This is a genomic window from Pseudomonas congelans (genome assembly GCF_900103225.1).
Taxonomy (GTDB): domain Bacteria; phylum Pseudomonadota; class Gammaproteobacteria; order Pseudomonadales; family Pseudomonadaceae; genus Aquipseudomonas; species Aquipseudomonas congelans.
In genome coordinates, this window is sequence record NZ_FNJH01000001.1 from 141,178 (window position 1) to 256,520 (window position 115,343).

The 115,343-nt window shown below is 60.8% G+C and carries 80 protein-coding genes, 2 tRNA genes and 2 pseudogenes (1 of these 84 running past the window's edge); 55 read left to right on the top strand and 29 right to left on the bottom strand.

Going from position 1 to position 115,343, the window contains the following annotated elements:
- Positions 1 to 150 precede the first annotated feature (150 nt).
- Genes BLR20_RS00650 through BLR20_RS00685 form a run of 8 tightly spaced genes read right to left on the bottom strand, consistent with a single transcriptional unit; the run spans position 151 to position 6,342 of the window.
- Positions 151 to 1,068 (bottom strand): metal ABC transporter solute-binding protein, Zn/Mn family, encoded by a 918-nt coding sequence (locus tag BLR20_RS00650; protein WP_054992414.1) that lies wholly within the window; start codon positions 1,066 to 1,068, stop codon positions 151 to 153.
- Positions 1,069 to 1,968 (bottom strand): metal ABC transporter permease, encoded by a 900-nt coding sequence (locus BLR20_RS00655; RefSeq protein WP_003406943.1) that lies wholly within the window; start codon positions 1,966 to 1,968, stop codon positions 1,069 to 1,071.
- Positions 1,968 to 2,732, bottom strand: a complete 765-nt coding sequence (locus BLR20_RS00660) for a metal ABC transporter ATP-binding protein (protein ID WP_032611472.1) — start codon at positions 2,730 to 2,732, stop codon at positions 1,968 to 1,970. The genes BLR20_RS00655 and BLR20_RS00660 overlap by 1 nt, the downstream gene beginning before the upstream one ends.
- On the bottom strand, positions 2,729 to 3,661 hold the full coding sequence (locus BLR20_RS00665) for a metal ABC transporter substrate-binding protein (RefSeq protein ID WP_010431551.1): 933 nt from the start codon (positions 3,659 to 3,661) through the stop codon (positions 2,729 to 2,731). Before BLR20_RS00665 ends, BLR20_RS00660 begins: the two co-directional genes overlap by 4 nt.
- Positions 3,662 to 3,696: 35 nt before the next feature.
- Positions 3,697 to 4,263: a DUF6162 family protein gene (locus BLR20_RS00670; protein WP_054992415.1), complete on the bottom strand. Its 567-nt coding sequence runs from the start codon at positions 4,261 to 4,263 to the stop codon at positions 3,697 to 3,699.
- On the bottom strand, positions 4,260 to 4,592 hold the full coding sequence (locus tag BLR20_RS00675) for a hypothetical protein (RefSeq protein ID WP_010431544.1): 333 nt from the start codon (positions 4,590 to 4,592) through the stop codon (positions 4,260 to 4,262). The genes BLR20_RS00670 and BLR20_RS00675 overlap by 4 nt, the downstream gene beginning before the upstream one ends.
- Positions 4,589 to 5,131, bottom strand: a complete 543-nt coding sequence (locus BLR20_RS00680; RefSeq protein WP_054992416.1) for a hypothetical protein — start codon at positions 5,129 to 5,131, stop codon at positions 4,589 to 4,591. Before BLR20_RS00680 ends, BLR20_RS00675 begins: the two co-directional genes overlap by 4 nt.
- On the bottom strand, positions 5,128 to 6,342 hold the full coding sequence (locus BLR20_RS00685) for a PepSY-associated TM helix domain-containing protein (RefSeq protein ID WP_054992417.1): 1,215 nt from the start codon (positions 6,340 to 6,342) through the stop codon (positions 5,128 to 5,130). Before BLR20_RS00685 ends, BLR20_RS00680 begins: the two co-directional genes overlap by 4 nt.
- Before the next feature lie 296 nt (positions 6,343 to 6,638).
- Here BLR20_RS00685 and BLR20_RS00690 point away from each other — a divergent pair, with 296 nt between their 5' ends.
- The 6 genes and pseudogenes from BLR20_RS00690 (at position 6,639) to BLR20_RS00710 (ending at position 31,293) form a co-directional block, all read left to right on the top strand.
- The gene (locus BLR20_RS00690; RefSeq protein ID WP_054992418.1) at positions 6,639 to 7,616 is read left to right on the top strand and encodes a TauD/TfdA family dioxygenase; all 978 of its coding nucleotides are present in this window, start codon (positions 6,639 to 6,641) and stop codon (positions 7,614 to 7,616) included.
- A 565-nt stretch (positions 7,617 to 8,181) separates the two neighbouring features.
- Positions 8,182 to 11,592 carry a non-ribosomal peptide synthetase gene (locus BLR20_RS00700; protein ID WP_054992419.1) on the top strand — a complete coding sequence of 1,137 codons (3,411 nt, stop codon included), beginning with the start codon at positions 8,182 to 8,184 and terminating at the stop codon, positions 11,590 to 11,592.
- Positions 11,589 to 14,699, top strand: a pseudogene (locus BLR20_RS28590) (condensation domain-containing protein); the annotation flags it as partial. The gene BLR20_RS00700 and the pseudogene BLR20_RS28590, both read left to right, overlap by 4 nt.
- A 24-nt stretch (positions 14,700 to 14,723) precedes the next feature.
- A pseudogene (locus BLR20_RS28595) lies at positions 14,724 to 14,936 on the top strand (phosphopantetheine-binding protein); the annotation flags it as partial.
- Between the two features lie 48 nt (positions 14,937 to 14,984).
- The gene (locus tag BLR20_RS00705) at positions 14,985 to 22,667 is read left to right on the top strand and encodes an amino acid adenylation domain-containing protein (RefSeq protein ID WP_477749716.1); all 7,683 of its coding nucleotides are present in this window, start codon (positions 14,985 to 14,987) and stop codon (positions 22,665 to 22,667) included.
- A 1-nt stretch (position 22,668) separates the two neighbouring features.
- Positions 22,669 to 31,293, top strand: a complete 8,625-nt coding sequence (locus tag BLR20_RS00710; RefSeq protein ID WP_054993216.1) for an amino acid adenylation domain-containing protein — start codon at positions 22,669 to 22,671, stop codon at positions 31,291 to 31,293.
- 287 nt (positions 31,294 to 31,580) lie between these two features.
- Here BLR20_RS00710 and BLR20_RS00715 read toward each other — a convergent pair whose 3' ends face one another.
- The 6 genes from BLR20_RS00715 to pvdM all read right to left on the bottom strand — a co-directional run bounded on the left by BLR20_RS00715 (position 31,581) and on the right by pvdM (position 42,178).
- A complete protein-coding gene (locus BLR20_RS00715; protein ID WP_054993217.1) occupies positions 31,581 to 33,992 on the bottom strand; it encodes a TonB-dependent siderophore receptor in 2,412 nt (803 codons plus the stop codon).
- 328 nt (positions 33,993 to 34,320) lie between these two features.
- Positions 34,321 to 36,552 carry a TonB-dependent siderophore receptor gene (locus tag BLR20_RS00720; protein ID WP_054993218.1) on the bottom strand — a complete coding sequence of 744 codons (2,232 nt, stop codon included), beginning with the start codon at positions 36,550 to 36,552 and terminating at the stop codon, positions 34,321 to 34,323.
- A 306-nt stretch (positions 36,553 to 36,858) separates the two neighbouring features.
- Positions 36,859 to 38,535, bottom strand: a complete 1,677-nt coding sequence (locus tag BLR20_RS00730) for a cyclic peptide export ABC transporter (RefSeq protein WP_054993219.1) — start codon at positions 38,533 to 38,535, stop codon at positions 36,859 to 36,861.
- A 68-nt stretch (positions 38,536 to 38,603) separates the two neighbouring features.
- Positions 38,604 to 39,464, bottom strand: a complete 861-nt coding sequence (gene pvdO, locus BLR20_RS00735; protein WP_054993220.1) for a dihydropyoverdine dehydrogenase — start codon at positions 39,462 to 39,464, stop codon at positions 38,604 to 38,606.
- Between the two features lie 47 nt (positions 39,465 to 39,511).
- Positions 39,512 to 40,792 (bottom strand): pyoverdine-tailoring periplasmic protein PvdN, encoded by a 1,281-nt coding sequence (gene pvdN, locus BLR20_RS00740; RefSeq protein WP_054993221.1) that lies wholly within the window; start codon positions 40,790 to 40,792, stop codon positions 39,512 to 39,514.
- Positions 40,793 to 40,834: 42 nt separating this feature from the next.
- Positions 40,835 to 42,178 carry a pyoverdine-tailoring dipeptidase-like protein PvdM gene (pvdM, locus tag BLR20_RS00745; protein ID WP_054993222.1) on the bottom strand — a complete coding sequence of 448 codons (1,344 nt, stop codon included), beginning with the start codon at positions 42,176 to 42,178 and terminating at the stop codon, positions 40,835 to 40,837.
- A 182-nt stretch (positions 42,179 to 42,360) separates the two neighbouring features.
- On the opposite strand from pvdM, the gene pvdP reads away from it, so the two are divergent.
- On the top strand, positions 42,361 to 43,995 hold the full coding sequence (gene pvdP / locus BLR20_RS00750; RefSeq protein ID WP_054993223.1) for a pyoverdine maturation tyrosinase PvdP: 1,635 nt from the start codon (positions 42,361 to 42,363) through the stop codon (positions 43,993 to 43,995).
- Between the two features lie 578 nt (positions 43,996 to 44,573).
- Here pvdP and BLR20_RS00755 read toward each other — a convergent pair.
- From BLR20_RS00755 to BLR20_RS00765, 3 genes are read right to left on the bottom strand one after another with little or no spacing between them, the layout of a single operon-like run.
- Complete coding sequence (locus BLR20_RS00755) at positions 44,574 to 45,962, bottom strand: efflux transporter outer membrane subunit (protein ID WP_054993225.1); 1,389 nt, start codon at positions 45,960 to 45,962, stop codon at positions 44,574 to 44,576.
- A gap of 7 nt (positions 45,963 to 45,969) precedes the next feature.
- Positions 45,970 to 47,943, bottom strand: coding sequence for a MacB family efflux pump subunit (locus BLR20_RS00760; protein ID WP_054993226.1), 1,974 nt, complete (start codon positions 47,941 to 47,943; stop codon positions 45,970 to 45,972).
- Complete coding sequence (locus BLR20_RS00765; protein WP_010437063.1) at positions 47,944 to 49,116, bottom strand: efflux RND transporter periplasmic adaptor subunit; 1,173 nt, start codon at positions 49,114 to 49,116, stop codon at positions 47,944 to 47,946. It lies immediately after the preceding gene.
- A 192-nt stretch (positions 49,117 to 49,308) separates the two neighbouring features.
- On the opposite strand from BLR20_RS00765, the gene pvdQ reads away from it, so the two are divergent.
- On the top strand, positions 49,309 to 51,642 hold the full coding sequence (pvdQ, locus tag BLR20_RS00770) for a bifunctional acylase PvdQ (protein ID WP_074594274.1): 2,334 nt from the start codon (positions 49,309 to 49,311) through the stop codon (positions 51,640 to 51,642).
- Positions 51,643 to 51,694: 52 nt separating this feature from the next.
- Here pvdQ and BLR20_RS00775 read toward each other — a convergent pair whose 3' ends face one another.
- On the bottom strand, positions 51,695 to 52,000 hold the full coding sequence (locus tag BLR20_RS00775) for a hypothetical protein (protein ID WP_032613543.1): 306 nt from the start codon (positions 51,998 to 52,000) through the stop codon (positions 51,695 to 51,697).
- A 223-nt stretch (positions 52,001 to 52,223) separates the two neighbouring features.
- Positions 52,224 to 53,420 (bottom strand): amino acid aminotransferase, encoded by a 1,197-nt coding sequence (locus BLR20_RS00780; protein ID WP_003316505.1) that lies wholly within the window; start codon positions 53,418 to 53,420, stop codon positions 52,224 to 52,226.
- Between the two features lie 399 nt (positions 53,421 to 53,819).
- Here BLR20_RS00780 and uvrB point away from each other — a divergent pair, with 399 nt between their 5' ends.
- The 7 genes from uvrB (at position 53,820) to BLR20_RS00830 (ending at position 61,157) form a co-directional block, all read left to right on the top strand.
- The gene (gene uvrB / locus BLR20_RS00785) at positions 53,820 to 55,835 is read left to right on the top strand and encodes an excinuclease ABC subunit UvrB (protein WP_054993228.1); all 2,016 of its coding nucleotides are present in this window, start codon (positions 53,820 to 53,822) and stop codon (positions 55,833 to 55,835) included.
- A gap of 952 nt (positions 55,836 to 56,787) precedes the next feature.
- The gene (gene gltX, locus BLR20_RS00805; RefSeq protein ID WP_032613541.1) at positions 56,788 to 58,269 is read left to right on the top strand and encodes a glutamate--tRNA ligase; all 1,482 of its coding nucleotides are present in this window, start codon (positions 56,788 to 56,790) and stop codon (positions 58,267 to 58,269) included.
- A 148-nt stretch (positions 58,270 to 58,417) separates the two neighbouring features.
- Positions 58,418 to 58,493: transfer RNA gene (locus tag BLR20_RS00810), tRNA-Ala, on the top strand.
- A gap of 46 nt (positions 58,494 to 58,539) precedes the next feature.
- Positions 58,540 to 58,615 (top strand) — tRNA-Glu (locus tag BLR20_RS00815).
- Between the two features lie 525 nt (positions 58,616 to 59,140).
- The gene (locus BLR20_RS00820; protein WP_054993972.1) at positions 59,141 to 59,602 is read left to right on the top strand and encodes an acyl-CoA thioesterase; all 462 of its coding nucleotides are present in this window, start codon (positions 59,141 to 59,143) and stop codon (positions 59,600 to 59,602) included.
- Between the two features lie 29 nt (positions 59,603 to 59,631).
- Positions 59,632 to 60,612 (top strand): tRNA dihydrouridine synthase, encoded by a 981-nt coding sequence (locus tag BLR20_RS00825; protein WP_010435118.1) that lies wholly within the window; start codon positions 59,632 to 59,634, stop codon positions 60,610 to 60,612.
- Between the two features lie 101 nt (positions 60,613 to 60,713).
- Positions 60,714 to 61,157 carry an Hsp20 family protein gene (locus BLR20_RS00830; RefSeq protein ID WP_005893722.1) on the top strand — a complete coding sequence of 148 codons (444 nt, stop codon included), beginning with the start codon at positions 60,714 to 60,716 and terminating at the stop codon, positions 61,155 to 61,157.
- Positions 61,158 to 61,223: 66 nt separating this feature from the next.
- Here the strand turns inward: BLR20_RS00830 and BLR20_RS00835 are convergent, their stop codons facing one another.
- Entirely contained in the window at positions 61,224 to 63,416 is a 2,193-nt protein-coding gene (locus BLR20_RS00835; protein ID WP_054993971.1) for a putative bifunctional diguanylate cyclase/phosphodiesterase, read from the bottom strand.
- A 66-nt stretch (positions 63,417 to 63,482) separates the two neighbouring features.
- Entirely contained in the window at positions 63,483 to 64,355 is an 873-nt protein-coding gene (locus BLR20_RS00840; RefSeq protein ID WP_054993970.1) for a LysR family transcriptional regulator, read from the bottom strand.
- 145 nt (positions 64,356 to 64,500) lie between these two features.
- On the opposite strand from BLR20_RS00840, the gene leuC reads away from it, so the two are divergent.
- From leuC to BLR20_RS00885, 9 genes are all read left to right on the top strand, one after another.
- Entirely contained in the window at positions 64,501 to 65,925 is a 1,425-nt protein-coding gene (gene leuC / locus BLR20_RS00845) for a 3-isopropylmalate dehydratase large subunit (RefSeq protein WP_010435128.1), read from the top strand.
- Positions 65,926 to 65,935: 10 nt separating this feature from the next.
- Complete coding sequence (gene leuD / locus BLR20_RS00850) at positions 65,936 to 66,577, top strand: 3-isopropylmalate dehydratase small subunit (RefSeq protein WP_054993969.1); 642 nt, start codon at positions 65,936 to 65,938, stop codon at positions 66,575 to 66,577.
- A gap of 147 nt (positions 66,578 to 66,724) precedes the next feature.
- Positions 66,725 to 67,807, top strand: a complete 1,083-nt coding sequence (gene leuB, locus BLR20_RS00855; RefSeq protein ID WP_010435132.1) for a 3-isopropylmalate dehydrogenase — start codon at positions 66,725 to 66,727, stop codon at positions 67,805 to 67,807.
- A 70-nt stretch (positions 67,808 to 67,877) separates the two neighbouring features.
- A complete protein-coding gene (gene asd, locus BLR20_RS00860; protein WP_054993968.1) occupies positions 67,878 to 68,990 on the top strand; it encodes an aspartate-semialdehyde dehydrogenase in 1,113 nt (370 codons plus the stop codon).
- A 180-nt stretch (positions 68,991 to 69,170) separates the two neighbouring features.
- Entirely contained in the window at positions 69,171 to 70,175 is a 1,005-nt protein-coding gene (locus BLR20_RS00865; protein WP_054993967.1) for a 2-dehydro-3-deoxygalactonokinase, read from the top strand.
- A 1-nt stretch (position 70,176) separates the two neighbouring features.
- Positions 70,177 to 70,812 (top strand): 2-dehydro-3-deoxy-6-phosphogalactonate aldolase, encoded by a 636-nt coding sequence (locus BLR20_RS00870; protein ID WP_010435138.1) that lies wholly within the window; start codon positions 70,177 to 70,179, stop codon positions 70,810 to 70,812.
- 69 nt (positions 70,813 to 70,881) lie between these two features.
- Positions 70,882 to 72,030: a galactonate dehydratase gene (gene dgoD, locus BLR20_RS00875; RefSeq protein WP_003394509.1), complete on the top strand. Its 1,149-nt coding sequence runs from the start codon at positions 70,882 to 70,884 to the stop codon at positions 72,028 to 72,030.
- 326 nt (positions 72,031 to 72,356) lie between these two features.
- A complete protein-coding gene (locus BLR20_RS00880; protein WP_054993966.1) occupies positions 72,357 to 73,667 on the top strand; it encodes an MFS transporter in 1,311 nt (436 codons plus the stop codon).
- Positions 73,668 to 73,746: 79 nt separating this feature from the next.
- Positions 73,747 to 74,556: an IclR family transcriptional regulator gene (locus BLR20_RS00885; RefSeq protein WP_032613528.1), complete on the top strand. Its 810-nt coding sequence runs from the start codon at positions 73,747 to 73,749 to the stop codon at positions 74,554 to 74,556.
- Between the two features lie 11 nt (positions 74,557 to 74,567).
- Here the strand turns inward: BLR20_RS00885 and BLR20_RS00890 are convergent, their stop codons facing one another.
- Positions 74,568 to 75,620: an NAD(P)-dependent alcohol dehydrogenase gene (locus BLR20_RS00890; protein WP_010432991.1), complete on the bottom strand. Its 1,053-nt coding sequence runs from the start codon at positions 75,618 to 75,620 to the stop codon at positions 74,568 to 74,570.
- A 179-nt stretch (positions 75,621 to 75,799) separates the two neighbouring features.
- Between BLR20_RS00890 and BLR20_RS00895 the strand changes: the two genes are divergently transcribed.
- Positions 75,800 to 76,705 (top strand): AraC family transcriptional regulator, encoded by a 906-nt coding sequence (locus BLR20_RS00895; protein ID WP_054993965.1) that lies wholly within the window; start codon positions 75,800 to 75,802, stop codon positions 76,703 to 76,705.
- A gap of 50 nt (positions 76,706 to 76,755) precedes the next feature.
- Here BLR20_RS00895 and BLR20_RS00900 read toward each other — a convergent pair whose 3' ends face one another.
- Positions 76,756 to 78,411: an electron transfer flavoprotein-ubiquinone oxidoreductase gene (locus BLR20_RS00900; RefSeq protein ID WP_054993964.1), complete on the bottom strand. Its 1,656-nt coding sequence runs from the start codon at positions 78,409 to 78,411 to the stop codon at positions 76,756 to 76,758.
- A 519-nt stretch (positions 78,412 to 78,930) separates the two neighbouring features.
- Here BLR20_RS00900 and BLR20_RS00905 point away from each other — a divergent pair.
- The 9 genes from BLR20_RS00905 (at position 78,931) to BLR20_RS00945 (ending at position 86,163) form a co-directional block, all read left to right on the top strand.
- Positions 78,931 to 79,680, top strand: a complete 750-nt coding sequence (locus BLR20_RS00905) for an electron transfer flavoprotein subunit beta/FixA family protein (protein WP_003394537.1) — start codon at positions 78,931 to 78,933, stop codon at positions 79,678 to 79,680.
- Entirely contained in the window at positions 79,681 to 80,610 is a 930-nt protein-coding gene (locus BLR20_RS00910; protein ID WP_003366683.1) for an electron transfer flavoprotein subunit alpha/FixB family protein, read from the top strand.
- A 116-nt stretch (positions 80,611 to 80,726) separates the two neighbouring features.
- On the top strand, positions 80,727 to 81,554 hold the full coding sequence (locus tag BLR20_RS00915) for a substrate-binding periplasmic protein (RefSeq protein WP_054993963.1): 828 nt from the start codon (positions 80,727 to 80,729) through the stop codon (positions 81,552 to 81,554).
- A 10-nt stretch (positions 81,555 to 81,564) separates the two neighbouring features.
- A complete protein-coding gene (locus BLR20_RS00920) occupies positions 81,565 to 81,918 on the top strand; it encodes a DUF4398 domain-containing protein (protein WP_010432967.1) in 354 nt (117 codons plus the stop codon).
- The gene (locus tag BLR20_RS00925; protein WP_010432964.1) at positions 81,915 to 82,730 is read left to right on the top strand and encodes an OmpA family protein; all 816 of its coding nucleotides are present in this window, start codon (positions 81,915 to 81,917) and stop codon (positions 82,728 to 82,730) included. The genes BLR20_RS00920 and BLR20_RS00925 overlap by 4 nt, the downstream gene beginning before the upstream one ends.
- A gap of 217 nt (positions 82,731 to 82,947) precedes the next feature.
- Positions 82,948 to 84,387, top strand: a complete 1,440-nt coding sequence (locus tag BLR20_RS00930; protein ID WP_010432961.1) for an aminotransferase-like domain-containing protein — start codon at positions 82,948 to 82,950, stop codon at positions 84,385 to 84,387.
- A 114-nt stretch (positions 84,388 to 84,501) separates the two neighbouring features.
- Positions 84,502 to 85,143, top strand: coding sequence for a translation initiation factor 2 (locus tag BLR20_RS00935; protein ID WP_074594281.1), 642 nt, complete (start codon positions 84,502 to 84,504; stop codon positions 85,141 to 85,143).
- Between the two features lie 94 nt (positions 85,144 to 85,237).
- On the top strand, positions 85,238 to 85,495 hold the full coding sequence (locus BLR20_RS00940) for a YkgJ family cysteine cluster protein (protein WP_054993961.1): 258 nt from the start codon (positions 85,238 to 85,240) through the stop codon (positions 85,493 to 85,495).
- A 56-nt stretch (positions 85,496 to 85,551) separates the two neighbouring features.
- Entirely contained in the window at positions 85,552 to 86,163 is a 612-nt protein-coding gene (locus BLR20_RS00945; protein WP_054993960.1) for an START domain-containing protein, read from the top strand.
- Between the two features lie 64 nt (positions 86,164 to 86,227).
- Here the strand turns inward: BLR20_RS00945 and gltA are convergent, their stop codons facing one another.
- Positions 86,228 to 87,517, bottom strand: a complete 1,290-nt coding sequence (gene gltA, locus BLR20_RS00950; protein ID WP_054993959.1) for a citrate synthase — start codon at positions 87,515 to 87,517, stop codon at positions 86,228 to 86,230.
- 361 nt (positions 87,518 to 87,878) lie between these two features.
- Here gltA and sdhC point away from each other — a divergent pair, with 361 nt between their 5' ends.
- The 9 genes from sdhC (at position 87,879) to sucD (ending at position 99,341) form a co-directional block, all read left to right on the top strand.
- The gene (sdhC, locus tag BLR20_RS00955; protein WP_003423585.1) at positions 87,879 to 88,253 is read left to right on the top strand and encodes a succinate dehydrogenase, cytochrome b556 subunit; all 375 of its coding nucleotides are present in this window, start codon (positions 87,879 to 87,881) and stop codon (positions 88,251 to 88,253) included.
- Positions 88,247 to 88,615: a succinate dehydrogenase, hydrophobic membrane anchor protein gene (sdhD, locus tag BLR20_RS00960; RefSeq protein WP_003316551.1), complete on the top strand. Its 369-nt coding sequence runs from the start codon at positions 88,247 to 88,249 to the stop codon at positions 88,613 to 88,615. Before sdhC ends, sdhD begins: the two co-directional genes overlap by 7 nt.
- 3 nt (positions 88,616 to 88,618) lie before the next feature.
- Positions 88,619 to 90,391 carry a succinate dehydrogenase flavoprotein subunit gene (sdhA, locus tag BLR20_RS00965; protein ID WP_003419913.1) on the top strand — a complete coding sequence of 591 codons (1,773 nt, stop codon included), beginning with the start codon at positions 88,619 to 88,621 and terminating at the stop codon, positions 90,389 to 90,391.
- Between the two features lie 12 nt (positions 90,392 to 90,403).
- Positions 90,404 to 91,108, top strand: coding sequence for a succinate dehydrogenase iron-sulfur subunit (locus BLR20_RS00970; protein ID WP_003343563.1), 705 nt, complete (start codon positions 90,404 to 90,406; stop codon positions 91,106 to 91,108).
- A 259-nt stretch (positions 91,109 to 91,367) separates the two neighbouring features.
- Positions 91,368 to 94,199, top strand: a complete 2,832-nt coding sequence (locus BLR20_RS00975) for a 2-oxoglutarate dehydrogenase E1 component (protein WP_003366703.1) — start codon at positions 91,368 to 91,370, stop codon at positions 94,197 to 94,199.
- 41 nt (positions 94,200 to 94,240) lie between these two features.
- Positions 94,241 to 95,476 (top strand): 2-oxoglutarate dehydrogenase complex dihydrolipoyllysine-residue succinyltransferase, encoded by a 1,236-nt coding sequence (gene odhB / locus BLR20_RS00980; protein WP_054993958.1) that lies wholly within the window; start codon positions 94,241 to 94,243, stop codon positions 95,474 to 95,476.
- Positions 95,477 to 95,648: 172 nt separating this feature from the next.
- Positions 95,649 to 97,085: a dihydrolipoyl dehydrogenase gene (gene lpdA / locus BLR20_RS00985; RefSeq protein ID WP_003394569.1), complete on the top strand. Its 1,437-nt coding sequence runs from the start codon at positions 95,649 to 95,651 to the stop codon at positions 97,083 to 97,085.
- A gap of 208 nt (positions 97,086 to 97,293) precedes the next feature.
- Entirely contained in the window at positions 97,294 to 98,460 is a 1,167-nt protein-coding gene (gene sucC, locus BLR20_RS00990; protein ID WP_002552981.1) for an ADP-forming succinate--CoA ligase subunit beta, read from the top strand.
- Positions 98,460 to 99,341, top strand: coding sequence for a succinate--CoA ligase subunit alpha (gene sucD / locus BLR20_RS00995; protein ID WP_010432935.1), 882 nt, complete (start codon positions 98,460 to 98,462; stop codon positions 99,339 to 99,341). The genes sucC and sucD overlap by 1 nt, the downstream gene beginning before the upstream one ends.
- A 99-nt stretch (positions 99,342 to 99,440) precedes the next feature.
- On the opposite strand, the gene BLR20_RS01000 is transcribed toward sucD, so the two are convergent.
- Positions 99,441 to 100,016, bottom strand: a complete 576-nt coding sequence (locus BLR20_RS01000) for a GNAT family N-acetyltransferase (protein WP_032613526.1) — start codon at positions 100,014 to 100,016, stop codon at positions 99,441 to 99,443.
- Positions 100,017 to 100,317: 301 nt separating this feature from the next.
- Here BLR20_RS01000 and brnQ point away from each other — a divergent pair, with 301 nt between their 5' ends.
- On the top strand, positions 100,318 to 101,631 hold the full coding sequence (gene brnQ, locus BLR20_RS01005) for a branched-chain amino acid transport system II carrier protein (RefSeq protein WP_032613524.1): 1,314 nt from the start codon (positions 100,318 to 100,320) through the stop codon (positions 101,629 to 101,631).
- A gap of 93 nt (positions 101,632 to 101,724) precedes the next feature.
- Here the strand turns inward: brnQ and BLR20_RS01010 are convergent, their stop codons facing one another.
- On the bottom strand, positions 101,725 to 101,985 hold the full coding sequence (locus BLR20_RS01010; protein ID WP_002552985.1) for a lipoprotein: 261 nt from the start codon (positions 101,983 to 101,985) through the stop codon (positions 101,725 to 101,727).
- 313 nt (positions 101,986 to 102,298) lie between these two features.
- Between BLR20_RS01010 and htpG the strand changes: the two genes are divergently transcribed.
- Positions 102,299 to 104,206, top strand: a complete 1,908-nt coding sequence (gene htpG, locus BLR20_RS01015) for a molecular chaperone HtpG (protein ID WP_010432925.1) — start codon at positions 102,299 to 102,301, stop codon at positions 104,204 to 104,206.
- Between the two features lie 90 nt (positions 104,207 to 104,296).
- Positions 104,297 to 105,025, top strand: coding sequence for a dienelactone hydrolase family protein (locus tag BLR20_RS01020; protein ID WP_054993957.1), 729 nt, complete (start codon positions 104,297 to 104,299; stop codon positions 105,023 to 105,025).
- A gap of 252 nt (positions 105,026 to 105,277) precedes the next feature.
- Here BLR20_RS01020 and fabB read toward each other — a convergent pair whose 3' ends face one another.
- The 3 genes from fabB to BLR20_RS01035 form a co-directional block, all read right to left on the bottom strand.
- Entirely contained in the window at positions 105,278 to 106,501 is a 1,224-nt protein-coding gene (gene fabB, locus BLR20_RS01025; RefSeq protein ID WP_010432918.1) for a beta-ketoacyl-ACP synthase I, read from the bottom strand.
- 10 nt (positions 106,502 to 106,511) lie between these two features.
- Positions 106,512 to 107,027 (bottom strand): 3-hydroxyacyl-[acyl-carrier-protein] dehydratase FabA, encoded by a 516-nt coding sequence (gene fabA / locus BLR20_RS01030; protein WP_003316569.1) that lies wholly within the window; start codon positions 107,025 to 107,027, stop codon positions 106,512 to 106,514.
- A gap of 221 nt (positions 107,028 to 107,248) precedes the next feature.
- Positions 107,249 to 109,186, bottom strand: a complete 1,938-nt coding sequence (locus BLR20_RS01035; RefSeq protein ID WP_054993956.1) for an ATP-binding protein — start codon at positions 109,184 to 109,186, stop codon at positions 107,249 to 107,251.
- Positions 109,187 to 109,472: 286 nt separating this feature from the next.
- On the opposite strand from BLR20_RS01035, the gene BLR20_RS01040 reads away from it, so the two are divergent.
- The 9 genes from BLR20_RS01040 to BLR20_RS01080 all read left to right on the top strand — a co-directional run.
- The gene (locus BLR20_RS01040; protein ID WP_054993955.1) at positions 109,473 to 110,498 is read left to right on the top strand and encodes an NAD(P)H-dependent glycerol-3-phosphate dehydrogenase; all 1,026 of its coding nucleotides are present in this window, start codon (positions 109,473 to 109,475) and stop codon (positions 110,496 to 110,498) included.
- 24 nt (positions 110,499 to 110,522) lie between these two features.
- Positions 110,523 to 110,867 (top strand): DUF4389 domain-containing protein, encoded by a 345-nt coding sequence (locus tag BLR20_RS01045; RefSeq protein WP_054993954.1) that lies wholly within the window; start codon positions 110,523 to 110,525, stop codon positions 110,865 to 110,867.
- On the top strand, positions 110,864 to 111,319 hold the full coding sequence (gene sixA, locus BLR20_RS01050) for a phosphohistidine phosphatase SixA (RefSeq protein ID WP_032614482.1): 456 nt from the start codon (positions 110,864 to 110,866) through the stop codon (positions 111,317 to 111,319). Before BLR20_RS01045 ends, sixA begins: the two co-directional genes overlap by 4 nt.
- A 62-nt stretch (positions 111,320 to 111,381) precedes the next feature.
- On the top strand, positions 111,382 to 111,825 hold the full coding sequence (locus tag BLR20_RS01055; RefSeq protein WP_054993953.1) for a hotdog fold thioesterase: 444 nt from the start codon (positions 111,382 to 111,384) through the stop codon (positions 111,823 to 111,825).
- Positions 111,826 to 111,941: 116 nt separating this feature from the next.
- Positions 111,942 to 112,424 (top strand): hypothetical protein, encoded by a 483-nt coding sequence (locus tag BLR20_RS01060; protein WP_054993952.1) that lies wholly within the window; start codon positions 111,942 to 111,944, stop codon positions 112,422 to 112,424.
- A gap of 136 nt (positions 112,425 to 112,560) precedes the next feature.
- Positions 112,561 to 113,370 carry an alpha/beta fold hydrolase gene (locus BLR20_RS01065; protein WP_054993951.1) on the top strand — a complete coding sequence of 270 codons (810 nt, stop codon included), beginning with the start codon at positions 112,561 to 112,563 and terminating at the stop codon, positions 113,368 to 113,370.
- Positions 113,367 to 114,221, top strand: coding sequence for an alpha/beta fold hydrolase (locus tag BLR20_RS01070; RefSeq protein WP_054993950.1), 855 nt, complete (start codon positions 113,367 to 113,369; stop codon positions 114,219 to 114,221). The genes BLR20_RS01065 and BLR20_RS01070 overlap by 4 nt, the downstream gene beginning before the upstream one ends.
- 139 nt (positions 114,222 to 114,360) lie before the next feature.
- The gene (locus BLR20_RS01075) at positions 114,361 to 115,179 is read left to right on the top strand and encodes a DUF4892 domain-containing protein (RefSeq protein ID WP_054993949.1); all 819 of its coding nucleotides are present in this window, start codon (positions 114,361 to 114,363) and stop codon (positions 115,177 to 115,179) included.
- 69 nt (positions 115,180 to 115,248) lie between these two features.
- Positions 115,249 to 115,343, top strand: partial view of an AI-2E family transporter gene (locus BLR20_RS01080; protein WP_003406124.1) — the 5' portion only. 952 nt of this gene lie beyond the right edge of the window; only the first 95 of its 1,047 coding nucleotides appear in the window; the start codon lies at positions 115,249 to 115,251; its stop codon lies beyond the right edge, outside the window.

Consider the following 115,343-nt stretch of genomic DNA (forward strand, 5'->3'; position numbering starts at 1 on the left):
CGTGCTGAGGCTCTGCGTCGGTCTGGCTAGCTGATTAAGCTATCGTGCGACGCTCTGCGTCGTCACGCCGTTTCGGGCGCTCCGCGTCCTCTTGACGACGCAGGGCGTCGTGAACTGCATTCCCACGCTGGAGCGTAGGGAACGATAATTTCACTCCTTGCCAGCCAGCACCCCAACGATCCCCTGAATATCCCCCTGCAACTCCGCCAGCGGGTCAGCGCCATCAATCCCCAATACCAGCAGCTTGCTGCCAGCAGCCTCGATGGCTGCCTTGACCGGCGCGGGCGGCTGACGATGATCGAGCACCAAGGCCGCGTCGTTATCCTTCAGGGTCGCGCTCAGTTTGCTCAAGGCTTCTGGCGTCCATTGCTCGTCCGTCAGCGCCTGAGTGTCGATCAGTTCCAGATTCAGCCCACTGATCAAATAGCCAAAGCGATCCGACAAACTCACCACACTCAAATTATCGGCACTGGCCAGCGCGGCCTCGCTGCTGGCGCTGAGCTTGAGCAACTGTTGCTTGAACGCCGCCAGGTTGGCCTCGATTTTCGGTTTGGCGGCCGGTGCCAGGCGCACCAGATCCGCTGCCAGCACATCCGCCATACGGCCCATGTTATTGCCCGCCAGCCAGGGCTGACTGTTCAATCCGTCAGTGCCCTGACCCGGCTGTACGGCGATGCCCGGCAAGCTGCCGTCCACCGGACGCGCTGCATCGATCTCGACGATACGAATATTGCTGCGCCGCGCATTGGGGTAGAGCGGGTCATCGGCCCAGATCGAACGCAAGCCGATCACTGCGTCGGCGTTGTTTGCCAGTCCGCGCAAGGCATCGGCTCCACGCCCGGTGAAATACGCCGTCTGCCGCGAGCCCGGCAGGTTGGCCGCGGCAGCGCGTTCCAGCACCACACCGCTGTCCTTGAGCAGTATCTCGCCAAGCCCGTAGGTGATCGGCAGGCTGGCCAGTACCCGCACCGGTTGCGGGCTGTCGGCTTTGCGGTCGGCCGCCTGCAGGCTGTTGCTGAACAGGCCGGTCATGACCAGCGCCAGGGTCAAGGTACGTAACGTAGGCATTTATCCAATATTCCCTTTCAGGCTCGGCAGCGTGCCGCGAGCGATGGCGGCCAGGGCGAAAGCGATGCCCGCCACCAGAATGATTGCCGCGCCGGATGGCACCGGCAGGTCGAAGACGATGGGCAGCAGGATGCCGCACAGGGTGCTGATCGTGGCGATGGCCACCGAGATCCAGAAGAAGCCTTTCAGCGACTGACTCAATAACCTCGCTGCCGCCGCCGGAATCACCAGCAGCGCACCGACCAGAATCGCGCCGATGACTTTCACCGCAGCGACGGTAATCAACGTCACCAGAATCACGAACAGGTAATCCAGCGTCTTCACCGCCACGCCGCGCACCGCGGCCAGTTGCGGATTGAAGCTGGCCAGCATGATGCGGTTGTACAGCGGCAGGCTCAGGCCCATGACCAGCGAGCCGACGATCAGCAGCACCAGCAGGTCGTTACCGTTGACGGTCAGCACCGAGCCGAACAGCACGTTCTCCAGAATGTGCACGTTGATCTTGCCGGCCAGCACCAGCAGCAGGCTCGCGCCCAGTGCCAGGGATACCGACAGGAACACGCCGATCAGCGTGTCCGGTGCCAGCCCGGTGCGGTTGCGCAGGTAATTGAGGACGATGCCGAACAGCAGGCAATAGCCGAACAGGGCGCCATAGGGGCCGGTGTAGGGTTCGCCGAGCAGAATGCCGATCGCCACCCCGGTCAGTGCCGCATGACCCACGGCTTCGGAAAAAAACGCGAAGCGCTTGACCACCACCAGCGTTCCCAGACCGCCCAGCACCGGGCCGATCAACAGCCCGGCGAGCAGGGCGTTGACCACGAAACCGTAGGCCAGCGCCTCGGGCAGATAACCGGATGAGGCGAGGCCCTGAATGAAAAGTCGAAAGGTTTCGTAATCCATCACGCAATCCTCCCGGCGCTGCTATCCAGGGTGCGCGGGTGCGCAGAAAACAGGGTCAGCAGCCGTTCCGGGGTCAGCGCGGTGGCGGCCGGTTCGTCGAACAGGATGCGTCGGTTGAGCCCCGTAACCTGATCGGCCAGACGCCTGACGGCATCCAGGTCATGCTCGATCCACAGGACCGTGACTCCGCTTCGGCGCCAGTCGCTCAACAACCGCTCAAACACCTGAATACCGGCCTCATCCAGCGCCGACATCGGCTCATCCAGCACCAGCAATTGCGGCGCAGGAATCAGCCCCTGCGCCAGCAGCACGCGCTGCCGTTCGCCACCGGAAAGCGCGCCCATGCGCCGTTTGCGCTTGTCCTGCATGCCGACCCGTTCCAGCGCCTCGCCAATCGCCGCCGCGTAGTGCTTCGACACACCCAGAAACGCCGGGCGTCGCTGACACATGGCCGCCATGAAATCGTCGACGGTCATCGGCAGGCCACGGTCGAACTCCAGCGCCTGCGGCACATAGCCGATCAGTCCTGGAGCGGCAGGCCACAGCAGGCTCAATTGGCCTTGATGCGGTGTCTGTCCGAGCAGGGTCTTGATCAGCGAGCTTTTGCCACCGCCGTTCGGTCCGACCAGCGCGTGCACGCTGCCGGCGCGTACATTGAAATGAACCTGATCGAGAATCGTGGTGCGCCCCAGGGTCAGGCTGACCTGGTTGAATTCGATGCCCGGCCCCTGGCTGACGATGTCGAGGTGTTGTGCCGCCGTCATGCGCCCGACTCCTGAATGGCCCGTACCACCGTGTCCAGGTTGCCGGCCATTTCCTTTTCGTATTTGTCGGCGGTGTACTCGCCATAGGAAATGTGCGACAGCGGGTACAGCTTGACCCCGGATTCGCGCTGGATGGTGTCGACGTAGGTGGACGGGAAATCCATCTCTGAGAAGATCACCTTCACGTCCAGTTCGCGCAGTTGATCGATGGTTTTTTTCAACTGGCTCGGGCTGGGCTCGATGCCATGCGCCGGTTCAACCACGGCGGTGACTTCCAGGCCGAATTCGCGCAGCAGGTAGTCGTAGGCGGCATGCACCGTGGCTACACGCAGGTCAGCGTTGGGCGCCTTGGTCAGTTTGGCGAGCGCGTCGGCGCGCATCTGGCGCAGGCGCTTGCCGTAGGCGCGAGCGTTGGCGGTGTAGGTTTTGGCATTGTCCGGGTCCAGCTTGCCCAGCTCGCGGGCAATGTTGTTGACCTGAGCGATGGACGCACTGATCGACAGGAAGGTGTGCGGGTTGACCACTTTGCCGGCGCCTCGCGCCGCCACCCCGGTGGCCGCCAGCAACGGCACATCGGCATTGGCCTCGATGGTCTTGATGTTCGGCGTTTCACTGGCGGCGATCATGCGGTCGGCAAAGTCGTCGTGACCGACACCGTTGAGCACGATCACGTCCAGCGAACCGATGCGCTTGATATCCTCGGCGCGCGGCTCGTAGGCATGCGGGTTGAAGCCTGCCGGGATCAGCGGCACGACGTCGGCCTTGTCGCCGACAATATTGCTCACGTAGCTGTAGTACGGGTGCAGGGTAATACCGATGCGCAGGCGTTTGGCCGGTTCGGCGGCGAAGCTGGACGGCGCCAGCAGGGCGACAAATAGACCCGTCAGCAGGACGCGCAGCAAGGGACGGCGTTTGAATGAAATAGGCATGGGCAAGCGGTCTTCCTTCAAAGGAATGCGGAGTTTCAGTGCGGGTGCTGGCGGGTCACGCCAGCATCGAATTGCGCGACGACCTGTTTCCAGCCTGAATCGATCAAGGCCTGGTCACTGAGGTCGCTGACCGCCGCCAGCGAGGCGTTGCGGTTGATCCAGATGTCCGGCTGCTCGCCGGAATCGACACGCATGAGAAACGAACCGGCCACGCTCGGCGTCCGGCTCAGTCCCAGGTAGGACTGCTCGATCATCTGCCAGGCATGGTCGCCACGGCTCACCGAACTGGCATCCCTGGCGAACGGCGCAAAGCCTTCATCGCCCAGTTGCTCCGGGGTGATTGGCGTCTGTTGCTCGCTGGCCAGCAGGCGGATTTCGTCGAGGGTCACGCGCAGGTCGGCGTAAATGCCTTGTTCCGCAGCGCTCAGGTCGCGTCGTGCGTCCAGTTGATGGCTGGCGACGCTGTGCGTTTCCTGAGTATCACGGTGCAGGCTGATCACCCCGGCAGCGCTGCCGAGGATCAGCAGGCACAGCAACAGGACGTACAGGGTTTCATGCCCGGCGCCTGCCGGACGGACGATGTGTCGGGTCGGTGCGCTCATGGGGCCTGGATATCCGCCTGATCAATTTCCACCACGTGACCGGGACCTGCGTCGAACAGCACGTAGAACTCGGAAGCGGGGCGTTTGAAGGTCACGGTCGAGTCTTCGCCGAGCTTGCCGGGCACCAGGATGGTTTCGTCGTAGCCGATCACGTCCAGGGTTACACCCGGCGCACCACTGCCGTCGGAAAAACCGCCGGTGCAGCGGATCTGTTCGTTATCGATCTGTTTGCATTCGCACATCGGGTTGTGCGCCAGGGCGTTGCCGCTCAGGCCGAGCAGGCACAGGGCACTGGCCGTCAGCCAGCGCAGGGAAGGGCGGGCACTCATGGTTGGGCTCCTTGTTTTTGCAGCCACGCCACGGTGGTGGGCGAAGCCTGTTGCAGAGGGATGGAAGTCTGATGCACGGCGCCGTCCCAGCCTTCCATGGTGATCCACAGCTCGGCGTCGGGATCGGTGTTTTGCGCAATCTGCATGAAGGCGCTCATGCGGTAGCCGCCACCGAAGAAAATCACCCCGGCGGTGCGCAGGCTGCGTGGTTTGCCTATGCGCAGGTAAGTGGCCTTGACCCGGTCGATGCAGGCGTTGCACAGCGCTGCGTTGAAACTTTTCATGTAGCCCGATGGACCGGAAAGGCGCGGCGCTTCATTGCGGTCTTCTGCCAGGCGCAGGCTCCACGGGCCGACCTGAATCTCGCCCACCTCGCGCTGGCCAAGGCCCTGATCGCCGCGATCCAGCGAGACGTCGGAGAAGTACTTGGGCATGAAACCCAACGGGATCAGCACCAGCAGCACGTTGATATGGAAGCGCCATTTGTGCCAGACGCGGCTGAGCGACGAAACAGGTGGTGCGACAGCGACCTTGCTCACAGGCTGTTCTCCGGGGTGCGGGCCGTCAGCGGCGAGGTGTTTATCTCCGGGGTGTATGCGGCAGGCTTGGCTCTGGCTTCACGCTTGAGTGCATTGATCGTTGCTATCGCAGTGCGCTTGCTCCAGATCAACAGACCGCTGAGCACCATCATGCTCAGCAGCAGGCCGAAGAACGCCCAGATCAGCTTGATCCAGATGCCGCCGAAATCGCCGGTGTGCAGCGGGCGCATGGACTCGGTGACGAACTCCAGCTTGTTGCGGTCCGACAACAGGTGCGAAGCGGCTATTTCACCGCTGTACGGGTTGATTTCGGCGGTCTGGAACATCAACGGATACCAGCTGCGCCCACCCACCTGCATGTTGCTGTAGGCATTGAACGGCGGAGTGATGAAGCTGGCCTCAAGACCCGGAATCCGTTCTTTGGCGATTTCTACGGCCTTCGCCAGGCTGATGGTCGGCGCAGGGCTGCCGTCGGCAGTAAGCGGCACAGCGTTGTGCGGGATGATCGAGGCGACCTGGGATTTGCTGGAAATACTGATCTGGTTGTCGCCAAGAATCGCCTGAATCAGAAACCAGGTGCCGGTGATGGAAATCACAGCGATGAACCAGATCGACCACACGCCACTGAGCCGATGCAGATCGCCCCAGAAGATCCGCGGGCCTTGGCTGAAACGCACGGGCTTGAAGAAACCGCGCCAGAATTTCTTGTAGACCACCAGCCCGGTCACCAGCGACGCCAGCAACGGCAGGCCGAGAATCGACACCAGATACCAGCCCCATGAATAACCGTTGGTGAACGGCACCAGCCACCAGCCGTGCAGCGCGCGGGTGAAGCGGCGGAAGTCGAACGAAGGGGTAATGCCCTGAATCACCCCGGTGTAAGGGTTGACGTAAGCCGGGACCGAACGCCCGTCGGGGTAGGTGATGAACACGCTCAAGGCGAAGTAGTCGCCGTCCGGCTGCATGATGGTGCCGACGATCAGGTCCGGTTCGTTACGTTCGATGGTGGCGCGAATCTGTTCGAAGTTCAGGCGCCGGGCATCGTCGGAAGGGCGGTTGTCACGCATCTCCGGGTTGGCCAGCCACATGATTTCCTTGCTGACCACGGCCAGCGTGCCGGTCACACAGACGATCAGTACGAAGAACCAGATCGGCAGGGCCAGCCAGCTGTGGACGAGAAACCAGATTTTTGAGCGGGACTTCTTCGACATGGATAAACAATCTCGATTCGCGATGTGGAGCGGCCGCAAGGCGGTCCCCTCTGTCTGTACGCGCGGGCGGTATAAAAGCCTCGCATTAAGTTAAAGACGAATGAGAACTGAATTCCTATAGGAATTTTTTGCGTTTAAATGCAAAAAATTGTTTCAGAGCGGCCGAACACCTCCGTATCCCGCACGAACGGTGTGGTGCGGCTAATTTTCCAGCGGTGGAGTACGTTCAATCTGGACATTGGTGTTGCGCCAGGCCGCAGGGGCTCGGGCGCTTTTGCCATCAAGGGAGAGACATCATGAGTCATGCGTTGAGTTTGGATATCCGGCCGTTGCTGGCAGGGGCGGGCAGCTTGCCGATGCTGGTGCAGGCACCCGAGCCAGGTCTGGACTTGATGGAAGCGCTGGGCGAACTCAAGCCGCTGGTCGCCGAGCATCTGTACAGCGCCGGCGGGATTCTGTTTCGCGGTTTCGAGGTGGGCGGTGCAGAAGCGTTTCGCGAGTTCGCCGCCGGTTTCGGCGATCCGCTGCTCAACTACGAATTCGGTTCCACGCCGCGCAGCAACGTCACCAAAGGCGTTTACACCTCGACCGAGTATCCGGCGCACCAGAGCATCCCGCTGCATAACGAGCAGGCCTACACCCTGGAATGGCCGATGAAGATCTGGTTCTACAGCATGATCGCGGCGCAGACGGGGGGCGAAACACCGATCGCCGACAGCCGGGAGATCTACCGACGCATCCCTGCGCGCATTCGCGAGCGCTTTGTCGAAAAGAAACTGATGTACGTGCGTAACTACGGCAACGGGCTCGATGTGGAATGGAGTCAGGTGTTCAATACCGAAGATGAGTCCGTGGTCGAAGCCTACTGCCGGGCACACAACATCGAGTGCGAATGGAAAGACGACGGCGAGCTGCGCACCCGGCAGATTTGCCAGGCGGTATCGCGCCACCCGGTGACCCATGACAGCGTCTGGTTCAACCAGGCGCACCTGTTCCACATCTCCAACCTGCAACCGGAAGTGCGCGAAACCCTGCTCGACGTGGTGGATGAAGAAGACCTGCCGCGCAACGTCTACTACGGCGACGGCTCGCCCCTCGAAGAAACCCTGCTGGACGAAATTCGCGGCGTACTCGACGAATGCACCGTCAGCTTCCCATGGCTGGAAAACGACGTCCTGATGCTCGACAACATGCTCACCGCCCACTCCCGCGCACCCTTCACCGGCAAACGCAAGGTGGTGGTCGCCATGGCACAGGGGCATTCGGATAAGTAAGCGCCTGTAGATTATCTGATCCCTTACCCGCAGCTACTGCCGCAAAAGCGCTTTTCAACCGCGAAGGACCCGACGAAGTCGGGCCGGAAACGGAGCTGCGGGCTTTGCTTACTTTGGCCCCATCAAAGTAAGTCGCCGAGAGGCGAAAAGGTGACCTGAGCCGAACCCAAATCCACCTGAAAAAGAAAAGCCGCTGTGTGACGCAGAGCGTCACGAACTGCATTCCCACGCGGAGCGTGGGAACGATAGTCATGCAGAGCTTCACATTCCCACGCGCAGCGTAGGGACGAGAGTGACAGAGGGCGCACTGGCCTCTTCGCGAGCAAGCTCGTTCCCACTAGGCGGTCCATGTTTGAGCGAGTAGAACGATAAGTGTCCGGCTATTGATTATCGTGCCTGCGCTCCGCGTAGGCATGCAGTTCTGGACGCTCTGCGTCCTCTCTTTAGTGTGCGGTGCAATGCAGAGCCTCACCCCCGACAAACCTTTCTAAATATTTCCTCGCCAATTCGTTCTTGTTGATACGACCCCGCCCGACGGTCAGCCCCACTCAGCAAGGATCGACCCATGAACCCCGAACACGCCCAGAAACTCGCTCGCCGTTTTGTCGAGTTGCCCCTTGAAAAACGCCGCCTGTTCCTCGATGGCATGCGCAAGGAAAACATGGATTTCTCGCTGTTCCCGATCCCTTCCTGTGCCGGGCTGGCCGAGCGTGAGGGTCTGTCCTATGCCCAGCAACGCATGTGGTTTCTCTGGCAGCTGGACCCGCACAGCGCAGCCTACAACCTGCCAATGTCGGTATGCCTGAACGGTCCGCTGGAGCTGCCGTTGCTGGAACGGGCTTTCAGTGCTCTGGTCGAGCGACATGAAAGCCTGCGCACCACCTTCGGTCAGGAGGGCGACCGGGCGTTTCAGCGTGTCGCGCCGCCAGCGCCGGTGAGCATCCGCCTGACCGACCTCAGCGCTTTGCCGCTTGAGCAGCGCTGGGCAAGTGCGCGTCAGGCCATGGCCGAACAGACCGCGCAAACCTTCGATCTGCAGCGTGGGCCGCTGTTCACCGTGCAGGTGCTGCGTCTGGCCGAGCAGGAGCATCTGCTGCTGCTCAACCTGCACCACATGATCACCGATGGCTGGTCGATGAACGTGCTGATCGACGAATGGCTGCGCGGCTACGACGCGCTGCTGGCCGGTAAACCGCTGCCTTTTCAGCCGTTGCTCGTGCAGTACCGCGATTATGCGGTCTGGCAACGCAGCTGGCTGGAAGCCGGTGAGCAGGAGCGTCAGCTGGACTACTGGCGCAGCCACCTGGGCGAAGAGCATCCGCTGCTGGAGCTGCCCACCGACCGTCCCTATCCGGCCTTGCCCAGCCACGCCGGCGCTCGCCTGGAACTGGCGCTGGAGCCCGAGCTGCTGCGTAACCTGAAAAGCCTTGCGCAACGCCAGGGCGTAACCCTGTTTGTGGTGCTGCTGGCGACCTTCAAAAGCCTGCTGCACCGCTACAGCGGGCAGACCGACATTCGTGTCGGCGGCCTGATCGCCAACCGCACCCGCAGCGAAACCGAAGGGCTGATCGGCTGCTTCATCAATACTCAGGTACTGCGCAGTGAAGTGACAGCGCAGACCCGCTTCGTCGACCTGTTGAATATCGTCCGCGACGCCTCGACCGCTGCCCAGGCGCATCAGGAGTTGCCATTCGACGCCATCATCGACGCCCTGCAGCCGGAACGCAGTCAGAGCCATAACCCTTTATTTCAGGTGATGTTCAATCACCAGCCGGTGGTCGCCGACCTGCTCGACAAACAGTTGAGCGGCGGTCTGCGCGTGGCCAATCTGCCTGCCGAACAACAGGCATTGGCGCAGCGCTCGCATGCCGCCGCCAGCGACCTGATGCTGGCCACCAGCGGTGAAGGCGAGCAGCTGCATGCCGCCTTTACCTACGCCACCGACATATTCGACGAGTCGACCATCGCTCGCCTGGCCGGGCACTGGCGCAACCTGCTGGCCTCGGTCTGTGCCGATCCGCTGCAGACCGTCGCCGAGCTGTCGATGCTCTCCGCCGATGAGCGCACGCAACTGCTGGATGTCGACAATGCCACCAAAGCTGACACCACAACCCCCGCGCATCGCCAGTTCGAAGCACAAGTGCAGCGCACGCCGCAGGCCCCGGCACTAATTCTCGCCCATGAAGGTCAATCGCCGAGCCTGAGCTACGCCGAATTGAACCAGCGCAGTAACCGTCTGGCGTGGCAGCTGCGCGAGCAGGGTGTCGATGCGGACGTGCTGGTCGGCGTGGCGCTGGGTCGTTCGCTGGACATGCCCGTGGCGCTGCTCGCCGTGCTCAAGGCGGGCGGTGCCTATGTGCCGCTGGACCTGAATGCGCCGAGCGAACGCTTGCGTCATGTGTTGGCGGACAGTGGCGTGAAACTGCTGCTGACCCACAGCGATCAGCTGACCAGGCTGCCTGCACTGGCTGATATTCAATACCTGTGCATCGATCGAATGAACAGCGAAACCGCCAGCGTGCACAACCTCGACGGCCCGGTCGATCCGGCCAGTCTGGCCTACGTGATTTACACCTCGGGGTCGACCGGGCGGCCAAAAGGCGTGGCGATCAGTCATGCGGCGCTGGCCGAGTTCGTCACCCTGGGGGCGCACTACAGTGACCTGCGCGAAGGCGATCGGGTCCTGCAATTCGCCACCCATAGCTTCGATGGCTTCGTCGAGCAGTTCTACCCACCGTTGTGTCGCGGTGCGGCCGTTGTCCTGCGCGACGAGCGCCTGTGGGACAGCGCCACCTTCCATCAGGTCATCGTCGAGCACGGCGTGACCCTCGCCGACCTGCCAGCGGCCTACTGGCTGACGCTGGTTCAGGACTTCGCCGCCAGCCCGCCCGCGCATTACGCTGCACTACGGCAGGTGCATGTCGGCGGTGAAGCCATGGCCGTCGAAGGTCTGCGCCTGTGGCACAAGGCCGGGCTGGGGCATGTCCGCCTGCTGAATACCTACGGCCCGACCGAAGCCACCGTGGTGTCGAGCATCCATGATTGCAGCACGCTGACCCCGCAGCAGGTGTCCTGGCGCGGTGTGCCGATTGGTCAGGCGCTGGCAGGACGACGCCTGTACGTTCTCGACGATCAAATGAACCTGCTGCCGCAAGGTGCGGTGGGCGAGCTGTACATCGGCGGCCCTGGCCTGGCGCGCGGTTATCACGCCCAGCCCGGACTGAGCGCCGAACGTTTTGTCGCCGATCCGTTTGTCAGCGGGGAGCGCCTGTATCGCACCGGCGACCGTGCCCGACTGCGTGCCGATGGCGCTGTCGAGTACATCGGCCGGGTCGATCATCAAGTGAAAATTCGCGGTTTCCGCATCGAGCTGGGCGAGATCGAATCGCGCCTGCAGCAATGCGCGGGCGTGCGCGAGGCCGTGGTGCTGGCCATCGAACTGGCGGGCAGCACGCATCTGGTCGCCTACGCGGTGCCAGATGTTGTCGCCTCCACAGAGGCCGAACAACTGGCCCTGCGCCAGAGCATCCGCAGCCAGTTGCAAGCCAGCCTGCCGGATTACATGGTGCCGACGCACATGCTGCTGTTGCCGGAGCTGCCCTTGACGCCCAGCGGCAAGCTGGACCGCAAGGCATTGCCGGCCCCCGACGCAAGCCAGTTGCAGGCGCGTTACCGGGCGCCGCACAGCGAGGTGGAAATCTGTCTGGCCGCCATCTGGCAGGACGTCCTTCACGCGCCTCAGGTGGGCCTGGACGATCACTTTTTCGAACTGGGCGGGCATTCGTTGCTCGCCGCGCAAGTCATCGCCCGCATCAAGACGCAACTGGGCATCAGCCTGCCGCTGCGCAGCCTGTTTGAAAAACCGCTGCTCGGTGAGCTCGCTGTCGAAGTGGCAGCGCTGACCGACAACAACACGGACAACGACTGGAGCGACATGGACCAGTTCATGGATTCACTGGAGGAATTCGGCGCATGACCGCGACCACTGCTGCACGCATCGCGAAACGTTTTGTCGGCCTGTCGCTGGAGCAACGTCAACAGTTCCTCACCCGGTTACGCCAAGAGGGCAAGGATTTCAGCCTGTTGCCGGTGCCGGTCAGTCGGCATGACGTCAGCGCCATTCCGCTGTCCTTCGCGCAGCAACGCCTGCTGTTTCTCTGGCAGCTCGATCCGTCGAGCGACGCGTACAAGATGACCACCGGCCTGCGTCTGCACGGCACGTTGAACGAGTCGGCGTTGCGCCGTGCATTCGATCATCTGATCGAGCGTCACGAGGTACTGCGCACGGTGTTTCATACCGATGGCGATCAGGCGCAGCAAGTGCTGCTGCACGACCAGGCAGTGGCATTGGAGAGCATCGATCTGGCCGGTTTGACCGATGGCGAACTGCGCGATGCCGAGCTGGCGCTGCAAGTAGCCACAGTCACCGGCCAACCGTTTGATCTGCGCACGGGGCCGCTACTGCGCGCGCACCTTTTCCGACTGACTGAAGATGAGCATGTGCTGGTTGTGAGCATGCACCACATCGTCTCCGACGGCTGGTCGATGGACGTGATGATTCAGGAGTTCGTGCACTGCTATCAGGCGTACTGCGAGGGCCGCGAACCCGCGCTGCCGGAACTGCCGCTGCAATACGCCGATTATGCGATCTGGCAGCGCAGCTGGCTGGAGGCGGGCGAGGGCGCACGTCAGCTGGAGTACTGGCGTAACCGGTTGGGTAACGAGCAACCGCTGCTGGACGCAGCACCGGATTTCCCGCGCCCGGCCACGCAGAGCTATCAGGGCGAGCACCTGCGCTTCGATTTCGGCGTTGATCTGTCGCGGCGGCTCAACGCCTTTGCGCGTACACAGGGCATGACCCTGTTCATGCTGGTGCTGGCCGGCTTTTCGCTGTTTCTGTCGCGCAAGGCCGGGCAGCGTGATATCCGCATCGGCGTGCCGAATGCCAACCGCGGTCGCGCTGAAACCGAAGGGCTGATCGGCTTCTTCATCAATACTCAGGTTTTGCGCTGCCAGGTGGACGAACGCCTGAGCTACCTCGACCTGCTGGCGCAGATTCGCGACACCTCGTTCGGTGCACAGGCGCATCAGGACGTGCCCTTCGAGCAACTGGTCGACCAACTGGCGCCCGAGCGCAGTCTGGGCCACAACCCGCTGTTCCAGGCCAAGTTCAACCAGAACGTGGTCCTCAAGCAGAAAACCACGCTCAGGCTGGCCGGGCTGGAGGTCAGCGAGTACGCGTTCGACAAACAGGGTGCGCATTTCGATCTGGCGCTGGACATCACCGATGACGGCACACTGATCCACGGCGACATGGCCTACGCCAGCGACCTGTATCGACGCACCAGCGTCGAAGGTTTCATCCCGGAACTGCTCGCGCTGTTCGAAACCCTGCTCGACGCGCCGCAGGCGCCGCTGTTCAGCCTCGCAGCACTGACGGTCGAGCCGAAGCGTGATGCTCGCGAACCCGCGCCGCACATGCTGCAACTGTGGGACCGACAGGTCGAACGGCAACCTCATGCGCAGGCAGCCCGTTGCCTGGATCGTACGCTGACCACGCTGCAACTGGAGCAGGCCGCCAATCAGCTGGCTCATCAGTTGGTTCGCATGGGTATCAGCGAAGGCCAGCCGGTCGCGGTATTGATGGAACGCTCGCTGGACTGGCTGACCGCCGTGCTGGCGATTTTCAAGGCCGGCGGTGTGTACATGCCGCTGGACGTCAAAGCCCCCGATGCGCGATTGCAACAGATGCTGGTCAATGCGCAAGCCAGGGTGCTGCTGTGTGCCGAGGGCGATGTGCGGCAGACCTCACTGGGTGTTGCCGGTTGTCAGGGCCTGGCCTGGACGCCTGCGCTGTGGCAGGACCTGCCTGTCAGTCGGCCTGACAGCCTGCCTTCAGGCGATTCGGCGGCCTACGTGATTCATACCTCCGGCTCGACTGGCCAGGCAAAAGGTGTGCTGGTCAGCCAGAGCGCGCTGGCCGGTTACCTGCGCGGCTTGCTGGAGCAGTTGCAACTGGCCCCCGATGCGAGCATGGCGCTGGTGTCGACCATCGCCGCCGACCTTGGTCATACCGTGCTGTTCGGCGCGCTGTGCTCGGGACGCACGCTGCACGTGTTGACCGAGGCGTTGGGTTTCGACCCGGATGTCTTTGCGGCCTACATGGTCGAGCATCAGGTGGGCGTGCTGAAAATCGTACCCGGCCATCTGGCCGCGCTGTTGCAGGCCGGCCGGCCAGCCGATGTCCTGCCGCAGCATGCGCTGATTGTCGGCGGCGAAGCCTGCTCGCCCGCGCTGGTCGAGCAGATCCGTCAGCTCAAGCCGGGTTGTCGGGTGATCAACCACTACGGCCCGAGCGAAACCACCGTCGGCGTGCTGACCCATGAAGTAGCGATGTCATCCTGTGGAAGCGAGCTTACTCGCGAAGAGGCCGATACAGGCTTGCGAAACAGGTCGGCTGGGCCATCGCTTTCGCGAGCAAGCTCGCTCCCACAGGTCCCATGTTTCCCACAGAGCACTGCACACTCTGGCGGTACTCTGCGCAGCGTGCCGGTCGGTACGCCGTTGCCGGGGGCCAGTGCCTATGTGCTGGATGACGTGCTGAACCCGGTCGGCACTCAGGTCGCTGGCGAGTTGTACATCGGCGGCGACAGCGTGGCGCTGGGCTATATCGGCCAGCCTGCGCTGACCGCCGAGCGCTTCGTGCCGGACCCGTTCGCGCAGGACGGCACGCGCGTCTACCGCAGCGGCGACCGCATGCGCCGCAATCATCAGGGCCTGCTGGAGTTCATCGGTCGGGCCGACGATCAGGTCAAGGTTCGCGGCTATCGTGTCGAGCCTGCAGAGGTCGCGCGGGTGTTGCTGGGCCTGGCTTCGGTGGCGCAGGTCAGCGTACTGGCATTGCCCATCGATGACGATCAGACCCGGCTGCAACTGGTGGCCTATTGCGTGGCGGCAGGCGGGGCAGACCTGAGTGTCGACAGCCTGCGCGAGCAACTGACTGCGCGCTTGCCGGACTACATGGTGCCTGCACAGATCATGTTGCTGGACAGTCTGCCACTGACTGCCAACGGCAAGCTCGACAAGCGCGCCTTGCCCAAGCCCGGTGTGGTCAAGCAGCGCTACACCGCGCCGGTCGGCGAGATCGAGGAAAAGCTCGCTGCCGTATGGGCGGACGTCCTCAAGCTGGAGCAGGTCGGCAGCACCGACAACTTCTTCGAACTGGGCGGCGATTCGATCCTGAGCCTGCAGATCATCGCCCGCGCCAAGCGCCAGGGCATCAAGCTTAGCCCCAAGCAATTGTTCGAGAAACAGACCATCGGCCAACTGGCCTCAGTGGCGAAACTGATTCAGAAAAAGCCCGCCGCCGTGGCGGAGCACATCAGCGGTTCGTTGCCGTTGCTGCCGATTCAGGCGCGCTTCTTCGAACTGGACATCCCCGAGCGCCAGCACTGGAATCAGGCGCTGATGCTCAAGCCTTTGCAAACGCTGGAGGCCATTCATCTTCAGTCGGCATTGACTGCGTTGGTCGAGCAGCATGACGCACTGCGTCTGGGCTTCACTCAACAGAACGGTCACTGGCACGCCACCTTCGGCGCGCTGAATACTCGCGAGCTGCTCTGGACCCATGAGCTGGACAGCATCGAGCGTTTGCCCGAACTGGCCACCGAGGCACAACGCAGCCTGGACCTGAAAGACGGCCCGCTGCTGCGTGCCGTGCTGATCAATCTGCCACAAGGTGAACAGCGCCTGTTACTGGTCATTCACCATCTGCTGGTGGACGGTGTTTCATGGCGGGTGTTGCTGGAAGACCTGCAACAGGCGTACCTCGCCCTGGCGCAAGGCGAGCCGGTAGCACTCGCCGCAAAAACTACGTCGCTCAAACGTTGGGCCGAGCAATTGCAAGCGTATGCGACCGGCGAGACGCTGGCGGCCGAGCGCGATTACTGGCTGCAAGCCTTGCAGCGCGCCGACCAGCCGCTGCCTCGCGATAAACCCGAAGGCACGATGCGCAATCGTGACGCGGCGCATGCATCTTCCTGGCTGAGCCGTGACCTGACCCACAAGCTGCTGAAAGTCGCGCCGGCCGCGTACCGCACGCAAGTCAACGACCTGCTGCTGACGGCGCTGGCCCAGGTCCTGTGTGAATGGAGCCAGCAGCCCTCGGTGCTGATCCAGCTGGAAGGGCATGGCCGTGAAGACCTGTTCGACGATACCGATCTAAGCCGCACGGTGGGCTGGTTCAGCAGCCTGTTTCCGGTGCGCCTCACGCCGCAGATCGCGCCGGGCGCGAGCTTGTGTGGCATCAAGGAGCAATTGCGTGCGGTGCCTCACAAGGGCATCGGCTACGGCATGCTGCGTTATACGGGCGAGGCGTCTTTCGCACAGCAATTGGCCGCCTTGCCGCAGGCGCGAGTCACTTTCAATTATCTGGGCCAGTTCGACGGCAGCTTCAATGCGCGCGAGGCTGCGTTGTTCGTGCCGAGTGCCGACAGTGCAGGCGCTGCGCTGTGCGAAGACGGGCCGCTGGGCAACTGGCTGAGCCTCAACGGTCAGGTGTTCGACGGCCAGTTGCAACTGGACTGGAGCTTCAGCCGCGAGGTGTATCACGCCTCAACCATCGACACCCTGGCGCGTCGCTATGAGCAGGCGCTGACTACCCTGATCGAACATTGCACGGCCGGGCATCAAGGCGTCACGCCATCGGACTTCCCGCTGGCGCAACTCACCCAGGCGCAGCTTGACGGTCTGCCGATTGCTGCGGGTCAGATCGACGATATCTACCCGCTGTCGCCGATGCAGCAAGGCATGCTGTTTCATTCGCTGTTCGATGAAGGCGCGGGCAACTACATCAACCAGTTGCGGGTGAACATTCGTGGGCTGGATGTGCCGCGTTTCCGCAACGCCTGGCAGGCTGCGCTGGACCATCACGACGTACTGCGCAGCTGTTTTGTCAGCCAGCGCGAGCAGTCGCTGCAAGTGGTGCAGCGTCAGGTCGAGGTGCCCTTTGTCGAGCTGGATGCGCGTCGCCAGCCAGAAAGCTGGCTCGACGACTGGGTGCAGGCCGACCGTCAGCAAGGCTTCGATCTGGCGCAAGGACCATTGTTGCGCCTGGCCGTGTTGCGCACCGCCGATGACGTGTGGCATCTGGTGTATACCAGCCACCACATCCTCATGGATGGCTGGAGCAGCTCGCGCCTGCTCGGTGAAGTGCTGCAGCGCTACAGCGGCCAGGTGCCGCCGAAACAGGCGGGTCGCTATCGTGATTACATTCAGTGGCTGCAGGCTCAGGAGGCCGATGCCAGCGAGCGCTTCTGGAGCGCAGAGCTGGCGGAACTGGACGAGCCGACTCGTTTGTTGCAGGCGTTCAGGTCTTCGGCCGAGGGGCAGGGCTACGGCGACTACATCCAGCTGATCGACAGCGACGGCACGCGTCGGTTGAGCGACTTTGCCCGCGAGCAGCGCGTCACTCTCAATACGCTGCTGCAATCGGCCTGGCTGTTACTGCTGCAGCGCTACACCGGCCAGTCCAGCGTGACCTTTGGCGCGACCGTGGCAGGGCGTCCGGCAGAATTGCCGGGTGTCGAGGAACAACTGGGGCTGTTCATCAATACCTTGCCGGTCATCGCCAGCCCGCGTGCCGAGCAGACGGTGGCCGACTGGGTGCAGCAGGTACAGGCGAAAAACCTTGCCCTGCGCGAGCATGAGCACACGCCGCTGTATGACATCCAGCGCTGGGCGCGCAACAGTGGCGAGGCGTTGTTCGACAACATTCTGGTGTTCGAAAACTACCCGGTGTCCGAAGCCCTGCAGCGCGCGCCGGACGGTCTGGCCTTCAGCGACCTGCGCAATCAGGAGCAGGCGCATTACCCGCTGACCCTGGTGGTCGAGGCCAATGAGGTGCTGTCGGTGCGTTTCAGTTACGACCGCCAGCACTTCAGCGCCGAAGGCATTCTGCAACTGGCGGCGCATTTCGATCACCTGCTGCAGAGCCTCTGCGCATCGGCAACCACGCGACTCGGCGAACTGGCATTGCCGACCGCCTGGACGCAAAGCGTGCAGCGCTACCCGAGCGAGCACTGCGCCCATCAACGCATCGAAGCCCAGGCCGAGCGTAACCCTCAGGCCATCGCCCTGAGTTTTGGCGATGAACAACTGAGTTACCAGCAGCTCAACCAGCGCGCCAACCAGCTGGCGCACAAACTGCGCGAGCAGGGCGTCGGCCCGGATGTGCGCGTCGGGCTGGCTGCCGAGCGCGGCCTGGAGATGATTGTCGGCATGCTGGCCATCCTCAAGGCCGGCGGCGCTTATGTGCCACTGGACCCGGATTATCCGCAGGATCGCCTGAGCTTTCTGATGCATGACAGCGGTATCCAGCTGTTGCTGACCCAGACGTCGCTGCTCGACAAACTGCCGATCCCCGAACAGGTGCAGACGCTCGATCTGGCTGACGCTCTGAACGGTTACAGCACGGAAAACCCGCTCAACCAGACCGCGCCGGACAACCTGGCCTATGTGATCTACACCTCGGGCTCGACCGGCAAACCGAAAGGCACCTTGCTTGCCCATCGCAACCTTATGCGCCTGTTTGCCGCGACGGATGACTGGTTCAAGTTCAGCGAAAAGGACGTGTGGACGCTGTTCCATTCCTTCGCCTTCGACTTCTCGGTCTGGGAGATTTTCGGCGCGCTGCTGAATGGCGGCCGACTGGTCATCGTGCCCCGCGAAGTGACCCGCTCGCCGGAAGATTTCCATGCGCTGCTGGTCGAACAGCAGGTCACGGTGCTCAACCAGACGCCGTCGGCGTTCAAGCAACTGATGCGCGTGGCCTGCGATTCACCGGTACCGATGTCGTTGCAGAAAATCATCTTCGGCGGCGAGGCGCTGGACGTCGCCAGCCTGAAGCCGTGGTTCGAGCGCTTTGGTGATCAGACGCCGCAACTGATCAACATGTACGGCATCACTGAAACCACTGTGCACGTGACCTATCGACCGATCACGTTGGCTGACACGCAGAATCCCGCCAGCCCGATTGGCGAGGCGATTCCCGACCTGTCCTGGTATGTGCTGGACGCCGATTTCAACCCGGTCGCCCAGGGCTGCAGTGGCGAGCTGCACATCGGTCATGCCGGTCTGGCGCGCGGTTATCACAATCGCGCCGCGCTGACTGCCGAACGCTTTGTACCCGATCCGTTTTCCAACGATGGTGGCCGCCTGTACCGCACCGGCGATCTTGCACGCTATCGGGCTGGTGGGATGATCGACTACGCCGGGCGCATCGACCATCAGGTGAAGATTCGCGGCTTCCGCATCGAGCTGGGTGAAATCGAAGCGCGGCTGCAAGCGTACCCGGCTGTGCGCGAAGTGAGTGTGCTGGCGCTGGACGGGCAGTTGGCTGCGTACCTGGTGCCTACTGAGGCTGATCAGGATCAGCAGAGTCTTCGTGAAATGCTGAAAAGCGAACTCAGGGCGCACTTGCCGGATTACATGGTGCCCACCCATTTCATCGTCCTCGACAGCATGCCGCTGACCGCCAACGGCAAGCTAGACCGCAAGGCGCTGCCGGCGCCGGATGCCAGCCAGTTACAGGCTACCTACAGCGCCCCGCAAGGCGAGCTGGAGCAGCAACTGGCAGCGATCTGGGCCGATGTGTTGAAGGTCGAGCGGGTCGGGCGCAGCGACAACTTTTTCGAGCTCGGCGGCCATTCGCTGCTGGCCACTCAGGTGATTTCGCGTATCCGTCAGCAACTGGACGTCGAGTTATCGTTACGCGACCTGTTCGAAGCGCGTGATCTGGCGGCCTTCGCGCTGGCCGCAGGCGCAGGGCATGGCAACGACGCGCCGCGCTTCATCAAGGCCGACCGCACGCAGCCGCTGGGGCTTTCCTATGCGCAACAGCGGCAGTGGTTCCTCTGGCAGCTTGACCCCGAGAACACGGCGTACATTATTCCCGCAGCCCTGCGCCTGCGCGGTTCGCTGGACATCGCAGCGCTGGAGCACAGTTTCAGCGCGCTGATCGCCCGCCATGAAACCCTGCGCACGACCTTCCGCCAGCAGGGCGATCAGGCACTGCAGATCGTCCATCCGCCACGCGCCTTGACCCTGTCTGTCGAATCGGTGCCCAGCGGCCAGAGCCTTGAAGCCTGCGTGCAGCAGGAAATGCAGCGCCCGTTCGATCTGGAGCAGGGGCCGCTGTTGCGGGTCCGCTTGCTGAACCTGAACACCGACGAGCATGTGCTGATTCTGACCCAGCATCACATCGTCTCCGATGGCTGGTCGATGCCGATCATGATCGATGAACTGGTGCGCCTGTACAAGGGTTACAGTCAGGGCCGTGAGGTGAGCCTGACCGCGCTTAACCTGCAATACGCCGACTATGCACTGTGGCAGCGGACCTGGATGGAGGCCGGCGAGCAGGCCCGGCAGCTGGATTACTGGAAGCAGCAACTGGGCGATCAGCAGCCGATTCTGGAACTGCCCGCCGATTACCCGCGGCCAGTGGTGCAAAGCCATGCCGGTGCGCGGCTGGCCGTGCAACTGGAACCCGCGCTGATCGATGGCTTGAAGCAGGTCGCGCGGCAACAGGGCGTGACCCTGTTCATGCTGTTGCTGGCGTCTTTCCAGAGCCTGCTGCACCGTCACAGTGGCCAGTCGGACATTCGCGTCGGCGTGCCGATTGCCAACCGCAACCGCGCTGAAACCGAAGGCCTGATCGGCTTCTTCGTCAACACACAGGTGCTGCGCGCCGAGTTTGACGTGCATACGACGTTCAACGAGCTGCTGCAGCAGGTCAAACACACCGCCCTGCAAGCCCAGGCGCATCAGGAGCTGCCATTTGAGCAACTGGTCGAAGCCCTGCAGCCACAGCGCAGCCTCAGCCATAGCCCGCTGTTTCAGGTGATGTTCAATCACCAGAGCCAGGCCAGCGCCGACGTCCGCGCGCTGCCCGGTCTGCAGGTCGAGGCGTTGCTGCCGGACAGTTACCCGGCGCAGTTCGACCTGACCCTGAACACTGCCGAACATGACGGTGGCCTGAGCGCTGGCCTGACCTATGCGACCGCGTTGTTCGACCCGCGCACTATCGAGCGCATGGCCGGGCACTGGCTGGCCTTGTTGCAGGCCATCTGCGCCAATGCCGCACAGCGCATTGCCGAAGTGCCGATGCTCGACATGGCTGAACGGCAGCAGATTGTCCACGACTGGAATGCCACAGCCGCAGACTTCCCCAACGAAGATTGTCTGCATAGCCTGATCGAAGCCCAGGTGCGCGCGACACCGGACGCTCCGGCGCTGATTTTCGCCGCCGAACAATTGAGCTACGCACAGCTCAACGCCCGCGCCAATCAGCTTGCGCATCGCCTGTGTGAGTCCGGCGTCGGCCCGGACGTGCTGGTGGGGATCTGCGTCGAGCGCAGTCTGGAACTGGTGATCGCTCTGCTGGCGATCATCAAGGCCGGTGGCGCTTATGTGCCGCTGGACCCGGATTATCCCGAGGATCGTCTGGCCTACATGATGCAGGACAGCGGTATCGGTTTGCTGTTGACCCAGACGGCGCTATTGCAACGCTTGCCGGTTGCGCGTCAGGTGCAGAGCCTGTGTCTGGATCAGGACGGCGACTGGCTTGAAGGTTACAGCACTGCCAATCCAGTCAACTTCAGCCATCCATTGAACCTGGCTTATGTGATTTACACCTCGGGTTCGACCGGCAAGCCCAAGGGCGCGGGCAACAGCCATCGTGCGCTGGTCAACCGTCTGCACTGGATGCAGAAGGCCTACTGTCTGGATGGCAGCGATACGGTTCTGCAAAAGACGCCATTCAGTTTCGACGTGTCGGTCTGGGAATTCTTCTGGCCGCTGATGACCGGCGCGCGCCTGGCCGTGGCGCTGCCGGGCGATCATCGCGACCCCGAGCGGCTGGTGCAGACCATTCGCGAGCATCAGGTCACGACCCTGCATTTCGTGCCGTCGATGCTGCAGGCGTTCATGACTCATCCTCAGGTGGAAAGCTGTAACACTCTGCGTCGCGTCGTATGCAGCGGCGAAGCACTGCCTGCCGAGCTGGCCGCCCAGGTGCTCAAGCGTTTGCCGCAGGCCGGTCTGTACAACCTGTACGGTCCGACCGAAGCGGCCATCGACGTGACCCATTGGACGTGCACCACGGACGAAGTGCTCAGCGTGCCGATCGGGCGGCCGATCGACAACCTGAAAACCCATATTCTCGACGACGGTCTGCTGCCTGCCGCACAGGGCGTGGCGGCGGAGTTGTATCTGGGTGGCGTCGGTCTTGCGCGGGGTTATCACAACCGTGCGGCGCTGACGGCCGAGCGCTTCGTGCCGGACCCGTTCGACGAGCAGGGCGGCGGCAGGCTGTACCGCAGCGGCGATCTGGCGCGTTATCGCGACGCAGGTGTCATCGACTATGCCGGGCGTATCGACCATCAGGTGAAGATTCGCGGCTTGCGCATCGAGCTGGGCGAAATCGAAGCCAGCCTCCTGGAACACGACAGCGTTCATGAGGCGGTGGTGATCGACGTTGACTGCCCGTCCGGCAAACAGCTGGCGGCGTATCTGGTGGTCGAGCACCACGACGATCAGTTGCGTGATGCACTCAAGGCCTGTCTCAAGGCGTCGCTGCCGGATTATATGGTGCCCACGCACTTCATCATTCTGGACAGGATGCCGCTGAGCGCCAACGGCAAGCTCGACCGCAAGGCACTGCCCAAACCGGACGCCAGCCAGTTGCAGCGCCAGTACGTCGCTCCGTGTACCGAGCAGGAACAGCAGATGGCGGCGATCTGGGCCGATGTGCTGAAGGTCGAGCGTGTCGGCCTGAGCGACGATTTCTTCGAACTGGGTGGCCACTCGCTGCTGGCGACGCAGCTGATTTCCAGAATCCACACCGGCCTGGGAATCGACATTCCGCTGCGTCTGATCTTCGAGAAACCGCAATTGAGCGAATTTATTCAGGCCTTCGCCGACAGTGGCCTGTCGCTGACCGAGGACGGCTTGTCCGATATTGAAAAAATGATGAATGAAATGGCGGGTATCTGACATGGACAAGTCTGCAGCAGAGCGTATCGCCCAGCGTTTCGTCGGCTTGCCCGTCGAACAACGGCGCCAGATCCTCGCCAAGATGCACGAGACCGGGCAGAGCTTCAAACTGCTGCCCATCGCTGTAACCCGACACGCCGCAGCGCGCATCCCGCTGTCCTACGCGCAGCAGCGCATGCTGTTTCTCTGGCAGATGGAACCGGGCAACGCGGCTTACAACGTGCCCCTGGCGGTGCGTCTGAATGGCGCACTGGACCGACAGGCCCTGAGCGCGGCGCTGGATCTGCTGGTGCAACGCCATGAAACCCTGCGCACCCGCTTCGTTTCAGAGGACGGCGCGTTCTATCAGGAGATTCTCCAACAGGCCACGGTCGCCCTCGATTTCGCGGCGGCGGCACCCGCAGACATCGAGCAACAGGTGCGTGCCGAGTTGCAAAAGCCCTTCGATCTGCTGAGCGGGACGCTGCTGCGGGTCAAGCTGTTCCAGCTGAGTGAAAGCGAACACGTACTGACCGTGTGCATGCATCACGTGGTGTCCGATGGCTGGTCCGGCGAAGTGCTGATTCGCGAGTTCGTGCAGCTTTATCAGGCGCAGGTATCCGGCCAGCCGGCTCCGTTACCCGAGCTGGCGGTTCAGTACGCCGATTACGCGATCTGGCAACGCGCCTGGCTGGAGGCCGGGGAGGGCGAGCGGCAACTGGACTACTGGAAACAGCGACTGGGCAGCGAACATCCGCTGCTGAGCCTGCCATTGGACCAGCCGCGTCCGCTGCAACCGAGCCATCGCGGTGCGGTTGTGCGCGTCGACGTACCGCAGCAGCTGTCCGCACAACTGAAAAGCCTGGCGCGCAACAACGGCCAGACCCTGTTCATGGTGACACTGGCGGCGCTGTCCGTAGTGCTGTCGCGCTTCAGCGGGCAGTCCGACATCCGCATCGGCGCGCCCAATGCCGGGCGCACACGCAGCGAGCTGGAAGGGCTGATCGGCTTCTTCATCAACACCCAGGTGCTGCGTGTGCAGGTGGACGAGCGGCAGAGCTTTGCCGAGCTGCTGGATCAGGTCAAACAGGTGGTGACGGGTGCGCAGTCGCATCAGGAACTGCCGTTCGAGCATTTGGTGGATGCCTTGGCACCGGAGCGCAATCTGGGCCATAACCCGTTGTTCCAGTTCAAGATCAATCAGCACGTGCTGGCAGCCGATACCAGCGGGCAGCGCGTGTCGGGCCTGACCGTCGATGAGTTTCCGATGGGCAGCAGCGATGCGCGTTTCGATCTGGCCTTCGATTTCACCGACACGGCCGACGGGATACGCGGTTATTTCACCTACGCCACCGACCTGTTCGAAGCGCAGACCATCGAGCGTATCGCCGACGCGCTGCGCAGCGTGCTGCAAGCACTGGTCACGGACACTGACCGGCGTCTGGCCGATCATCCACACGCGGTATCATCGCCGGTCGCCGAGCAAACCCGGGACTTTACCTGCCCTGATTTCCTCAGCCTCTGGCAACAGGGCCTGCACGCCAGGCGCGGCAACACTGCTTTGCGTGTTGGCCAGCAGGTGTTGAGCTTTGACGAGCTCGAGACACGCAGTAATCAATTCGCCCGCTACCTGCACGCCCAGGACATCAAACCGGGCATGACCGTCGCCCTGTGCCTGGACCGCTCGGTGGAATGGGTGGTCAGCCTGCTGGCGGTGCTGAAGCTGGGCGCGGTGTACCTGCCGCTGGACAGCGCGCAACCGGCCGAGCGTCTGCAGCAACTGGTTCGTGACAGCGGCGCGGTGCTGCTGGTGCATGCGCCCGATGACGACAAGGCGGCGCGGTTGGGCGTGTGCCCGGTGCTGGCGTTCGACGCTGCGCTGTGGGCCTCTGTCGATAGTCAGGCGCTGGACGTTCGGGTTCTGTCCGGGCAAGCGGCGTACATCATCTACACCTCCGGCTCCACCGGGCAGCCCAAGGGCGTGGTGATCAGCCACGGCGCGCTGGCCAACTACGTACAGGGCGTGCTTGAGCGCCTGGCGCTGAACGACGGGGCGAGCATGGCGATGGTGTCGACGGTCGCTGCCGACCTGGGGCACACGCTGTTGTTCGGTGCGCTGGCGTCCGGCCGGACGTTGCACCTGCTGTCTCACGAGCAGGCGTTCGACCCCGACGGTTTCGCGCGTTACATGGCCGAGCATCAGGTTGACGTGCTGAAAATCGTGCCCAGCCATTTGCAGGGCCTGCTGCAGGCCGCCAATCCGGCAGAAGTGCTGCCGGGGCAGGTGCTGATTCTGGGTGGCGAGGCCAGCGCCTGGGCGTTGATCGAGCAGGTGCGTGCGCTCAAGCCGGGCTGCCGCGTCATCAACCATTACGGCCCGACCGAAACCACGGTCGGCATCCTGACCCACGAAGTGGCCGCGCCTCTCAGTGCCTGCCGCAGTGTGCCGGTCGGTCAGCCGCTGGCCAATGGCAAGGCGCGGGTGCTGGATGCTTACCTCAATCCGGTGGCCGAACGCGTGGCCGGTGAACTGTATCTGGGCGGTCGCGGGCTGGCGCAGGGTTATCTGGGTCGTGCGGCAATGACCGCCGAACGCTTTGTGCCGGACCCGGACGCCAACGGTCAGCGCCTGTACCGTGCGGGCGACCGTGCGCGGTGGGTGGATGGCGTGCTGGAATACCTGGGCCGTGCTGACGATCAGGTGAAAATCCGCGGTTATCGGGTCGAGCCGGGTGAAGTGGGCCAATGGCTGCAACGCCTGGACAACGTCGCCGAGGCCGTGGTGCTGGCCCAGCCGCTGGACAGTGACGAAACACGGCTGCAACTGGTGGCCTATTGCGTGGCGGCGACCGGCACGAGCCTCGACGTCGAACAGCTGCGCGAGCAATTGGCAGCGCACCTTCCGGAGTATCTGGTGCCCGCGCAGATCATGCTTCTCGAGCGTCTGCCGGTGACCGCCAATGGCAAGCTCGACAAGCGCGCCTTGCCCAGACCCGGCGTGGTCAAGCAGCGTTACACCGCGCCGGTCGGCGAGATCGAGGAAAAGCTCGCTGCCGTGTGGGCGGATGTCCTCAAGCTGGATCAGGTCGGCAGCACCGACAACTTCTTCGAACTGGGTGGCGATTCGATTCTCAGTCTGCAGATCATCGCCCGCGCCAAGCGCCAGGGCATCAAGCTCAGCCCCAAGCAATTATTCGAGAAACAGACCATCGGCCAACTGGCCTCGGTGGCAAAACTGATTCAGAAAAAGCCCGCCGCCGTGGCGGAGCAGATCAGCGGTTCGTTGCCGTTGCTGCCGATTCAGGCGCGATTTTTCGAGCTGGACATCCCCGAGCGTCAGCACTGGAATCAGGCTGTGATGCTCAAGCCTTTGCAACTGCTCGATGCCATTCACCTTCAGTCGGCATTGACTGCGTTGGTCGAACAGCACGACGCGTTGCGTCTGGGTTTCAGCCAGCAGAACGGCCAATGGCAGGCCACCTTCGGCGCGCCGAATACTCGCGAGCTGCTCTGGACCCATGAGCTGGACAGCATCGAGCGTTTGCCCGAACTGGCCACCGAGGCACAACGCAGCCTGGACCTGAAAGACGGCCCGCTGCTGCGTGCCGTGCTGATCAACCTGCCACAAGGCGAACAGCGCCTGCTGCTGGTGATTCATCATCTGCTGGTGGACGGTGTTTCATGGCGGGTGTTGCTGGAAGACCTGCAACAGGCGTACCTCGCCCTCGCAGCAGGTCAGCCAGCGCTGCTGCCGGCGAAAACCAGCGCGCTGCAAGCCTGGGCCGAGCACTTGCAGGCCTATGCACAAAGCCCGGCGCTGGAGCAGGAATTGGGTTACTGGCAGGCGCATTTGCAGGACGTCAGCGAGGCCTTGCCTTGTGATCATCCGCATGGCGGCCAGCAACAGCAGCATGCGCTGTCGGTGGTCACCCAACTCAATGGTGAGCTGACCCGGCAATTGCTGCAGGACGCCCCGGCGGCCTACCGCACGCAGATCAATGACCTGCTGCTGACCGCGCTGGCGCGGGTGGTCAGCCGCTGGACCGCGCAACCGCATGCGCTGATTCGTCTCGAAGGGCATGGCCGTGAGGACCTGTTCGACGCGCTGGACCTTAGCCGTACGGTGGGCTGGTTCAGTAATGTGTACCCGATCCGACTCACCCCGCAGGCCTCGCTGGCCGACTCGATCATGACCATCAAGGAGCAACTGCGCGCAGTGCCCGACAAGGGCATCGGTTACGGCGCGTTGCGTTACCTGGGCAGTGAATCGGCGCGGCAGACCCTGCAAGCCCTACCGCTGGGCAGCATCGTGTTCAATTACCTGGGGCAGTTCGACGGCAGCTTCGACGCACCTGAAGCACTGTTCACACCGTCCGCCGACAGCAGCGGCGCCTCACAGAGTGCCAATGCGCCGCTGGCTGCGCCAATCAGCATCAACGGTCAGGTCTATGCCGGCGAACTGCGGCTGAGCTGGACCTTCAGTGGCGCGGTGTTCGAGCGCGACACGGTGCAGCGACTGGCCGACGAATACGCCCTTGAGCTGCAACAGTTGATTGCACATTGCACCACTGAAGGCGTGGCTGGGGTGACTCCGTCGGACTTCCCGCTGGCGCGCCTGAGCCAGTCGCAACTGAGCAGTTTGCCGATATCTGCCGGGCAGATCGAAGACATCTACCCGCTGGCACCGATGCAGCAGGGCATGCTGTTCCACACCCTGTTCGAGCAGCAAGCGGGTCATTACATCAACCAGATGCGCATCGAGGTCAGCGGCCTGGACGTGCCGCGTTTCCGCGCCGCGTGGCAGGCCACGCTGGATACCCACGAAGTGCTGCGCAGTGCTTTCATCAGCCATCTGCAACCGGCGCTGCAAGTGGTCTTGCGTGATGTGCGCATGCCTTTTGTCGAACTGGACGCCCGAGCGCAGTCGTCCGACTGGATCGACCAATGGGCCGATGCCGACCGCCAGCAGGGTTTCGATCTGGCCCAGGGCCCGTTGTTGCGCCTGGCCGTGTTGCGCACCGGCGAGCAGAGTCATCAATTGATCTACACCAGCCATCACATCCTCATGGACGGCTGGAGCAGCTCGCGCCTGCTCGGTGAAGTGCTGCAGCGTTATAGCGGCCAGACACTGCCGAGGCAGGTCAGCCGCTATCGCGACTACATCGAATGGTTGCAGCGTCAGGATGCCGGGCTCAGCGAGCGTTTCTGGACCGACCAGTTGGCCAGACTCGATGACCCCACCCGTCTGGTTCAGGCCTTCAAGGCGCCTGAGAACGGCCAGGGGCATGGTGATTACCTGCATCTGATCGATGCCGAAAGCACCCGTCAACTGAGCGAGTTTGCCCGCGAACAGCGCGTGACCCTCAACACGCTGGTGCAATCGGCCTGGCTGCTGGTGCTGCAACGCTACACGGGGCAGTCCAGCGTCACCTTCGGCGCAACCGTGGCCGGGCGTCCGGCGGATCTGCCGGGTGTCGAGGAGCAACTCGGGCTGTTCATTAATACCCTGCCGGTGATCGCCTGCCCGCGTGCCGAACAGCGGGTGGCGGATTGGGTGCAACAGGTGCAGGCGCAAAACATTGCCTTGCGAGAGCATGAACACACGCCGCTGTACGAGATTCAGCGTTGGGCACGCAGCGCTGGCGAGACGCTGTTCGACACCATTCTGGTATTTGAAAACTACCCTGTTTCCGACGCCTTGCAACAGGCTGCGCCGCCGGGGCTGGTGTTCGGCGGTCTGCATACGCAGGAACAGACACATTACCCACTGACGCTGGTGGTCAATCTCGGTGAAACCCTGTCGGTGCGTTTCAGCTACGCCCGTCAGGCGTTCAGTGAGCAACATATGGCGCAGTTGTCGGCGCATTTCCAGCAGGTCTTGCAGGCGCTGGCGCATGACGCGCAGGCAGCGCTTGGCGAACTGGCGTTGTTGAGCGACCGAGAGCAGCAGCATGTTCTGCGCGAGTGGAACGCCACAGCCGCAGACTTCCCGAGCGAGCAGTGCCTGCACAACCTGATCGAAGCCCAGGTGCGTGCCACGCCGGACGCGCCGGCGCTGATCTTCGCCGCCGAGCAGTTGAGCTACGCGCAACTCAATGCCCGCGCCAACCAACTTGCGCATCGCCTGCGTGAGTCGGGCGTGGGGCCGGACGTCTTGGTGGGCATCTGCGTCCAGCGCAGTCTGGAACTGGTGGTCGGTCTGCTGGCGATCATCAAGGCCGGTGGCGCGTATGTGCCGCTGGACCCGGATTATCCCGAGGATCGTCTGGCTTACATGATGCAGGACAGCGGGATTGGTTTGCTGCTTACCCAATCGGCAGTGCTGGAGGGGCTGTCGGTTCAGGTCCAGGCCATTTGTCTGGATCAGGGCGGCGACTGGCTGGCCGGTTACAGCACCGCCAACCCGGCCAACCTGAGTCATCCGCTGAATCTGGCTTACGTGATTTACACCTCCGGCTCGACCGGCAAGCCCAAGGGTGCAGGCAACAGCCATCTTGCGCTGGTCAACCGTTTGCACTGGATGCAGAAGGCTTACGCGCTGGATGGCAGCGACACGGTGTTGCAGAAAACCCCGTTCAGTTTCGACGTGTCGGTCTGGGAGTTCTTCTGGCCGCTCATGACCGGCGCGCGCCTGGCCGTGGCGCTGCCGGGCGATCATCGCGACCCGGAGCGACTGGTGCAGAGCATCCGCGAGCATCAGGTCACGACCCTGCATTTTGTACCGTCGATGCTGCAGGCGTTCCTGACCCATCCGCAGGTAGAAAGCTGCGACAGCCTGCGCCGAGTGGTGTGCAGCGGTGAAGCACTGCCTGCCGAACTTGCCGGTCAGGTGCTCAGGCGTCTGCCGCAGGTTGGCTTGTTCAACTTGTACGGTCCGACCGAGGCGGCTATCGACGTGACCCACTGGACCTGCACCTCGGATGACATCCTCAGCGTGCCGATTGGCAGACCTATCGATAACCTGAAAACCCACATTCTCGATGACGGCCTGCTGCCTGCCGCACAGGGTGTGGCGGCAGAGTTGTATCTGGGGGGCGTCGGTCTTGCGCGGGGTTATCACAACCGTGCGGCGCTGACGGCCGAGCGTTTCGTGCCGGACCCGTTCGACGAGCAGGGCGGCGGCAGGCTGTACCGCACCGGCGATCTGGCGCGTTACCGCGACGCGGGCGTCATCGACTACGCCGGGCGTATCGACCATCAGGTGAAGATTCGCGGCCTGCGTATCGAACTGGGCGAAATCGAAGCGCGTTTGCATGAGCATGCCGCTGTGCGCGAAGCCACGGTGATCGACATCGACGGGCCGTCCGGCAAGCAACTGGCGGCTTATCTGGTGCCGACCGATGCCGCTCCGGCGCCGGATGTTCTGCGCGAGCTTCTGCAGTCTTACCTCAAGGCTCATGTGCCGGATTATATGGTGCCGGGCTACTTTGTCTTTATCGATTCGATGCCGCTGACCGCCAATGGCAAGCTGGATCGCAGGGCTCTGCCGAAACCGGATGCGGCCCGGTCACAGCAGGGTTACGTGGCGCCGCGCACCGCATTCGAGCAACGCCTTGCTGCGTTGTGGGAGCAGGTGTTGCACGTCGAACGGGTCGGGCTCAACGACAACTTCTTCGCGCTGGGCGGGCACTCGTTGCTGGCGGTTTCATTGGCGGGCAGGATTCGCGAGACGTTCGATATCTCCATCAAACTGCATGACTTGCTGTTGCTGCAGACCCTGGGTGAACTGGCCGATTTCATGCGCGCCGACGATGCTCGGGTCAAATCGGCGGTCATCGCCATGAACGCCAGTGGCTCGGCACATGCGCCACTCTTTTGTCTGCCGCCGGGCGGTGGCGGCACGTATTCGTATTACCCGCTGGCGGGCAAGTTGAGCGACAGCCGAAGGGTTTACGGGTTGGTCAACAAGGCCTATGTGGTGCCGGGCTGGTTCGATACGTCGTGGCATGACATGGTCGATTACTACGTCGAGCAGATCCGCATGACCCAGCCGCACGGGCCTTACAACCTGCTGGGCTGGTCGATGGGCGGCGCGCTGGCTGTCGAAGTCGCGCATGTGCTGGAGCGCGCTGGCGAGGTGGTGAGCTTTCTCGGGCTGGTCGACACCCAGCTGCCGGCATCGGTCGGCATGCAATGGGTCGAAGAGGACTCGCACGTCACCACGCAGCAGCAGGGCGAAAACTACTACCGCAGCCTGATCAAGAGCCTGCAGGCCTTCGTGCCGGGCTTGCAGGAGCAAACCATTGTCGGCCTGATCGAAACGGCCCGGCAGTCGGTGACCGGGGAGAGTGAAGTCATTGATCAGGTGATCGGGCAGATCGCACTGCAACATGCGATGAACGTCGACAGCCTGCGCAGCATGTTTCAGGACATCGCTGTGCAGGACGAAATCGAAACCGGTTACAAGTTACTGGAAGCCAACGCGAAACTCAGCCAGGCGTTTACCTTGAAAACCCTCAATGTACAGGCCGATTGCTGGTGGGCAGGGCAAAGCCGCAAACCGGGGCAGATTGCCAAGGCCGAAGCGGTGCTGCTGGAACAATGCTCGGTCAACGGACTGCGCAGCTCGACGACAATCGATCAACGGCACGACAACCTGGTGATCGCGGAGGCGTTTCTGCAGGGACTTGCCGAGCAACTGGTATGACGCAGAGCGTCACGAACGGCATTCCCACGCGGAGTGTGAGGAGCGATAAGTGTCTGGGCTGGAGGGTGCGGGACGATAGGTGTCCTGGAGAACACCATCGTGCCCATGCTCCAGCGTGGGTACGCCTTTCCGGACGCTCTGCGTCCTCTCTTGAGTGCGCGGCGCGGCAGCTGGTGTGACGCAGGGCGTCACGAACGGCATTCCCACGCTGGAGCGTGAGGAACGATAGATGTCTGGGCTGGAACGTGACTTTCTGGACGCTCTTGAGTGCGAGGAGCGGACGCCGCTTAAAAATCACCGCGCAGGGTCAGGACGTAGTTGCGTGGGTCGCCGTAGTAGTTGCCGCGGTCGATGTCACCGGTGGCCTTGTAGTATTTGCGATCCAGCAGGTTGTTGCCATTGAGCGCCAACGACCAGTGTTCGTCGATTTTCCACGCGACCCGGGCATCCCAGATGGCCCGGCCAGCGTTATCGATGGGTTGGGTCGACTCGTGTTCCGAGTAGCCGCTCTGCGCCGAGACCCCGCCGCCGACAGTCAACCGACGCCAGGCGCCAGGCAGGGTGTAGCTGCTGGTCAGGCGCAGCATATGCCGGGGTGTTTCTGCTGAAATCGATTGCCCGTCACTGCCGCGGGTGATGTTGAACGTGTACCCGGCCAGGGTCTGCAATCCCGGTAACGGCTCGCCGCTGATTTCCAAGTCGAGGCCTTTGCTGCGCCGTACGTCGCCGTTCAGGTAGCAGGTCCCATAAGCATCGTTGCTCAGGCACTGGCCGGCGTTGGCATCATCCTCGACGGCAACGTCCCTCTGCTTCACATAAAACAGCGCCATTGACACATTCAGACGTTTGTCGAACAGCTCGCCCTTGATCCCGGTTTCATGGCTGGCGCCGATGGCCGGATCAAGCAGCGTGCCTGATGCGGTTCGATAGGCGCTTTGCGGCAGGAAAATATCCGTGTAACTGGCGTACCACGACCAGTCCCGGTTGAGGTCGTAGATAACCCCCGCAAACGGCGTGACCTGATTGTCTTCCTGGGCGCGACGGGTCATGCCTGCGGACGTGGTCTGATAGTCATAGCTGCTGACCCGGCCACCCATCACCAGGCTCAACGATTCAGTCAGGCTCAGGCGCAGGTTGCTGTACACGCCATAACGCTTGTCACTGTAGTCAGTGCTGTTCCAGGCCGGGCGCACAGGTTCGGCAATCGCGTCGTGGTCGGGGCTGAAGATAGACAGCGGCTGATTGGCGTTGACCGTGGCATAGCGCGACTCGCGTTTCTGCTCGGACCCGTTGCCGCCGACGGTCAACTGGTGACTCAGGCCAAAGGCGTCGAACCGGCCGTCCAGGTGCGCGTCGATGCCATCGCTATGGATATCGTCCGAGCGGAACAGGGTTCTGACCAGTCGGGAACCGCTCTGTGTCGCTGGGTCAATAGCGCCCTGTGCGTAGGCGACCTTCTGATCGAAAGCACCATCGGAGTGGGTTGCCGACAGTGTGCCGCTCCAGTTCTCGTCAAAGCGGGTTTCCAGTTCGCTGAACACTTCGTCGGTGCGGGTCTGGTGGCGGTTCCAGTCCTGGGCCAGCGACGTGGAGCGCGGCAGGTCGATGGCCTTGCCGTTGCTGTAGCGAGGCAGACCGAAGATCGAAAAGCCTTTGGTGTCCGCGTTCTGATGGCGCACGCCCAGTGTCAGGGTGGTGTCTTCGCTCAGGTCGGTTTCCAGGATGCCGTAGAGCAACGGCGCGGTTTTCTGCAGACCATCGATGAAATAGCCGCGGTCTTCATAGGACGTTACAAAACGCCCGCGGATGCTGCCTGAATCGTTGAGTTTGCTGCTGCCATCCAGGTCGACCCGGTAGTTGTCCCAGCTGCCTGCGCGGGTGGTGATCGAGAACTGCGGCAGGGCGGTCGGCCGCTTGCGTACCAGATTGACCGCACCACCGGGATTGCCTGCGCCGATCAGCAAGCCGGCCGCGCCGCGCAGCACTTCGACGCGGTCGTAGATTTCCATGTCCGGGGTCATCCAGCCGGTCACGCTGTAACCCTGGCCGGCCACGCCATCAATGATGTAACTCTCGTCCTCCAGCGCGAAGCCCCGCGAACTGAAGACATGAGAGCCGAAATTGCGTTGGGAAAAGGTGATGCCGGGCGTCTGTGCCATCACCTCGTCGAGGCCGGTGAGGTTCTTGTCGTCCATCACCTGACGGGTCATGACGGTGACCGACTGCGGCGTGTCGCGCAACGATTGAGCGGTCTTGTTGAGGCTTACGCCGCTGGCCGCATACGAGCCGCTGCCCTCGGTGGTGATGCCGAACGAGTCACCCTTGATCGCCACCGGCCCGAGGCTCATGGTGTGCGCGTAGGTAGCCGCGCCAAGGGTCAGGGTGTTGTCTTCAAGGCTGTGCGCTACGTCGGCTTTTTTCAGCAGGTCGGCGACTGCCTGTTCGGGCGTCAGCCTGCCATGCACCGGGCTGCTGAGCTTGCCGTTCAGGTCGTCGGGGTTGTAGAGGATTTGCAGATCGCACTGGCGGCCCAGTTCCTTCAGGGCAGTGCTCAGGGTCTGGGCCGGAATATCGAACTCGAATTCTTCCGCCAGCGCCTGTCCCTGGACACTCAACGCCAGCACCAACCCCACACCGCCCAGACGCAGGCCGAGCGTTTTCACGCGGCCTGTGCGCAGACGGCTGGAGGATGTTTGCATGGGAGGGATGGCTCGTTGAGATCAATGGTGAAGGATAATGCATTTGCGCCAGCCTGGTCGCGTGCAGAGCGGTGTATCACGAACCGAAACCGCTCCGACACGAGGAGTATGGACACGATTGTGTCTCTCCGGATACCTATCGTTGCGCACGCTCCAGTGTGGGAATGCCGTTCTTGACGCTCTGCGTCACACTCGATGCCGCGCCACGCGATCAGCGCTTCGCCTGCTCGCGAAGAGGCCTGTCCAGTCCCTGAAATCAGGGCATTTGAACCATTGCCTTCGCGAGCAAGCTCGCTCCCACAGGGATCTCCATAACGCTGAGCTTAGATCAGAAATCCCCCCGCAAGGTCAGGACGTAGCTGCGCGGTTCGCCGTAGACGTTGGAGCGGTCGGTGGCGATCGAGGTGGTGTAGTACTTGCGGTCGAACAGGTTTTCGGCGTTGAGTGACACCTTCCAGTTCTCATCCAGCTTCCACGACGCTCGGGCATCCCAGATGGCCCGACCGGCGACACCCAGCTCTTTGTTGGACGGCACTTCGTAACCCGAATCCGCCGACACACCAGCGCCCAGGGTCAGGCGGTTCCAGGCACCCGGCAGGTTGTAGCTGGTGTTGAGGCGCAGCATGTGTTTCGGCGTTTCGTAAGCCACATCCGAATCGCCGTTGTTGCGCAGCATGTTGTAGGTGTAGCCGCCGAACACTTGCAGCCCCGGCAGCACTTCACCGCTGGCCTCGACGTCGACGCCCTTGCTGCGGCTGATGCCGTCCTGCAGGTAGCAGGAGCCGTCGGAGCTGGTAGGGCACAGTTCAGTGGTGTTCACATCAACGGCAGCCACATCTTTCTGCTTGATATAGAACAGCGCCATCGACAGGTTCATGCGCTTGTCGAACAGCTCGCCCTTGAAGCCGGTTTCGTAGTTGGAGCCGATGGCCGGGTCCAGCGGTGAGCCGCCAGCAGTGACGTAGTTGGCCTGTGGCGTGAAGATGTCGGCATAGCTGGCGTACCACGACCAGCTGTCGTTGATGTCATAGATAACACCCGCGAAGGGCGTGAATTCCTGAGTCTGTTTGGACTCGTAGTCATTGGCCAAGCCGGTTTTGACGTCGTACTTGTAGTCGTACCAGCTCAGGCGCGTGCCCAGCACCACGCTCAACGGTTCGCTCAGATGAATGCGCGTGTTGGCGTACAGGCCCGCGCGTTCTTCGGTCGTGTCGATGTCGGTTTGCCAGGCCGGACGGGCTGGTTTGGCGAACGCATTCTGGTCGACATCGAAGATATTGATCGGCGTCCGTCTGGTCACCGTAGCCTGATGCGTGTTGGCCTCCTGCTTCGACCAGTCGGCACCCAGGGTCACCTGATGTTCAAGGCCGAACGCGTTGAAGTTGCCCTCCAGCTGGCTGTTCAGACCGACGCTGTCGACCTCATCCTTGCGAAACAGCGTGCCCTGAAAGTTGGAGCCCGCCAGTGTCGTGGGGTTTACCGTACCTCGTGCATAGGCAATATTCTGATCGAACCCGCCCTGCGAATACGTCAACGAGGTCTTGTTGACCCAGTCCTCATTGAAGCGATGCGCGACTTCGGTGAACACCTCGGTCATGTCGCTTTCATGGCGGTTCCACTTCTGCGCCAGGTTGGTCGAGCGCGACAGGCCCAGCGACTGGCCGTTGCTGTAGCGCGGCAGGCCATAAATCGAGTAGCCGTTGATGACCTGCTCCTGACGACGCAGGCTCATGGTCAGGGTGGTGTCATCGCTCAGGTCGGCTTCGACGATGCCGTACAGCAGCGGCGTGCGGCTGTCGCGACCGTCCAGGTAGGAGCCGCTGTCATCGTAGGCCGCGACCATACGCCCGCGCAGGGTGCCGGAATCGTTGAGCTTGCCGCTGCCATCCAGGTCGACGCGGTACTGGTCCCAGGAACCGGCGCGGGTGGTGATCGAGAATTTGTTCTCGGCGGTCGGACGTTTGCGCACCAGGTTGACCGCACCGCCGGGCTGACCGGCACCGACCAGCAGGCCGGACGCTCCACGCAGTACTTCCACGCGGTCGTAGATGGCCATGTCCGGCTGCATCCAGCCGGTGATCTGATAGCCCTGGCCGCCAATGCCGTCGACCAGGAAGCTTTCCGCCAGCAATGAGAAACCGCGCGAGGTGTACACGTGGCCGCCGAAGTTGCGGTACTGGAAGGTGATGCCCGGGGTGTCTTCCAGCACGTCGCTGAGGCTGGTGAGGTTGTTGTCATCCATGACCTGCCGGGTCACCACGCTCACCGATTGCGGCGTTTCGCGCAGCGATTGCGGCGCACCCTTGCCAATGCTCACCGCGCCGGTGGTGTAGGAACCGGTGCCGTCGGTGCTGGTGCCCAGGTAATGCGAGTCGATCGAGGTCGGGGCCAGGTTGACCGTGCCCGTCGTGTTCGAATCGTCCGCGGCGGCTTCCTGTGCCTGGCCTGCCACCGGCATGCACAGCGCAAGACCCATGGCCGCCATGGATGGCCGGGAGCGGAACATCTGACTGAGCATCAACGCTTTGCTGAGCGGGGTGAGACGTGACGGGTTGTGCATGAATTGGCTCTTTCCAGTGAGTATCGGCAAGGAAATTGGGTGCGTCGTTCAGGTCTGCGCAGTCGGGTCCAGCCGTCGACCGGGCACGCGTGAGCAACTTTTTTATGAGGCGTTGCGCGAGAGATGGCCGGGCGCGCAATTCGCTGTTAATGAGAACGAAAGCGAATAACGTTTATTTAATGTTTTTTTCACAATTCCCGAAAAAAGATGGCGCTTGGCTAGTAATTGAGTGTGACGCGGAATGCTCGGGCAAGAAAAAGCCCCGCTCGCGGACGGGCTGGGCGGGGCGTTAAAGGCGTGGGCTAATCACACGGTGATGGGTTTGTCGTGGGTTTCGCTGTGAACCTGTTCGACCTGAATCTGCCCGGTCTGCATGCGTACCAACTGATCGGCGATGTAGAAATAGCGGTCGTCATGGGAGATGACAATGATGGTCTTGCCCTGTTGCTTCAATTCCGGCAGCAGCTCGGTGTAGAACACGCGACGGAACGCCGGGTCCTGATCGGCCGCCCACTCGTCGAACACCAGCACCTGACGCTCGTCCAGCCACGCATTGATCAGCGCCAGGCGCTTGCGCTGACCGGTGGACAGGTCGGTGGTGGTGAAAGCACCGTTCTCGATCCTGACCTTGTGCGCGATGTCCAGGCGCTCCAGGTATTTGCCCGCGTCCTGCGGCAACGCGGTCTGACCCTGCAACGGTTCGTCGAACAGGTAGTAGTCGGCGAAAATCGTGGTGAACAACTGGCGGTAGTCATCCAGGTTTTCCGCGGTGACGGCCTGGCCATTGAGGCGGATCTCACCCTGTTGCGGCGTGTACAGGCCCAGCAGCAGCTTGATCAGCGTGGTCTTGCCACAACCGTTCTCGCCGACGATGAACACGATGTCACCCTGTTTGATGCTCAGGTCGACCGGGCCGAGGTGAAAGGCTTCGCTGCCCTCGACCGGCGGGTAGTCATAGCGCAGGTTGTGCAGTTCCAAAGTGTGCATGCTGGCCAGCGACGTCGGACGGTCATTGACCAACAGGTGCGGTTCGGGGCTGGAGAATTTCCATGACAGCTCGGCGATGCGGCGCATGGCGATCTGCGCGCGGCTGATGCCGGGCAGGGCGGTAATCAGGCGCTCCAGCGGGCCTTTCATGTACAGCATCACCAGCACGAAGCCGCCCAATACAGTCTTTTCGGTCGTCGGCCAGAGCGCCTGAAAGGCAATGGCCATGCCGATCACCGCAAAGAACAGCATCGAGCCGAAGGTTTCCGCGCTGACGAAGATGTTGGCAGCGCGAATGTTCGAACGGCAGATGTGCTCGGTGGCCCCGTAAATCTTTTCGTCGAGCATGTGCTGACGGCGTTTGCGCTGAATGCGCAGCTCCTTGGCGCCTGCGGACAACGCCTGATAGTGTTTCTGCAATTCGTCTTCGCTGTTGCGCGCGGCCAGAATGCTGCGCATGCCGAACGCATGCGCCAGGTATTGCGCGCCGGTGCCGAGCACCACAGTGAGTACCGTCAGCGCCAGAATCTGCCAGGACAGTACGGCCAGATAGGTCAGGCAGCCGAGGGTGACGGTGAACGAAATCACCATCGGCGCGACCGACAGGGCAAAGGTGCTGATGGTATTGACGTCGTTGAGCAGCACCGGGATCAGGCGGTGCGCGCGATAGCGTTCCAGCTGCTCGATGGGCGCGACCAGCACCTTGGCCGCCAGCTCACGACGCAGGTTGGCGACGACTCGCTGGCCGACGTAGTTGGTCGACAGGTTGGACAGGGTCGAGCACGCCAGGGTCAGCACACACAACCCGGCGAACAGCAGCGCGGTCTGCGTGTCCGGCCCGCCGGGCATGTTCATCGCGTTGTTGATGGTGGCCAGCAGACCGGTGACGCTCAGGCCGCTGACAATCCCCAGCAAGGTCGACAGCGCCACCAGCCACCAGAACGGCTTGAGGATTCTCAGGGTTTCCCGGGCGAGGCTTTCAGTTGTGCGGATCATGGTGTGTCTCGTCAGTGTCCGTGAGTGCGGCCCGGCCTGGTTCAAGCCCCGGATGCGCATGAAGTCCGTCAGAGGTCGCGGGCGACCCGGAAACCCAGCCAGTCGCCGCGAACATCCGGCTGGCGGCTGTTGCGGTTGCCGGAACGGGAGAAGATCGGCGCTTCGGTCCAGTCATTGCCGCGAATCATCTTCCAGGTGCAATCACCGGCCAGCCATGCGCTGCCATCGGTGGGCGCGCCGTTGTAGTTGCTGGTCTCGCAATCGGCAGTCCATTCGTAGACGTTGCCATGGGCGTCGTAGATGCCGAAATCGTTGGGGCTGTAGCTGCCGGCAGGCGCCGTGTAGCTGAAACCGTCTTCCGGACCGTAGGTGTTAGCGTGTTTGGCGATGCTGTAGGGCTTGCCTTCGTCCATCGGAAACGGGAAAGAGCCCTTGCTGCCGCCGCGTGCCGCGTATTCGCGCTGGGCTTCGCTGACCATGTGGTAGGACTTGCCGGTCTTTTTCGACAGCCATTCGACATACGCCTTGGCTTCGTTCCAGTCCATGCACACCGCAGGCTGACGCGGGCTCAGCGGGTAGCGCGGCGTGCCGGCCTTGCACTCGCGGCCTGGCCGGGTATCGCCATCCGGCATCTTATAGCCGGAGCTTTTGATATAGGCATTCCACTCGCCGCTCAGCACCTGAAAACGGCTGATGGCGAAGGGTTTGGCGAAGGTCACGTCATGCAGGGGGCCTTCGTCCGGCTGACGACCCAGTTCCTCTTCAGGCGCACCCATGGTGAAGGTGCCCGCAGGCAGCACGACCATTTCCGGGCAGTCCTTGCAGTCCTTGAACACCTTACCTGGCGCGGGTACCGGCGTGGCGGCCAGGACGTTGTCGCAGAGCATAAGGCCGAGCAGTGCGGAGAGGGGCAGCAGTGTTTTTTTCATGACGGGTCTCGATGGAAAACGGAAAACAGGTGATCGGTGCAGGCGTGTCAGGCGCGCCGGGCGAGCAGCGTCATGAAACGATCGATCTCGGCCTCGCTGTTCAGCAGCCCCGGTGCAGTGCGTACCACCGGGCCGACGTCGCGACTCACCGCGTCAACTACCATGCGCTGCTTCATCAGCCAGGCCGCCACTTCGTCGCACGACTGGCCCTTGAGCCGGAAGAAACTGAAGCCCGCCGACAGCGCAGGGTCCATGGGCGTCACCAGCTCGACATTGGGCTGGGCCTTGAGGCGCTGCTTGAGGTAACTATTGAGCTGGTGAATGCGTGCCTGCACGTCGGCCTTGCCCAATTGCAGGTGCAATTTGAAAGCCTCGTTCAACGCCCAGCGGTGTTCGAACGAGTGGTAGCCACCGGGCGTCATGGTCGTGCTGAAACCGGTGGCTTCCGAGAACGTCGGAATCAGCGGCGTGAGGTCTTTAACCTGTTCCGAACGGGCGCAGACGATGCCGGTGCCGCGTGGTCCGAACAGCCACTTATGGGTGCCGGCGACATAGAAGTCGCACTTCATCTCCGGGAAATCGAGGTTCTCGACGCCAAAGCCATGCACGCCGTCGACCACGTAGAGGATGCGCTCCTGGTCGTCACGGTTGCGGTTGTGTTCCTCGACCAGATCGCCGATGGCCCCGATGGGCAGTTTCACGCCGCTGCCGGACTGCACCCAGGTCATGCCCAGCACCCGCGTCTTCGGCTGGATGCTGCGCGCAATGGAGCCGATGATTTCATCGGCCGAGACGGTAGCCGGGTCCTTGAACAGGCGAATCTTGCGCACCTGCGTGCCGTCGCGCTGCTGACGGAATTTGAGGATGTCGCGGACGCAGGAATGCTCGTGCTCGGTGGTCAGAATCTCCTGATCCGGGCGCACATGGAGACCGCCGTAGATGATCGCCAGGCCTTCAGTGGTGCTGCCGGTCAGGGCGATCTGGCCGGGTTGCGCCTTCAGGTACTTGCCCGCCCAGACGCGAACCTCGTGTTCGCGGCGCTCGGTCTCTCCCAGGTCCCAGTCCATGGCCAGACCGGGATTGCGATCAATGTGAGCGCGATGCTGTTCGATGGCCTGGCGAACCGGTGCAGGGTGCGAGGTGACCAGAAAATTGGAGAGGTGAACGTAGTCCGGGTCCTGATTGAACAATTGTTTCAGGCGCGTCCATTTGTCCGTGGAGGTCGGCTGAGTCGCTGGCGTCATGGCCGCCGTTGCAAGGCCGGAGCCCAGGGGCAGGGCCGCCGCGAGCAGCCCGGCCTGTTTGAGGAAGGTTCTGCGATCAGTCATAAGCGAGAGCGCCTGAGGGTCGGTGAGAGGCGTTTGCAGGGTTCATTGCGCAGCCACCGGGCGCGCTGCCGCCTGGACCTGCTCCCAGACGCGCAGGAAATTGCCGCCCCACAGCTTGGTGATATCCGCTTCGGCATAGCCGCGCTCGATCAGTTCGGCCGTCACGTTGCGGATTTCACTGACATCGTTGAAGCCTTTCACGCCGCCGCCATCGTTGAAGTCGGAGCTGATGCCGACATGGTCGATGCCGATTTTGCGCACTGTGTAATCGATGGCGTCGACGAAGTCCTTGACCGTGGCTTTGGGCTCCTGTTCGAGAATTGCGTACAGCTTGCTGGCATAGGCGCCAAAGCGTTGTTCCGGCCAGACGGTGATGATCGGGTCGCCGGGCATCAGCGCCATGGCCAGGTTCGGCAGTGGTGGCAGGTCGAAGTCCTTGCGCAGGGCGTTGAGCTTGTCCTGGGTCTTCTGGCTCAGCGGCTTCAAATAGGCCGGAAATGCCACGATCTGCACCACGCCGCCGCTGCGCTTGATGAGCTGCATTTCTTCATCGCTGAGGTTGCGCGGGATGTCCACCAGCGCGCGCGGTGCCGAGTGCGAGGCGACCATGGGCGTGCGGCTCAGCTCGCTGACCTGGTGCAGCGCCTTGCTCGACATTTGTGACACGTCGATGATCACGCCCAGGTCGTTGAGGCGTTGCACTGCCTGCCTGCCGATCTGCGACAGGCCGCCCAGAGCGTCGGGCGTGTCATTGAGAAAGGGCAGGGGACGTGAAGAATCGGCCCAGCTGTTATTGCCGACATAATTGAAACCGAACATGCGCATGCCGCGCGCCGTCCAGTGGTCCAGCAGGCTCAGGTCATTGCCCAGCGGGTAGGCGTTGAGCATGCTGATGAAGATCGCAAACTTGCCTTCGCCGTGCAGGCGGCGCATGTCGTCCGGGGTGTAGGCGATGCCGACCTGATTGGGGAAGTCGCGTACCATGCCGGTGATGATCTTGTAGCGCACTTCCTGCTGATGACGTGCTTCGTCGACAAACCCGGGTGTCGGACGGTGCGGGGCGTTGTCACCGTTCCAGATTTCCGGCCAGCCGAATACCGTCAGCGCTGCACCGGACAGGCGTCCGCGCGCGGCTTTCACCAGGTCGAACTGCCCCGAGCCGTCCTTGTCGGCTTCGTTGCCCTCGCTGCCGAATTTCATCGGCACCGTGATGTGGCTGTCGAAGGAAATGATCCGTTCCTGCAGGTCGTCGGCCTGTTGCATGACCTTGACCGGGTAGCCTGCTGGCGACCAGTAATTCCAGGCCAGAAAGCCCGTACCTGCACTGATGGCCAGGGCCAGCGGCAGGCCGATGAAGAGAGCTTTTTTCCAACGCGGTCTTGTCATTTCCGTCTCGTGTGGTTAACCGTTGCGCAGCCTGCGACGGCTGTTGCTATCTGGTGGAGAACGAGCGGATCACCGATAAATTTAGCGCGAGGTCATGGATGTGTGTGTAGCGCTAAATTTGTCTGCCGGGTTTACGTTCTAGCTTGGATAACGGCTGTCTCGGGGCTGGAACAGGTAGGGTAATGACGATTTCTCGACGAGGGTTCATAGCGGGGCTGGCGCTGACCGGTGCGGCAGTTCCGGCAGCGTATTACGCGCATCGGGAACTCACCCGGGTTGATCTGCCCGAAACACCGGGCGAAGCGACGGCGGGGCCTGCCGATACCGCCACCCAGCGCCTGGCCGACAAGCTGCGCGGTGTGTGGAACCTGCGCTTCGAAGGGCGCGATGCCGGGCTGAGCGGTGCGCCGCTCGAAGGCCTGGAAATGTTTCTCGACATCGCCCCGCGCGGTCGCGGTCTGCGCGGCTATATCGACACGGCCGACCAATTGCGCGGCGATGCGCTGCCGCGTTTTCGGGTGATTGGCGATCTGCAACCGGCCAACGCCGCAAGACTCTATCTGCGGGTCATGGACGGCCATGCTGGCAATGATCCGCACAGCGACAGCCCGGATTACGAATTCAGCCTGACCCTCGATGAAGTCTGGGGCGCGTTCGGTAACGCAGGCAGCGGCACCCTGAGCGGGCGTATCGAACGTCTGGACCGACCGCTGGCCCTGCCGGAACGGGACAACCGTCTGATCGCGATCAAGCAGGTGTTTCCAGAGGCGCGGGAAAGGGTCGGCCTGAGCCCGCCGTTCCTGGCCTGGCTGGTTTCCAAAGAGCACCGACTGTTCCATCAGCTCTGGCATGCCTCGCGAGACAAATGGCACAAGCTTCCCGAAGACAAGCGTGACGCCCTGCGCGGGATCGGCTGGCAGCCGGGCCCGCGTGACCATGAGCGCGATGCGCGTGGCCCGCACAAGGACCGCAACGGCTCGGGTGAAGACTTCTTTTATATGCACCGGCACATGCTGATCCAGGCCCGCAGGATTCAGGACTTGCCGTCCTGGCCGCGTTTTCCGCTGCCACAGCCTGAGCTGGAGCGCGACCGCCTGGGCTTTGCCCGCTATTTCGACAATCACGACGGTTGTGCGCTGCCGCCCAACTGGCTGGCGCACGGTGACGAGGAATACACCCAACTGGTCAGCGATATCAAAAGCCACGAGACGTTTCATACGCATTTTCAGGTCTGGGAATCGCAGTATCGCGATCCGCGCTTTTTGTCGAAGCTGACTCTGGGTCAGTTTGGTTCGCAGGTCGAACTGGAGCTGCACGACTGGCTGCACATGCGCTGGGCCTCGGTGGCCCGTGATCCGGCCAACGGCCAGCCGGTGCCCATGGCGCGTCGTTCGGATGATTTTGCCGAGCGCTGGTTCGCGCCGGAAAACGACTTTCTCGCCGACCCGTTTTCATCGCACGTGAACCCGGTGTTCTGGATGTTCCATGGCTGGATCGACGACCGCATCGAGGACTGGTTCCGCGCCCACGAGCGCTTTCATCCGGGCGAAGTGAAACGCCTGGAAGTCAACGGCGTGCCGTGGTTTGCGCCGGGCCGCTGGGTGAATGTCAGCGATCCCTGGCTGGGGCCTGAAACCCACGGTTGCAGCACCGTGCCCGGCCAGGCCGCAGGCACGACCATGGAAATGGACCCGGAAGTCATGAAGCTTGCATTGCGGATTACTTTTGCTGCGGATGAGAAGTTGAGCAACCTTCTGCGCCGCGTGCCGCGCAGGCCGTGGTACGCCCGGAATCTGTTGCCGGAGCGGTGGTTTTAGCGAGCGACAGTTGAGATTGTCGTTATCTACGCGCCTGCTTGGGAGTGCCGTCCATGACGCTCTGCGTCGCAAAGAGGACGCGGAGCGTCCCGAAAGGCATGCGACGCGGAGCGTCGCACGATAATGGAGTTATCCGTGCAGACCGACGCAGAGCTTCAGCACGATAGTTGGGATTATCGTTCCTCACGCTCCAGCGTGGGAACGCAGTTCGCGACGCTCTGCGTCGCAAAGAGGACGCAGGGCGTCCGGAAAGGCATGACGACGCGGAGCGTCGCACGATAATGGAGTTATCCGTGCAGACCGACGCAGAGCTTCAGCACGATAGTTGGGATTATGGTTCCTCACGCTCCAGAGTGGGAATGCAGTTCGCGACGCTCTGCGTCGCAAGAGGACGCAGAGCGTCCGGAAAGGCATGACGACGCGGAGCGTCGCACGATAATGGAGTTATCCGGGCAGACCGACGCAGAGCTTCAGCACGATAGTTGGGATTATCGTTCCTCACGCTCCAGCGTGGGGATGCAGTTCGCGACGCTCTGCGTCGCACGATAGTGGTGGGATTATCCTTCCTTGCGTGACGCTCAGCGCACCTGCCAACCCCCACCCAGTGCCTTGTACAGCGCGATGCTCGCCTGCAAGCGCGCCAGCCGCAGTTGCACACTGATGTCCTGCGCCTGGTACAGGGTGCGTTGGGTTTCCAGTACGGTGAGCAGGTCTTCGGCGCCTTCCTGATAGCGGCTCTGGGCGATGCGGAAGGCGGTTTGCGCCTGTTTAAGCTCTTCTTCATGCCAGTAGCGTTGCTGGTCCAGGCCGCGGATGCTGTTCAAGGCTTTTTCCACGTCGGCGAAGCTGTTGATGATGGCGCCGCGATAGGTTTCCAGCAGCTCTTCCTGACGCGCTGTGGCCTTGTCGCGCTCTGCAGCTAGGCGGCCATTATTGAAGATCGGTCCGACCAGCCCGGCAGCGAGGCTGCTGAACGGTGCGCGCAGCCAGTCTTCGGCGCGGGTGTTTTCGGTGCCGAGCCTGGCGCTCAGGGTCAGTTTCGGCAGCATGGCGGCGCGGGCGACCGTGACATTGGCCTGTGCCGCTGCCAGGTCGGCCTCGGCCTTGGCCAAATCCGGACGGCGGGTCAGCAGCTCGCTGGGCAGGCCGGGGCCGATGTCCGGCCAGTTCAGGGTGTCGAAGGCCTGATCCGCGAGGTGCAGATTCTGTACCGGCTGACCGAGCAAGGCCGCCAGGGTGATCAACTGCTCATTGGCCAGTTGCTGAACACGGGGCAGTTCGCGCTGCTGGGTCGCAACCAGATTCTTCTGCTGCGCCAGCTCAAGGGCCGTGGCCGAGCCCGAGTCATAGCGGGTCTGCACCAGGCGCAGCACGTCCTGCGCGTTGGTCAGGTTCAGTTCGGCGATCCGCCCCTGCTCGCGTGCCGCCAGGGTTTGCGCATAGCGATCGGCGACGTTGGCCAGCAGGGTCAGCTCTACGGTCGCCTGATCAAACTGGCTGGCGCGCAGGCCTTGTAGTGCGCTGTCGCGTCCCGCGGCGATACCTCCCCAGAAATCCACTTCATAGCTGGCGGTCAGGTCGCTGGTGAAATTGTTGGTGTTGTTGTCATCGGAAGGGTTGGCCTTGCGGTCGCTGTTGCGCACGAATTTGTTGCGTTCACCGCGCAGGTCAAACGCCAGCTCCGGCAGTAACGGCGCGCCACCGATGACGGCGGTCGCCTGAGCCTGACGCACCCGCGCCATCGCCGCAGCAACTTCGTGGCTGTCACGACTGGCCTGTTCGATCAGACGATTCAGCTGTGGGCTGCCGAACTGCTGCCACCAACGCACGTCGCTGCGCTGCGCGGCGGCGTTTTCCGCAAACGCCCAGCTTGCCGGTGGCTGGATGCCGCTGTCCGGGGGCGGAGCAGGCGTCTGGCAGGCGCTCAGCAACAGGCAGGCAGTCAAAACGGAGAGACTCGGCTTCATTGATTGATCATTCACTGGTGAGGGCCGCGACCGGGTCGAGGCGGGCAGCTTTGCGGGCCGGCATGAAGCCGAAGATCACGCCGGTGATCAGGGCGCAGGCAAACGCCCCGGCCACGGCCGGCAGGGTGAACGCCACGGCCACCTTGCTCAGCAGCAGCGCTGCGCCCATGCCCAGTGCCAGCACGATACCGGCCAGCCCGCCGACCACGGAAAGCATCACGGCCTCGGTGAGGAACTGCCGCAGGATGTCGCTCTGCCGCGCACCGGTGGCCATGCGGATGCCGATTTCACGGGTGCGTTCGCGCACGGTCATCAGCATGATGTTCATCACACCGATGCCGCCAACCAGCAACGAAATGGCGGCAATCGAGCCGAGCATCAGCGACAGGGTGTTCTGGGTGCGTGCTTCGGCCTGGATCATCGCGGCGTTGTTGGTCAGCTCGTAATCCTGTTTACCGTGATGCAGTTGTTGCAGCAGGTTGCGTATCGATTGTTCGGCCTGTTTGACGTTGTTGGCGTCGCGGGTGGCGATGGTGATGTACTCGGGGTCCTGCGTGCCGAACAGGCGGATGCTCGCCGACGAATAGGGAATGGCGATGCGATTGTCGCTGTCCAGGTCGCCGGACGTGGCACCTTTTTCCTGCAGCACGCCGACCACCTGAAAAGGCACGTTTTCGATCAGGATGTACTGGCCGACAGGGTTGGTATGCTCGCCGAACAGTTTCTGGCGAACCTTGTAGCCAATCACTGCCACGGCGGCTGCGTTCTGCTCATCCGCCTCGCTGAAATAACTGCCTTCCACCACTGGCCAGTTGAAGATCGCCGGAAAGTGCGTGTCATTACCGCCGACGTAACTGGAGTGATCGACGTTGCCGTAGCGCACCCCGGCCTGGCCGCCATTGACCGGCATGATCATTTTCACCTCGGGCAACTCGCCCAGCGCAGCGACTTCCTCCAGGCTGATGACGCCCTTGGGCGCGCGCGGATTGGGCGCCTTGCCGTTGAGGTAAATGATGTTGGAGCCGAACGAGGACATCTGCGCCATGACCTGACGCTTGCTGCCTTCGCCGACGGCCAGCATCACCACCACCGACGCCACGCCGATGACGATGCCCAGCAGCGTCAGCGCAGTTCGGAAGCGGTTGATCCACATGACTCGCCACGCCGCCTGAAGCGCATCGAGCAACTCGCCTTTCCAGGCACCGCGACTACCGCTGCCCTCGCTCAGGCGCTTGCGCAGGTCGACCGCCTGCGGCGCGCCTGGATTGACTGAGCGCTGCACGTCAGAAGTATCTCGAGCGGTATCGCTGATCACCAGCCCATCGCTGATCTCGATGACCCGTTTGGCGCGCGCCGCCACTTCCCGGTCATGGGTGATGAGGATCACCACATGGCCTTGGCTGGCCAGTTCGTCGAGCAGGGTCATCACCTCCGCGCCGCTGTGGCTGTCCAGCGCACCGGTGGGCTCGTCGGCGAGGATGATGTGCCCGCCGTTCATCAAGGCGCGGGCAATGGACACTCGTTGCTGCTGGCCGCCGGATAACTGATGCGGTCGATTGCCGGTGCGCGACGCCAGGCCCAGTCGGTCGAGCAGGGCGGCGGCCCGCGCGTGACGCTCTGCGGCGGGCGTCCCGGCGTAGATCGCCGGCATCTCGACGTTTTCCTGCGCCGAGCCGGACGGAATCAGGTGGTAGCCCTGAAACACGAACCCGAACGCTTCGCGGCGCAGCCAGGCGAGTTCGTCGCTGCCCAGTTCGGCGACGTTTTCCCCGGCGAACAGGTATTCGCCCGATGTCGGACGGTCCAGGCAACCGAGGATGTTCATCAGTGTCGACTTGCCGGACCCGGAAGCGCCGACAATCGCCACGAACTCACCGGCATGAATCGACAGATCGATGCCGCGCAGCACGTTGACCAGCGGGCTGTCGCCACCCCCGTATGATTTACGGATACCTCGCAGGTCGATCAGCGGCGTGAGCATTCAGCCCCCGCTGCCGACAGAGGCGGGCACCAGCAGGCGCTCACCTTCATTCAGGCCGTCGAGTACCTGCACGCGCAGACGGTCGCTGATGCCGGTGCGCACCTGACGGTTCTGCACCTCGCCATTGGCAGATAACACCTGAGCGGTCTGCCGATCGGCCTGCGTCCCGTTTCGCAACGCCGCGAGTGGCGCAGTGAGGGTGTTCTCGGCTTTATCGGCGACGAAGAATATCTGTGCGGTCATTTCTGCCATCAGCGCCTGATCGCTGTTATCGACGTCCAGCAGCACGGTGTACAGCACCACCCGGCCACCGCCGTTCTTGCGCGAACTGCTCGGGCTGCCACCGCCCTGATTGGCTTGATCCAGCGGCCTGGGCGGTACTGGCAGGATCTGCCGCACGGTGCTGCTCCAGCGCCGGGTGCCGCCGCTCAGGGTGGTGAAATAGGCAGTCATGCCGGGTTTGACATGGCCGATATCGGCTTCCGAGACTTCAGCCCAGACCGTCATCGGCGACAAGCGGGCGATGCGCAGAATCAGCGGCGTCTGTTGTTGTGCGTTCAGCGTCTGGCCTTCACGCGCGTCGAGGGCCACCACCGTGCCGCTCATGGGCGCGAAAATACGGGTGTAGCCCAGCGCTGCTTCATCGCTGCGCAGAGCGGCCTGGGCTTCGAGAATCTGCGCCTTGAACATGTCGACCCGTGCCTGGGTGGCGCGAAATTCCGACTCCGCAGCCTGCACGTCCTCGGCCCGCGTGGCACCGCCTGCGGCGAGGCGCTTCTGGCGTTGCTGCTTCTGCTCGGCCAGTTCGTGCAGCGCACGCTGTTCCTGCAATTGCGCCTTGAGGTTATTGATGGCGTAGCGTGCGGCGTCGAGCTTGGCCTTTTGCGTCGAAGGGTCGATTTCGACCAGCAAGTCGCCTTCCTTGACCTGATCGCCGACCTGGGCGTGGATTTTCATGATCTGCCCGCTGGCCTGCGAACCCACGTCCACGTAACTGCGCGGCTGCAGGGTGCCCAGCGCCGTGACGCTGTTTTCGATCGTGCCGCGGGTCACCGTCACGGTCGCGGCGCTGCCTTTACTGTCGGGCAGGATCTGCCAGGCGCATACGGCAATGACCGGGAACAGGCACAGCGCCACCAAAAGGGCGCGTCGAGGATGTCGAGAGCGTTTCATGCAGATTCCTGCGCTGGGAGATCAGTCGGTCGGTGAACGACGGCCACGAGAGCTGCCCTTTAAACGAGGCATGCCGGCAGGAATTTAGCGTCGATCACGGGTTGTCCGGTTCGGCTAAACATCAGCGCCCGTGTTTCGTTTAACGGGAGCGGCTAATTCGGGTCGTCTTGTCGAGTTGGAGTCAGCGTGATTATGTCCAGACCCCTGTGCGGTTTTGTGTTTGCAGGTCTTTCGTTCGCTGTAGTTCTGCCTGCGCAGGCGTTGGTTGAGCCCGGGAATCAAGCGGCCAGGGCCGAGATCCGGCGTACCGGTTCTGGCGTGCCGCATATCGTTGCCGCCAATGAGCGCGGTCTGGGCTACGGCATCGGTTACGCCTACGCGCAGGACAACCTGTGCCTGCTGGCCAATGAGGTGGTCACCGTCAATGGCCAGCGCTCGCGCTATTTCGGGCCGGACAAGGCGACCCTTGAACAGCGCAACAATATGGCCAGCGATCTGCTGTTCCAGTGGCTCAATACGCCGCAGGCTCTGGCGGATTTCTGGAATGCGCAGCCGCTGGAGATTCGCCAGTTGATGCAGGGCTATGTCGCCGGCTACAACCGCTCGCTCGACGAGCAGAAGGCCAAGGGCCTGCCGCAGCCCTGTGCGGCCGAGTGGGTTCGGCCGATCAGCACCGACGATCTGGTGCGTTTGACCCGTCGCCTGCTGGTCGAGGGCGGCGTGGGGCAGTTCGTCGAAGCGCTGGCGGGTGCCACGCCGCCTGCGCTGCAGAAGCCGCTGCAGGTCGATGCCCAGCAGGCTCAGGCGCTGCAACTGGCCGCTGCGCGTAACCAGCGTTTTGCCCTGGAGCGCGGCAGCAATGCAGTGGCAATAGGGCGCGAGCTGTCCGCCAACGGGCGCGGCATGCTGCTGGCCAATCCGCATTTTCCATGGGCTGGCGGTCTGCGCTTCTATCAAATGCACCTGACCATTCCCGGCAAGCTTGATGTGATGGGCGCGGCGTTGCCGGGCCTGCCGCTGATCAATATCGGCTTCAATCAGCATCTGGCCTGGGGCCATACCGTCGACACGTCGAAACACTTCACGCTGCATCGCCTGCAGCTCGACCCGAAGAATTCCACCCGTTACATGCTGGATGGCCAATCGGTTGCCATGGGCAAGCAGCAGGTGAGTGTCGACGTGAAGCAACCGGATGGCAGCCTGAAGTCGGTGCCACGCATCGTCTATTCGTCCACATTCGGTCCGGTGGTGCAGTGGCCGGGCAGGCTGGACTGGGACAATAAGTTTGCCTTCAGTCTGCGTGATGCCAACCTGCAAAATGATCGGGTCTTGCAGCAGTGGTATGCGATGGACAAGGCGGACAGCCTCAAGGCGTTTCAGGATTCGGTGCACAAGATCCAGGGCATTCCGTGGGTCAACACCCTGGCAGTCGATGCCAAGGGGCAGGCGCTGTACATGAATCTCTCGGTGGTGCCGAACGTTGATGCCGCCAGGCTTGCCAGATGCAGCGATCCGCGTATCGGTACAGAATTGATCGTGCTCGACGGCTCGCGCAGTGAATGCAACTGGGAGGTCTCCGCAGAGGCGGCACAAGCCGGTATCTATCCGTCCTCGCGCCAGCCGCAATTGCTGCGGACTGACTTCGTGCAGCACTCCAACGACTCGGCGTGGATGGTCAATCCCGCTGCGCCGTTGAAGGACTTTTCGCCGCTGATCAGCCAGGACGGCCAGCCGCTGGGTCAGCGTGCACGCTTTGCGCTGGATCGACTGGACAGCCTCGGCAAGGCAGGCAAAGTCACTGTCGAGAACCTGCAGGCGATGGTCATGGACAACGAGGTGTATCAGGCCAGGCAGGTGCTGCCGGATCTGCTCAAGTTCTGTGCCTCAGAGCTGGGTGATGATGCGGCGCGTCTGACGCCTCTGTGTACCGCACTGAAAGCCTGGGATGGACGCGCTGACCTGAACAGTGGCATCGGGTTCGTGTACTTCCAGAGAATCGTGACGTCCATGCAGGCGGTTGCCTCGCGCTGGCGCGTTGCGTTCGATCCGCAGGACCCGGTTCGCACGCCGAGCGGGCTGGCGATTGAAAACCCTAAAGTCGCCACTGCATTGCGCGCGGCCATGCTTGCAGCTGTCGATGAAGTGGCCAAGGCCGGTATTCCTGCGGACAGCACATGGGGCGATATTCAGGTGTCGAGCATCAGCGGCAAACCGATCCCGATTCACGGCGGTCCGGCAGGGCTCGGCATTTATAACGCCATGCAGACCGTGGCGGGCAAGGACGGCAAGCGCGAGGTGGTCAGTGGCACCAGCTACCTGCAAGTGGTGACGTTCGATGAGAAGGGCCCCAAGGCGCAGGGTTTACTGGCGTTCTCGGAATCGAGCAATCCGCAGTCACCCCACTCAAATGACCAGACTGAGGCGTTTTCAAAAAAGCAGTGGCAAGCATTGCCCTTTACTGAACAGCAGATCAAGGCTGATCCTGCGTATGAGGTGCAGGTGATAAGCGAGGAGGCTGATCGCTGAGAACGGCAAGAAAAGCGTTTGGGCCATGCGGCCCAAATGCGCTTGTCGGGAATCAGCCGCCGGGGGTATCGATGTCGGCGTCAACGCCAGTGGTTGGCTGATGATTACGTAAATCCTCGGTTTTTTCTTCCGGCTCATGGTCAGGCACATAGGCGTTGTCGCCGGTTGACTGGCTCTGCGACTGAGTCTGTGACTGGCTTGGGGAAGGCGTCTGGCCCTGGCCATTGCCCTTTTCAGTCTCGGGTTTTACGTCCCCGACTTGTGGCTCGATTGCCGGATCGTTGCGGTCCGGGCCCGGGCTGGCAGGTGCGTCCTGATTTGGCGTCGGTTCTTTCTGACGTTGCGGTTCGATAGACATGAGTACCTCGATATCGGGTTCAGAAATTTGGTCTGACAGAGTTTCGAGGGGTAGCAAGGGGGATCGTTCGATTCAGTTGCCGAATGGTGATACAGAAGGGAGTGCCGCGTGCGGGGCTGCTGGATAAGCGCTGTTCGCGAAGGGCCGGTACGTTGCATGAAATGCATCGACCGGAATATGGCCTTCGCGAACAGGTTCGCTGCTACAGATACGTGCAGCGCAGTCAGAGCACTTTTTTGATCGCGTCACACACCACGTCGATGTTCTTCTGATTCAGCGCGGCCACGCAGATACGCCCGGTGTCCAGCGCGTAGATGCCGAACTCGCTGCGCAGGCGCTGGGCCTGTTCGGCGGTCAGACCGGAGTAGGAGAACATGCCGCACTGGCGAGCGACGAAGCTGAAGTCCTGACCGGCCGGGTTATCAGCCAGACGCTCGACCATCGCCTTGCGCATGCCCTGGATGCGCAGACGCATTTCGCCCAGTTCCTCTTCCCACATTGCACGCAGCGTCGGGTCGTTAAGCACCGCAGCGGAGATGATCGCACCGTGGGTCGGCGGGTTGGAGTAGTTGGTGCGGATCACGCGTTTGACCTGGGAGAGGACGCGAGTGGTTTCTTCCTTCGATTCGGTAATGATCGACAGCGCGCCAACGCGTTCGCCATACAGCGACAGCGATTTGGAGAACGAACTCGAGGCGAAGAAGGTCAGCCCCGACTCGGCGAACAGGCGCACTGCCAGCGCATCTTCCTGGATGCCCTGACCGAAGCCCTGGTAGGCCATGTCCAGAAACGGTACGTGGCCCTTGGCCTTGACCACTTCCAGCACTTTTTTCCAGTCATCCAGGCTCAGGTCGACGCCGGTCGGGTTGTGGCAGCAGGCGTGCAACACGACCACCGAGTTGTTCGGCAGGTTGTGCAGGTCTTCGAGCATGCCGGCACGGTTCACGTCGTGGGTGGCAGCGTCGTAGTAGCGATAGTTCTGCACCGCAAAGCCTGCTGTTTCGAACAGCGCGCGATGGTTTTCCCAGCTCGGATCGCTGATGGCGACGACGGCATCGGGCAGCAGCTGCTTGAGGAAGTCGGCACCGATCTTCAATGCGCCGGTGCCGCCGACCGATTGGGTGGTCAGCACGCGGCCCGAGGCGATCAGCGGCGAATCGGCGCCCAGCAACAGTTTTTGCACGGCCTGGTCATAGGCAGCAATACCGTCGATCGGCAGGTAGCCACGCGGAGCATGCTGGGCCACGCGGACCTTCTCGGCTTCGGCCACGGCGCGCAGCAGGGGAATGCGCCCGTCTTCATCACAGTAGACGCCTACGCCAAGGTTGACCTTGGTGCTGCGGGTGTCGGCGTTGAAGGCTTCGTTGATACCCAGGATCGGATCGCGGGGTGCCATTTCGACAGCGGAAAACAGGCTCATGGTGCGGCGGCTCTTGGTGAAGAGTGGGAAGGGGACACGCTGAGGCTCGATGCGCCAAAGCGGTGCGCAAACAGAGCGTAGTATAGAGAGCATCCCCTCGGTGATCGACAGTGCAACGCGGGTTTTTTACAGGTTTTTGCGCATATTTGTAGAACGTTCGTTCGGTTAAAACCTCAATGCTTTAAGTGGGTGCCTTGAAAGGCTGATATATGACTCCATCTATTAGCCATCACTTCAAAACATCGCACGCCTGCTTCCCGGTGGGAACGGCCGTCTGCGATGATTTCGTCATTGCGCCGTCATGCACCGACGAATATTTCCAGTTGTGCCGTCGAGGCGGTCAGGTCGCGTGCAGATTCATGCGAACCCGTCACACGCGCACCATTCAAGAGGTCAGTTATGTCCGAGTTCCAGCTCGTTACCCGCTTTGAGCCAGCCGGCGATCAGCCCGAGGCCATTCGCCAACTGGTCGAAGGGATCGACGCCGGGCTCGCGCACCAGACCCTTCTCGGAGTGACCGGCTCGGGCAAGACGTTCAGCATCGCCAACGTGATTTCCCAGATCAAGCGTCCGACGCTGGTGCTGGCACCGAACAAGACCCTGGCCGCGCAGTTGTATGGTGAGTTCAAGGCGTTTTTCCCGAATAACGCCGTGGAATACTTCGTTTCCTACTACGACTACTACCAGCCCGAAGCCTATGTGCCGTCGTCCGACACCTTCATCGAGAAGGATGCGTCGATCAACGACCACATCGAACAGATGCGCCTGTCCGCGACCAAGGCGCTGCTGGAGCGCAAGGATGCGATCATCGTCACCACGGTGTCGTGCATCTACGGTCTGGGCAGTCCGGAAACCTATCTGCGTATGGTCATGCACATCGATCGCGGCGACAAACTCGATCAGCGCGCCTTGCTTCGCCGTCTGGCCGACCTGCAATACACCCGCAACGACATGGACTTTGCCCGTGCGACGTTCCGGGTGCGCGGTGACGTCATTGACATCTACCCGGCCGAATCCGATCTGGAAGCGATCCGGGTCGAGCTGTTCGATGACGAGGTCGAGAGCCTGTCGGCGTTCGATCCGCTGACCGGAGAGGTGATTCGCAAGCTGCCGCGCTTCACCTTCTACCCGAAAAGCCACTACGTCACCCCGCGCGAAACGCTGGTCGAGGCGATGGAAGGGATCAAGGTCGAGCTGCAGGAACGTCTTGAATACCTGCGCAGCCAGAACAAGCTGGTGGAAGCCCAGCGCCTTGAGCAGCGCACCCGTTTCGATCTGGAGATGATGCTGGAGCTGGGCTACTGCAACGGTATCGAAAACTACTCGCGCTACCTGTCGGGCCGTCCGTCCGGTGCGCCGCCGCCGACCCTGTTCGATTACCTGCCCCCGGATGCCTTGCTGGTAATCGACGAGTCCCACGTCAGCGTGCCGCAGGTCGGCGCGATGTACAAAGGTGACCGTTCCCGAAAGGAAACCCTGGTCGAGTACGGTTTCCGCCTGCCGTCGGCGCTGGATAACCGGCCGATGCGCTTCGACGAGTGGGAGGCTATCAGCCCGCAGACCATTTTCGTCTCGGCAACTCCCGGTAACTACGAGGCCGAGCACGCCGGGCGTATCGTCGAGCAAGTGGTGCGTCCGACCGGCCTGGTAGACCCGCAGATCGAGATTCGTCCGGCGCTGACCCAGGTCGACGATCTGCTGTCGGAAATTCACAAGCGTGCTGCGCTGGAGGAGAGGGTGCTGGTCACCACACTGACCAAGCGCATGTCCGAGGATTTGACCGACTACCTCAGCGACCACGGGGTGCGCGTGCGTTACCTGCACTCGGACATCGATACGGTGGAACGTGTCGAAATCATCCGCGACCTGCGCTTGGGGACATTCGATGTGCTGGTGGGCATCAACCTGCTGCGCGAAGGCCTGGACATGCCGGAAGTGTCGCTGGTGGCGATTCTCGATGCCGACAAGGAAGGCTTCCTGCGTTCCGACCGTTCGCTGATCCAGACCATTGGCCGGGCGGCGCGGAACCTCAACGGCCGGGCGATTCTGTATGCCGACCGGATTACCGGCTCGATGGAACGCGCCATCGGCGAGACCGAGCGACGTCGCGAGAAGCAGATCGCCTTCAACCTGGAACATGGCATCACCCCCAAAGGCGTGTTCAAGGACGTTGCCGACATCATGGAAGGCGCCACCGTGCCGGGCTCTCGGAGCAAAAAGCGCAAAGGCATGGCCAAAGCCGCCGAAGAAAACGCCCGCTACGAAAACGAACTGCGCTCGCCGAGCGAGATCAACAAACGCATTCGCCAACTGGAAGAAAAAATGTACCAACTGGCCCGCGACCTGGAATTCGAGGCCGCCGCACAAATGCGCGACGAAATCGGCAAGCTGCGCGAACGGTTGCTGGCGGTTTGATTGGTTAGTCGGCTCTCGCGTCAATCCGCGTTGACGATCATGCCAATGCTCTGCGTTGGCATGCCGTTCGTGGCGCTCTGCGTCACATCTGTGCCGCAGCGCAACGTGCATGCCTTACACGCAGCCGCTGCCGGCGCAATGCTTTTCAATCGCTATGGCCCTGACGACGCAGAGTGCGACGTAAGTGACAGCTGAGTCCTGGCGCTGATCCGGGGCTAGCCTGGCAGGACGCCAGGCTAGCCCCGCCGGGCCATGGATGGCGCGTTGCGGCGACCCCCGGATCAGTGTCAGGACGAAGGAACCCGACGAAGTCGGGCCGGAAACGGAGCTTGGGGGTTTGCCTACTTTGGCCCCATCAAAGTAGGTCGCCGAGGGGCGAAAAGGTGACCTCAGCCGACCCCCAATCCACCTGACGGCGCAGAACCGTCGTGTGACGCAGAGCGTCACGAACTGCATTCCCACGCGGAGCGTGAGGAACGATAGCCATCAGTTTCCGGGCCGGACCCCAACCCCAATCCACCTGATGTCGCAGAACCGCCGTGTGACGCAGAGCGTCACGAACTGCATTCCCACGCGGAGCGTGAGGAACGATAGCCATCAGTTTCCGGGCCGGACCCCAACCCCAATCCACCTGATGTCGCAGAACCGCCGTGTGACGCAGAGCGTCACGAACTGCATTCCCACGCGGAGCGTGAAGAACGATAGCCATCAGTTTCCGGGCCGGACCCCAACCCCAATCCACCTGACAGCGCAGAACCGCCGTGTGACGCAGAGCGTCACGAACTGCATGCCAACGCGGAGCATTGGCACGATAATCAGCTGAATGTGTTTACAACTCCGGGAGCGGAGCATGCGGAACGAGAGGCGTCCGGGCAATTGCCTTTCTTGCTGGAGCCCCATGCCCCCGGCCTGTTAACATTCCGCGCTTGATTGACCTAATTCGGGATTTTCCATGACCACCGTTCGTACCCGCATCGCGCCATCGCCCACAGGCGACCCCCACGTCGGCACGGCCTACATCGCGCTGTTCAACTACTGCTTTGCCAAACAGCACGGCGGCGAGTTCATCCTGCGCATTGAAGACACCGATCAACTGCGCTCTACCCGCGAGTCCGAACAGCAGATCTTCGACGCACTGCGCTGGCTGGGCATCGACTGGAGCGAAGGCCCGGACGTCGGTGGTCCACATGGTCCATACCGCCAAAGCGAGCGCGGCGACATCTATAAGAAGTACGCGCAGCAACTGGTCGACATGGGGCATGCCTTCCCGTGCTTCTGCACCGCCGAAGAACTGGACGCGATGCGCGCCGAACAGCAGGCCAAGGGCGAAACTCCGCGCTATGACGGTCGCGCCTTGCTGCTCTCCAAGGAAGAAGTCCAGCGCCGCCTTGATGCCGGCGAACCACACGTGATCCGCATGAAGGTGCCGACCGAAGGCGTCTGCGTGGTACCGGACATGCTGCGTGGCGAAGTCGAAATCCCGTGGGATCGCATGGACATGCAGGTCCTGATGAAGACCGACGGTCTGCCGACCTACTTCCTCGCCAACGTGGTCGATGACCACCTGATGGGCATCACCCACGTATTGCGCGGCGAAGAATGGCTGCCATCGGCACCCAAGCTGATCCTGCTGTACGAATACTTCGGCTGGGACAAGCCGCAACTGTGCTACATGCCGCTGCTGCGTAACCCCGACAAGAGCAAGCTGTCCAAGCGCAAGAACCCCACCTCGGTGACCTTCTACGAGCGCATGGGCTTCATGCCCGAGGCGATGCTCAACTACCTGGGGCGCATGGGCTGGTCGATGCCTGACGAGCGCGAGAAGTTCTCCTTGCAGGAGATGGTCGACAACTTCGACCTGTCGCGTGTTTCGCTGGGCGGGCCGATCTTCGATATCGAGAAACTTTCCTGGCTCAATGGCCAATGGCTGCGTGATCTGCCGGTCGAGGAGTTTGCCTCGCGTCTGAAGACCTGGGCGCTTAACCCTGACTACATGATGAAGATCGCACCGCATGTGCAGGGCAGGGTAGAGACCTTCAGTCAGGTCGCCCCGCTGGCCGGTTTCTTCTTCGCAGGTGGCGTCACGCCTGATGTGAAGCTGTTCGAACACAAGAAGCTGTCTCCGGAGCAGGTGCGTCAGGTAATGCAACTGATCCTGTGGAAGCTGGAATCGCTGCGCCAATGGGAGAAGGAGCGGATCATGGGCTGTATCCAGGCCGTGGTCGAACATCTCGAACTCAAGCTGCGTGATGCCATGCCACTGATGTTTGCGGCAATCACCGGTCAGGCCAACTCGGTGTCGGTGACCGATGCGATGGAAATCCTCGGGCCGGACCTGACCCGCTTCCGGCTGCGCCAGGCCCTCGATTTGCTGGGTGGCGTTTCCAAGAAAGAAAACAAGGAATGGGAAAAGCTTCTGGGCGCTATCGCCTGAGGCGTTACCTGTTCCTGTGAATCGCCCCCGGTTTTCCGGGGGTTGAATGGTAAGTGGTTGTATTACCGACAAAAAAGTTTGCAGATTGTAGAAAATAAATTTGACAGCCCTGTCACTCACGCTTAATATGCGCCCCGTCCACTGATGTGGGGCTTTAGCTCAGCTGGGAGAGCGCCTGCATGGCATGCAGGAGGTCAGCGGTTCGATCCCGCTAAGCTCCACCAATTTTGCCAGGGTTCATCGTTCGATGAACCTGACTGAAGGTTTTGCGTCCCCTTCGTCTAGTGGCCTAGGACACCGCCCTTTCACGGCGGTAACAGGGGTTCGAGTCCCCTAGGGGACGCCACGATTTCCCGCTCTGCGGGACCAAGGGTCATTCGATTATTGAATGGCCCTTTTGTTTTTTCGGGGTTTGAAAACCCCTCCTTTCTGTTTTTATCTATTGCCACACTCAACGGTAACCGACTCTCGTGCCGTTACTGCGTTGGCATGCCGTTCAGGACACTCCGCGTCCTCTATGCGTTCGCAACGCAGTGCGCCGCGAACTGCATCCTCGCGCTGCAGCCCTCGTGGTTATACATAAGTCTTGTGGGAGCGAGCTTGCTCGCGAAGAGGCCGGTATAGCCCCCAGGAAATAGGGGTTGGATGCATCGTCTTCGTGAGCAAGCTCACTCCCACAGGTCTGTGTCCAGTCTGCACGTACGGTTTCAGGCCTTTTATCCGGGCTTATCCAGACTTGTGTATGACTCTGAGCGCTGTAGCGTGAAGAGCAAAAGGCATTCCGAGGGGCGCTTTTCATGCCAACGCGTGTGAACGCGCGGCATGACCCGCTACACTCCCGCCAATCACATCCACTCAAGCAGGAGCACGCATGGTCTGGGACCGGGCAACGCCGTTTGTCATCGATCTGAATGTCGCCGCCGAAGACATCGACGGGCTGGGGCATGCCAATAACGCTGTCTATGTGTCCTGGCTGGAGCGCTGTGCCTGGCGTCATTCGCAGTTTCTCGGGCTGGACCTGACTGAATATCGGCGTCTGGACCGGGCCATGGCGGTGGTCAGGCATGAGATCGACTACCTGGCCAGCGCCTATGAGAACGACGAACTGCAACTGGCGACCTGGATCGTCGACTGGGACCGCCGCCTGAAAATGACCCGCTGCTTTCAGCTCAAGCGGCCTGCCGACAACCTGACGTTGTTGCGCGCGCAAACCACCTTTGTCTGCATCGAGCTCTCCAGCGGTAAGCCCAAGCGTATGCCTGCCGAGTTCATCGAGGGTTATGGCGCAGCCATCTCTGACAGCGCCGTTCCCAATCCGCACGTCGGGCAGTAAACTGCCGGACTTTTTTTCGAGTGTGACCCATGCAAATTGCTCTGGCGCCCATGGAGGGGTTGGTCGACGACATCCTGCGTAATGTGCTGACGAAAGTCGGCGGCATCGACTGGTGCGTGACCGAATTCATCCGGGTGTCCGAGCGTTTGATGCCGGCGCATTACTTCTACAAGTACGCATCGGAATTTCACCAGGGCGCGAAAACTGACGCGGGCACGCCATTGCGCCTTCAGTTGCTGGGCTCCGATCCGGTGTGCCTGGCCGAAAACGCCGCATTCGCCTGCGAACTGGGCGCACCGGTACTGGACCTGAACTTCGGCTGCCCGGCCAAGACTGTCAACCGCTCGCGTGGCGGCGCAATCCTGCTCAAGGAGCCGGAATTGCTGCACTCGATCGTCAGTCAGGTGCGACGTGCCGTGCCCAAAGCTATTCCAGTGACCGCCAAGATGCGCCTCGGCTACGAAAACACCGATGGCGCGCTGGATTGCGCCAGAGCGCTGGCTGACGGCGGGGCCGAGCAAATCGTCGTTCATGCCCGCACCAAGGTCGACGGCTACAAGCCTCCGGCGCACTGGGAATGGATTGCGCGCATTCAGGAAGTGGTCAAGGTTCCGGTGGTCGCCAACGGGGAAATCTGGACGGTTGACGACTGGCGGCGTTGCCGCGAAATCTGCGGCGCGCGAGACATCATGATTGGTCGCGGGTTGGTGGCGCGCCCTGATCTGGCCCGGCAGATCGCTGCGGCGCAGAAGGGCGAAGAGGTCGTGCCAATGACCTGGGACGAGTTGCAGCCGATGCTGCGGGTCTTCTGGCAGGACTGTCTGGCGAAGATGACGCTGATTCAGGCGCCGGGCCGGCTCAAGCAGTGGCTGGTGCTGCTGACCAAAAGCTATCCCGAGGCGACCCTGATGTTCAATGCGTTGCGCCGCGAGACCGACTGCGATCGCATCAGCGTATTGCTGGGCTGCTTGTCCGAAAACGAGCCCGACGAACGGTCAAAAAAAGTCTGAAAAAAGTCTCTTGAAAAGCGAAAGGCCGTCCCTATTTTGGTGATCAAGCGATGCCGAAAACGGGTCGCGTAAACCACTCGCTGATAAACAGGAGAATTGTTATGGCTACTGCATTTTCTCTGGCTCCACTGTTTCGCAACTCAGTGGGATTCGACCGCTTCAACGACCTCTTCGAGTCGGCGGCACGAAATGAGACAACCAGCGGCTATCCGCCCTACAACGTCGAGCGGCACACCGATGACCATTATCGAATCGTGATTGCTGCAGCAGGCATGCAAGAGCAGGATCTCGAGTTGCAGGTTGAGAAAGGTGTGCTGACCGTGATCGGCAGCAAGCGCGAGCAAGAAGCCGAAAACGTGACTTATCTGCATCAGGGTATTGCCCGCCGTGAATTCAAGTTGTCGTTCAGGCTGGCGGACAATATCGAAGTCAAAGGGGCCGATTTGTCTCACGGGCTGCTGAACATTGACTTGGTGCGCAACGTGCCGGAAGAAGCGAAACCAAAGCGTATTCCGCTCAATAGCCAGAAAGCGCTGGAAAACTGATCCGTCAGGTGACGTTGAGTCAGCGGCATGTAACCGGGAAGGCGCCTACGGGGCGCCTTCTCTTTTTTAGTCCTGATGTGCGGTTTGCTGCGCAGGCCGCTTGAGTGCCAGCAATGACTCGAACTGCGGGCCTGGCAGCGGTTCGCTGAACAGATAGCCCTGATAGGTGTAGCAGCCGACTCTTTCGAGAAACGCCAGCTGCTCCGAGGTTTCAACGCCTTCCGCGATCACATTCAGGTTGAGGCTCTGCGCCATGGCAACGATGGCACGAATGATTTCTGCGTCATTGGGGTCGTTGGTGGCGTCCTGGACGAAGGACTGGTCGATCTTCAGCGTATCCACCGGCAGGCGCTTGAGGTAGGTCAGGGACGAATAGCCGGTGCCGAAATCATCCATCGCAAAGCTGACGCCCAGCGCCTTGAGGCTGAGCATCTTGAGGATGGTGTCGTCCAGATTCTGAATGACGATACCTTCGGTGATTTCCAGCTTGAGCATGGACGCAGGCAACTGGTTCAGGGTAAGGCTGCGTTCCACGCGCTCGATGAAGTCGTGCTGGAGAAACTGTCGCGGGCTGATGTTGACGCCCATCAGGAATTTGTTTTCCGGTATCAGCCCCTGCCGTAAGAGCAGGCCACCGATTTTGCAGGCTTCGTTCAGAATATGGCTGCCGACCTCTAGAATCATCCCGCTTTCTTCAAGTATCTGCACGAACTGATCCGGCGCGAGCAGGCCGTATTCGGGGTGTTGCCAACGCAGCAGTGCCTCGGCTCCGGTGATGTATTCGTTGCGACAGTCGACCTGGGCCTGGAAGTGCAGGTGAAATTCGTTGCGGGTCAGTGCCAGGCGCAAATCATTTTCCAGGCGCAGACGCTGGCTGACGGCCTGTTGCATCGACACATGGAAAAACTGTGAAGCGTTACGCCCGCAATCCTTGGCCCGATACAGGGCGATATCAGCGCGCTTGAGCAGATCGGCCGGGGTCAGGCCATCATCCGGGATCAGCACGACGCCGATGCTGGGCGTGACCTGCAGGCGATGGCCGTCGAGAAACATCGGCTCGGCCAGCAGGTTGCGCAGGTTGTCGGCCAACTCCCGCACTTGTCGAGTGACTTGGTCCTGTGAGCCTTCCAGGCCGCAGATCAACACCACGAACTCATCGCCGCCGAGGCGGGCCACGGTGTCTTCCTGGCGCACACTGGCTTCCAGGCGTGCGGCGATGATGCTCAGAACGCTATCGCCCACCGGGTGGCCAAGCGAGTCATTGATGTGCTTGAAATGGTCCAGATCTAGAAACAGCAGGGCGCCGCGCAGGTTCTGGTGCTGAAGCAGCGATACTTGCTGGCTCAGACGGTCGAGCAGCAGTGCGCGATTGGGCAGCCCGGTCAGCGGGTCGTGATAAGCCAGATGCTGAATCTGCGCCTGGGCATTTTTAAGTGCGCCAATGTCGCGGGCGTTCATCAACAGGCAGGCGGTGTTGTTCAGGGTGATGAACTCGACCGATATATCCAGCACCAGGGGCGCGCCATGCTTGTCTCGACCGTCCATTTCCCGGTGATGCACCCGGCCTTTCTGGCGCAATTCTTCAAGCATGTGTTCGCGCTGCAAGGTGTCGGTCCAGATACCGACTTCATGCGCTGTACGGCCGAGCACTTCCTCGGCGCTGAAACCGGTCAGGCGAGTAAAACCATCGTTGACCTCGACATAGCGGCCCGAGTCGATTTCAGTGATGGTGATCGAGTCGGGGCTTGAATGAAACGCCTTGGCAAATTTTTCCTCGCTGGCCTCCAGGGCGATCTGCGCGCACTGTTGGGTAATGTCCATCAGGGTGCCGGACAGCCTGACGGGCTGGCCCTGTTCATTCCGGTAAATTCGCGCGCGGCCTTCAAGCAGGCGTGACGCTCCGTTTTTCAACTTGAACCGGTAGGTGACTTGCAGGCAGTCCTGCCCGGTTTCGAGTGCCACGGCATAGATTGCGCGCATTCGGCGGCGTTCTTCGCCGGGCAGACTGCCGAAGAACTGCCCGCCAGACTCATCGACGGGCAGTGCCGGCAAACCGTGCAGCAGCGCCGCGCGTGCCGAGGCTTGCAGCCGGTTGCGGACGATATCCAGATCCCAGGTGCCCATTTGCGCCAGGTCCAGCGCCAGCTCCAGGCGATCACGGGTTTCCTGCAGGGCCCGCTCTGCGTCTGTCAGCGGCAGTCTGGCGGATGCCGACTGTGCGGCAGTTTTCGGCGCGGCGTTATCCGGTAGGTTGGGCATGTTATCCGAGCCTTTGATCGATGGAACCGCCAGAGCGATCTGCCTGCGGCCTGCAGCAGCATCTGTTCACTGTGTCTGCGCATCGAGCAATTTCATGAATGCCCGTGCCGCATTCGACAGCGTACGTTCGGTGTGCAGGATGTAGCCTAGCTGGCGATTGAGCTGTACGCCCGGCAGCGGAATGCGTGCCACCTGTTCGTCAAGCATGGTGCGCGGCAGAACGCTCCAGGCCAGACCGATGGAAACCATCATCTTGATGGTCTCCATATAGTTGGTGCTCATGGCGATGTTGGGCTTGAGGCCCTGGGCCTCGCACAGTCCGCTGACAATGTGATGGGTAAAGGTGTTACCGCCGGGAAAAACCGCCGGATAGCGCACAATATCCTCCAGCTTCATCTGGCCGCTGTTGGCCAGCGGGTGCTCGGGTGCAGCGACGAAATCCAGCGGATCGTCCCATACGGGCACGGCGCGGATCAGTGCATGCGGCTCGGGCGCCAGTGTAATGACTGCCAACTCGGCGCGCCCGTGAAGAATTTCCTCATAGGCAATTTCCGAATCCAGGAACTGAATGTCCAGTGCAACCTTTGGGTAGGTGCGGGTAAAGGCGCGCAATATCGGCGGCAAACGGTGCAGGCCGATGTGATGGCTGGTCGCCAGAGTCAGCCGCCCGGTGACTTCCCCGGTCAGGTTGGTCAGTGCCCGGCGGGTGTCATCCAGCACGTTGAGAATCTGGTAAGCGCGCGGCAGCAGGGCGCGTCCGGCTTCGGTCAGACTGACTTCGCGGCCCAGGCGATCGAACAGGCGCACGTTGAGTTGCTGCTCCAGGCCGGCAATGCGCTTGCTGATGGCCGGTTGGGTCAGGTACAGGCGTTCGCCTGCCCCGGAGAAGCTGCCGGTTTCAGCGATGGCGATAAAGGCATTGAGGTTGGCCAGGTCCATGGTTAGATTCCAGTTGGTTATCCAAAGTATGAAAATTATGAATTTGAGTTATTTAAGCATATTCCATAGGATGACCGCACAAGCCAAAGGGTCATCGCAACGATTGCCCAAGGCATAGAAAGAAGCTGATGAGGAAGTACGTCCGATGGCCGGGAAAACGCTCTACGACAAGCTCTGGGATTCGCATTTGGTCAAACAGCGCGACGACGGTTCGGCGCTGATCTACATTGACCGTCATATCATCCACGAAGTGACCTCGCCGCAGGCGTTCGAAGGTCTGCGGCTGGCAAAGCGCAAGCCATGGCGGATCGACTCGATCATCGCCACGCCTGACCATAACGTGCCGACCACGGCCGAACGCAAGGGTGGCATTAGTGCCATCGAGGATCAGGTGTCGCGCTTGCAGGTGCAGACCCTCGACGACAACTGCGACGAGTACGGCATCACCGAATTCAAGATGAATGATCCGCGCCAGGGCATCGTCCACGTGATTGGCCCGGAGCAGGGCGCAACCCTGCCAGGCATGAGCGTGGTCTGCGGCGACTCGCACACCTCTACCCACGGCGCGTTCGGTGCGCTGGCCCACGGCATCGGCACTTCCGAGGTCGAGCACGTGCTCGCCACCCAGTGCCTGGTCGCCAAGAAAATGAAGAACATGCTGGTGTCGGTCGAAGGGCAGTTGCCGTTTGGCGTCACCGCCAAGGACATCGTACTGGCGGTGATCGGCAAGATCGGCACCGCAGGCGGTAACGGTTATGCCATCGAGTTCGCCGGCAGTGCGATTCGCGACCTGTCGATCGAAGGGCGCATGACCATCTGCAACATGTCCATTGAAGCGGGCGCGCGGGTTGGCATGGTGGCCACCGACGAGAAGACCGTCGAGTACGTCAAAGGTCGTCCGTTCGCACCCAAGGGCGCGGAGTGGGACCTCGCTGTCGAAGCCTGGAAGGACCTGGTGTCCGACCCGGACGCCGTGTTCGATACCGTGGTCAAACTGGACGCCGCACAGATCAAGCCGCAGGTCAGCTGGGGCACCTCGCCGGAAATGGTCCTGGCGGTTGATCAGAACGTGCCGGACCCTGCGCAAGAGCCGGATCTGGTCAAGCGCGGCTCCATCGAGCGTGCGCTCAAGTACATGGGCCTGAAAGCCAACCAGCCGATTACCGATATCCAGCTGGACCGGGTATTCATCGGTTCCTGCACCAACTCGCGCATCGAAGACCTGCGCGCCGCGGCCGATGTCGCCAAGGGCCGCAAGGTGGCTGCGACCATCAAGCAGGCCATCGTGGTGCCAGGTTCGGGGCTGATCAAGGAGCAGGCGGAGAAGGAAGGGCTGGACAAGGTGTTCATCGAAGCCGGCTTTGAATGGCGTGAACCGGGCTGCTCGATGTGCCTGGCGATGAACCCGGACCGCCTGGGTTCCGGCGAGCACTGCGCGTCGACCTCCAACCGTAACTTCGAAGGTCGTCAGGGGGCCGGTGGCCGGACGCATCTGGTGAGCCCGGCAATGGCCGCCGCCGCTGCGGTCAATGGCCGTTTCATCGATGTTCGCGACCTGATCCAGCACTGAGGAGTCCCGTATGAAAGCCTTTACCCAGCACCATGGCCTGGTCGCTCCTCTGGATCGTGCCAACGTCGATACTGACCAGATCATTCCCAAGCAGTTTCTCAAGTCGATCAAGCGCACCGGCTTCGGTCCGAACCTGTTCGATGAATGGCGTTACCTCGACGTGGGGCAGCCTTATCAGGACAACTCCAAGCGCCCGCTGAACCACGAATTCGTCCTCAACCACGAGCGTTACCAGGGTGCCAGCGTTCTGTTGGCCCGGGAAAACTTCGGCTGCGGCTCCAGCCGCGAACACGCGCCGTGGGCACTGGAAGAGTACGGTTTCTGCGCAATCATTGCGCCGAGCTATGCGGACATCTTCTTCAACAACAGCTTCAAGAACGGCTTGTTGCCGATCATCCTGTCCGAAGAAGACGTCGATCAGCTATTCAAGCAGGTGGAAGCCACACCCGGTTATCAGTTGAGTATCGATCTGCAGGCGCAGACCGTGACCCGTCCGGATGGCAAGGTCCTGAGCTTTGAAATCGATGCGTTCCGCAAGCATTGCCTGCTCAATGGTCTGGACGACATCGGCCTGACGCTGATGGACGCCGAGGCAATCGCCGGTTTCGAGAGCAGGCACCGCGCCAGCCAGCCGTGGCTGTTCCGCGACTGATTGATCAACACCGGATGCATGCTTGCCAGTAAGGTGCAATTGCGCCTTGCTGGCAAAAGTGTTTTGGCCGCACGCTAAATTTTCTGTGGTATCGAGCGTTTCAAGCAGGCGTTGTCAAAGACGCCGATGCACAAAATCGAGGATGTTATGAGCAAGCAGATTCTGATTCTCCCAGGTGATGGTATTGGTCCGGAAATCATGACCGAAGCGGTCAAGGTGCTGGAGCTGGCCAACGAAAAGTATCAGCTGGGGTTTGAATTGACCCACGACGTGATCGGCGGCGCGGCCATCGACAAGCACGGCGTGCCGCTGGCCGATGAAACCCTGGATCGTGCCCGTGCGGCCGATGCCGTGCTGCTGGGTGCTGTCGGTGGCCCGAAATGGGACACCATCGAGCGCGACATCCGTCCTGAGCGAGGTCTGCTGAAAATCCGTTCGCAACTGGGCCTGTTCGGCAACCTGCGTCCGGCGATCCTTTATCCGCAACTGGCCGACGCGTCCAGCCTGAAGCCGGAAATCGTCGCCGGCCTGGACATCCTGATCGTTCGCGAGCTGACTGGTGGCATCTACTTCGGCGCGCCACGCGGCACGCGGGTGCTGGATAATGGCGAGCGTCAGGCCTACGACACGCTGCCGTACAGCGAAAGCGAGATCCGCCGTATTGCCAAAGTCGGTTTCGACATGGCGATGGTGCGTGGCAAGAAGCTGTGCTCGGTGGACAAGGCCAACGTGCTGGCGTCCAGCCAGCTGTGGCGCGAAATCGTCGAGCAGGTCGCCAAGGATTACCCTGAGGTCGAACTGAGCCACATGTATGTCGACAACGCTGCCATGCAACTGGTGCGTGCACCCAAGCAGTTCGATGTGATCGTGACCGACAACCTGTTCGGCGACATCCTCTCCGATCAGGCATCGATGCTCACCGGCTCCATCGGCATGCTGCCGTCGGCCTCGCTGGACACGGCCAACAAGGGCATGTACGAGCCTTGCCACGGCTCGGCACCGGACATCGCCGGCAAAGGCATCGCCAACCCGCTGGCGACCATTCTGTCGGTGTCGATGATGCTGCGTTACAGCTTCAATCTGACCGATGCGGCCGACGCCATCGAAAAGGCTGTCAGCCTGGTTCTGGATCAGGGGATTCGTACTGGCGACATCTGGTCGGAAGGCAAAGTCAAAGTCGGTACGCAGGAAATGGGCGATGCTGTAGTCGCCGCGCTGCGGAATCTGTAATCTCTCTGGCCCGCCGCCTGCTGTGTACGCGCAGAGCGGCGGTCCCACTTTTATTCAAGGTGTAGTTGCGATGAAACGTGTAGGTCTGATCGGTTGGCGTGGCATGGTCGGTTCCGTGCTCATGCAGCGGATGCGGGAAGAGCAGGACTTCGATCTCATTGAGCCGGTGTTCTTCACTACTTCCAATGTCGGTGGCCAGGCGCCTTCGGTGGGCAAGGATGTTGCGCCCCTGAAAGATGCCTACAGTATCGACGAGCTGAAAACCCTGGACGTGGTGCTGACCTGCCAGGGTGGCGACTACACCAATGAGGTGTTCCCCAAGCTGCGCGAAGCCGGCTGGCAGGGTTACTGGATCGATGCGGCGTCCAGCCTGCGCATGCAGGATGACGCGGTCATCGTGCTTGACCCGGTTAATCGCAAGGTCATCGACCAGCAACTGGACGCGGGCACCAAGAACTATATCGGTGGCAACTGCACCGTCAGCCTGATGCTGATGGGCCTGGGTGGTCTGTTCGATGCCGGTCTGGTCGAGTGGATGAACGTCATGACCTATCAGGCGGCCTCCGGCGCCGGCGCGCAGAACATGCGTGAGCTGATCAAACAGATGGGCGCGGTGCATGCCTCGGTGGCCGATGATCTGGCCAATCCGGCCAGCGCCATTCTGGATATCGACCGCAAGGTGGCTGAAGCCATGCGCAGCGAGTCGTTCCCTGCCGAGAACTTCGGCGTGCCGCTGGCGGGCAGCCTGATCCCGTGGATCGACAAGGCTCTGCCAAACGGCCAAAGCCGCGAAGAATGGAAAGGCCAGGCCGAGACCAACAAGATCCTCGGTCGCTTCAAGAGCCCGATCCCGGTGGACGGCATCTGCGTGCGCATCGGCGCCATGCGCTGCCATAGCCAGGCATTGACCATCAAGCTGAACAAGGATGTACCGATTGCGGACATCGAAGGCTTGATCAGCCAGCACAACCCTTGGGTCAAGCTGGTGCCGAACAACCGCGAAGCCAGCATGCACGAGCTGAGCCCGACGGCCGTGACCAGCACCATGAGTATTCCGGTCGGGCGTCTGCGCAAACTGAACATGGGTTCGCAGTACCTGGGCGCTTTCACCGTGGGCGACCAGCTGTTGTGGGGCGCTGCGGAGCCGCTGCGTCGCATGCTGAGAATCCTGCTGGAGCGTTGAGGCTTCGGTTTCACAGCAAACCCGCTTTCCGAAAGGGAGGCGGGTTTTTTTATGCCCGATCGTTTTTGGTTATCACTTAATATCCCTATATATGGGATTGAAATTTACATATTGAGATAACTGTAACAACGGGTTTATAGTCGTCCTGCACTCACTTCCAAAAAAACAACAGGTGAAGCAATGCAGGCTCAATTGATCGCGCTCGATTGGGGGACAACCTCACTTCGTGCTTATCGACTTGGCGAACATGGCCAGGTGCTGGAACAGCGCGCATTGAGCGCGGGCATCATGCAGCTGCCGACTACGCCGCGACTGATTGCGGGGCAGTTCTGCAGTGACGGTTTCGAACTGGCCTTTGACCAGGCCTGCGGCGACTGGCTCGATGCCCAGCCAGACCTGCAGGTGATTGCCTGCGGCATGGTCGGCAGCGCGCAGGGCTGGCGCGAAGCGGCTTATCGGGAAACCCCGGCCAGCGTCAATGAGCTGAGCGCAGCGTTGCAGACCGTGCGCAGTGTGCGCGGCGTGACGGTGCACATCATCCCCGGCGTACTGCAGCGCTCGACCCTGCCCAACGTCATGCGTGGCGAAGAAACCCAAGTGCTGGGTGTGCTGGCAGGCCTTGAAGAAGGGCAGGGCAGCCAGCCGCTGCTGATCGGTCTGCCCGGCAGCCACTCCAAATGGGTGCAGGTAGAACGGGGTCGCATCGTTCACTTCGATACCTTCATGACCGGCGAGGTCTACGCCGCGCTCTGCGCCCACACCATTCTCGGACGCACCATGCAGCCTGCCGAGGCGTTCGATGAGCAGGCCTTTGACCGCGGCTTGTCGATTGCCCTGTCCGACGCGGACTCCGCGGGGCCGCTGTCGACGATTTTCAGCACGCGAACGCTCGGCCTTACCGGGAAATTGGGTGCCAGTGCGCAACCTGACTATCTTTCCGGCCTGTTGATTGGCCATGAACTGGGGGCCATCGCCAGGCTGCACCTGCACAACCACGAACAATTGCCTGCGGTGATCCTCATCGGCAGCGATTCGCTGTGCACGCGCTATGCACGCGGTTTGGCCGTTTGTGGCTTTCCCGGGGTGACATTGGCCGAGCAGGCGACCGAGCGCGGCCTGTGGCAGGTCGCCGTGCAGGCAGGCCTGATCGCGCGCCGCTCGTCCCAACACATTCGAGAGGTTTGACATGCTCAAGCAAGCATTGAAAGAAAACGGTCTGGTCGCGATTCTGCGCGGCCTGCGTCCCGAAGAAGCGCCTGCCATGGGCGATGTGCTGTACGAAGCGGGGTTTCGGGTCATCGAAGTGCCGCTCAACTCCCCGCAACCGTTCGACAGCATCCGCCTGTTGCGTCAGCAATTGCCTGCCGATTGCCTGATCGGTGCAGGCACCGTGCTCACCCCTGAGCAGGTGACTCAGGTCAAGGACGCCGGCGGGCAAGTGATCGTCATGCCGCACAGCGACGCCAAGGTGTTGCGTGCGGCCAAGGCGGCCGGGCTGTTCCTGTCGCCAGGGGTCGCCACGCCGACCGAAGCCTTTGCGGCGCTGGCCGAAGGCGCCGATGTGCTCAAGCTGTTTCCTGCCGAGCAGATGTCGCCGGCGGTGGTCAAGGCGTGGCTGGCGGTCTTGCCCAAGGGCACGATTCTGCTGCCGGTCGGGGGCATCTCGCCGGACAACATGAAGGTATTTCTCGACGCTGGCGTGAAGGGTTTTGGCCTGGGTTCCGGGCTGTTCAAACCCGGCATGAGCGTCGCAGACGTAACCGAGCGTGCCCAGGCCTACGTTGCGGCCTGGAAGCAGCACAGCGCAGCGCTTGCAGACTGACCGGCGCAGCAGACGCCGCCGTGCAGTAGCCGCTTTCCAACAAGAGAATCAACAAGAGAAACCGCACCCATGAAAATCACCAAACTCACCACGTTCATCGTTCCGCCGCGCTGGTGCTTCCTCAAGGTCGAGACTGACGAGGGCGTTGTCGGCTGGGGCGAGCCAGTGGTCGAAGGTCGCGCGCACACGGTTGCTGCCGCTGTGGAAGAGCTTTCCGATTACCTGATCGGCAAGGACCCGCGCAACATCGAAGACATCTGGACCGTGCTGTACCGCGGCGGCTTTTACCGGGGTGGCGCGATCCACATGAGTGCGCTGGCCGGCATCGATCAGGCGTTGTGGGACATCAAGGGCAAGGCACTGGGCGTGTCGGTCAGTGACCTGCTCGGCGGTCAGGTGCGTGACAAGATTCGCGTCTATTCGTGGATTGGCGGTGATCGGCCTGCAGACACGGCGCGCGCCGCGAAGGAAGCGGTCGAGCGCGGGTTTACTGCCGTGAAGATGAATGGCACCGAAGAGCTGCAGTTCCTCGACACCTTCGACAAGGTCGACCTGGCGCTGGCCAACGTGGCCGCTGTGCGTGATGCAGTGGGGCCGAATGTCGGTATTGGTGTGGACTTCCACGGCCGGGTTCACAAGCCGATGGCCAAGGTGCTGATGAAAGAACTGGACCCCTACAAGCTGATGTTCATCGAAGAGCCGGTGCTCAGCGAGAACTATGAAGCACTCAAGGAACTGGCGCCGCTGACCAGTACGCCGATTGCGCTGGGCGAGCGGCTGTTCTCGCGCTGGGACTTCAAGCGTGTGTTGAGCGAAGGCTACGTCGACATCATCCAGCCGGACGCCTCGCACGCCGGTGGCATTACCGAAACCCGCAAGATCGCCAACATGGCCGAAGCCTACGACGTCGCGCTGGCGCTGCATTGCCCGCTGGGGCCGATTGCGCTGGCGGCGTGCCTGCAACTGGACGCGGTTTGCTACAACGCCTTCATCCAGGAGCAGAGCCTGGGTATCCACTACAACGAAAGCAACGACCTGCTCGATTACGTCAAGCATCCGGAAGTCTTCGACTACGACAAAGGCATGGTCAAGATCCCCAACGGCCCCGGCCTTGGCATCGAGATCAACGAAGAGTACGTCATCGAACGCGCCGCCATCGGCCACCGCTGGCGCAACCCGATCTGGCGTCATGCGGATGGCAGTTTTGCGGAGTGGTAGAAAAGCAAATCCGCTAGCCATCGTTTCGGCGCTCTGCGCTCATCGCCATACATAAGTCCTGAAGAGCCTGGAAAATGGGCGTTCAGGCTTCTGCCCGCAGGGCGTAGGAGCGAACTTGTTCGCGAACAGGCTTACCTGTTCTCTGAAAATGTTTCGTATGAACAATTGTCTTCGCGAACAAGTTCGCTCCTACGGCCTTCGGCCAGAATCAAAAGCGCACTTGCGTATAACGATGAGCGCTCTGCGTGGGAACGAGAATCGGCGTGCCTTCAGCTCGGTTATATCGAAACACAGACCTCAATAAATCCAACAAGAGGCTACATTCCATGCGCACTCGAACTCTGGAGGGTGCGGCATCCCTGGTGACGCCGTCCCGCAAACGTTTCTTCATCATGGCGCTGCTGTTCATCACGGTGGTGATCAACTATCTGGACCGCAGCAACCTGTCGATTGCCGCGCCGGCGCTGACCTCCGAACTGGGCCTTGATCCGATGCATGTCGGGCTGATCTTTTCCGCGTTCGGCTGGACCTATGCCGCCATGCAACTGCCCGGGGGCTGGCTGGTAGACCGCGTGCCGCCGCGCATTCTCTATACCGCGGCCCTGCTGCTGTGGTCCATCGCGACCATCATGCTCGGCTTCGCCGCCAGCTTCATCGCCCTGTTCGTACTGCGCATGGCAGTCGGTGCGCTAGAAGCGCCTGCCTATCCGATCAACAGTCGTGTGGTCACCACCTGGTTTCCCGAGCGTGAGCGGGCTACTGCCATCGGCGTCTATACCTCCGGGCAGTTCGTCGGTCTGGCGTTCCTGACCCCGGTGCTGGCCTGGTTGCAGGCGCACTACGGCTGGCACATGGTATTTGTCGCCACCGGTGGGGTCGGCGTGTTGTGGGCGCTGATCTGGTACACGGTGTATCGCGAGCCACGTGATTTCAAAGGCGTCAATCAGCAGGAAATCGAGCTGATTCAGAAGGGCGGCGGGCTGGTGGACATCCAGAAGGACGTCGAAAAACAGAAGCAGGCGTTCAGCTGGCTGGACCTGGGCATTGTGTTGAGCAAACGCAAGTTGTGGGGCATCTACCTGGGGCAGTTCTGTCTGAACTCCACGCTGTGGTTTTTCCTGACCTGGTTCCCGACCTATCTGGTGAAGTACCGGGGGATGGACTTCATCAAGTCCGGCCTGCTGGCGTCATTGCCGTTCCTCGCCGCATTTGTCGGCGTGCTGTGCTCGGGCTTCTTCTCCGACTGGCTGATCCGCCGCGGGCATAGTGTAGGTTTTGCGCGCAAGTTGCCGATCATTGCCGGGCTGCTGATCTCGACCTCGATCATCGGTGCCAACTTTGTCGACTCGACGCCGCTGGTGATCACCTTTCTGGCGCTGGCGTTCTTCGGCAACGGCCTGGCGTCGATCACCTGGTCGCTGGTCTCGACCCTGGCACCGGCGCGCCTGCTGGGCCTGACCGGCGGCACGTTCAACTTCATCGGCAACCTCTCCGCCATCGCCACCCCGATCGTGATCGGCTTCCTGGCGTCGGGAGACTCGTTCGCGCCGGCCATCACCTACATTTCGGTCCTGGCACTGCTGGGTGCGCTGTCGTACATCCTGCTGGTAGGGAAAGTGGAGCGTATCGAGCTCTGATGTCGACGCATCTGGACGCTGGCGGCGATAATGCCGCCGGTTTTCGATCCGAACCCTTTTGATCCGAGCAAGGCTTCTCATGCACAACGATTCGATCACCCCTGAAAAGATTACCGGCAAGGATTCCGTACCCACCGGGACTCAGACCTTGCTGCGCGGGCTGGGGGTGGTGCAGGCGGTTGCCGGTGGCGCACGGGACCTCAAGGAGATCGCCCGGCTGATCGGCACCACGCGCAGTACCACGCACCGTCTGGCCAGTTGCCTGGTCGAGGAGCGTTATCTGCGGGTCGTTCCTCAAGTGGGTTATCTGCTTGGGCCGAAATTGATCGAGCTGGGGTTTCAGGCGCGTGAAGAGGTGCCCCTGGCGATGCTCGCCCGGCCGTATCTGGATCGCTTGTCGGAGCTGACCGGCGATACCGTGCATCTGGCTGTAAGGGAAGGGGACGATGTGCTCTATCTGCACAAGAATCCCGGTCGCAATGGCCCAGAAATGCGTTCGCGGGTCGGGCATCGGATGCCGCTGGTGCGCACCGGTATCGGCAAGGCGCTGTTGCTGGACAGTGCTCAGTCGGAGTGGCAGCGGCTGTATGAAATCAGCATGCCGAGCACAGGCAGAAATCCGCTATGGCCTGCTCATGAGCAGCAAACCTGGGAGCAGTTGAAGGCCCGGAGGGAAGAGTACGTAGAGGGAGGGTATGCGTTCGATCTGGAGGACAACGAACCGTCGATCCGTTGTGTCGCAGCGCCGGTACGTGATGCCAGCAAACAGATCGTTGCCGGCATCAGTGTCGCCAGTACTGTGCCCTATATGCCGCTGGAGAAGATGACCGAGCTGGTTCCGCTGATCAAAACCATCGCAGCGGAACTCTCGGCCGATCTCGGCGGCTGATCGGGCGTCGATCAGGCCTTCAGCGTGGCCATGTCGATCACGAAGCGGTACTTCACGTCACCGGCCAGCATGCGCTCGTAGGCTTCGTTGATGTTGCGGATATCGAGCATTTCGATGTCGCAGGTGATGTCGTTCTCGGCACAGAAATCCAGTACCTCCTGAGTTTCCGCGATACCGCCGATCAACGAACCGGCCAGCACGCGACGGCTCATCACCAGATTGGCTGCATGAACTGGCGGCTCGATCGGCTCGATCAGGCCGACCAGAATGTGGGCGCCGTCGAAACGCAGGGTTTCCAGGTAGGGGTTCAGGTCGTGCTGCACCGGAATGGTGTCGAGCAGGAAGTCGAAGTGCCCTGCAGCAGCCTTCATCTGTTCAGCGTCGGTGGATACGATCACATGATCGGCGCCTTGACGATGTGCTTCCTGAGCCTTGGCGGCGGAGCGGGTGAACAGGGTGACTTCAGCGCCCATCGCCTTGGCGAACTTGATACCCATGTGGCCCAGACCGCCCATGCCCAGAATGCCGACCTTGTCGCCAGCCTTGACGCCGTAATGCTTGAGCGGCGAATAGGTGGTGATGCCTGCACAGAGAATTGGCGCAGCGGCTGCCGGGTCGAGTTTTTCCGGGACGCGCACGACGAAGTGCTCGGCGACCACGATGCTGTTCGAGTAACCGCCCATGGTGTTGCTGCCGTCCACGCGGTCTGGCGTGGCGTAAGTCATGGTCGGGCCTTCCAGGCAGTACTGCTCGAGGTCCGACTTGCAGGCCGAGCATTCGCGGCACGAATCGACCATGCAGCCGACACCGACCATGTCACCGACCTTGTATTGGGTTGCACTGCTGCCTGTGGCAGTTACACGACCGACAATTTCGTGGCCCGGCATCAGCGGGTAGACGGCGATGCCCCATTCGTTGCGTGCCTGGTGGATATCGGAGTGGCAGACGCCGCAATAAAGGATTTCGATGGCAACGTCGTCGGCACGCAGAGCGCGACGTTCGAAGGTCATCGGGGCGAGGGGAGCGGTAGCTGACTGTGCGGCGTAACCGATAGCTGTGTACATGTTTGACCTCGCAAGGTGTGACGGAAGAGAGGCGAACCATTGTCCTGATACGGGCCCTTCGCGGCTATGGTGAATCCTCCGTGTTTCATGCCTATTCCTCCGACCCGAAATTTCAGGGTCGGCGCTGAGGCGCAAATCTGCGATGATACGGCTGTCTGTTTCTCTGCCAGGCTGTGCCCATGACCTTACCTGTTGTGCCGGATGGCAATGCCACCCTTGTTTCCCTGATCCAGCCGCTGGCGGTGCGCCCGGGGTTTGTCGCTACGCCGTTGCCGGACGTCCGCGTGCTTTCGGCGTTTGGTTATGTCGCCAGCAGCCCGCAGATCTACGAGCCGAGCCTGATGATCGTCGTACAGGGCAGCAAGGTCGCATGCCTGGGGCCGCGTACGTTCGAATACGGCACCGGGCATTACCTGATCCAGGCGCTCTCGGTGCCGTTCAAGTGCGAAACATTCGCCACGCCGGAAAAGCCGCTTTACGGCGTTTCGGTGGCCATTGACCGCGTGTTGCTGGGCGAGTTGGTGCAGGCGATGGGCCCGGTCACCGGGCACGAGAGTCAGGTGCAGACGCCGGAGTCCATGACCTCGGTGCGCATCGACAACACCATGCGCGACAGTGTCGAGCGTCTGCTGCGTTGTCTGCACGATCCGCTGGAGTGTCAGGCGATGGGCCAGGCACGGATTCGCGAGGTGCTGTACACCGCGCTGCGCGGACCGCAGTCGGGGGTGTTGCGTGCGCTGGTCGAACAGCAGGGGCAGTTCGCACGAATTGCTTCGGCTGTGACCTACCTGCATGAGCATTATGACCACGCGTTGAACGTCGACACGCTGGCCAGTTGCGCGAACATGAGCACGTCGACCTTTCATGAGCATTTCAAGCGCAGCACGCTGTTGTCGCCGGTGCAGTACCTCAAGCGCCTGCGCCTGCTCAAGGCTCAGCAATTGCTGGTGGCCGAGGGCCTGGGCGTGGCGCAGGTCGCGTTGAAGGTCGGCTACCAAAGCGCGTCGCAGTTCAGTCGTGAATACAAACGCTATTTCGAGCGCAGTCCGGGGGAGGAGAGCAGCAACCTGCGTGTTCCTGCCTGAATAAAAAAAGCCCCGAAAGGGGCTTTTTCTGTTGAAGCTTGTTGCGACCGTTACATATTCGGGTATGTCGGGCCGCCAGCGCCCTCCGGTGCCACCCAGGTGATGTTCTGCGAAGGGTCCTTGATATCGCAGGTCTTGCAGTGCACGCAGTTCTGCGCGTTGATCTGGAAGCGTTTCTCGCCGTCTTCCTTGGTGATGACTTCATACACGCCGGCCGGGCAGTAGCGCTGGGCCGGTTCGTCGTACAGCGGCAGGTTCTTGCTGATCGGGATGCTCGGATCGGTCAGCTTCAGGTGGCAGGGTTGTTCCTCTTCATGGTTGGTGCTGGAGAGGAACACCGAACTGAGCTTGTCGAAGCTAAGCTTGCCGTCGGGTTTCGGGTAACCGATCTTCTTCGAGTCGGCTGCCAGCTTGAGGCAGGCGTAGTCCGGCTTGGTGTCGTGCAGCGTGAACGGCAGCTTGCCACCGAAGATATTCTGATCGATGAAGTTGAATGCGCCGCCCTTGATCGCGCCGTATTTGTGGATCGCCACGCCAAAGTTGCGGCTGGCGAACAGCTCTTCATGCAGCCAGCTGGCCTTGAAGGCATCCACGTAGGAGGTCAGCACGTCGCCGCCTTCCTTGCCTGCCAGCAGCGCGTCGGCCACCGAATCGGCAGCCAGCATGCCGGACTTCATGGCCGTGTGGCTGCCCTTGATCTTGGCGAAGTTCAGCGTGCCCAGATCGCAGCCGATCAGCGCGCCGCCGGGGAAGACCATTTTCGGCATGGAGTTCAAGCCGCCCTTGGTAATCGCACGGGCGCCGTAGCTGATGCGCTTGCCGCCTTCCAGGTATTGCCTGACGACCGGGTGATGCTTGTAGCGCTGGAATTCGTCGAACGGCGACAGGTACGGGTTGCTGTAGGACAGGTCGACGATCAGGCCGACCACCACCTGATTGTTCTCCAGGTGGTACAGGAACGAGCCGCCCGGATTGGCATCGTCCAGCGGCCAGCCGGCGGTGTGCACCACCAGCCCCTGTTCATGTTTTGCCGGGTCGACTTCCCAGATTTCCTTGAGGCCGATTGCGTAATGCTGCACGTCGGCTTCGTCGTCGAGGTTAAAGCGCTTGAGCAGCTGCTTGCCGATGTGACCACGGCAGCCTTCGGCGAACAGTGTGTACTTGGCGCGCAGTTCCATGCCGGGGGTGTACAAGCCTTCCTTCGGATTGCCTTCGCGGTCGACACCCAGGTCGCCGGTGACGATGCCGCGTACCACGCCGTTTTCATCGAACAGCGCTTCCTGGGCGGCAAAGCCCGGATAGATTTCGACACCGAGGTTTTCAGCCTGCTGCGCCAGCCAGCGGCAGAGGTTGCCCAGGGATATGATGTAGTTGCCATGGTTGTGCATGGTCTTGGGGACGAAAAAGTCCGGTATTTTCCGGGCTTTTTCGGCGTCGCGCAGCACATAGATGTCGTCGCGCTTGACCGGCGTGTTGAGCGGAGCGCCCAGTTCCTGCCAGTTGGGGAACAGTTCATTCAGCGCGCGGGGCTCGAATACGGCGCCGGAGAGGATGTGTGCACCGACTTCGGAGCCTTTTTCCACCACGCAGACGCTGATTTCCTGGCCAGCTTCAGCGGCCTTCTGTTTAAGGCGGCAAGCGGCAGAAAGCCCGGACGGGCCGGCTCCGACGATAACGACGTCGAATTCCATGTATTCGCGTTCCACAGGCTATCTCCTACTCTCAAGGCTCACGGTGTTTTTATGGGCACTGCTTTTTTGGTCGCTGCAGGCCGACGCATGGAGGTATTGAACCGCCTCGTCTTTTAATGGTTCGCATTATATCTACACCACTGCGCGGGTCCAATACAAACGTTTGTTTGAATCGGCCGCAGGCCAGATAAATCAAAGACACCAGACTCGGAACTGGCCGATTTGGCGTATTGACCGGAAAAGGCGTTGCGGTCAATATACGGGCGGTTTTGCGTTTGCCGTAGGCTGAAACGAGGTTTCCGGATTGCGGGCAATCTCTCAAAAGGCATCAGGCAGACGCGCTGCAGGCAACAGGTCAACGTCGCACGGCGCATTTTACACACCCAGCCGCTGCTTGACGGGTGACTCCCGGCTTTTATATGGCTTTTTAAAGCCGTCCGAATGGCCTGCACGCATAGCGATTGCTTGTTGAGGACACATATCGATCGCCTGGTGCCGCCGGGCGACTTCTTTTCACCGGAGAGTGAGGAATCCATGAAGGTTCTTGTAGCTGTCAAACGAGTGGTCGACTACAACGTCAAGGTTCGCGTCAAGGCGGACAACTCCGGCGTCGATCTTGCCAACGTCAAAATGTCCATGAACCCGTTCTGCGAAATCGCCGTTGAAGAGGCGGTTCGTCTTAAAGAGAAGGGTGTAGCCACCGAGATCGTCGTCGTCACCATCGGTCCGACCACCGCTCAGGAACAACTGCGTACCGCCCTGGCACTGGGTGCCGACCGTGCCGTGCTGGTCGAGTCCGCCGAGGAGCTGACTTCTCTGGCTGTTGCCAAGCTGCTCAAGGCCGTGGTCGACAAGGAGCAGCCGCAGCTGGTGATCCTTGGCAAGCAGGCCATCGACAGTGATAACAACCAGACCGGCCAGATGCTGGCTGCGTTGAGCGGCTACCCGCAGGGTACGTTCGCATCCAAGGTTGAAGTGACCGGTGACAAGGTTGCCGTGACCCGTGAAATCGATGGCGGCCTGCAGACCGTTTCCCTGAGCCTGCCAGCCATTGTGACCACGGACCTGCGTCTGAACGAGCCACGCTACGCTTCGCTGCCCAACATCATGAAGGCCAAGAAGAAGCCGCTTGAAGTGCTGACTCCGGATGCACTGGGCGTTTCCACGGCCTCGACCAACAAGACTCTCAAGGTTGAAGCACCGGCTGCGCGCAGCGCCGGCATCAAGGTCAAGTCTGTGGCTGAACTGGTCGAGAAACTGAAAAACGAAGCGAAGGTAATCTAAATGACGATCCTGGTTATCGCTGAACACGACAATGCGACCGTAGCCCCGGCTACGCTCAACACCCTTGCTGCTGCCCAGAAGATTGGCGGTGACATTCATTTGCTGGTGGCCGGTTCCGGCGTGAGCGCCGTTGCCGACGCCGCCGCCAAGATTGCCGGTGTGACGAAAGTGCTGGTGGCCGACCACGAAGCCTACGCGCACCAACTGCCTGAAAACATCGCACCCCTGGTCGTGGAGCTGGCTGCGGGCCATAGCCATGTTCTGGCTGCTGCAACCTCCAATGGCAAGAACATCCTGCCGCGCGTTGCTGCGCAGCTGGATGTCGACCAGATCTCCGAGATCGTTTCGGTGGTTTCCGCCGACACTTTCACTCGTCCGATCTACGCCGGTAACGCCATCGCCACCGTGCAGTCGACTGCTGCGGTCAAGGTCATCACCGTACGCGCCACCGGCTTCGACCCGGTCGCTGCAGAGGGTGGCTCGGCCGCTGTTGAAGCGGTATCGGCTGCCCACGATGCTGGCAAGTCCAGCTTCGTCGGTGAAGAGCTGGCCAAATCCGATCGTCCGGAGCTGACAGCAGCGAAGATCGTCGTTTCCGGTGGTCGCGGCATGCAGAACGGCGACAACTTCAGGCACCTGTACACGCTGGCCGATAAGCTCGGTGCGGCAGTGGGCGCTTCCCGTGCTGCGGTCGATGCCGGTTTCGTACCCAACGACATGCAGGTCGGTCAGACCGGCAAGATCGTCGCTCCTCAGCTGTACATCGCGGTCGGTATTTCCGGTGCGATTCAGCATCTGGCCGGTATGAAGGATTCCAAGGTGATCGTGGCGATCAACAAGGATGAAGAGGCGCCGATCTTCCAGGTCGCCGATTACGGTCTGGTTGCTGACTTATTCGAAGCCATCCCCGAGCTGGAGAAGCTGGTTTAAGCCACGCGCTTCCACTATAAAGAGAACCCGTTCCATTCGGGGTTCGCACACCAGCGGTTTATGGTGCGCCTGCCCGGATCGAACGGGTTTTTTATTGGGTATCGAAAGGACTTTTCATGGTGCATTCCCGGCTGCTCTCTTCGCTTCTCTTCGGGCTGATCGCGCTGCCGTCGCTGGCATCCGCCGCAGGCAAGTGCGAGCGTCTGATCGTGACCGGCAGCCCGGACGCGCCGCCTTATCTGTGGCGTGATCCCCAGGACCCGCGTCACCTGATGGGCGCCAATGCCGATCTGCTGACTCAGGCAGCAGGCGAACTGGGTATCAAGGTCGAGTTTCTGTATGGCGGCAAACGCAATCAGGCACTCGAAGAGGTGCGTACGGGACGCATGGACCTGCTGGCTGATGCGCCGTTGAATGCTGCACAACTCGAAGCGCTGGATTACATTCATCCGCCGATCGTGCAGAACGACATCATGGTCTGGACGCGTCACGATCACAGCGTGCCGTTCAATGCCGTCAGTGAGCTGCAGGGCCATCCCGGCGCCATCTCGGAAAAGACCCGTCTGACGCCTTCCTTTGATGCGCTGACCAGACAGAATCTGACCCTTGAGCGCCTGCCCGCACTTACACCCGCGTTCCAGAAGCTCGCCCTGGGTGAGGTGGATTATGTGCTTGCCGGGCGTTATGCCGGTATGGTCATGGTGCAGACGCTGGGTCTTTCCAAAGACCTTACAGCGCAGCCTCTACCGGTCGATACGCCGGGTTTTTATCTGGCCTTGTCGTTCAACTCGGCTTGCAATGAACCATGGTTGCGCGGACAGCTGGCGAAAAAGATGACAGAATCGGCCGCCTCTGGCCTTGCGGGTGATGTCATCAGGCATAACCTGGAGTTGTGGAAAGCCCAACTGCTGCAACCTGCCGGCGCCAGCGCACCCAACAAGTAGGGAAGTTTTTGTGAGTATTCGTTTTTCAATTGCCGTCATGGCAATCGCCACGCTGGCCGGTTGTGCCAGTGATCCGGTACCAACCGAGCAGTTCAAACTGACCGAGCAGGCGCTGGAGCAGGCCAAGGCGGTCGGCGCGGGTGACGATCAACCCGAGATGGAAGTCGCTCAGGCAGGATTTGCCGAAGCACGCGCCTCCATGGCAAGCCACGCTTACAAGGATGCACGCATGAAAGCCGAGCAGGCCGAGCTTGATGCGCGCCTGGCCGAAGCGCGAGTGCTGACCCTCAAGAGCCAGGAGCAGGTCAATCAATTGAATACCCGCCTCAATCGCTTGCGCAAGCAGCTGGGAGAGGCGCAATGAACCGTATTCCTCGTGTCCTGAGTGTGTGTCTGTTGCTGGGGGCGGCTGGCCTTTACGGTTGTGCCGGTCACAAGGACAGCGGCCAGGCCTTGCAGCAGGCCAGTGCCGACTTCCAGAAGGTCAAGGAAGATACCGATGTGCTGCGCAGTGCGCCCAAAGATGTCATTCGCGCGGGTGAGTCGCTGGCCCGCGCCGAGCGTCTGTCCAGTTACCTGGGGAGCGGTGCCGATGTCGCTCATTACGCTTACCTCAGCAGTCGCTATAGCGAAATCGCGCGCGAGCACAGCAACCTGATGCTGAGTCAGGAGCGTCTGGCGAAAATGGACATGGAGCGTCAGCGTATGCAGCTGGCACTGCGTGAGGCCAAGCTGGCCAGCGCTCAGCAGCAGGGCCGTTGGCTGGAGGATCAGATCCTCAGCCTGGCCACCACCGAAACCGACCGCGGTCTGGTCATGACCCTGGGCGATGTGCTGTTCGACGCCGGACATGCCGAGCTGAAAAACTCGGCCAGCCGCACCATTCTCAAGGTTGTGCAGTTTCTGCAGATCAACCCGCGTCGAGTGGTCCGGATCGAAGGTTATACCGACAGCACGGGCGATCGTCAGGAGAACCTGAAGCTCTCGAAAGATCGGGCACAGGCCGTCGCCGATGTGCTGATGGACCTGGGTGTCGATGAAAAACGTATCCATGTCGAAGGCTACGGCCAGGAGTTTCCTGTGAATGCCAATACCTCCGAGCGGGGTCGTGCGCAAAACAGGCGGGTCGAAATCGTTTTCTCGGACGAAAAAGGTCAGCTGGGCGCAGCTCGCTGATAAAAAAGCGATAAAAAGCCCGACGCCGGAAACGGCCTCGGGCTTTTTTGTCTTTAATCGCACTCATTATGGCGTTTCTGCCCGCGTTTATTTTCACTCAGCGACCATCAATGCTGGCCTGATTTCAAACTGTTCCCGTACACTTCCGATCTGTGCCGGTTATTACGCATCTGTATTTTCAAAAATAATAAATCGCCGGTCTTTTCGAGGCTGTGTCATGACCAATCTCTTGCTCTACCAGCGTATCGCTCAGCAGTTGGCCGAAGACATCCGTCGTGGTGTGTATCAGCCCGGCGAGCGTGTGCCGTCCGTTCGAAAAATGAGTTCGCAGCTCAACGTCAGCCATGCAACCGTATTGCAGGCCTACGCGAACCTTGAAGACCAGGGGCTGATCCGGGCACGTCCTCAGTCCGGCTACTACGTGCATCAAACGCCCGCTCTGACGGCTTCGACCCCGGATATCGCACGTGTCGAACGCCCCGGCCTGGTCACACGCAGCAGCATTATCCAGCAGGTGCTCGAAGAGTCCCGCCGCGAAGGCGTGTTCGCCCTCGGGGCCGCGGTGCCTCACGTGGATTACCTGCCGGTGCGCGCGCTGCATCAGCAGTTGGCCAAGGTCACGCGCTTTCACAGCCCGCGGGCCTTCAGTTACATGTTCAGCCCCGGCTTCGAACCCTTGCGCAGGCAGGTTGCCATCCGCATGCGCGACGCCGGCGTGGTGGTCGATCCGTCGGAAGTGGTGATCACTCACGGCTGCGTGGATGCTCTGCAAATGGCCCTGCGGGTGCTGACCCGGCCCGGCGATCTGATTGCCGCCGAGTCGCCAGCCTATTATGGTTTGCTGCAACTTGCCGACCTGCTGGGTTTGAAGGTCATCGAAATCCCCAGTGACCCGGCCACCGGCATCAGTCTTGAAGCCTTGCAGCTGGCAGCCAATCAATGGTCCATCAAGGCCTTGGTGCTGACCTCGCGACTGAGTAATCCACTGGGCGGCACCATGCCGGAGGAGCGGCAGAAAAACCTGCTGCGGCTAGCCTCGGATTTCGATATCCAGGTGGTTGAAGACGACGTCTACGGCGAGTTGATGTTCGAAGTAGGGCGGACCAAGGCGCTCAAGGCCTTCGACCGACTGGGGAGGGTGATTTACTGCTCGAGCTTCTCCAAGACCTTATCGCCGGGTGTGCGCATCGGCTGGATGATAGCCGGCAAATACCAGGCGGAAATTCAGCGCCTGCAGACTTTCAGTACTCACTCGGCGTGCAGCGTCACGCAAATGGCCGTCGCGGCGTACCTCGAAAACGGCGGCTATGATCGGCACCTGCGCTTCATTCGTCTTGAATATCGCAAAAACCTCAGTGCCTATCAGCTGGCGGTGCAGCAGTTCTTTCCCGAAGGCACGCAGATGAGTCGTCCCGCAGGGGGCTTTATCCTCTGGGTCAGTCTGCCGGGGCGGGTCAATACCCAGGAGTTGCACGTCCGTGCGCTTGAGCAGGGCATCAGTATTGCCCCGGGGCTGATTTTCAGTAATACCGAGCAGTTCAACCACTGTATCCGTTTGAATTGCGGCATGAAGTGGAACAAGGAAGCCGAGCGTGCATTGATGACATTGGGGATTCTGGCCAAGCAGTTATGTCAGGAGGCTGTTCAGGCTTATTGATTGGCAAAGATATTTGTCAATTCTTCGGAACTCTTGCCTTGTCAGGTTGGCCTCAAAAGGACAGCATGTGTTTCTTTCCGGCTTTTTGCCACTGTCTTGCCTGACTTTTTGCCTATGAATGTTTTTCGCTGTCTCGGATTGCTTGTCGTCGTACTTCTGAGTGGTTGTGACGCTCCGGATACCCCTGTGCCCAAACCCAAGACCGAAGCGGTCATCACCGCGCCGGTATCGCCCGAGGTGCATCTGAAGACTGAGGAACCTGCGGATACAGCTGCCACCGATGCCAGACAAATCAAGGCCCCGGACACCATGCATCAACTGATGCCGGGCGTGCCGGTCGTGCCTGTGGTGGTCGGAAAGGAAAAATCGGAACCTGCAGCGCCACAAAGCGCCAAGTCGGCGGCCTCCGAAAAATCTTCCTCCAAGGTCGCGGCAGCCAAGGCGCCTGCAAGCAAGCGCAAGAACGCCAAGGATGCCAAAACGGCCAGCGTCAAGGATGTGCGAATCAAAGCGCCCAAGCTGGACCTGAGCCTGCCTCCCGAGCTGGTCAAGGAACTCGACCCGCCTGCCAAGGTGATTACCAGTAAGCGCAAGCCGATATTGCCGCAGATGTTCAGCGACAAGGGCGATTCCGCCAACCCCGGCCCGTTCGAGCTCGAGGGGCGATTGCTGACCAACGAAATGCAGTTGCAAATGCGCAACGATAACCGTCGCGATGTAGAAGGCGCTGCGCTGGACTTCAAATTCAAGCAGTAAGTCCTGCCTGTCGTCCGATACGGCGTTTTCAAACAGACGTTTTGACGGTTAATATCCTTCCTCTTTTCCAATTTTCAAGTAAGGGTGTCTGGTCATGGACTGCCGTTCCGGTTGTGGCGCGTGCTGCATAGCGCCTTCCATCACGTCTCCCATACCCGGTATGCCCGACGGAAAGCCTGCAGGCGAACGTTGTCTGCACCTTTCGGTGGAGTTTCTGTGCGCCTTGTTCGGCAGGGCTGAACGCCCCGCGGTGTGCAGTCAGTTCAGGGCGGCAGAGGATGTCTGCGGTGCCGATCAGGCGGATGCCATTCGCCTGATCGGTTGGTGGGAAAAAGCCACTGCGGTGGCCTGAAAAAGTGTTGTTGAGCACAAATGCTTCTTCGGAACTTCAAAACAAGGAATAAAACAATGGGTCCGCTGTATCGCACGGTTGTTGCTTGTGGTTTCACTGTATTGCTTGCCGGAACGGCGCAGGCTGAAGTGTGGAAAGAGGCCAAGAATCAGGACGGCATCAAGGTTTCGTTGAGCGACGTTCCCGGGTCCGATTACAAGGCTTATCAGGGCATTGCGCTGATCAATGCCAGCGTGAGCAAGTTGCGTGCGCTCCAGGAGGATGTCGCGGGGGCCTGCGCCTGGATTCACGAGTGCAAGTTGCAGAAAGTGCTCAAGCACGAAGGCAACAAGACCTGGACCTACAGCCAGTTCAACACTCCCTGGCCGGTGACGCCTCGCGATTCCGTGTTGCTGATCACCACTCAGGAAGGCGCTGACGGGAGTGTTACCCGCAACCTCGAAGAGCAGCCTTCGTATATTCCGGAGGAGAAGGGGTATGTGCGCGTGACCGAGGTCAAGGGCTTCTGGAAAATGGTGCCGAAGGGGCCGAACCAGACTGAAGTGACCTATCAGGTTCACACCGAGCCGGGTGGCAGTGTGCCGTCGATGCTGGCCAACAAGTTCGTTGTCGATGCGCCGTTCAATACCCTGAAGGCCCTCAGGGAGCGTGCCGCGCAAACCCCATGATTTGCACCGGGTAGCGGGCACAAAAAAGGGCTGCCAATGGCAGCCCTTTTTTTGCGCGTGGCGCTTACTTGCGGTCTTGCAGGGCGACGATGTCGCGTTGCACGTTGCCGGTGTACAGCTGGCGAGGGCGACCGATCTTGTAAGGGCTGGAGAGCATTTCCTTCCAGTGCGAGATCCAGCCGACGGTCCGCGCCAGGGCGAAGATCACGGTGAACATGCTGGTCGGAATGCCGATGGCCTTGAGGATGATGCCCGAATAGAAGTCGACGTTCGGGTACAGCGAGCGCTCGATGAAGTACGGATCGGTCAGGGCGATCTCTTCGAGGCGCATGGCCAGTTCGAGTTGAGGATCGTTGGTGATGCCCAGCTCTTTCAGTACTTCGTCGCAGGTCTGCTTCATTACGGTGGCGCGCGGGTCACGGTTCTTGTACACGCGGTGACCGAAGCCCATGAGCTTGAACGGATCGTTCTTGTCCTTGGCCTTGGCAATGAACTTGTCGATGTTCGACACATCGCCGATTTCATCGAGCATGGCCAGTACCGCTTCGTTGGCGCCGCCGTGGGCAGGGCCCCAGAGCGCTGCGATACCGGCGGCGATACAGGCGAACGGGTTGGCGCCCGAAGAACCCGCCATGCGCACGGTGGAGGTCGAAGCGTTCTGCTCGTGATCGGCGTGGAGGATGAAAATCTTGTCCATCGCCTTGGCCAGCACCGGGCTGATCGGTTTGATCTCGCACGGTGTGTTGAACATCATGTGCAGGAAGTTTTCCGCGTAGCTGAGGTCATTGCGCGGATACATCATGGGCTGGCCCATGGAGTACTTGTAGACCATCGCTGCCAGGGTCGGCATCTTGGCAACCAGGCGGATCGCGGAAATCTCGCGGTGCTGCGGGTTATTGATGTCCAGAGAGTCGTGGTAGAACGCTGACAGGGCGCCGACTACACCACACATGACGGCCATCGGGTGGGCGTCACGGCGGAAACCGTTGAAAAAGGTCTTGAGCTGTTCGTGAACCATCGTGTGGTTCTTGACCACGGCCACGAACTGGGCTTTCTGCTCGGCGGTGGGCAGTTCACCGTTGAGCAGCAGGTAGCAGGTTTCCAGGTAGTCGGACTGCTCGGCCAGTTGTTCGATCGGGTAGCCGCGGTGTAGCAGAATGCCATTGTCACCATCGATGTAGGTGATCTTCGAATCGCAAGAGGCCGTGGACATGAAGCCAGGGTCAAATGTGAAGCGGCCGGTGGCGGTCAGGCCGCGTACGTCGATCACGTCCGGACCCACTGTACCGGTCAGAATTGGCAGCTCGACGGGGGCAGCGCCCTCGATGATCAACTGCGCTTTTTTGTCAGCCATGTGGCCTCCTATTTATGCTTCAAATCATCAGACAGGCCCCCCACGCAGGGCCCGCATCACTATAGTGAGATAAATTCTAAAGTCAATTTGCCTAAAGTCGTGTTCCGCAAGGGCTCGGCCGTGGATTTTGCAGACGGTTTACTGCCGTTTACGCCTTTTGTCGCGGCAACGCAATCCGCTATTGGCGGTAAGTCTGCGCGTTGTCATTAGTGACCTAACTGTCTATACTCGGCGTCCGACCGCCAGAGGCTTTTGGCCTGTTTCAAGGGGGTCGTCACTTCCTGGGTGGTGGGTACCTGACCAGTGCACTTCCCAACAACTTGCCCTGATTGTTAGGGGCTCTTCAGTGTGAAAAAAAGCCGTGAATAGCCAACGACCTGTAAATCTAGACCTAAGGACCATCAAGCTCCCAGTCACCGCTTACACGTCCATCCTTCACCGCATCTCCGGTGTCATCCTCTTTGTCGGTATTGCAATCATGCTGTATGCAATGGACAAGTCGCTGGCTTCCGAAGAGGGGTTTGGTGAAGTCAAGGCGTATATGACCAGTCCGCTGGCCAAGCTGATCATCTGGGGACTTCTGTCTGCCCTGCTGTACCACCTGGTGGCCGGTATTCGTCACCTCATCATGGACTCGGGGGTAGGCGAGACGCTTGAAGGCGGCAAGCTGGGCTCCAAAATCGTTATCGCGGTCTCCGTGATTCTGATTCTTCTGGCGGGAGTATGGATATGGTAACCAACGTCACCAACCTGTCGCGTTCGGGCCTCTATGACTGGATGGCTCAGCGTGTTTCCGCAGTCGTGCTCGCGGCTTATTTCATCTTCCTGATCGGTTACATGGTCTTTCACCCGGGTCTGAGCTACGCCCAATGGCATGGTCTGTTCGCTCACAACGGAATGCGTATCTTCAGTCTCCTGGCCCTCGTTGCCCTTGGCGCTCACGCCTGGGTCGGCATGTGGACCATCGCGACCGACTACCTGACGCCGATGGCGCTGGGCAAGTCCGCAACTGCAGTACGTTTCCTGTTCCAGGCGGTATGCGGCGTTCTGATGTTCGCCTACTTCGTCTGGGGCGTGCAGATTCTTTGGGGTATCTGATCCATGGCTAACATTAATGCGCTTTCTTTCGACGCCATCATCATTGGTGGTGGCGGTGCCGGCATGCGCGCTGCACTGCAGCTCGCTCAGGGTGGTCACAAGACTGCCGTGGTCACCAAGGTCTTCCCGACCCGCTCGCACACCGTATCTGCCCAGGGTGGCATCACCTGTGCAATCGCTTCCGCCGATCCGAACGATGACTGGCGCTGGCACATGTACGATACCGTCAAGGGTTCCGACTACATCGGTGACCAGGACGCTATCGAATACATGTGTTCCGTAGGTCCGGAAGCAGTCTTCGAGCTCGAGCACATGGGCCTGCCGTTCTCCCGTACCGAGCAGGGCCGCATCTACCAGCGTCCGTTCGGCGGCCAGTCCAAGGACTTCGGCAAGGGCGGGCAGGCTGCCCGTACCTGCGCTGCCGCCGACCGTACCGGTCACGCACTGCTGCACACCCTGTATCAGGCCAACCTGAAGGCCGGCACTGTATTCCTCAACGAATACTATGCGGTGGATCTGGTGAAGAACAACGATGGCGCCTTTGTCGGCATCATCGCGATCTGCATCGAGACAGGCGAAACCTCGTACATCCGTGCCAATGCAACCGTGCTGGCAACCGGCGGTGCAGGCCGTATCTACTCGTCGACAACCAATGCCCTGATCAATACCGGTGACGGTATCGGCATGGCGCTGCGTGCCGGTGTTCCGGTTCAGGACATCGAAATGTGGCAGTTCCACCCGACCGGCATTGCCGGCGCAGGTGTACTGGTCACTGAAGGTTGCCGCGGTGAAGGCGGTTACCTGATCAACAAGCACGGCGAGCGTTTCATGGAGCGTTATGCTCCGAACGCCAAGGACCTTGCCGGTCGTGACGTTGTGGCGCGTTCCATGGTCAAGGAAATCATTGCCGGTAACGGCTGTGGTCCCGATGGCGATCATGTGATGCTCAAGCTCGATCACCTTGGTGAAGAAGTGCTGCACAGCCGTCTTCCAGGCATCATGGAGCTGTCCAAGACCTTCGCTCACGTCGACCCTGCGACCGCACCGATTCCTGTCGTGCCGACCTGCCACTACATGATGGGCGGCGTTGCCACCAACATTCATGGTCAGGCAATCACTCAGGATGCGGCTGGTGTCGATCAGATCATTCCAGGTCTGTTCGCGGTAGGTGAAGTGGCTTGCGTATCGGTTCACGGCGCCAACCGTCTGGGCGGCAACTCGCTGCTCGATCTGGTGGTGTTCGGTCGCGCTGCAGGTATCCACCTGGAGCAGGCTCTGCGTGAAGGCGTCGATTATGCGCGCGCTTCCGAGTCCGACATCGATGCTGCTCTCGCACGCCTTGCCGGCCTGAACGAGCGTACCACCGGTGAAGACGTTGCATCCCTGCGTAAAGAGCTGCAGAGCTGCATGCAGAACTACTTCGGTGTATTCCGTACTGGCGAATACATGCAGAAGGGTATCGCCCAGCTGGCTGATCTGCGCGTGCGCATCGCCAACGTCAAGATCAACGACAAGAGCCAGGCGTTCAACACCGCCCGTATCGAAGCGCTTGAACTGCAAAACCTGCTGGAAGTTGCCGAAGCCACGGCGATTGCCGCAGAGCATCGTAAAGAGTCCCGCGGCGCTCACGCTCGCGAAGACTTTGAAGATCGCGACGACGAGAACTGGTTGTGCCACACCCTGTATTTCCCGGGTGACAAGCGCGTGACCAAGCGTGCCGTTAACTTCTCGCCGAAGACTGTTCCGACTTTTGAACCCAAGATTCGGACTTATTAAGGGGTGGCCGATATGTTGCAAGTCAGTGTTTATCGTTACAACCCTGAGCAGGACGCCGCGCCGTTCATGCAGGAGTTTCAGGTCGATACCGGTGGCAAGGACCTGATGGTGCTGGACGTGCTCGCCCTGGTCAAAGAACAGGATCAAGGGTTCTCTTATCGTCGCTCGTGCCGTGAAGGCGTGTGCGGCTCCGACGGCATGAACATCAACGGCAAGAACGGCCTGGCCTGCATCACGCCGCTGTCGGCTGTCGTTGCCAAGAACAAGCTGATCGTACGTCCGCTGCCTGGTCTGCCGGTTATCCGTGACTTGGTCGTCGATATGAGCATCTTCTACAAGCAGTACGAGAAGGTGAAGCCATTCCTGCAGAACGACACGCCGGCTCCGGCCATCGAACGTCTGCAAACGCCGGAAGAGCGCGAAAAACTCGATGGTCTGTACGAGTGCATCCTGTGCGCTTGCTGCTCGACTTCCTGCCCGTCCTTCTGGTGGAACCCCGACAAGTTCCTGGGTCCTGCTGCACTGCTGCAAGCCTACCGTTTCCTGGCTGACAGCCGTGATACTCGCACCAGTGAGCGTCTGGCTTCGCTTGATGATCCGTTCAGCGTATTCCGCTGCCGCGGCATCATGAACTGCGTCAACGTCTGTCCGAAGGGCCTTAACCCAACCAAGGCTATCGGTCACGTGCGCAACATGTTGTTGCAGAACGGCGTCTGATTCATCGCTTTATCTGTTACACCGTTACACTGAAGTGGCTACGGCGCAGGCTTCAACCGGCGCCGTAGTTTTAACCTGAGCAGTAGCTCGCAAGGCTGCGGCTCTTATTTTGAAGAAATGAGACCAGCAGGGGCATCCGGGCTGGTACCCGGACTATCTGCGTGATCCCTGGTGACTTGATACAGTCGCTGCACACGACTATTTCAGGATTGCTCTGGTGTCTTCGCCGGTGGTGTCCCCTTACCGAGGGTGACCAAGCATGCAAGAAAGCGTGATGCAGCGCATGTGGAACAGTGCCCACCTATCCGGTGGTAACGCTGCCTATGTGGAAGAGCTCTATGAGCTTTACCTGCACGACCCTAACGCTGTGCCAGAAGAATGGCGCACCTACTTTCAGAAGTTGCCAGCAGATGGCAGCTCTGCCACTGATGTATCGCACTCGACCATTCGCGATCATTTCGTGTTGCTGGCCAAAAACCAGCGCCGCGCTCAACCGGTGTCCGCCGGCAGTGTGAGCAGCGAACACGAGAAGAAGCAGGTTGAAGTGCTGCGACTGATCCAGGCATATCGGATGCGTGGCCACCAGGCTGCCCAACTCGATCCGCTGGGCCTGTGGCAGCGCCCTGCGCCTGCGGATCTGTCGATCAATCATTACGGCTTGACCAATGCCGATCTTGATACGACCTTCCGTGCCGGCGACCTGTTCATCGGCAAAGAGGAAGCGAGCCTACGCGAAATTCATGAAGCGTTGCAGCAGACATATTGTCGCACCATCGGCTCCGAGTTCACTCACATCGTGGATTCCGAGCAGCGCAACTGGTTCATGCAGCGTCTCGAGAGTGTTCGTGGTCGTCCGGTGTTCTCGGCTGACATTCAGAGCCACCTGCTCGAGCGTGTTACTGCAGCTGAAGGCCTCGAAAAATACCTGGGCACCAAATACCCGGGCACCAAGCGTTTCGGTCTGGAAGGCGGCGAAAGCCTGATTCCGATGCTCGACGAGCTGATTCAGCGTTCCGGGTCCTATGGCACCAAGGAAGTCGTGATCGGCATGGCCCACCGTGGTCGCCTCAACGTACTGGTGAACACCTTCGGCAAGAACCCTCGCGACCTGTTCGACGAGTTCGAAGGCAAGAAGAAAGTGGAACTGGGTTCCGGTGACGTCAAATACCACCAGGGCTTCTCTTCCAACGTCATGACCGCAGGCGGTGAGGTTCACCTCGCCATGGCCTTCAACCCGTCTCACCTGGAGATCGTGTCTCCGGTGGTCGAAGGGTCGGTGCGTGCGCGTCAGGATCGTCGCAACGATCCGAACGGCGACAAGGTTCTGCCGATTTCCCTCCACGGCGACGCGGCCTTTGCCGGTCAGGGCGTGGTCATGGAAACCTTCCAGATGTCGCAGACTCGCGGCTTCAAGACGGGCGGCACGATCCACATCGTCATCAACAACCAGGTGGGCTTCACCATCAGCAACCCGCTGGACTCGCGTTCTACCGAGTACGCCACCGACGTTGCCAAGATGATCCAGGCACCGATCCTCCATGTGAATGGGGATGATCCGGAAGCCGTGATGTTCGTGACTCAGTTGGCCATCGATTACCGCATGCAGTTCAAGCGCGACATCGTGATCGATCTGGTCTGCTACCGTCGCCGTGGTCACAACGAAGCTGACGAGCCGAGCGGCACCCAGCCTCTGATGTACCAGCAGATCACCAAGCAGCGCACCACGCGCGAGCTGTATGCCGAGCATCTGATCAAGACCGGCGTTCTCGACGATGCCCGCGTTCAGGCCAAGGTCGACGATTACCGCAGCGCGCTGGACAACGGTCTGCACGTGGTGAAAAGTCTGGTCAAGGAGCCGAACAAGGAATTGTTCGTCGACTGGCGTCCATACCTGGGCCATGCCTGGACTGCGCGTCACGACACCCGCTTCGATCTCAAGACCCTGCAGGAACTGTCCGCCAAGCTCATGGAGCTGCCGGAAGGCTTCGTCGTGCAGCGTCAGGTTCAGAAAATCTACGAAGACCGCCAGAAGATGCAGGCCGGTGGCTTGCCGATCAACTGGGGTTACGCCGAAACCATGGCGTACGCCACACTGGCCTTCGAAGGTCATCCGATCCGCATGACAGGGCAGGACATCGGTCGCGGTACGTTCTCGCACCGTCACGCCGTGCTGCACAACCAGAAAGACGCCGGGACCTATATCCCGTTGCAGAATCTGTACTCCGGTCAGCCACGTTTCGACCTGTACGACTCGTTCCTTTCGGAAGAGGCCGTACTGGCATTCGAATACGGTTATTCGACCACCCAGCCTGATGCACTGGTTATCTGGGAAGCCCAGTTCGGCGACTTCGCCAACGGCGCTCAGGTAGTTGTCGATCAGTTCATCACCAGCGGCGAGCACAAGTGGGGCCGTCTGTGCGGTCTGACCATGCTGTTGCCTCATGGCTATGAAGGGCAGGGGCCAGAGCACTCGTCGGCCCGTCTCGAGCGTTACCTGCAATTGTGCGCCGAGCACAACATTCAGGTCTGCGTACCGACGACTCCGGCGCAGATCTACCACTTGTTGCGTCGTCAGGTCATCCGTCCGCTGCGCAAGCCGCTGATCGTGCTGACACCGAAGTCGCTGCTGCGTCACAAGCTGGCTGTTTCGACCCTGGAAGATCTGGCCGAAGGCTCGTTCCAGACCGTTATTCCGGAAATCGATACCCTCGATCCGGCCAAGGTCACGCGGCTGGTGCTGTGCAGCGGCAAGGTTTACTACGACCTGCTGGAAAAACGCCGTGCCGAAGGGCGTGAAGACATCGCCATCGTTCGCCTCGAGCAGCTGTATCCGTTCCCTGAAGATGATTTGATGGAAACCATCGCGCCTTACACCAACCTGCAGCATGTGGTCTGGTGTCAGGAAGAACCGATGAACCAGGGTGCCTGGTACAGCAGTCAACACCACCTGCGTCGCAGCATGGGCAACCACAAACGTGAACTCGTTCTCGAGTACGCCGGTCGTGATGCTTCTGCCGCTCCAGCGTGTGGTTACGCTTCGATGCACGCCGAGCAGCAGGAAAAACTGCTGCAAGATGCCTTCACTGTTTAACGCCTTCGAGCATTAGAAACCGAATTAAGGAATTACAGATAATGGCTATCGAGATCAAAGCCCCCTCTTTCCCGGAATCCGTTGCCGACGGCACCATTTCCAAGTGGTACAAAAAAGAGGGCGATGCGGTAAAACGTGACGAGATGCTGGTCGATATCGAGACTGACAAGGTTGTCCTCGAAGTGCTGGCCGAGGCTGACGGCGTGATGGGTGCGATCACCAAGGAAGAGGGTGCCATCGTACTGTCCAACGAAGTGCTTGGGACATTGAATGACGGTGCTACAGCATCTGCTGCTCCGGCACCTGCTGCTGCGCCTGCCTCCGCACCTGCTTCGGCACCAGCCGCTGCACCGGCTGCGGCTGCTGGCGAAGAAGACCCGATTGCTGCGCCTGCTGCGCGTCAACTGGCTGAAGAAAACGGCATCAGCCTGGCCAGCGTCAAGGGCACCGGTAAAGATGGCCGCATCACCAAGGAAGACGTGGTTGCTGCAGTTGAAGCGAAGAAATCCGCTCCGGCCGCTGCGCCTGCTGCCAAGCCTGCTGCTGCCGCTGCTCCTGTCGTCGCCGCTGGCGATCGCACCGAGAAGCGTGTACCGATGACTCGCGTGCGTGCAACCGTTGCCAAGCGTCTGGTCGAAGCGCAGTCGAACATGGCGATGCTGACCACGTTCAACGAAGTCGACATGACCGAAGTCATGGCACTGCGTTCGAAGTACAAGGACCTGTTCGAGAAGTCGCACAACGGTGTACGTCTGGGCTTCATGTCGTTCTTCGTCAAGGCTGCCACCGAGGCGCTGAAACGCTTCCCGGCTGTCAACGCGTCGATCGACGGTTCCGATATCGTCTACCACGGCTATGCCGACGTCGGTGTCGCGGTTTCCAGCGATCGCGGTCTGGTCGTACCGGTTCTGCGTAACGCAGAGCACATGAGCCTGGCTGAAATCGAAGGCGGCATCGCCACCTTCGGCAAGAAAGCCCGTGACGGTAAACTGTCCATCGACGAGATGACCGGCGGTACGTTCACCATCACCAATGGTGGTACTTTCGGTTCGATGATGTCGACGCCGATCGTCAACCCGCCACAGGCTGCCATTCTGGGTATGCACAACATTCTGCAGCGTCCGATGGCAGTCAATGGTCAGGTTGTGATTCGCCCGATGATGTATCTGGCGTTGTCGTACGATCACCGTTTGATCGACGGCAAGGAAGCGGTAACCTTCCTCGTGACCATCAAGAACCTGCTGGAAGATCCGGCTCGTCTGCTGCTGGATATTTGATGACGCAGTCCCGGGCTGAACACGACAGGCTGTGCAAGAGCGCAGTCTGTCGTACCGCCCGGGTCTTGCAGATTACATCTAATGAACAGGTTGCAACGCTCGTCTGTAAAGCATCACGGACCTGCCTGCAACTTGCAGGTTAAAGCTCGCAGCTATAGAGGAATTCTTTTTTATGTCCCAGAAATTCGACGTGGTAGTGATTGGCGCAGGCCCTGGCGGTTATGTTGCCGCCATCAAGGCTGCGCAACTTGGTCTCAAGACTGCCTGCATCGAGAAGTATCAGGACAAGGAGGGCAAACTGGCCCTCGGCGGTACCTGCCTGAACGTGGGTTGCATTCCTTCCAAGGCACTGCTCGACAGCTCCTGGAAATTCTATGAAGCCAAGAACGGCTTCAGCGTACATGGCATCTCGACATCTGAACTGAACATCGATATCCCAGCGATGATCGGCCGTAAGTCGACCATCGTCAAAGGCCTGACCGGCGGCGTCGCCAGCCTGTTCAAAGCCAATGGCGTGACCACGTTGCAGGGTCACGGCAAACTGCTGGCCGGCAAGAAGGTCGAGCTGACCGCAGCCGACGGCACTGTCGAAATCATCGAAGCGGACCATGTGATCCTGGCTTCGGGTTCGCGTCCTATCGACATTCCGCCAGCTCCGGTTGACCAGAAAGTCATCGTCGATTCGACTGGTGCTCTTGAATTCCAACAGGTTCCACAGCGTCTGGGCGTGATCGGCGCTGGCGTGATCGGCCTGGAACTGGGTTCTGTCTGGGCTCGCCTGGGTGCTCAGGTTACCGTTCTGGAAGCGCTGGAGAAGTTCATCCCTGCAGCTGACGAAGCGGTTTCCAAGGAAGCACTGAAAACCTTCAACAAGCAGGGCCTGGACATCAAGCTGGGCGCTCGCGTGACCGGTTCCAAGGTCGAAGGCGAACAGGTTGTGGTCAGCTACACCGACGCTGCCGGCGAACAGTCGATCACCTTCGATCGTCTGATCGTTGCCGTGGGCCGTCGCCCTGTCACTACCGACCTGCTGGCTTCGGACAGCGGTGTCGATCTGGACGAGCGCGGTTTCATCTACGTTGATGACTACTGCACCACCAGCGTGCCGGGCGTATACGCCATCGGTGACGTGGTTCGCGGCCTGATGCTGGCGCACAAGGCCTCGGAAGAGGGCATCATGGTTGTCGAGCGCATCAAGGGCCACAAGGCCCAGATGAACTACAACCTGATCCCGTCGGTTATCTACACCCACCCGGAAATCGCCTGGGTCGGCAAGACCGAGCAGACGCTCAAGGCCGAAGGCGTTGAAGTCAATGTCGGTACATTCCCGTTCGCAGCCAGCGGCCGTGCCATGGCAGCCAACGACACCGGCGGTTTCGTCAAGATCATTGCCGACGCCAAGACTGACCGCGTACTGGGTGTTCACGTGATCGGCCCGAGCGCTGCAGAGCTGGTACAGCAGGGCGCAATCGCGATGGAATTCGGCAGCAGCGCAGAGGACATCGGCATGATGGTCTTCTCGCACCCGACCCTGTCCGAAGCGCTGCATGAAGCTGCACTGGCTGTGAATGGCGGCGCCATCCATATCCAGAATCGCAAGAAACGCTAAGACAACAAGAGAAACCACGACGCAGTGCCCGTCGTTGGCCTTGCAAGCAGGGCTTACCGCGGAATCTGCGCCGGACTCGACCTCTCAGGCGGCTTCACGAGTGTCCCACGGCACTTGCGGAGTCCACCCGGAGTAGCGGTCACAGGTGGTGCGGCACGCTGACGTGCAGCACCGAATGCGCAGTACCTAAACGAAGACGGTAATAAGCATGAATCTTCACGAGTATCAGGGTAAGCAGCTGTTCGCTGAGTACGGCCTGCCAGTATCCAAGGGTTACGCGGTAGACACCCCGGAAGCAGCAGCAGAAGCCTGCGACAAGATCGGCGGGACCGAGTGGGTCGTCAAAGCCCAGGTTCACGCAGGTGGTCGCGGTAAAGCGGGCGGCGTAAAGCTGGTTCGCAGCAAGGAAGACGCTGCAGCGTTCGCTCAACAGTGGTTGGGCAAGCGCCTGGTGACTTACCAGACTGACGCCAACGGTCAGCCAGTGACCAAGATCCTGGTCGAGTCCTGCACCGACATCGCCAAAGAGCTGTATCTGGGCGCTGTGGTCGATCGCTCCAGCCGTCGTATCGTATTCATGGCTTCCACCGAAGGTGGCGTGGACATCGAGAAGATCGCTCACGACACTCCTGAAAAGATTCTCAAGGCCACCATCGATCCACTGGTCGGCGCTCAGCCGTTCCAGGGGCGCGATCTGGCATTCCAGCTGGGTCTGGAAGGCAAGCAGGTCACTCAGTTCGCCAAGATCTTCACCGGTCTGGCCAAGCTGTTCCAGGACCATGACCTGGCGCTGCTGGAAGTGAACCCGCTGGTGATCAAGGCTGACGGCGATCTGCACTGCCTGGACGCCAAGATCAACATCGACGCCAACGCCATGTACCGTCAGCCAAAGCTGAAGGGCTTCCACGATCCTTCGCAGGACGATCCTCGCGAAGCTCACGCAGCCAAGTTCGAACTGAACTACGTTGCGCTGGAAGGCAACATCGGCTGTATGGTCAACGGTGCCGGTCTGGCCATGGGTACCATGGACATCGTCAACCTGCATGGCGGCAAGCCTGCAAACTTCCTTGACGTTGGCGGCGGTGCCACCAAGGAACGCGTTACCGAAGCGTTCAAGATCATCCTGTCCGACACCAACGTCGCTGCAGTACTGGTCAACATCTTCGGCGGCATCGTTCGTTGCGACATGATTGCCGAAGGCATCATCGGTGCAGTGAAAGAAGTCGGCGTTAAAATCCCGGTTGTTGTTCGCCTTGAAGGCAACAACGCTGAGCTGGGCGCTAAAGTACTGGCAGAAAGCGGTTTGAACATCATCGCTGCTACCAGCCTGACCGACGCTGCTCAACAAGTTGTCAAAGCCGCGGAGGGCAAGTAATGAGCGTCCTGATCAATAAAGACACCAAGGTTATCTGCCAGGGTTTCACTGGTTCGCAAGGTACCTTCCACTCCGAGCAAGCCATTGCCTACGGCACCAAGATGGTTGGCGGCGTGACACCAGGCAAGGGCGGCACCACGCACCTGAACCTGCCAGTGTTCAACACTGTTAAAGAAGCCGTAGAAACCACTGGCGCTACTGCCAGCGTTATCTACGTTCCGGCTCCTTTCTGCAAGGACTCCATCCTTGAAGCAGCGTTCGGCGGCATCAAGCTGATCGTTTGCATCACCGAAGGCATCCCGACCATCGACATGCTGGAAGCCAAGGTCAAGTGCGACGAGCTGGGTGTGGTCCTGATCGGTCCTAACTGCCCAGGCGTCATCACTCCGGGCGAGTGCAAGATCGGCATCATGCCAGGTCACATTCACTTGCCAGGCAAGGTAGGCATCGTGTCGCGTTCCGGCACTCTGACTTACGAAGCTGTGAAGCAGACCACTGACGCCGGTTTCGGTCAGTCCACCTGCGTTGGTATCGGCGGTGACCCGATCCCAGGCTCGAACTTCATCGACATCCTGAAGCTGTTCCAGGAAGACCCGAAGACCGAAGCGATCGTCATGATCGGCGAGATCGGCGGTTCGGCTGAAGAAGAAGCGGCTGCCTACATCAAGGCACACGTAACCAAGCCGGTTGTTTCCTACATCGCTGGTGTGACTGCTCCTCCGGGCAAGCGCATGGGCCATGCCGGTGCAATCATCTCGGGTGGTAAGGGTACTGCAGACGAGAAATTCGCTGCACTGCAGGACGCTGGCGTAAAAACCGTGCGCTCCCTGGCAGACATCGGCAAGGCCCTGGCCGAGCTGACCGGTTGGCCGACCAAGTAAGCCTCGCTTGCTTTTCGGGTAATCGACAAAAGCCACCTTCGGGTGGCTTTTGTTTGGGCGGGTGAAAAACGCAGCGCGGCGTCCTGGCCCTGTTTCCGTCTATCGATTGTTATTCATCCGCCATTCCTGGCGGGTCAATTCCCATATCTGCTCCTGTGTCGTCCCGCAGACAAACTGTGCTTCCTGCACAGTCACAAGGCGCATGCCTTCGCGCCGCGACAGGCGGCACGATGCTTCATTCAAAGCCGATTTGGCCACACGTAAAACCGGGCGTTTCAAGGTTTCAAACCAGAAACGGTCGATGGCCACGCAGACCTCCGACATCAGGCCCAGCCCCTGATAGGGTGGCGATAGCCAGAACCCGCGATTGTTGTCCTCCTCATCCATCATGCACGCGGCACCGATCAGGCGATCCTGTTCGCCGCAAAGACGAATCGACCAGTGCCATTCTTCACCGTCCTGCATGGCCGGCAAGGCGTTCTCACGGATATAGCGCAGCGCTTCCCCATCTGGATAAGGCCAGGGCACGTGGTGGGTCAGATAACGCACCACTTCCCACTGGTTGAACAGGCTTTGCATCACCGCGGCGTCTTCAAGCTGCAATGGGCGCAGGACCAGACGTGGCGTATGCAGGGTTGGCGTGGGTATCGCACTCAGGTGAGTGATGTCGGGCATGGAAATAAGCTGCCGGGTATGGAAGGGGCGCTCAATCTATCTATGAGCACACCGCTGGTCTGTCAGGCATTTCCCGTTTTACAGTGGCTTTTGCAACTGCCAGTCAAAGGTGCGTCGTCGGGTGGCTCGCCCTGAGACAGTGCATTTTCCAGCGAAGTTGGCTACCCTGTCCGCCGTTTTTGCGTTGCCCTCACGAGGGGCGTTTCGCAAGGTACTGCCACGTCTTACGCCGACGGGCTGCGTCCGCCCCATTCATGGGTGACGTCCCATCCCTTATTTCGATTCTGTGTGGTCCCTCGTAATGAAAGTGTTGAAAGGCCAGGACATCCTGGCACTCGGTTTTATGACATTTGCCCTGTTCGTCGGGGCTGGCAACATCATCTTTCCCCCCATCGTGGGTCTGCAGGCCGGGCCGCATGTATGGATGGCGGCGCTGGGCTTTCTGGTTACCGCGGTTGGCTTGCCGGTCATTACCGTGATCGCTCTGGCCAGGGTCGGCGGCGCGATGGATGCGCTGAGCAGTCCGATTGGCAAGATCGCCGGCGGAGCTCTGGCTGCAGTCTGCTATCTGGCGGTCGGTCCATTGTTCGCCACTCCGCGTACCGCTACGGTCTCGTTCGAAGTCGGCCTCGCGCCGCTGACCGGCGACACCCCGATGGCCTTGTTCCTCTACAGCCTGGTGTACTTTCTGGTGGTGTTCTGGGTTTCGCTGTACCCGGGGCGCTTGCTCGATACCGTCGGACGTTTTCTGGCGCCGCTCAAGATCATCGCTCTGGCGGTACTGGGCATCGCGGCATTCGCCTTGCCGGCAGGCGGAATAGGGGAGGCGGAGCCGGCGTACGCGGTAGCGCCATTTTCCCAGGGCTTCATCAATGGCTACCTGACCATGGACACGCTGGGGGCGCTGGTCTTCGGTATCGTCATCGTCAACGCGATCCGCTCTCGCGGTGTCGAATCGCCTCGTTTGATCACTCGCTACGCGATCATTGCCGGACTGATTGCCGGGGTCGGGCTGGCCTTGGTGTATGTCAGTCTGTTTCGTCTCGGTTCCGGTAGCCACGCCGTGGCGGCAGGTGCCAGCAATGGCGCAGCGGTTTTGCATGCCTACGTGCAGCACACCTTCGGTTCGCTGGGCAGCGGATTCCTTGCCGTGCTGATTTCCCTGGCATGTCTGGTCACTGCAGTAGGCCTGACCTGTGCCTGCGCCGAATACTTTGCCAAGGTGTTGCCGCTGTCCTACAGAACGCTGGTGATTATTCTCGCGGTGTTCTCGTTGCTGGTGTCCAATCTCGGGTTGACCAAACTGATCCAGTTCTCGATTCCGGTGCTCACGGCGATTTATCCGCCGTGCATCGTTCTGGTCGCGCTGAGCTTCTGCAAGGAGCTCTGGCAGAGCCAGGGACGTGTGGTGGCCCCCGTGATGCTGGTTTCTCTGGTATTCGGCCTGATCGATGCGCTGAAGGGCGCTGGTTTCGCCGAGGCTCTGCCCGATGTGCTGATCCATCTGCCGCTGGGTGATCAGGGGCTTGCGTGGTTGGTGCCTGCTGTTGTCACACTGGCAGTTGCAGTGGTGGTCGACAGGGTGATGGGCAAGCGCAGCGAGGCGCTGGCTTGAAGGCCGTGCTTTAGACGATTGCGCAGGAAAAATCGTGCTGCATGAAAAGGCCCGCTATAAGCGGGCCTTTTTAGTTCTGCGAGCGTGTCAGCCTTACTTGGTGGCTGGTGCTGCTTCTGGCGCCTTGTTGGCGTTTTCATTGGTGCGCTGCTGAGCGGCTTCAGCGTTCTTCTGAGCGGCTTCCTGGCTTTCCTTGGCCGCGTCATTCACTTTTTCCTGAGCCTTTTCCATCGACTCCTGGGACTGCTGAGCTGCCTTGTTGGCATCTTGCTGAGTGTTTTCGGACTTTTTGTCACAGGCGGCAAGGCCCAGGGTGGCAGAAAGCATCAAGGCATAGGCTAAAGATTTACGCATGGGGTGTTTCTCCTTATTGATTATTCACGAGCCTAAGAGCCTGCCCCCGAGGGTTAAGTTCCACCCGTGACGACAATAATGGAGGGCGTTGTTTCACGGTCGTTACAGGCTGATGAAAGTGCGCCAGTCATGAGTCGTTCCGGCGAGCTCCGAGCAGGCTGATTCGCCTCGTGCCCGGTGCATGAAACACGCTCCAGGCATCATTGGCTCTTGAAATCCCCGACCCAGCCCCCACCTTGATGACTACCCGCTGTCACACAGGCTGCTGCCTGACCGTGATGGCTTATACCATCCAGATCGGAGTTTGATGATTATGAGTGTGGAAACTCAAAAGGAAACCCTGGGCTTCCAGACCGAGGTAAAGCAACTGCTGCACCTCATGATCCATTCGCTGTATTCCAACAAGGAAATTTTCCTTCGCGAATTGATCTCGAACGCGTCTGACGCGGTCGACAAATTGCGTTTTGAAGCGTTGTCCAAGCCCGAGTTGCTGGAAGGCGGCGCGGAGCTGAAAATTCGTGTGAGCTTCGACAAGGACGCGAAGACCGTTACGCTTGAAGACAACGGCATCGGTATGAGCCGTGAAGACGTGATCACCCACCTGGGTACGATCGCCAAGTCCGGCACCGCTGATTTCATGAAAAACCTGTCGGGCGACCAGAAGAAGGACTCGCACCTGATCGGTCAGTTCGGTGTGGGCTTCTACTCGGCGTTCATCGTTGCCGATCAGGTCGAAGTGTTCAGCCGTCGTGCCGGCACGCCAGCGAGCGAAGGTGTGCACTGGTCTTCCAAGGGCGAAGGCGAGTTCGAAGTCGCTACTGTCGACAAGGCTGATCGTGGCACCCGTATTGTTCTGCATCTGAAAAACGGTGAAGAAGAGTTCGCTGACGGCTACCGCCTGCGCAACATCATCAAGAAATACTCCGACCATATCGCCTTGCCGATCGAGCTGCCCAAAGAGCAGGCTCCGGCAGCCGAAGGCGAGGAGGCGCCGGCGCTGGAGTGGGAAACCGTCAACCGCGCCAGCGCACTCTGGACCCGTCCGCGCACCGAGGTGAAGGACGAGGAGTACCAGGAGTTCTACAAGCACGTCGCGCACGACTACGAGAACCCGCTGAGCTGGAGCCACAACAAGGTCGAAGGCAAGCTGGAATACACTTCGCTGCTGTACGTACCTGCGCGTGCGCCGTTCGATCTGTATCAGCGTGAAGCACCGCGTGGTCTGAAACTCTACGTGCAGCGTGTGTTCGTGATGGATCAGGCCGAGTCGTTCCTGCCGCTGTACATGCGCTTCGTCAAGGGCGTGGTCGATTCCAATGACCTGTCGCTGAACGTTTCCCGCGAAATCCTGCAGAAAGACCCGATCATCGATTCGATGAAGTCGGCGCTGACCAAGCGCGTGCTGGACATGCTGGAGAAGCTGGCGAAAAACGAGCCGGAGAAGTACAAGGGGTTCTGGAAAAACTTCGGTCAGGTCCTCAAGGAAGGTCCGGCAGAAGACTTCGCCAACAAGGAAAAAATCGCCGGTCTGCTGCGTTTCGCATCGACGTCCGACGACAGCGGCGAACAGAGCGTTTCTCTGGCCGAGTACTTGGCGCGTGGCAAGGAAGGTCAGGACAAGATCTACTACCTCACTGGCGAATCCTACGCGCAGGTCAAGAACAGCCCGCACCTTGAAGTCTTCCGCAAGAAGGGCATCGAAGTGCTGTTGCTCACCGATCGTATCGACGAGTGGCTGATGAGCTACCTGAGCGATTTCGATGGCAAGGGCTTTGTGGATGTGGCGCGTGGTGACCTGGACCTGGGCAATCTTGACTCCGAAGAGGACAAGAAGGCTCAGGAAGAGATCGCCAAGGACAAGGAAGGCCTTATCGAGCGTCTGAAAGCCGCGCTGGGTGAGTCGGTGAGCGAAGTGCGGGTTTCCCATCGCTTGACCGATTCGCCTGCGATTCTGGCAATTGGCGAGCAGGATATGGGTCTGCAGATGCGTCAGATTCTGGAAGCCAGCGGGCAGAAGGTGCCGGATTCCAAGCCTATCTTCGAATTCAACCCTGCCCACCCGTTGATCGGCAAGCTCGATGCCGAGCAGAGCGAAGACCGCTTCGGCGATCTGTCGCACATCCTGTTCGATCAGGCCGCGCTGGCCGCCGGTGACAGCCTCAAGGATCCGGCCGCTTACGTGCGCCGTCTGAACAAGTTGCTGGTAGAACTGTCGGTTTGATAGCCGGTTGACAAGAAACCCGCTTCGGCGGGTTTTTTGTTTCAGTTCCCGCGACATGTCCTTCATCTCTCCAACGATCAGGAGTCAGTAATGAGCAGCAATATCGAAATTCGTTCTGTGGTCTATCAGATTGATGGTCAGTCTTATGAAAGCCGTCTGGTGTACGACACAAAAGCTACTGCTGCACAGCCGGGTCTGTTGATGGCGCCCAACTGGATGGGTGTCAGCAAGGGTGCCGAAGACATCGCCAAAGCGGTGGCGGCCGAGGGTTATGTAGTGTTGCTGGCTGACCTGTATGGTCAGCAGATTCGTCCGGGCAACAACGACGAGGCGGGCGCGGCCATGACGCCGCTCAAGAATGATCGCGGTCTGCTGCGCAAGCGTATGCAGGCAGGACTCGATCAGTTGTTGAGCCAGGCGGGCGTGTCCCTGGACACAAGCAAAATCGCAACCTTTGGCTTCTGCTTCGGGGGCTGCTGCTCTCTGGAGCTGGCGCGCACCGGTGCCGAACTGAAAGCCGCGATCTCCTTCCACGGCACGCTGGACACACCCAACCCGGCTGACGCCAAAAACATCAAGGGCTCGGTGCTGGTCCTGCACGGCGCCTCTGACCCGTTAGTGCCGAAAGAGCAACTGCCGGCTTTCGAAAACGAGATGAACACCGCTGGCGTGGACTGGCAGCTCCACAGCTACGGCGGCGCATTCCATTCCTTCACCGATCCGCACGCCAACGTGCCGGGCATGATGATGTACGACGCCAAAGTGTCGAGCCGCGCGTTCAAGTCGATGCATGATTTGCTGAAAGAAGTGTTCGGCTGAAGGAATACCTATCGTCCCCTAAGGTATGCCGGATAACACTACCGTTTCGTGGGCATGCCGATCTGGACGCTCTGCGTCCTCTTGCGACGCAGAGCGTCGTGAACTGCATTCCCACGCTGGAGCGTGAGGAACGATCGGTGTTCTGGAGATCCATCGTCCCCGCAGGTATACCGAAGAGCGCTAGCCACGTTTTTCCGACTCACAAAAAAGGCGCCTCGAAAGGCGCCTTCTTTGTTTGCGGCAAGAGCAGTATTACTTGCCCGCCCAGCGCTTCAACACCAGCGTGGCGTTGGTGCCGCCGAAGCCGAAGCTGTTGCTCATGACCAGATCGATCTTGGCATCTTCCTTAGTCTTGAGCAGGATAGGCATGTCGGCGACCACCGGGTCCAGCTCGTCGATGTTGGCCGAACCTGCGATGAAGTTGTTCTCCATCATCAGCAGGCAGTAGATCGCTTCGTGGACACCCGCGGCACCCAGCGAGTGGCCCGAGAGGCTCTTGGTGGAGCTGATCGCCGGAGCGTTGGCGCCGAATACTTCGCGCACGCCTTCCATTTCCTTGGCGTCGCCGACCGGGGTCGAGGTGCCGTGGGTGTTGATGTAGTCAATCGCGCCGGAGTCGATATCGCCCAGGGCCATCTTCATGCAGCGAATGGCGCCTTCACCGCTGGGTGCGACCATGTCGTAGCCATCGGAGGTAGCGCCGTAACCGACGATTTCTGCGTAGATCTTCGCGCCACGCGCCAGAGCGTGTTCGAGTTCTTCGACCACTACCATGCCGCCGCCACCGGCAATGACGAAACCGTCACGCTTGGCGTCGTAGGCACGCGAGGCTTTTTCCGGCGTTTCGTTGTACTGGGTGGACAGTGCGCCCATCGCGTCGAACAGGAACGACTGGCTCCAGTGCTCTTCTTCGCCGCCACCGGCAAAGACGATGTCCTGCTTGCCCAGCTGGATCTGCTCGACAGCATTGCCGATGCAGTGTGCGCTGGTGGCGCAGGCGGACGAGATGGAGTAGTTCACACCCTTGATCTTGAACGGCGTGGCCAGACAGGCCGAAACGGTGCTGCCCATCGTCCGCGTGACGCGGTAGGGGCCGACGCGCTTGACGCCTTTCTCACGCAGGGTATCCAGTGCTTCCATCTGGTTCAGGGTCGAAGCGCCGCCGCTGCCGGCAATCAGGCCGGTGCGTACGTTGGAAACCTGCTCGTCGGTCAGGCCCGAATCGGTGATGGCGTCTTTCATCGCCAGATAGGCATAGGCTGCCGCATGGCCGACGAAGCGGAAGATCTTGCGATCGATCAGCTCTTCCAGGTTCAGGTCGATGGAGCCGGAAACCTGGCTGCGCAGACCCATTTCGGCATATTCCGGGTTGAAGCGGATGCCAGGGCGGTTAGCACGCAGGTTAGCGGTGACGGTCTCTTTGTCATTGCCCAAGCAGGAAACAATACCCAGACCAGTGATAACGACGCGGCGCATGCGAGTACCCTTAGAAATTTTCAGTGGAAGTGAACACGCCGACCCGGAGGCCTTCGGCGGTATAGATTTCGCGACCGTCTACACTCACTGAACCGTCGGCGATGGCCAGGTTCAGTTTGCCTTTCAGGACGCGCTTGATGTGGATGTTGTAAGTGACTTTCTTGGCGGTAGGCAGAACCTGACCGAAAAACTTCACTTCGCCTGAACCCAGGGCACGGCCACGGCCGGGATTGCCCTGCCAGCCAAGATAGAAGCCAACCAGCTGCCACATGGCGTCGAGGCCCAGGCACCCCGGCATGACCGGATCACCTTCGAAGTGGCAGGCAAAGAACCACAGGTCCGGATTGATATCCAGTTCGGCGACCAACTCACCCTTGCCGAACTTGCCGCCCTCATCGCTGATGTGCGTGATGCGATCAACCATCAGCATGTTGGGGGCGGGCAGTTGCGCATTACCTGGGCCGAACAGCTCGCCACGACTGCAGCGCAGCAGGTCTTCCCGGGTAAAGGCGTGTTGTTTGGTCATGCGAGCTCCTCAATAATCTTGTGCGGCAGGTTGTGGCGCCACTGGCCCGAACGCCAGTCCTGGCGCGCTAATTTCGCCAGGACCCTGTCCGGCAGCCTACTCATAGACTGTTGCGTTGTAATGAAAGTCACAGCTCAGGTGAAATCAAGGTACACCTGTACACTGAATTTTGTCATTCAGCCGATTTTGCTGGCCGATCTGGATGCCAAGACTGCCGCAATTTAACATTTATCGCCAGTCGCAGGTGCTTCAAAGGACAGCCAGCGCTGTAAAACCTGCTGTAAATCAGCATGTTTGAAGGGTTTGGGCAGGTAATCATCCATTCCTGCCTGCAAACAGGCGTCCCGATCCCCCTGCAACGCGTTAGCCGTCAGGGCAATGATTGGGATTCGTTCCAGCCCGGAAAGTTGCCTGATTCGACGGGTGGCCTCATAGCCATCCATGACCGGCAGTCGGCAATCCATCAGAATCAGCGCGTGGTTGCCTGCGCTTGCCTTCGCCACTGCTTCGGCACCGTCGACAGCGATGTCGACCTCGCATCCCAGATTACGCAACATGGCCTGCACCACCGTGCGGTTCACCGGATTGTCCTCGACCAGCAAGATGCTGCGCTCCCGACCATGTGCATCAAGTATCGACAGCGGCTTGGCAATAGCCACCGAAGTGTCGCGCGAGACGGGCAGGGGGATCTGCAGCGTAAACAACGAGCCCGAACCTTCCTCGCTCTCGGCGTGCAAGGTGCCGCCCATGCGTTCGGCCAGGGTCCGCGCAATCGGCAGCCCCAGCCCCGTGCCGCCGTAACGCCTGGAAATAGAGCTGTCGGCCTGTTTGAATGCATCGAACATCGATTCCAGTCGCTCGGCGTCGATACCGATACCGCTGTCCTGTACCGCGCAGGTGAAATGCAGCCGCTCAGCGTCGAGCATTGCCCACCTGGCCTCGACGCAGACCTTGCCTTGCTCGGTGAATTTAAGTGCGTTACCGATCAGGTTCACCAGAATCTGGCGAATGCGGGTCGGGTCGCCTATGACGTTCATGGCCTCCAGGCCCGGCTGAATGTGCAGCTCCAGCAGCAGGTTGCGTTGCGCGGCGCTGTGGTTGAAGGCGTGGGTCGAGGCGCTGACCAGTTCAGCCAGGTTGAACGGGATGCCTTCCATTTGCAGGGCATCGCGCTCGATGCGGGAGAAGTCGAGGATGTCGTTGATGACGCGCAGCAGATGCTCGGTGGATTCGGTCGCCAGCGTCGCATACTCGCTCTGCTCATGGGTCATGTGCGTGGTTTCCAGCAACTGCAGCATGCCCAGTACACCGTTCATGGGGGTACGCAGCTCGTGACTCATCATGGCCAGAAAATCAGATTTGGCACGGTTGGCCTGTTCGGCTTCTTCCCGTGTATGGATCAGTTGTGCCACCGAACGCTGCTGCTCGAGGCTGGTGCGGTGCAGGTTCTCGGCCAGGTTGTTGATGTGCCGCGCCAGCGCGCCCAGCTCGGCGTCGTCGCTGACCGGCATGGGTGTGTGGTAATCGCCCTGCTGAATCGCCTTGAGCGCTTCGCCCATATCGCTGATGGGTCTGGACAGGCTCAAGGCCAGGCTGCGCGCCAACAGAAAGGCGAACATCAGAGCGCCCATCGCCAGGACGCCGGCCTTGAGCAGTATCTCCTGCTGACGCCGGCTGAATGCTTCGCTGGACATGCCGACCAGAACCCGTCCCAGATAACTCTGTGAAGTGCCCTGTGCGGGTTGGCCTTTTCCTGCGCCAGGCTTGCCGGGATTGCCGTGAATGGTGGTGCGCTGCGGTTGAACGGGGGCCAGGAACACTTCCATCTGCCGGGTCTGCTGCTCGTTTTCGCGCGGCTGGTCTATGTAGATCACCGAGGTATTGGAGCTGTCCTGAATTTCCACATAGCGAACGCTGGGCATGGACAGCGTGGCGCGCATCAACGCCTTGAGGCCCTCGATATCGCCGGTGGTCACGCCCGGCTCGACCGCGGTCGCCAGCTGATTGGCGATCAGCTGCCCGGTGTGATTGAGTTCCTGACGCAGGTCCTGAATACGCACGAAGGTAAAAAAGCTGATCAACAAGGCCGTCAGCAAAAGGGCAGGGCCAAGGCTGATGATCTGTGTGCGGGTGTTGATGTCCCAGTGCCGAAATTTCATCGGCCGTGCGCCTCGCGCGCAAGGCACTGCGGAGGTAGTTCGATTGATGCATCCATGCCTGTTCGCCCGGTGGTCGCGAATCGGTCCGGCTGCACAAGGTAGGGCCGGCTATCGCGATGATTCATGCTGTGCGCGCATGTTAACCGAGATGGCGCGTGTTTCCAGCGAACTTGTTTGATTGAAGCCGTTCGGAGTGCGTAACAGATCAGCTTTGTCGCTGGCTGATAACGTGTTGCTCCGTATAATGACGGCATCGCCACTTGAATGGCTCTGGATGGATAGTTTTATGACCACACAGCAACCCGTCGCGGTGCTTGGCGGTGGCAGCTTCGGTACGGCCATTGCCAATCTGCTGGCCGAGAACGGCCATCAGGTTCGTCAGTGGATGCGCGATCCGGAGCAGGCTGAGGCCATTCGCATCAATCGCGAAAACCCCCGTTACCTCAAGGGCATCAAGATTCGTCCTGAAGTCGAGCCGGTCACCGACCTGACAGCGGTGCTCGACGCCAGTGAACTGATCTTCGTTGCCTTGCCGTCGAGTGCCTTGCGCTCGGTGCTGTCGCCTCACGTAAAGCGCCTGAATGGCAAGATGCTGGTGAGCCTGACCAAGGGGATTGAAGCGCAGAGCTTCAAGCTGATGAGTCAGATCCTCGAAGAGATCGTCCCGCAAGCGCGTATCGGCGTGCTGTCCGGGCCCAACCTGGCGCGGGAAATCGCCGAGCATGCGTTGACCGCAACGGTGGTCGCCAGCGAAGACGAGGCGTTGTGTCAGGAGGTTCAGGCCGCATTGCACGGGCGAACCTTTCGCGTCTATGCCAGCAATGACCGGTTTGGCGTCGAGCTGGGCGGGGCACTGAAGAACGTCTACGCGATCATTGCCGGCATGGCGGTGGCGCTGGACATGGGCGAAAACACCAAGAGCATGCTGATCACCCGGGCACTGGCGGAAATGACCCGTTTTGCGGTCAGCCAGGGTGCCAACCCGATGACCTTTCTGGGACTGGCCGGGGTAGGCGACCTCATCGTCACCTGCTCCTCGCCGAAAAGCCGCAACTACCAGGTCGGGTTTGCGCTGGGTCAGGGGCTGACGCTGGACGAAGCGGTCACGCGCCTGGGCGAGGTGGCCGAGGGCGTGAACACCCTCAAGGTGCTCAAGGTCAAAGCGCAGGAAGTGCAGGTCTATATGCCATTGGTCGCCGGGCTGCATGCGATTCTTTTTGAAGGCCGTACGCTCAGCCAGGTCATCGAGGCGCTGATGCGGGCCGAGCCCAAGACGGACGTCGATTTCATTTCGATTACCGGCTTTAATTGAATTCAGTCTGATCAGGAGAAGGTCTTGAACGAGTCGAAAATCCAGCACAACGAATCGATCCTGCTGCGCATTCTATGGATGCTGCTGTTTCTGGGGGTATGGCACGTCGCGCAGATCATTCTGTCGGGTGTGGTGCTGGTGCAACTGGTCTATCGCCTGATTTACGGCGCACCGAATGGCGGCCTGATGAACTTCGGCGACAGCATCAGCCAGTACCTGGCGCAGATCGGTCGTTTCGGGACGTTTCACAGCGACCACAAACCCTGGCCTTTCGGCGACTGGCCGGCGCCGCGTGCGCCCGAAGGCGAGGCGGCCCATCATGTTCCGTCAGCGGTACAGCCGGTACGCGGTGAGGAGCCAAAGCCATGAAGGTCTGGGTATTGCGTCATGGCGAAGCGCAGTCGCGGGCGCGCAGTGATGCCGAGCGCGAGTTGACGGCACACGGGCGTGAGGAAGTGCAGAAAAGTGCGCTGCAGCTGACAGACAAGCCCGTGCAACGGATCATTGCCAGTCCCTACGTGCGTGCACAACAGACTGCAGAGCTGGTGCGTCAGTCATTGGCATTCGATGACTCGATCGTCACCGCGCCCTGGCTTACACCCGACAGCAGCCCGCGCGAAGTGCTGGCGCAACTGGACAAGCTGGGTGTCGATGAAGTGTTGCTGGTCAGCCATCAGCCTCTGGTGGGCGAACTGATCGGGGTACTGGCGCACGGCAGTCCGCAGCAGGCCGAGCCCATGAGCACTGCCAGTCTTGCCGAGCTGGAAGGCGAGTTCGCAGTGGCAGGCGGGATGCGCCTCAACAGCGTCAGGCACGTCTGAACGGTCTGTGCGCACAATGAATGACCGCCGCGAATGCGGCTCTCCCGGGAAAAGGATTTAGCATGAGCATATGGCGTCAGGCTCCCGATATCGAAGCCCTTACGGCGGCTCAAAAAAACACCATTGGCGAAGTGCTGGATATTCGTTTCGAAGCATTCACCGATGACTCTCTGACCGCCAGCATGGTGGTCGATCAGCGTACCCATCAGCCTTTCGGGCTGCTGCACGGCGGCGCATCCGTGGTATTGGCCGAATCACTGGGGTCGATGGCCAGTTACCTGATCGTCGACCCGAGCAAGTATTTCTGCGTCGGGCTGGAGGTCAACGCCAACCATTTGCGTGGTGTGCGTAGCGGACGTGTCACCGGTGTGGTCAGACCCGTACACATAGGCCGGACCACCCATGTATGGGACATCCGTATCAGCAACGAAGAAGGCAAGCCAAGCTGCATTTCACGCTTGACGGTCGCCGTCGTAGCGCATGGCAAAGAGCCTCCAGTCAAATGAGTGTTTTCAGCTATTAAGGACGCGTTCTCAGGTCCGGTTTGGCCGTTGTGAGAGGGTATCTTTTCTCTTAGTGTCTGAATGTTCCCTGGAGGGAACATTCATTCTCAGGAGGATTGATGATGACTGAAGATAAGCCAGCCTCACCCGGAGAGAGCCCTGCGCCTGAACACACGGTTGCGTCTGAAACGCCTGCTCTGCCGGGCAGTCCACCGTCCTTTGTCGGGGTGCTCACCGGTCAACCGATATCTGCTGCAACTCCGCCTGCAGCGAAGGCTCCACCGCAACACGGTGAATTGAATCTGGAAAAGCGCTTGAAGGCGGTCTATGCGGATAACCTGATGACCTCAGCCGAGTTCATGGCCTTGCGTGATGATGCCGACATGCTGTTCGACAAGTTGAAGGTCCAGTTTCCCGACAATGGCGCCCTCGCGCTATTCCAGCCGTTGTCGGATGTCGCGGTACAAGCCATGCAGTTAGCCATCCTGGACTTCAGAAAAGCCAAGCCCTCTGCTGAGGCCAAGGCCCTTGCCAAACAGTCTTTTGGTTTTCAGGTCGCCTATATAAAGGCTTGCCTGGACCGGTTCACCCAGGCTTTATAGGCCTTAATGCCGCTCCGACCGCCGTATCGGGTAATCCTGATGGCCGGAGTGACACCTGCGATGGCGGTTCCAGTCATTGCCGATCCGCGAAGCAACTTGGCACAATCGTGACTCGTCCGCTCATGGAAGTATTGGCATGTCGCAACCCGTGTTTTTTGCTCACGCCAATGGCTTCCCTTCGGCGACGTACAGCAAGCTGTTTTGCGCGCTGGCGCCGGAGTATTCGGTGGTTCATCTTGAGCAACACGCCCATGACCCGCGCTTTCCGGTGGATGACAATTGGCTGAATCTGGTCGATGAGCTGATCCACCATCTTCATGAGCAGCCGGGCCCGGTGTGGGGGGTAGGGCACTCGCTTGGCGGCGTGTTGCATCTGCATGCCGCATTGCGCTGCCCGGAACTCTACCGGGGCGTGGTGATGCTCGACTCGCCGGTGCTGGGGCTGGCTGATCAGTTGTTCATCCGCGCTGCCAAGCGCCTGGGCTTTATCGACCGAATCACGCCAGCGGGTCGTACTCTAGGGCGTCGTGAGGCGTTTGACGATCTGCAGTCGGCACGCGCCTACTTCGCTGGCAAGACCCTGTTCAGCCGCTTCGATCCCGACTGCCTGACCGCCTACCTGCAACACGGTCTGCGCGAGGACGGCGGGCAGTGGCGTCTGCGCTTCGACCCGGCGACCGAGATCAGCATCTACCGCAGCATCCCGCACACCAGCCCCATGCCGTCACGGGAACTCAAGGTACCGCTGGCCATGGTGCGAGGCAAACACAGCCGGGTGATCATGCCTCATCATGGCTATCTGGCCCGACGCATGCGCGAAGGCGAATACCTGACCATGCCCGGAGGGCACATGTTTCCCCTTGAACGACCGGATGAAACCGCATTGCTGCTCAAAACGCTGCTCGCTCGCTGGGGCGCGCGTAGCGCTTCAAGGGTGACGGCGTGACGTTTACCGTGGAGGAGGTCCGTTTCAATCTGGGGCATATCGAACTCGCTGCTCACCTTTACGGCGCCGAGGACGGCCAGCCGGTGATTGCCTTGCATGGCTGGCTCGACAACGCCAACAGCTTTGCCCGGCTGGCGCCGCAGCTGGAGGGCCTGCGCATCGTAGCGCTCGATCTGGCCGGGCATGGTCATTCAGAGCATCGGCCTGCCGGGGCATCCTATGCGCTGGCCGACTATGTATTTGACGTGCTGCAGGTCGCCGAGCAATTGGGCTGGCAACGCTTCTCCCTGATGGGCCATTCGCTGGGCGCTATCATTTCGGTATTGCTGGCCGGGTCGTTGCCGGAGCGTGTCACGCGGCTGGCCCTGATCGATGGTTTGCTTCCCTTGACCGGCGACCCTGAATCCGCCGCCGAGCGGATGGGCTCCGCTCTGCAGGCGCAGCTCAGGTTGTCAGGCAAGAAAAAGCCGGTTTACGAGGATCAGCAACGCGCTGTTCAGGCGCGCATGAAAGGCGTTCTCCCGGTCAGTCGCGAGGCTGCCGAATTACTTGCGCAGCGCGGCCTGATGCCGGTGCCCGGCGGCTATACCTGGCGCAGTGACGGTCGCCTGACATTGCCTTCTGCGATACGTCTTACACATCAGCAGGCGATGTCTTTCGTCAACGCTATCCGTTGCCCGACGCAACTGCTGGTCGCTACGGGCGGCATGCTGGCGAAAAACCAGCTCATGCTGTCCGGTCTGCCTTTCGACGTCGTGCAGCTTGAGGGTGGCCATCACCTGCACCTGGACGATGAGCAGGGTGCAAGCTCTGTTGCACACTGTATCAATCGCTTCTTCGCTGCTTCTTGACTTGAGCCCGGCAACTGCCGACGCTGGGCGGGTTGAAACAGGAGTCAACCGTGATGGATCAATCTGCAGCCTCTCGTGACCGCCTTGCCGGCGATCTTTTATATTTTCGTTCCCTGCTTGCCTGCCAATGAGAGCACTCATGCGTTTATCAAGTGTTCCCGTTGTCGCCTTGTGCCTGTCGATGTTCAGCGCCGGGCTCTGTGCCGCCGATGCGCCAGGCAGCAGTGATCTGCAGATTCTGCCACGCCTGGCGGACACGGAAATCGTCGATTATCGTCCGGCTGCCGAGCTTGAGCGCGTCTACCCGATGGGTTCTATCCGCAAGATCAGCGGCCAGTTGCGTTTCGATGGCCAGGTCAGTGCGCGGGGCACTCTGACGGCGGTCACCTATCAATTACCTGTCGAGCGGACTTCCGACGACGCTTTCACCGCAGCTCGCGAAACCTTGCAGCAGCAGGGCGCCGAGCTTCTGTTCTGGTGTCAGGCGCGCGACTGCGGAGAAAGCAGCCTGTGGGCCAACGAAGTGTTCGGCAACGCCAAACTGTATGGCGCGGATGACCGCCAGGCTTACCTGCTGCTGCGTCTGGCAGAACCGCGCAGTGACACTTTGGTAGCGCTTTACAGCATCACCCGTGGCAACCGCCGCGCCTACCTGCACGTCGAGCAGTTTGAATCCTCCGCGCCACTGGGCGAACTGCTGCCGACCTCGGCCACCTTGCTGCGCCAATTGCGAAGCACCGGCAAGCTGGAACTGCCCCGCCTGAGCGGCGAACCACAGGATGCCTGGGTCACCCTTATTTCCCGCGCCCTGAACCTGGACAGCAGCCTGCGCGCCACGGTGTCCGGGCCCAGTGCCGGCGCCTGGCTTGAGGCCCTGATCGCCAAAGGCGTTCGCGCCGCCCGGCTCGAGGCAGGCGTCAATGAAGGGAAGGGGCTCAAGATCGAGGTTATCCGCTAGAACAGCGATGGCGGACAGGCAGGTTCGCCATTATGCTCGCTCCCTCCGATCCTTTTTAGTGAATAGCGCATGTTCAACAATGACCGTCTGTTGGTGCAGATTCTGCTGCTGGCGCTGTTCGGTGCCTGTCTCTGGGTGATGGCGCCGTTCTGGTCGGCGCTGGT

Bases quoted from the DNA above. Each gene is read 5' to 3' on its own strand.
- BLR20_RS00650 (WP_054992414.1), bottom strand. From the start codon at position 1,068: ATGCCTACGTTACGTACCTTGACCCTGGCGCTGGTCATGACCGGCCTG.
- BLR20_RS00655 (WP_003406943.1), bottom strand. From the start codon at position 1,968: ATGGATTACGAAACCTTTCGACTTTTCATTCAGGGCCTCGCCTCATCC.
- BLR20_RS00660 (WP_032611472.1), bottom strand. From the start codon at position 2,732: ATGACGGCGGCACAACACCTCGACATCGTCAGCCAGGGGCCGGGCATC.
- BLR20_RS00665 (WP_010431551.1), bottom strand. From the start codon at position 3,661: ATGCCTATTTCATTCAAACGCCGTCCCTTGCTGCGCGTCCTGCTGACG.
- BLR20_RS00670 (WP_054992415.1), bottom strand. From the start codon at position 4,263: ATGAGCGCACCGACCCGACACATCGTCCGTCCGGCAGGCGCCGGGCAT.
- BLR20_RS00675 (WP_010431544.1), bottom strand. From the start codon at position 4,592: ATGAGTGCCCGCCCTTCCCTGCGCTGGCTGACGGCCAGTGCCCTGTGC.
- BLR20_RS00685 (WP_054992417.1), bottom strand. From the start codon at position 6,342: ATGTCGAAGAAGTCCCGCTCAAAAATCTGGTTTCTCGTCCACAGCTGG.
- BLR20_RS00690 (WP_054992418.1), top strand. From the start codon at position 6,639: ATGAGTCATGCGTTGAGTTTGGATATCCGGCCGTTGCTGGCAGGGGCG.
- BLR20_RS00700 (WP_054992419.1), top strand. From the start codon at position 8,182: ATGAACCCCGAACACGCCCAGAAACTCGCTCGCCGTTTTGTCGAGTTG.
- BLR20_RS00710 (WP_054993216.1), top strand. From the start codon at position 22,669: ATGGACAAGTCTGCAGCAGAGCGTATCGCCCAGCGTTTCGTCGGCTTG.
- BLR20_RS00715 (WP_054993217.1), bottom strand. From the start codon at position 33,992: ATGCAAACATCCTCCAGCCGTCTGCGCACAGGCCGCGTGAAAACGCTC.
- BLR20_RS00720 (WP_054993218.1), bottom strand. From the start codon at position 36,552: ATGCACAACCCGTCACGTCTCACCCCGCTCAGCAAAGCGTTGATGCTC.
- BLR20_RS00730 (WP_054993219.1), bottom strand. From the start codon at position 38,535: ATGATCCGCACAACTGAAAGCCTCGCCCGGGAAACCCTGAGAATCCTC.
- pvdO (WP_054993220.1), bottom strand. From the start codon at position 39,464: ATGAAAAAAACACTGCTGCCCCTCTCCGCACTGCTCGGCCTTATGCTC.
- pvdN (WP_054993221.1), bottom strand. From the start codon at position 40,792: ATGACTGATCGCAGAACCTTCCTCAAACAGGCCGGGCTGCTCGCGGCG.
- pvdM (WP_054993222.1), bottom strand. From the start codon at position 42,178: ATGACAAGACCGCGTTGGAAAAAAGCTCTCTTCATCGGCCTGCCGCTG.
- pvdP (WP_054993223.1), top strand. From the start codon at position 42,361: ATGACGATTTCTCGACGAGGGTTCATAGCGGGGCTGGCGCTGACCGGT.
- BLR20_RS00755 (WP_054993225.1), bottom strand. From the start codon at position 45,962: ATGAAGCCGAGTCTCTCCGTTTTGACTGCCTGCCTGTTGCTGAGCGCC.
- BLR20_RS00760 (WP_054993226.1), bottom strand. From the start codon at position 47,943: ATGCTCACGCCGCTGATCGACCTGCGAGGTATCCGTAAATCATACGGG.
- BLR20_RS00765 (WP_010437063.1), bottom strand. From the start codon at position 49,116: ATGAAACGCTCTCGACATCCTCGACGCGCCCTTTTGGTGGCGCTGTGC.
- pvdQ (WP_074594274.1), top strand. From the start codon at position 49,309: ATGTCCAGACCCCTGTGCGGTTTTGTGTTTGCAGGTCTTTCGTTCGCT.
- BLR20_RS00775 (WP_032613543.1), bottom strand. From the start codon at position 52,000: ATGTCTATCGAACCGCAACGTCAGAAAGAACCGACGCCAAATCAGGAC.
- BLR20_RS00780 (WP_003316505.1), bottom strand. From the start codon at position 53,420: ATGAGCCTGTTTTCCGCTGTCGAAATGGCACCCCGCGATCCGATCCTG.
- uvrB (WP_054993228.1), top strand. From the start codon at position 53,820: ATGTCCGAGTTCCAGCTCGTTACCCGCTTTGAGCCAGCCGGCGATCAG.
- gltX (WP_032613541.1), top strand. From the start codon at position 56,788: ATGACCACCGTTCGTACCCGCATCGCGCCATCGCCCACAGGCGACCCC.
- BLR20_RS00820 (WP_054993972.1), top strand. From the start codon at position 59,141: ATGGTCTGGGACCGGGCAACGCCGTTTGTCATCGATCTGAATGTCGCC.
- BLR20_RS00825 (WP_010435118.1), top strand. From the start codon at position 59,632: ATGCAAATTGCTCTGGCGCCCATGGAGGGGTTGGTCGACGACATCCTG.
- BLR20_RS00830 (WP_005893722.1), top strand. From the start codon at position 60,714: ATGGCTACTGCATTTTCTCTGGCTCCACTGTTTCGCAACTCAGTGGGA.
- BLR20_RS00835 (WP_054993971.1), bottom strand. From the start codon at position 63,416: ATGCCCAACCTACCGGATAACGCCGCGCCGAAAACTGCCGCACAGTCG.
- BLR20_RS00840 (WP_054993970.1), bottom strand. From the start codon at position 64,355: ATGGACCTGGCCAACCTCAATGCCTTTATCGCCATCGCTGAAACCGGC.
- leuC (WP_010435128.1), top strand. From the start codon at position 64,501: ATGGCCGGGAAAACGCTCTACGACAAGCTCTGGGATTCGCATTTGGTC.
- leuD (WP_054993969.1), top strand. From the start codon at position 65,936: ATGAAAGCCTTTACCCAGCACCATGGCCTGGTCGCTCCTCTGGATCGT.
- leuB (WP_010435132.1), top strand. From the start codon at position 66,725: ATGAGCAAGCAGATTCTGATTCTCCCAGGTGATGGTATTGGTCCGGAA.
- asd (WP_054993968.1), top strand. From the start codon at position 67,878: ATGAAACGTGTAGGTCTGATCGGTTGGCGTGGCATGGTCGGTTCCGTG.
- BLR20_RS00865 (WP_054993967.1), top strand. From the start codon at position 69,171: ATGCAGGCTCAATTGATCGCGCTCGATTGGGGGACAACCTCACTTCGT.
- BLR20_RS00870 (WP_010435138.1), top strand. From the start codon at position 70,177: ATGCTCAAGCAAGCATTGAAAGAAAACGGTCTGGTCGCGATTCTGCGC.
- dgoD (WP_003394509.1), top strand. From the start codon at position 70,882: ATGAAAATCACCAAACTCACCACGTTCATCGTTCCGCCGCGCTGGTGC.
- BLR20_RS00880 (WP_054993966.1), top strand. From the start codon at position 72,357: ATGCGCACTCGAACTCTGGAGGGTGCGGCATCCCTGGTGACGCCGTCC.
- BLR20_RS00885 (WP_032613528.1), top strand. From the start codon at position 73,747: ATGCACAACGATTCGATCACCCCTGAAAAGATTACCGGCAAGGATTCC.
- BLR20_RS00890 (WP_010432991.1), bottom strand. From the start codon at position 75,620: ATGTACACAGCTATCGGTTACGCCGCACAGTCAGCTACCGCTCCCCTC.
- BLR20_RS00895 (WP_054993965.1), top strand. From the start codon at position 75,800: ATGACCTTACCTGTTGTGCCGGATGGCAATGCCACCCTTGTTTCCCTG.
- BLR20_RS00905 (WP_003394537.1), top strand. From the start codon at position 78,931: ATGAAGGTTCTTGTAGCTGTCAAACGAGTGGTCGACTACAACGTCAAG.
- BLR20_RS00910 (WP_003366683.1), top strand. From the start codon at position 79,681: ATGACGATCCTGGTTATCGCTGAACACGACAATGCGACCGTAGCCCCG.
- BLR20_RS00915 (WP_054993963.1), top strand. From the start codon at position 80,727: ATGGTGCATTCCCGGCTGCTCTCTTCGCTTCTCTTCGGGCTGATCGCG.
- BLR20_RS00925 (WP_010432964.1), top strand. From the start codon at position 81,915: ATGAACCGTATTCCTCGTGTCCTGAGTGTGTGTCTGTTGCTGGGGGCG.
- BLR20_RS00930 (WP_010432961.1), top strand. From the start codon at position 82,948: ATGACCAATCTCTTGCTCTACCAGCGTATCGCTCAGCAGTTGGCCGAA.
- BLR20_RS00935 (WP_074594281.1), top strand. From the start codon at position 84,502: ATGAATGTTTTTCGCTGTCTCGGATTGCTTGTCGTCGTACTTCTGAGT.
- BLR20_RS00940 (WP_054993961.1), top strand. From the start codon at position 85,238: ATGGACTGCCGTTCCGGTTGTGGCGCGTGCTGCATAGCGCCTTCCATC.
- BLR20_RS00945 (WP_054993960.1), top strand. From the start codon at position 85,552: ATGGGTCCGCTGTATCGCACGGTTGTTGCTTGTGGTTTCACTGTATTG.
- gltA (WP_054993959.1), bottom strand. From the start codon at position 87,517: ATGGCTGACAAAAAAGCGCAGTTGATCATCGAGGGCGCTGCCCCCGTC.
- sdhD (WP_003316551.1), top strand. From the start codon at position 88,247: ATGGTAACCAACGTCACCAACCTGTCGCGTTCGGGCCTCTATGACTGG.
- sdhA (WP_003419913.1), top strand. From the start codon at position 88,619: ATGGCTAACATTAATGCGCTTTCTTTCGACGCCATCATCATTGGTGGT.
- BLR20_RS00970 (WP_003343563.1), top strand. From the start codon at position 90,404: ATGTTGCAAGTCAGTGTTTATCGTTACAACCCTGAGCAGGACGCCGCG.
- BLR20_RS00975 (WP_003366703.1), top strand. From the start codon at position 91,368: ATGCAAGAAAGCGTGATGCAGCGCATGTGGAACAGTGCCCACCTATCC.
- odhB (WP_054993958.1), top strand. From the start codon at position 94,241: ATGGCTATCGAGATCAAAGCCCCCTCTTTCCCGGAATCCGTTGCCGAC.
- lpdA (WP_003394569.1), top strand. From the start codon at position 95,649: ATGTCCCAGAAATTCGACGTGGTAGTGATTGGCGCAGGCCCTGGCGGT.
- sucC (WP_002552981.1), top strand. From the start codon at position 97,294: ATGAATCTTCACGAGTATCAGGGTAAGCAGCTGTTCGCTGAGTACGGC.
- sucD (WP_010432935.1), top strand. From the start codon at position 98,460: ATGAGCGTCCTGATCAATAAAGACACCAAGGTTATCTGCCAGGGTTTC.
- BLR20_RS01000 (WP_032613526.1), bottom strand. From the start codon at position 100,016: ATGCCCGACATCACTCACCTGAGTGCGATACCCACGCCAACCCTGCAT.
- brnQ (WP_032613524.1), top strand. From the start codon at position 100,318: ATGAAAGTGTTGAAAGGCCAGGACATCCTGGCACTCGGTTTTATGACA.
- BLR20_RS01010 (WP_002552985.1), bottom strand. From the start codon at position 101,985: ATGCGTAAATCTTTAGCCTATGCCTTGATGCTTTCTGCCACCCTGGGC.
- htpG (WP_010432925.1), top strand. From the start codon at position 102,299: ATGAGTGTGGAAACTCAAAAGGAAACCCTGGGCTTCCAGACCGAGGTA.
- BLR20_RS01020 (WP_054993957.1), top strand. From the start codon at position 104,297: ATGAGCAGCAATATCGAAATTCGTTCTGTGGTCTATCAGATTGATGGT.
- fabB (WP_010432918.1), bottom strand. From the start codon at position 106,501: ATGCGCCGCGTCGTTATCACTGGTCTGGGTATTGTTTCCTGCTTGGGC.
- fabA (WP_003316569.1), bottom strand. From the start codon at position 107,027: ATGACCAAACAACACGCCTTTACCCGGGAAGACCTGCTGCGCTGCAGT.
- BLR20_RS01035 (WP_054993956.1), bottom strand. From the start codon at position 109,186: ATGAAATTTCGGCACTGGGACATCAACACCCGCACACAGATCATCAGC.
- BLR20_RS01040 (WP_054993955.1), top strand. From the start codon at position 109,473: ATGACCACACAGCAACCCGTCGCGGTGCTTGGCGGTGGCAGCTTCGGT.
- sixA (WP_032614482.1), top strand. From the start codon at position 110,864: ATGAAGGTCTGGGTATTGCGTCATGGCGAAGCGCAGTCGCGGGCGCGC.
- BLR20_RS01055 (WP_054993953.1), top strand. From the start codon at position 111,382: ATGAGCATATGGCGTCAGGCTCCCGATATCGAAGCCCTTACGGCGGCT.
- BLR20_RS01060 (WP_054993952.1), top strand. From the start codon at position 111,942: ATGATGACTGAAGATAAGCCAGCCTCACCCGGAGAGAGCCCTGCGCCT.
- BLR20_RS01065 (WP_054993951.1), top strand. From the start codon at position 112,561: ATGTCGCAACCCGTGTTTTTTGCTCACGCCAATGGCTTCCCTTCGGCG.
- BLR20_RS01075 (WP_054993949.1), top strand. From the start codon at position 114,361: ATGCGTTTATCAAGTGTTCCCGTTGTCGCCTTGTGCCTGTCGATGTTC.